Raw genomic sequence first — 81,020 nt, forward strand, 5'->3', positions numbered from 1 at the left:
GTGCACTGCCGTAGCCGCCGGTGTTCCATTCCTTGCAGCTCACCACGCACGCATGGCAGCCCACGCAGGTGTCGAGATCGATAACAAGTCCAAGTTTTCTGGAGCTGGAGCCTTGTGGCAGCGATGTCATCTTTTGCCACTCCACTCCTGTCCGTAGCGCAATTCGTCCGGCACCTCACCGTTCCGGTGCCACGTCGGCTCGAATTGCGGAAGACTCGCCGCGGGGGGCGGCCCCTCGGCTTTTTCGACCCGCACGCGCAGATCGAACCACGCAGCCTGCCCCGTCACCGGATCGGAGTTCGACCAGCGCATGCCGTCGCCCTTCGGAGGCAGAAGTTCATGGATCAAATGGTTGAGAAGAAAACCCTTTTTGACCTCCGGCGCGTCGCGGTCCAGAGCCCACGCGCCGCCGCGCTTGCCGATCGCGTTCCATGTCCACATCGTTTTGCCATTGACGGCATCCATCCGCTTAACCGGCACGCAGATGCGGCCATGCGGCGAGATGATCCATGCCCAGTCGCTGTCGTCCAGTCCCGCCTCGTCACATATTGGAGCGGGAAGAAACATCGGATTGGCTGTGTGGATCTGCCGAAGCCATGCGTTCATCGACCCCCAGGAATGATACATCGCCGCCGGACGCTGGGTGATCGCATGGTATGGATAGGTCTCGCTGTCGACCGCAGCCTCCTCCAGAGGCGCATACCATTCCGGCAGGGGCATGAACGCCTGAAGCACTCGCTCGCGAAACATCTCCGGCGGCTGGTTCTCACCATGGCCGAGCGCCGCCAGCCGGAACTTCTGCTGCACCTCGCAATAGAGCTGAAACGTGACCGGCGAAGGTTTGTCGAAGAAACCCATGCGGACGGCGAAATCCTGGTAGGCCGCGTTCGCGTGTTTGAAGTATTGCGCCTCCGGCGGAATGTGCGCTGAGAAGAACGCGCCGTTTTCCTTGTAGCGGTCGATCTGTTCCGGACTCGGTTCGCCCCGCCCCCTCGCCTTGCCGTCCTCACCGCGAAACCCGGCAAGCGGTCCGACGCCGGGCTTGCGCAGGTGGCGAACAATATAATCGGCATAATCCCTGTAGAGCGGTTCGCCATCCTTGCCGACGAAACCGGGCAGCTTCAGCCGCCCTCCAAGGTCAATCAGAACGGACTGGAATCCGCGAACATCGCGATCCGGTTCGACGACCGGCCAGCGGATCGCGTCGTTCACGCTGTCCGGCTCGGAAATCGGCCTGTCGAGCAGCGAGATGCAATCGTGCCGCTCGAGATAGGTCGTGTCCGGCAGGACGAGATCTGCATAGGCGACCATTTCGGAGTTGTACGCGTCGGAATAGATGATCTTCGGAATGACGTATTCGCCGGTCTTTTCGTCCTTGTCCTCCAGCATCTGGATGACCGCGCGTGTGTTCATCGACGAATTCCACGCCATGTTCGCCATGTAGAGGAACAGGACCTCGATCCCGTACGGGTCTCGGGCATGGGCGTTCGATATGACCATGTGCATCAACCCGTGCGCCGACAGCGGCGCATGCCAGGAAAACGCCTTGTCGATCCGGTTTGCCCGCCCGTCGGCGCTGATCGCGAGATCTTCGGGGCCACGCGGAAATCCCAGATGCGGACCCATCAGAGGAGTATTGGGCCGCACATTGATCAGCTTGCCGTGCGGCACCGGATGGGCGTCGACCGGTTTCGGATAAGGAGGCTTGTAGCGATAGCCTCCGGGACAATCCACCGAACCGATCAGCACCTGCAGCAGGTGTAGCGCACGGCAGGTCTGGAAGCCGTTGGAATGGGCCGATATCCCGCGCATGGCGTGAAACGAGACGGGTCGCCCGATCATCTTTTCGTGCCGCTCGCCCTTCATGTCGGTCCAGGGCTGATCGACGACGACTTCCTCCTCGAATGCGATGCGTGCGATCTCGCGGGCAAGCCCGCGTATCGTGTCGGCGCTGACGCCGGTCGCCCCTGCAGCCTTCTCGGGAGCGTATTGCTCATCGAGATATTTTTCCGCCAGCAGTTGGAACGACGGCACGGCCTTGCGCCCGTCGGGAAGCGTGAATTCGCCGGACAGCGAAACGTTCCGGCCGGCATTGCCGGCGGCTGTCACCTCGCCCGCCGCGCGGTCGTGAACCAGCGGTTCGCCATCGGCGTCTCGTGCGAAGAGACCGTCATCGGCCGCGCCCGGATCGCGGATGACCAGCCACGGCGCGTTGGTGTAGCGGATGAGATAGTCGACATCGATCCGCCTGGATTTCAGCAACTCATGGATGGTGGCGAGAATGAGCAGGCCGTCCGTTCCAGGCCGGATGCCAACCCAATTGTCGGCCACGGCTGAATAGCCGGTACGCACGGGATTGACCGAGACGAACCGGGTGCCGTTCTTCTTCAGCTTGGCGATGCCCATCTTGATCGGGTTGGAATCGTGGTCCTCTGCAACGCCGAAGAGAATGAAGAGTTTAGTTCGGTCCCAATCGGGAGAGCCGAATTCCCAAAACGCACCGCCGATCGTATAGATACCTGCCGTCGCCATGTTGACCGAGCAGAACCCGCCATGGGCAGCATAGTTGGGCGTGCCGAAATTCTGGGCAAAGAAGCTGGTCAGCGATTGCGACTGATCGCGTCCTGTGAAAAAGGCGAGCTCTTCCGGCGCGCGGCACCGGATGTCGCCGAGCCACTTCGTTGCCAGTGACAGCGCTTCCTCCCAGGAAATTTCCTTGAACTGCCCGGACCCGCGCGGCCCTGTCCTCAGCAACGGCGCCTTCAGCCGAGCCGGGGCGTAGTGCTGCATGATGCCGGCCGAGCCCTTTGCGCACAACACCCCCTTGTTCACCGGGTGATCGCGGTTGCCCTCGATGTAACGGATCTTACCGTCACGCAAATGGACGTTGATCCCACATCGGCAGGCGCACATGTAGCACGTCGTCTTGCGAACCTCGTCGCCGATCGGCTCGGACAAATTAAGCGCAGGCTCGCGCATCAAGTCCCGCTCCCTCCCCGGACTGCCAGATGGCAACGCTGGCATGACATGTATCAGGATGATCAGTTAGGTCCAAACCCGGCGAAATATATAGCCAGTATTGTCCGGAAAGACGAAGACCAGTTGGCCATTCGATCCGCGAATTGTCTCTTGCCCTCTGAAATCCGTTTGTGATCAATGAGACGATGCAAGAAAAGACATTGCAGGCGATCGCCGACAGCCGTGACGCCCTCACCGAACTGACCAGGGAACTGATCCGTTTTCCGACCGTCAATCCGCCTGGTGAGGCCTACACGCCGTGCGCAGAATTCATCGGCGAAAGGCTGAAGACATCCGGTTTCGCGATCGAATACATACGCGGAGAAGGCACGCCCGGAGACAACGACACTTTTCCGCGGACCAATGTCGTTGCCCGCCGTGAAGGCAAAAGGAACGGCCCATGCGTTCATTTCAATTCGCATATCGATGTCGTGGAAGCGGGGGACGGCTGGACAGTCGATCCGTTCGACGGGGTCGTGCGCGATGGCCGGATCTATGGCCGCGGCGCATGCGACATGAAAGGAGGGCTTGCCGCCTCCATTATCGCTGTCGAGACGTTCCTCATGCACAATTCGGACTATACGGGCGCGATCGAGATATCCGGCACTGTGGACGAGGAATCCGGCGGCTTCGGGGGCGTGGCTCATCTCGCCTCCAAGGGGTATTTCTCGAAACCCCGCGTCGACCACGTCATCATCCCCGAACCGCTCAACAAGGACCGCGTGTGTCTTGGGCATCGCGGCGTCTGGTGGGCGGAAATCGAGACCAAGGGCGAGATCGCGCATGGCTCGATGCCGTTTCTGGGCGACTGCGCGGTGCGGCACATGGGCGCTCTGCTACACGAGTTCGAACAAACGTTGTTCCCCGCGCTTGACCGCAAACAGACACGCATGCCCGTCGTTCCGGAGGGCGCGCGCCGCTCGACCATGAACATCAATTCGATCCACGGCGGCCAAACCGACGACTATACCGGCCTGCCCTCGCCTAACGTGCCCGACCGTTGCAAGCTTACTATCGACAGGCGGTTCCTACTTGAGGAAGCCATCACGGACGTTAAGGACGAGGTCATCGATATCCTGAACGGCCTTAAAGAAACCCGCCCGAACTTCGATTACGAAATCCGCGACATCATGGAGGTCATGCCGCTAATGACCGAAAAGGACACGCCGGTGGCATCGGCAGTCGCGAGCGGCATTCGCGAAATATTCGACCGCGAGCCGGATTACGTGATCTCGCCGGGAACCTATGATCAAAAACACATCGCGCGCCTCGGCCATCTTTACGACTGCGTCGCTTACGGTCCGGGAATCCTGGACCTCGCCCATCGTCCCGACGAATGGATCGGCATCGACGACATGGTCCAGTCAGCCCAGGTCATGGCGCTGGCGCTGGGACAGTTGCTTTCGGAAGGATGACGAATACACGCAAGGGGGGCATTCGGCGTTGTATGCTGACAAGGCGGCCGCTTCCTGCTTAGTATCCACCAGCGATTTTCGGGAGCCTCGTAAATGACAATGACCATCAAATCAATTCTGGCCGGCACAGCGCTTGTATTCGCGCTTTCGACGCAAGCCTTCGCTGCAAAAACCGACCTCACCCTCGGTGTGGCACTGGAACCGCCGCATCTCGACCCTACCGCCGGGGCCGCGGCGGCCATCGATGAAATTGTTTACGCCAACATCTTCGAGGGACTCACCCGCATCGGGCCGAATGGAACAGTCGAGCCTGCCTTGGCCGAAAGCTGGAGCCTATCGGACGATGAACTGGTCTATACGTTCAATCTCCACGACGGCGTGACCTTTCACGACGGCACTTCCTTGGATGCCGGCGACGTCGTCTTTTCGCTCGACCGCGCCCGCGCCGAAGATTCGACCAATGCGCAGAAAGCTCTGTTTGCCGCCATCGACACGGTCGAAGCCGTGGACGACCTGACGGTGATGGTTACGCTGAAACAGCCATCCGGTTCGTTCCTGTACAACATGGGTTGGGGCGACGCAGTTATCGTCGCGCCTGAGACGGCAGAGACCAACAAGGAAAATCCGGTCGGCACCGGTCCCTTCAGGTTCGACAGCTGGGCGAAAGGATCGTCGGTCTCCATCGTCAGGAATCCCGACTATTGGGGAGACCAAGTCGCACTTGAGAAGGCCATGTTCAGGTTCATCAGCGATCCCGCGGCCGCAACGGCCTCGCTGCTCGCGGGCGACGTCCAGGCTTTTCCGAACTTCCCAGCACCGGAAGCCGTTCCGCAATTCGAGGCCGACCCGCGCTTTGCGGTCGTGATCGGGTCCACCGAGGGCGAGACGATCCTCTCCACCAACAATGGCAAACCGCCCTTCGACAAGCTCGAAGTTCGCCAGGCCATTGCCCACGCGATTGACCGTCAGGCGATCATCGATGGCGCCATGTTCGGTCAGGGGACGCCGATCGGTTCGCATTTCGCGCCCCATCATCCCGCCTATGTCGAACTGGTCGAAACCTATCCCTACGACCCCGAACGTGCAAAGGAACTGCTTGCCGAAGCCGGATTCCCCGATGGCATCAAGGCGACAATCAAGCTTCCCCCGCCGAGCTATGCCCGGCGCGGCGGCGAGATCGTCGCGGCGCAGTTGCGCGAAGTGGGCATAGACCTCGAGATCATCCCGGTAGAGTGGGCGCAATGGCTCGATCAGGTGTTCAAGGCGAAGGACTACGATCTGACGATCGTTTCGCACACCGAGCCGAACGACATCGGGATCTACGCGCGGGACGACTACTATTTCCAGTACCGCAATCCCGAATTCAATGACGTCATGGCGAAGCTGGATGCGACTGCCGGGGAAGAGGAGCGCTACGCCTTGATGCGGCAGGCGCAGGAGATCCTCGCCAACGACGCCGTTAACGGCTTCATGTTCCAACTCGCGAAAACCGGAATCTGGGACGCCGATATCGAGGGCCTGTGGGAAAACTCGCCGGTCCAGGCCAACGACCTGACCGAGGTCCGCTGGACGAACTGAGCGCGTCGCGACACCTGAGCGGAGGCGGGCGCTGTGCCCGCCTTGATTTGTCCGGAAAGGGAAATGTACGTTTTAAAACCGGGCATCAAGCGCGATCCGGAAAGGCGCTGGGCGCTTCCCGACCGGATATTTTTCGGCCACGGTGCATGCCACATTCTTGCCGGAACTTACCTTGCCAGCCCGCCACTCCTGGCCTTTCGCGCCGAACGCATTGTTCCGGAAGATGGCCTGGCGGGCAACCACGTCTATGTTACAAACGGCGAAATCGCGTTCGACCATCGTGGCTATTCTACGCTCGAGCGCTTGCTCGAACATCATCGCAGGGGTTGGTCTCGCCGGCATCCCGAATGGGACTGCATGATCGAGACCGTGGATTTCGACCTGCTGAGCACCGGCGAATTGAACCGACGCAAGATGCTCGGTCCAGACCAATACTTGCATCACCCGGTCCCGCGTGCCCGCCGCTTCATTGCCCGGATCGACCACATTGCCGCTGCCGAAAAGGCTGCGCGCCTTCTTCGCGTGAAGCGTGCATGAAATGAACGGTCCCAAGATGGCCTTCCCGCCGGCCAAAAGGTAAACCCGATCCATGCTCTTCTACGCGCTGCGACGACTCTTCCTCGTCTCGATAACATTGCTGGTCGCCAGCATCGTCGTCTTCGCGGTGCTGGAAATCGTGCCGGGCGATCCGGCCCGGCTGATGCTCGGCATCAACGCCACCGAAGACGCCGTCGCCGCCCTTCGCCTGCAGATGGGCCTCGATAAACCGCTGGTCACCCGTTATTTTTCATGGATTGGCGGGATGTTGACCGGCGATTTCGGCCGGTCCTACACCTACTCCGTTCCGGTCATGGAACTGGTGCGTGAGCGGATGGTGGTTTCGCTCCCGCTGGCGCTGCTTGCGCTGATCCTTTCGACCACCATCGCTATCCCCGTTGGCATTTTTTCGGCCGCAAGACGCGGAACGTCGGCCGATGCCGGCGTCATGGCGGCAACGCAGGTGGGCATCGCTATTCCCAATTTCTGGTTCGCGCTGCTGCTCGTCTATCTCTTCGCGGTCACCTTCCGCCTCGTTCCCGCCGGCGGTTTCCCCGGCTGGGACGCCGGATTGGGCCCCGCCCTCGCCTCCCTGGTGTTGCCGGCCATTGCGCTGGCGCTTCCGCAGGCCGCGATCCTGTCGCGCGTCACCCGGTCCGCCCTGCTCGACGTGATGAGCGAAGACTACATCCGCACGGCCCGCGCCAAGGGATTGCCCGCAAACACCGTGCTCTGGCGCCACGCGCTACGCAACGCGCTGATCCCGGTCCTCACCATCCTCGGCCTGCAATTCGCATTCCTGCTCGCCGGAACCATCATCATCGAGAACGTGTTCTACCTGCCGGGTCTCGGCCGTTTGGTCTTTCAGGCGATCACCCAGCGCGATCTGATTGTGGTCGAGAGCGTGGTGGTTCTGCTTGTCGCCACCGTCATCGTGGTGAACTTCCTGGTCGATCTCGCCTATGGTTGGGCGGATCCGCGACTGAGAACCCGATAAGATGACAACCGGACTCGTCGCCCCCGAGCATGAGGATTGGCGCCATTTCGCGCGCAAAGCGCTCGCCAACCGGTCCTTCCTCACTGGCGCCGTCATCACCGCCTTCGTGGTAGCCGTGGCGTTGGTCTCGTTTGTCTGGACCCCCTATGATGTGACGAAGCTGGTAATCGCCGACCGGCTGCAGGCGCCAACCGCAAGCCACTGGTTCGGTACAGATCATTTTGGCCGCGACATACTCTCGATGGTTATGGTCGGCAGCCGCAATTCGATCGCCGTCGCGCTGATCGCCGTCGGCATCGGCATGGCCGCCGGCGTACCGCTAGGCTGCTGGGCCGCGGCCAAGCGCGGCGTCGCCGACGAAATACTGATGCGCACCTCCGACATCATCTTCGCCTTTCCCGCGCTGCTCTCGGCGGTGATGATTACCGCGATCTTCGGCCCCGGCGCGGTCAACGCGATCATCGCCATCGGCATCTTCAATATCCCGGTATTTGCCCGCGTCGCACGCGGTGGCGCGCTCGCACTCTGGCCGCGTGAGTTCATCCTCGCGGCCCGCGCCGCCGGTAAGGGCGCGGGTCTGATCACGGTGCAGCACATCCTGCCCAACATCGCCAATTTGCTGCTCGTTCAGGGCACGATCCAGTTCTCGCTCGGCATCCTCGCCGAAGCCGGTCTCTCCTATGTCGGCCTTGGAACGCAGCCGCCGGCGCCGAGCTGGGGGCGGATGCTGTTCGAGGCGCAGACGATGATGTCGATCGCGCCCCATATGGCGATCGTTCCGGGCATGGCGATCATCATTACCGTGCTCGGCCTCAATCTGCTCGGCGACGGACTGCGAGATGTGCTGGATCCGAAGCTCCGGAGGGAGCATTGATCGTGCCATCGCCTGTTCTCGATATTCGCGGCTTGTCCGTTTCGATTGGCACCAAGCCGATCCTGAAGGACGTGAACCTGACGATAGCCAACGGCGAGACCGTGGGGCTTGTCGGCGAATCTGGTTCCGGCAAGTCGATGACCGCACTCACCGTCATGCGCCTTCTGCCACACGCCGCCGGAACTTCGGGCCGTCTCTTTTTTCGCGGCGAGGACCTTCTCGGCACAAGCGAGGAGCGGATGTGCCAATTGAGGGGCGACGAGATCGGCATGGTGTTCCAGGAACCGATGACCGCCCTCAACCCCGTCAAAATGATCGGAGAGCAGGTCGCCGAAGGCATCCGCTGGCATCGCGGGGCCTCCAGGGCCGAGGCGGAAGACAGGGCCCGGCGCATTCTCGAGCGTGTCGGTCTTCCGGAAAGCCGCTTTCCCCTGACACGTTACCCGCACGAACTCTCCGGCGGCCAGCGCCAGCGCGTCGTCATCGCCATGGCCTGTGCCCTGGATCCCAAGCTTCTGATAGCCGACGAGCCGACGACCGCGCTCGATGTGGTGTTACAGGCGCAGATCCTCGAACTGCTCCGCGAACTCGTCGCCGAGAACGACATGGGGCTGTTGCTGATCAGCCATGATCTGGGCGTCGTTGCCGACATGGCAGACCGCATTACCATCCTGCGCCATGGCGAGGTTCAGGATGAAGGCGAAACGACGCGCATACTGCGCGAGCAGAAACATCCCTACACCCGCAAATTGGCCGAAGCGTCGACCCATGTTCCGGTGTGGGAAAACGCCGCAGTACCAAATGACGGCAAGCAAGAATTACTGAAGCTCACCGAGGTCTCCCGCCATTTCCCCGGCTCTCGCAGAGGACTGTTCGCGCGCGGCGAGCCGGTTCGCGCGGTCGACGGGGTCTCATTTGAGGTAAAGGCCGGCCACTCGGTGGCGCTTGTCGGTCAGTCAGGCTGCGGAAAATCGACCCTCGCGCGTATGATCCTCGCCCTCGACCGTCCGACGGCAGGCGCCATCACCTTCAGGGGCATGGAAACGTCATCTCTCGGCGAGCACGAGCTGCGCGCCGCACGCTGCGAGATGCAGGTCGTCTTTCAGGACCCTTACGGCTCCTTTGATCCGCGGCAGACGATTGAAGGGTCCGTAACGGAACCGCTGCATCTGGTGGACAAACGCATCAGCCGCAGGGAACGCCGCGAACGTGCCACCGAGGCACTGGTGGAGGTCGGTATGCAGCCAGCCGACATGCACAAATATCCCCACGAGTTTTCCGGCGGACAGCGCCAGCGTCTCGCCATTGCCCGCGCCATCATCACACGGCCCAAACTGGTAGTTTGCGACGAGCCGGTGTCAGCGCTCGATGTTTCGATCCGCGCGCAGATCCTCGATCTCTTTGCCAAGCTGAACGACGATCTGGGCGTCGCCTACCTGTTCATCACGCACGACCTGACGGTCGCCCGCGCCATCACCCACGATGTACTTGTGATGGACCATGGCCGAATCGTCGAAACGGGCCGCACGGCGGACGTGCTGGATGCGCCGAAAACCGACACCACGCGCCGCCTGCTCGCCGCCGCGCCGGACCTTCAGCGGGCGATCGAACGGCGGTCCACGGCGCTAGGCGGCTAGCAAGGCCAAACCGGCCACCACGCCCGCAAATACAGTCATAGCTCGCCAGTATATGCGAAGCGCCATGTCGAGTTCGGCCTGGCCCACGTCGCGCCGCCCGGCGGCATTGAGGAAAGGCTCGTCGGCGATATCGTCTGCATAGACGCGCGGCCCGCCAAGCGAAATACCGAGCGCACCGGCCATGGCGCTCTCCGGCCAGCCGGCGTTGGGCGACCGGTGCAGGTTTGCATCTTGCCGCATCACCTCATACGTCTTCTTTGCATTTTCGGTGCCGCGCAGCATCGCATCCGCCGTGACGATCAACATTCCGCTCAGCCGCGCCGGAACCCAGTTGGCAAGATCATCGAGCTTGGCCGATGCCTTCCCGAAAGCGCGGTACTTTTCGCTCTTGTGACCGATCATCGAGTCGGCCGTGTTCAGCATCTTGTAGGCAAACAATCCGGGCAGGCCGAACACCCCATACCAGAATGCCGGAGCGACCACGCCGTCGGACGCATTCTCCGCAAGGCTTTCGATCGCCGCGCGCGAAATTCCCGCTTCGTCCAGCGTGGCCGGATCGCGCCCGACGATCATCGAGACAGCCTTGCGGCCTCCCTCAAGCCCGCCATCGCGAAGACCGGCGGCGACCGCGCCAACGTGATCTGCAAGAGACTTCTGCGCAAGGAAAACGGCGACCACCGCCACCTCGGCAATCATGCCGACAATGCCCAGAAAATCGAAGATGTCGGCAAGCCACGCGCCAACGATCGATGCCACGACCAGAAGGCCGGCAATCGACAGGAACCCGGATTTCTCGCGCCAGTCGTCTGAACGATCCGGTCTGTTGAACCTCTCGTCGCAAAAGCCGATCAGCCTTCCGAAGACGACCACCGGATGCGGAATCCTGTCCCAAACGCCCTCGGGGTCGCCGGCGATACGGTCGGCAATCAGCGCGGCGAGCAGAATGACGAGATTGGTCGAGAGGGTCATGGCGCGCGTTCACTGCGTGCGTAAGGCAAGTTCTGCAAGTGCCGATTCCAATCGCACGAAACCGTCCTCGGACCCCGGCAAGCCGAACCGCAACCATGTCGCATTATATTCGAAGCTTCGAACGAGAATATGCTTTTCGGCAAGCCACCCAGCGATGCTGCTGGCCTTGTCGTGATTGGCCAGAACAAACAGATCGGTACCGCCGACAACCGCCATACCGGATTTTTGCACGATGGTTGCGAGGCGCTCACGGTCGGCACCAAGGCGCGCGCGTGTATTGTCAATCCATTGGCCGTCCCGAAAAGCCATGGTTGCCAGATGCAATGCCGGGCCGGGCGCTGCCCACGGCCCGAGCATGAGGCCGAGACTTTCGATCACGTCCGGATCGCCGATGGCAAATCCGAGGCGCATTCCGGCCAGCCCGAAAAATTTGCCGAATGAGCGCAACACCAGAAGCCCCGGCTTCCCCGAATACGGCACGAGCGAGTGCGCAGGGGTTATGTCGCAAAACGCCTCGTCAGCGACCACCATCCGAAATCCGTTGCGGGAAAGCGCGGAGGCTTGCTCTGCCGGCCATTGACGTCCATCGGGATTGTTGGGCTGTCCGAAGATCAGGAGACCGCCGGTGTGCTCCGGTCCCGGCATTTCCCCAAGTGCCGTCACATGCGCGCCGGCGTTTCGAAAGACCCGCGCATATTCGCCATAGGCAGGCGAAACAACACAGACATCGTCGAGATAATTGAATAGCAGAGGGAGCCACTGGATAATCGCCTGCGTGCCCGGCGCGGCGAGGATCCCGGCATTCTTCGGCACTCGGTAAAAGTCGCGGGCAGCCGCAAGGCACTCGCTCACAAGGCCTTCGTCGGGGAGGCGGTGCCAGACATCCGTGGGGATATCGGGAACCGGATAGGGAACGGGATTGATGCCGGTCGACAGATCGAGCCAATCCGCGCGACAGCCCCCGTGTTGCGCAATTGCCCGGTCGAGCGCGCCGCCATGGGAAAGACCTTCCATCAATCCGCCCTGTCGATGACGTGCATATAAGAGCCTGATACCGACCCGCGCCGCAGTCCTGCATCGTCGTGCCTTTTGCCGAGGGCATCGGTCACGCGAAACAGCTTCTCACCCTCACCCTCAACCACATGGGTGGAGTAGTGAAACTCGTGCGCCGTCAACGGCATGGTCCAGGGCGATCCGGCAAGCGCCGTCAGCCTGCGATAGCCGAGATGGCGCTTCCGTTTGGCATAGCTGGTGACGACCGGCAGCAGTCCCGCCATCTCGTGGCGCTTTCCTTCCTCGTCCACTAGCCCCTCGCCGAGCACCATGTAGCCGCCGCATTCGCCATAGACAGGCACGCCGTTCTTCGCTTTGCCGCGAACGGCTTCGAGGAAGGCCGAAGCGGCGGCGATCCTTCCTGCATGAAGTTCGGGATACCCGCCCGGCAAATAGACCGCATCGGCATCTTTGCCGGGCGTTTCATCGGCAAGCGGCGAAAAGAAGGATATCTCCGCGCCGCGCCTCCGCCATCCGTCGAGAACATGGTGATAACTGAAGGCGAACGCCGCATCGTGCGCAACGGCAATCCGTTGGCCGAGCGGCGGCACCCGGCTGACCGCGGCCATTACATCACCGCCCTCCCTGAAGGTGCTCAACGACGCTATCGCATCGAGGTCGAGGCCACTTGCCACCGCAAAGGCGGCGTCTGTCACGAAGCGTTCGAGATCGGAATGTTCTTCGGCTTGAACCAGTCCGAGATGACGGGATCGCAGTTCAAGAGCCGGATCGGTGCGGATGGCGCCGAGGACATCGACACCTGCCGGTTCCAGCGCATTGCGCAACATCGCCTCGTGGCGGGCGCTTCCAACCCGGTTCAGGACGAGCCCCGCGAGGATCACGTCGCGGCGATAGTCGTTGAAGCCCTTGGCCAGAGCGGCGATCGATTGCGACATACGCGCACAGTCAACGACGAGGAGGACCGGCAATCCGAGCATTGCCGCCAAATCTGCAGCGGAACCCTTTCCGTCGGCCGCGCCGTCGAAGAGCCCCATCATTCCCTCGACAGCGAGAAGCTTCCCGCCCGCGCTATGGCGTTCCGCCAGAATACGGACGAGTTCCGGCCGCATGGCCCATGGATCCAGATTGACACAAGTCTTGCCGCTGGCAACTGTATGGAACGCCGGATCGATATAGTCAGGGCCGGCCTTGGCGGGAGCCAGCGCGGCGCCCCGGTCGCGCAATGCGCGAAGCAACCCGAGAGTGACGGTCGTCTTGCCCGAGCCGGATTGCGGCGCGGCGACGAGAAATCCTTTCATGCAGACCGGTCCCGCGCGCGTTTTTTGAGCGGATCGACCGTAAGCGTCCGGCCGTCCTGAAGCGCTCCGCGCCAATCGAGTGCGGCGCGAAGACGCACGACCTCGCCGACAACGACGATCGCCGGGGGCGAAAGCCCGGCGGCGGCAACATCCGTTTCGGCCCGTGCAAGCGTTGTCTCGAGTACCTGTTGCTGAGCCGTGGTGGCATTACACACGAACGCCACCGGTTCGTCCGGTGACCGCCCCTCGGCGACAAGCCGCGCTGCAATGGTCCCGATATGCTTCATCGCCATGTACATCACGATCACCGGCGACCCGCACGCAACGCCCGCCCAGTCGATGGCGTCCGGCATGACGCCCGTGGCATCGTGCCCGGTGAGAAAAGTAACGTTGTGGTTGGTGTCGCGGTGAGTTACCGGAATACCGGCGTAGGAAAGTCCGCCGATTCCTGCCGTCACGCCCGGCACGATCCGAAACGGAATGCCATGCTCGACCAGCGACAATGCTTCTTCACCTCCGCGCCCGAAGACGAACGGATCGCCGCCTTTCAGTCGCAAGACCCGCTTTCCGGCGCGCGCCAATTCCACCAGCCGGAGCGAGATGTCCCGCTGCTTCGGAGACGGCTTGCCGCCGCGCTTGCCAGCATATTCCAGGGCTGCGTCATCGGCTGCAAGCGCCAGACAGTCGGCGTTCACCAGGGCATCGTGCACGATTACGTCCGCTGTTCTCAGCGCGTTGATCGCATGCAGTGTCAGCAGGCCGGGATCGCCTGGTCCGGCGCCAACGAGCCAGACATGCCCCGGCTCGAACCGCGGCAATGCATCGGTGATGGCGGCCAGATCCATACCGTCTGTTCTTCCCGCTTCCGCGTTACTCATGCCTCACCTATAAGACGCTCATGGTCACGGGCAAAGCGGAAATGGGAAGCGCCAAGCGGAAGCCGGACGGTCAGCTGAGGCGGGGCTGGACGACCGGCGCGTGCGCCACGGCGGCGACGAAGGCCGCCCTTTCCGCCCTGCTCTTGGGGCGCTTTCCCGATCCCGTGACGATCACGCTTCCGAAGGGCGAAACGCCTTCTTTCCCGCTCGCGCACCGACACCTCGCCGAGGCGTACGCGGAAGCGGCCGTCGTCAAGGACGCCGGCGATGATCCGGATGTGACTCATGGCGCGACCATAGAGGTGAGGGTGAGCTTCGCACCACCTGGAACCGGCATAGTTTTTCGTTCCGGCGACGGAGTCGGCACGGTGACGAGGGCAGGCCTTCCCGTGCCGGTTGGCGAACCGGCGATCAACCCGGCGCCGCGCGCGATGATGATCGCGGAGGTGGAGGTCCTCTGTGCGGCGCACCGCGTCGCTGCTGATTTGGAAATCACTGTCTCGGTTCCCGGCGGTGAGGCGCTCGCCAAGCAGACCTGGAACCCCCGGCTGGGGATCGTAGGCGGCCTCTCGATCCTGGGCACGACCGGCATCGTCCATCCATTCTCATGCTCGGCGTGGATCCATTCGATCCATCGCGGCATCGATGTCGCCCGGGCGGCAAGCCTATCCCACGTGCTGGCCGCGACTGGTTCAACCTCCGAGAATGCCGCTCAGGCGATTTACGGACTTCCGGAGATAGCCCTCCTCGATATGGGAGATTTTGCCGGCGGCGTTCTAAAATATCTGAGAGCGCATCCGGTCCCCCGGCTGACCATCGCCGGCGGTTTCGCCAAGATCACGAAGCTGGCGCAAGGCTCCCTTGACCTGCACTCCGGCCGAAGCCAAGTCGACATGCAGTTCCTGCTGGATCACGCCCTGGAGGCTGGCCTCCATCAATCTCTGAGCGACCGGATTCTCTCCGCCAACACCGCGCTCGAAGCACTTGAATTGACTCGCCAAAACGGACTCACTCTCGCGCCGCTGATCGCGTTGAAGGCGCGCGAAGTCGCACACATGGCGCTTCAGCAGGCGCCGGTGGCGGTCGAAGTGATCATAGTCGATCGCAAGGGCGAAATACTTGCGCGGACCGGCTTCGAATGAAGGAAATCATACTCATTCTCGGCGGCACGCGGGAAGCCTCGGAACTGGCGGACCGCCTCGTCCGCGATCACCCCGACGCGCGCGTCATCACGTCGCTCGCCGGCCGCACCCGCGAACCCGATCCGGTCGCCGGAGAGGTTCGGATCGGCGGCTTCGGCGGCGTCGTCGGCCTTGCCGCCTACATTCGCGCCGAAGGCGTGACGCGACTCATCGATGCCACCCACCCCTTTGCGAGACAAATCTCCGCCAACGCGAATGCGGCGTCCCGCCTGACCGGCGCGCCTCTCGAATCCCTTACGCGACCGCCCTGGAAAAGACAGCCGGGCGACGAATGGATCGAGGTCGCGACGCTCGAGGAAGCGTGCGACGCGATCCCCGCTGGCGCGCGTGTCCTGCTGGCGCTTGGCAGCCAGCACATCGCTCCTTTCGGTTCGCGTACCGATGTGCATTTCACCGTTCGCATGGTGGATCCGCCGAATGCTCCGTTGCCGCTGCCTGATCATGATCTGCTCATCGGCAAGCCTGGCGCCGCGTCCTCGGAAGAAGCCGCGATGCTGGAACGCCACGCGATCACGCATATCGTCTGCCGAAACTCCGGCGGCCCGGGAGCCTACGCGAAGATCGAGGCCGCCCGCGCGCTCGGCCTCCCGGTTATCGTGATCGGACGCTGACTCCGTACGAGGCGACTTTCAGAAGCCTCACGCCAATTCGGCCTTCAACCAGTCCCGAAACGCCATTGCGTGCCGGCTCGGTTTGTGGCGCTTCGCCGTGATGAACCAGTAGGCGAGACCGGTGGAGCGCCTGTCGTCAAAAGGCGCGACCAGTCTGCCTGCGTCCAGCGCGTCGCTGGCCAGCGTTTCCCACGCAAGGAAAACGCCCTGCCCGGCGATTGCCGCATCGAGACACAAAGCCCCGTCGGAGTAGACGGGACCGTCGCAGAGCGACGCTTCGTCGACGCCGTTCGGTTCGAGCCAGACTCGCCAGTCGAACAGCGACTTTGTCTCGCGGATGACTGGTACGTTGACCAAATCCGCTGGTGCCTTCAAGCGTTGGCCGATTTCCGGACTGCAAACGGGGAACACCCGGTGATCGAGCAGATGCTCGACATTTACGCCCGGATAGTCGCCGTTGCCGACCCGGATGCAAACATCAACATCCGAAGTGTTTGGATCGACCAGCGCAACATCCGCATCCACGCGAATGCGCACAGAGGGGTAGGCCTCGTGAAAGTGGTTCAGGCGCCATACGAGCCATCTGCCGGCAAATAGCGGCGCAACGGATACGGTCAGAACATCCTGTGTTTCGTTTCTCACCAAGCGCACTGCGGATGCGAGTTCCGTCATCCCGGCTGTTAGATGAGAGCACGCCGCCTCGCCGACCGCATTGAGTCGCAGCCGCTTGCCCTGCCTGACGAACAGCGTCTTGCCAAGGCTCGCCTCCGTGCGCTGAACTTGCTGGCTGACGGCGCCCACGGTCACGCCGAGTTCATCGGCGGCCGCCGCGAGACTGCCCAGCCTCCCCACCGCTTCGACAGCGCGAAGTCCCGATAGATGAACCCTGTTCAGGATTTTCATTCAGATATTCTAAATTGAAAATTATAGAAAGTCGATTTCGCGCGCTCAAATTAGGGCGCATCTTTACCGAATGATACAGTTTATCTACATATTCATTCGAAGCCTCGGCACGGATCCGAGTCAGGGCAACCGCCAGCAAAACGATCCGTGGCGCCGCGATCCGCTATCGCACCCTGATCTCGAACGGATGAGCTTGGACCAACTTGCCGATCTGCCGATGAATCCTCGGAGCTTCTGCGGCGACTAAGTCCAATCGCGGGGCCGTGGCGCCAGCGATGAAGTCGCCGCTAGCCGGTCTTTTTCTTCCCGCGGTTTCTGAGCACGTGGGAATAGCCGGCATTGTAGAGATCGCTGTCGCGGAACTCGACATCGCCGAACACTTTGCCGACCATCACCAGCGCGGTGCGCGTGATCTTAGCCTCGCGCACTCTCTCCCTCATCTCCGAAAGCGTCGTGCGGATGTAAAGTTCGTCCGGCCATGTGGCCCGATAGGCGATCACCACCGGGCAATCGGCCCCGTAGTAGGGTTCGAGCGAACGGCGGATATAGTCGAGATTGCGGATCGACAGGTGGATCGCAAGCGTCGCTCCGGACTTGCCGAGCACTTCCAGTTGCTCGCCTTCGGGCATTGCGGACGCCTTCATGCCTGTCCGGGTCACGATGACCGTCTGCGCGATCTCCGGCAGAGTCAGTTCAGCGTTGAGCCGCGCCGCCGCCGCTGCGAACGCCGGCACGCCCGGTACCACCTCGTAGCCGATCCCGAGCACATCCAGACGCCGCATCTGCTCCGCCGTCGCGCCGTAGATCGACGGATCGCCGGAATGCACCCGCGCTACATCGTGGCCCGCCGCATGCGCCTTCTCGATCTCGGCGATGATCTGGTCGAGATGCATCGGCGCGGTGTCCATCACGACCGCATCCGCCGGAGCGGCCTCGACGATCTCCTCCGGCACCAGCGATCCGGCATAAAGGCAAACCGGACAGCGCTCGATCAGGCGAAGCCCGCGCACGGTGATGAGATCGGGCGCGCCGGGCCCCGCGCCGATGAAATACACGGTCATTGGGCGTTTCCCATCCTCGATCCAGCTTTCCCGGAATAGCCGCGCGGCGTGTAGACCCAGGCCCTGCCGTCACCGGTTCTCACCGTTCTGCTGTCAGACGAGCCAACGACAACCACCGTCAGCATGTCCACGTCGTCCACGTCGAGTTCGCCAAGCGGAACCACCCGCACGGTCTCGCCCTCGCGCCCGAGATTCGTCGCCAGGATCACCGGAGCGTCCGCCGGCCTGTGCTTCAGCAACTCGTCACGCGCCCAGGCAAGCTGGGTGCGGCGTTTTTTGGAGACGGGGTTGTAGAAGGCGATGACGAAGTCCCCCTCGCCTGCCGCGCGCACCCGGCGCTGAATGTCCTCCCAGGGCGTGAGAAGATCCGACAAAGAGATGGTGCAGAAGTCGTGCCCCAAAGGCGCACCGGCCCGCGCGGCGGCTGCCTGCAGCGCCGAGATGCCGGGAGAGACCTGCACGTCGATCCGGCTGGCTCCCTCGCTCACGCCGCCCCTGTCGAGCAATTCGAACACCAGCGTCGCCATGGCGTAGATTCCCGCATCGCCGGAACAGACAAGCGCCACCTTGCGCCCCTTTCCCGCCAGTTCCATGGCATGGCGCACCCGGTCCTCTTCCTTGCCGAGGTCGAAATCGTGGCGCCTTTTATCGTTCACGAGCGGTCCCAGAAGATCGAGATAGAGCGAATAACCGACTAGATCGCTCGCCGCCGTCACCATCCGGCTCACCTCCGGCGAGCGCCAGGCTTCCACTCCGGGGCCTATACCGACGACGAACAGTCGTCCTCGTGCCCGTCCCGGCATTGTATCGGCCTTGAATGGCTCCGGCGCACCAGCGACCGCGCAAGTCGCTCGCGCGCTCTTTTGCTTCTCGACCAGCAGTTCCCCGTCGGCGCCGACAGCCGCAAGCGCTGCGCCCTCGGAAACGCCGTGGCAGCCGACCTCGGAGAACACCACGTCCGATGGATTGGCCAATCGCGGGGTTTGAGCCTCAAGCGCATCGGCATCGAAGAACCGCGCCGGAACACCGAGTTGCGCGGCGACGTGATGCACTGCCGCCTCGTCGGCCTTCACGTCGAGCGACACGACGACGCCAACGGCACCTTCCGCTAGCCCCGTGTCCGCAAGCGTCTGGCGCACCAGTTGGAGAGCTTCATCCGCATCGCATCCGCGCTCGCAACCGACCCCCACTGCAAGTCTCCTGGCGTGAAACAGAAGCTCGTCCGCACCCGGTTCGCAGCGCTTCTCGGTTACGGTGATTGTCACGCCGCCGGTCTTCGAAATCGGCAGTCCGCTATCGCTGAGCCAAGCCGCATCTCCATTCAGCCGCACGGACTCACCTGCCAGAAGCGCCGCCATCACGGATTTGGCGTTCTCCGGGTTCGCCAGCACATAGCCCTCCGGGGGCGCATCCAGCGCCACCCCGAAACGCACATCCCCTGCCGTCGTCACCGCCGCGACGCCGCCGAGCGTGAACGCGATGTCCGCAGCAAGAGCGTTTGCCCCCCGATGTCCGCCCAGAAGCGGCACGGCCACTACGCCGTCATCGGAGACAACGATAACCGGCGGCTCGTCATGCTTGTCGCTCAACACCGGCGCAAGAATGCGAATTGCGGCCCCGGACGCCATCACCGCGACGATCGGGACCCTATCCAAAAAGAGCGATTGCATATGCGCCTTGACGTCATCGAACAACACCACGCCCTCGCGCTGCGCAACGCGTCTGCGCGCGCCGTGGATCATGCCTCCCGTGGCGTCACGCACCGCTTCGGCAACGGGCAGCGATGCGTCGCTCAGGATCACGATCGCGGGCGGCAGAACATCATTCGGCATCGGTCGGCCTTCCGGCAGGCAGCGCGCGGATCCAGTCCTCCGCGCCCTTGTAGATCAGGATCATCGAAAAATAGGGAGCGGTCTCATCCGATACTTCGGAAAGCGGCATGATCCGCTCCTCGCCCAGGGTGACGCGTTCGCAATAACCCGCGCACGCAGCCAGACCGAGCCGCTCCAGCAGCACCCGTATGCGGTTGAAATGCCGGCCGATCTTCATGATCGCCAGTGCATCCGCGGTTTTGAGGCGCGCTTCCAACTCTTCATTGCTCAGCGGTCCGGGAAGAACTGCCAGCACGTCGTTGCGCGCCGCCAGCGGCCGCTTCAGCGCCGCCGCCGACGCCATGATCGACGAGACACCGGGAATGATCTCGCAGGGATAGGACTGGCTCAGCCGCTCGAACAAATACATAAACGAGCCGTAGAAGAAGGGGTCACCTTCGCAGAGCACCGCCACGTCGCGGTTTGCGTCCAAATGACCGGCTATGGTGCTTGCCGCCTGATCGTACACTTCGGCCGCCGGAAAGCGTTGCACCCGCATCGGCACCACGATCGGAACCTCGATCTGCTCCGGGGCAAGAAAACCCGAGACGATCGCCCGCGCGAAGCTCTGGCCGGTGTCGGGCGCCGGGTAGGCGACGACGGGCGACGCGGTAAGGATGCGATGCGCCTTCAAGGTCAGCAGTTCGGGATCGCCCGGTCCGACGCCCAGCCCGTATAATGTTGCAGTCATGAGCTTTTGGTCCACGCCCACTGCGTGACAGGCATGGAAGGACGCCAGCCATGAAACGGCCCGACCGGTTCGGCCGTCTCCACGGAGATGCGCTGCAACTCGCCGCCATGCTCCTTGAAGGCCTGCAGAAGAACGGTTTCACTTTCGAGCGTCACGGCATGCGCGACCAGCCTGCCATGCGGCTTCATGGCCTTCATGCAAGCCCCTATGGTGACTTGCGAAACTCCACCGCCGATGAACACCGCGTCGGGCGTCGGCAGGCAATCCAGCGCCTCTGGCGCAGTTCCGTCGACCAGTTGCAGTTTCGGGGCACCGAGCTTTCTCGCATTTTCCTCCGCCATCGCGCGACGTTTCGCCTGCGGCTCGATCCCGATAGCAAGCGTTTCCGGAGCTGCCCGCATCCACTCGATGGCGATCGAGCCGCAGCCGCACCCTAGATCCCACAGCACCGCGTCGCGCAGCGGCACCAGCTTTGCGAGCGCCAGCGCTCGCGCGGCGCGCTTGGTCATCTTGCCGTCATGGGTGAAGGCGCCGTCTGGCAATCCGGTGCGCGGCAAAATCTCGGCATCCGGTCCGGCAACGCACTCCACTGCAAGCAGATGAAAATCCGGTACATCAAGGCTCCAGCCCTCCGCGATACCCTCGAACCGGGCCTCGTCCTTACCACCCATCGCGGCCAGCACCGTCATTCGCGATGCGCCGTAGCCCCGCTCGCGCAGCAATCCGGCGATTGTACCCGGCGATGTTCCGTCCTTCGTCAGGACCAGCAGCCGCGCGCCCGGCGCGATCCACGGTACGATCTGTTCGGCGGCGCGCCCGTGAACGGTCAGCGTTTCGACGTCCGGCAGCGACCAGCCGAGCCGGCATGCCGCCAACTGAAAAGCGGAAACCTGCGGATGGAAAACGATTTCTTTGGCCGGAATCGCCTTGAGGATGCGCGCGCCGACCGAGTACCAGAGCGGGTCGCCCGTCACCAGCACGACGATCCGACGCCCCTTTTGCGCCTTGATCGTTTCAATCATCGCATCGAACGGCGACGGCCACGCAATTCGCTCTGCGGTAACGTTTCCCGACAATTCGTGGTGTCGGCTGCCTCCGACGATCACTTCGGCGTCCTCAACAAGTCTGCGCGCTTCAGCCGTCAGGCCGTCCATACCGTCCTCGCCGATCCCGACGATGTGCAACCATGGCGTCGTCATGTGGAAAGTCCTCCGGCGAGCGCGTTGACGGCGGCCTGCGCCATTGCCGTTCCGCCCTTGCGCCCGAGCAGCGTGATGAAGGGGATCCCGCGCGGATTGTCCGCGAGTTCCGTCTTGGATTCCGCCGCACCCACGAAGCCGACCGGAAAAGCGATGATCGCCGCAGGCTTCGCCCCGCCCCCATCGATCCATTCGAGTAGACGGAATAGCGTCGTCGGCGCGTTGCCGATCGCGACGATCTGTCCGTCCAGCCTTTCCCCCCACAGATCGATCTGCGCGGCCGCCCGGGTCATGTTGTACTGCTTGGCAAAGGCCGCGACGTCCGGTTCCGATATCCCGCAGTGGAGTTCGCAGCCCTTCGGAAGAAGGTGCGCCATCACGCCATGGCGGAGCGTCTCGACGTCGCAGCAGATATCCGCGCCGTTCGCCAGCGCTCCCGCCACCGCCTCCACGATATCTGCACTGTAGCGCAGATCACCTAGGATCTCCGGCATTCCGCAAGCATGCACGATCCGCGTTGCAACCGGGCGGATTGCCTCGGGCAATGCCTGCAAGTCCTGAATCTGCGAGATCATCTCGAACGACTTCTCGTAGATCGCATGCGGTTCTCGGATATAGTCCATCAACTTCTGCTTAGGCCTTGCTCTTTTCCATGCTCTTGGGCCCGAGCGGATGACTGGCGTGTGGATACGGGTGATGGTGGTGGTGTTGGTGATGGCCGCCATCATCGCCATGGTCATGATCGTGGGTATGTACCGGCGTCCATTCGAGGCCGTGCTCCTTGCAGAACGCCGCGTCGCGGCAGCGCCCGTCGCAATCGCCATTGCATGGACAGTTCGCCGGCGCACCACCGACACCCTCGACATGATGGTGGTGGCTTTCCTGCGCCTGCCCGACCTCCGCCTCGAAGCCGAGAACCTGCTCGCGATATTTGCACATCTGGCAGTTCATATTGTTGGCGCCGTCGAGAATTTCGCGCACCCGGTCGACGAAAGACTCGATCACCAGATCATGGTCGTTGAGATACGGGGCTTTGATAAACTCGATCTCCGGATGCGCCGCCGCCACCTCGTCGGTCTGCGAATAGATCCGCTTCACCAGCACGCCGGTGAAAAGGAAATAGGGAAACACCACGATGCGGCGGTAGCCGAGCTTCGCTGCGTGCTCAAGGGCCGGTTTGACCAAGGGAAACGTGACACCGGAATAGGCGGTCTCGCCCCAGCCGAAACCGATGCCCTCCCACAGCATGCGCATCACCTTGGCGACATTGGAATTGGCGTCCGGATCGGATGCGCCGCGTCCGACCACGACCAGCATCGTTTCTTCCGGCGCGACATCGGATGGCGCGGCCGCAAGCGCCTCGCGAATGCGCTCGCCCGCGGCACGGATCATCTTCAGGTCAATCCCGAGCTCGCGCCCGTAATCGATTCTTACATCCGGATTTTTTGCCTGGTAGCTGTTGAGGACGGAAGGCAGGTCGTTCTTGGCGTGCCCGGCGGCAAACAGCATGCCGGGCACCGCCAGAATGTCGGTGACGCCCCTCTCCTTCAGCGCGTCCAGGCCCTTGTGCAGCACCGGATTGGCGAACTCGAGATAACCGTATTCGACCGGCCATTGCGGAAACCGCTCCCGCAGCCGTTGAGCCAGCTTGGAGAATTCCGTGACTGCGTTCTGGTTACGGCTGCCATGGCCGCACACCATGATGCCGTAGCGTTTGCCGCCATCCGGTCCTTTGAGCATGACTCAGGCCTTGGCCTGGGTGTCGCTGTCAACTGCGTCTGCCTCCGCGGCCTCGCCGTCTTCGGCTTCCTTTGCGGCGCTGCGCTTCTTGCCAAACACGAAAACACCGATGGCGGCAGCGGCACTCGCGGCGGCCAGAGCGATCCAGTGACTGTGTCCTGCAATGTCGGCGACATGGCCGGGGTCGGCATGCGCTGGCGCGGCAGCGCCAAGGATGGCCGCGGCGGCGGCAAGCTTCGAAATTTTCATGATCTGCTTCCTCAAGATCCGTGTCAGCGTTATCAACACGTGCGCCGGTTGTGACGGGGCACCCGCACAGACCCGGACCTTGCGACAGTTCCGCTGCACTGCCCCCTGGATGGGTCGGCCGCAACGGACATCTTTTCGGCCCCGGGACGTGTCTGGGGCACTGCCGATAACGGCGCCAAACTAGGGATTCTGGTCCACCCGGTCAATCGTGCGTGCGACATCGGCGCGCTGAATTTCGACTGGCGGTTACCCTGCTTCGTTTGACTTGATCTCGAAATCGAGCATGTCGGCCACCCGTTTGACGAATTTCTCCTCACGAGGGTCGATATCCCGGTCGGCGCCAGCAATTTCAATCATATGGTCGAGGAGCGTCTGCCGCCGTTCGATCGGCAGGTCAGCGAATACCGAGGTTGCTTGACTTGCAGATGTTTCGTAAGCGAAGTCTTGCAGATAGCGATAAACGCCGTCCATGGCATCCGGTTCGATGCCGAAACTTTCCCGGCAAACCCGCCTGAAGGCTTCCAGTTCGCGCTCCTCGACTTCCCCGTCCGCGAGGATCACGCGAAACAACAATAGCAATTCCGCCGTCAGCGCGGCGTCGTTGGCAACGAGCCGGACTACCCGTTCCTGCTCCAACCGGTTCTTCAACGCTTCCAGCCAGCCAATCACGCGTCTCTCCCCTGCCTGGCTGGACACTAGCGCAACTCATCACTTGCGGAAATCGAAGATGCGTGAGGTGACGCAAATCACTCCACATCTCGTCCAATCGCTCACGTGCAGGCTAGAAAACGCGGAGCGACGATTTGAAAAAAGGGGCATTCCGATTGGGGAGATCAGCTCGCCACGCTCTTCCAGGGCCGGCACATACATCATGCCTGTCCCGACCGGCGCAGATCAAAAATGTTATAGACGCTCGATAGTGAAGAGGACGGGACGCTCCTCGGCGAGTCCGGTTCAGGTCAACCGGCGGCGTCCAAATGGTTTCGCCGTCCGGGGCCGGCTTCGCCGTTCTCCGCCGTCCCATGTAGCCTGAGTCCGCGGTGTCGCGATGTCTTCGACGTTCGGATCGGATGAGTCGTAACCGGCTTCCGCGGATTGCCTGATTTCCAGCGAAACGTGCGCCTCCGCGATCTCCGGCGTCGACTCCAGGTGCCGGACAAGCACGATCTCGCCATCCTGGGGGGAATAGGTCGAAAGGTGCGGGAGATAGGCCCCACGTCCGTGGCAGTGGGAAACAAAACTCTGCAGGAGGTCCATTGCAGGGAACACCGGGATCGGCGCTTCTTCCAGGACCGCCTCCATGCCGAGAATGTCCGCCGCGCCTCGCGTGGAGGCGCCGATAAGCCGGACGCCAGCGACTTCCTTGTTGCTGGAAAATGGCGTGACTCGCACGAAGATGGCCACCGGATTGGTCTCCAGTTCGCGCAGAAATGGCGCCGGTCGGTACAGCATCTCGCATGGTTTCCAGTGGACAGCGGTAGGCATATCAAGTCTGCACAGCGCAGCGGCGACGTTGGCCGCAAGCTTGTTGCGGGTAAGGCTGGTGTCCATCGCCCGCACGCCGAGCGCATTAGCCACCGCGTCGAACTCGGTCTCCACCGTTATGTGGATATGGGCCTGATGTGCGCGGACGACCTCCTCCGCGTCTTCGAATGAGCGGTGAAGCATGGGCCAGTCGAGCGCCTCGAAATAGGCGGCCCGTTGCCGGACGTCGTTGCCCGCCTCGATCGCGATCGAGCAGCCGCCGGTGCTCAGACGCAGATAGCGGTTTGGTCCCGCCGTCCCGTCGCTGTCCAGAGAGACGACATCGCCGTTCGAGAGGGCTTGCAGGCCGGAGATTAGCGCTTGAGCGTCAAAAGAAGGCTCGGAATCATACATCAACGTACATTCCGTGGGTACTTCAAACCCGGCCTTCCTCATCTGCGAGACAAAGTTCATGTCAGCTCCGGCAAACGCAAATATTTCGTGCTGGGTCATCCTTATAGTGGCGCAGGGTAACCCACTTGTTAACGATCACGCCGCATTTGAGGCGACGCGCCTGCCCGCAGACGCACTTGGCGCGGTTATACATCACCCTACATGGCATCCGGTCGACCCGATCGGAAATCGATATGAGCTACGTTTCCGCGCTTCTGACGCTTCTCTGCTGCGTGGCGGTCGCGGCCATCGTCGCTTGGTCGGAAAGGCACCCCGATCGCGCGATCTGGCCCCCACGTCGCTTTGGCTGGGGTGCGCGGATGGTCACTTGGAGCGTGACGATCATCGCGATCGGCGGAGCCTACATGGCCGGACGGCTGAACTGGAACGCTTGGCACTGGCCGGACTGGATCCGTTGGTATATCGGCTTTTCACTCGTCTTCGTTTCCAGTTCCGTATCGTCCTGGGCGATCATCCAACTCGGCCTCGACCAGTCCATGGGTGCCGACGGAAACCTCGTCACGACCGGCCCCTATGCCCGTTCCCGCAACCCAACCTACATAGCCAATCTGGCGTTGTGTGGCGGCTGGATCCTGCTGGCCGCATCATGGCCGGCGGCGATTGCCGCCGGATCGCTTGCGGCACTTTACATCTTTGCGGTTCCTTATGAGGAAAGGTGGCTCGCCCGTAAATACGGCGCGGCCTATTCCGAATACCGTGAGCGTGTTCCCCGCTGGCTCTAGCCGAAACGCTCGGCGCGATACGGCGCCGGATCGCAGAACGGCGCTTCACCGGTCATCATCTGCGCCAGCAATTCGCCAGTCGCCGGGCCGAGCGTAAACCCGTGATGTCCGTGGCCGAAATTGAGCCAAAGGCCGGGGCACCCCGGCGCCGGCCCGACGACCGGCAGCATGTCCGGAAAGACAGGTCGCGCGCCCATCCACGGCTCGTCCTCCACGCTATCGCCGATCGGCAGGAGATCCCGTGCGAGCGGCAACGCTCTCTCAAGCTGGATCGGTGTTTTCGGTGCGCCGTGGCGTGCGAACTCGGCGCCTGACGTGAGCCTTATCCCCTTCGCCATTGGAGCTAGTACGAAGCCGTTCTCGTCGTCGACCAGCGGTCGCGAAAGATACGCATTGCCCGTCGGCCGGTAGTGGCGGTGATAGCCGCGCTTGATGCCCATCGGCAGCCGAATGCCGACAGTGTCCAGCAGAGACTTGGACCACGGTCCGAGCGTTACCGCCATTTGGTCGGCCTGAAACTCCCCGGCCTCGCCGGTCACCGCCCAACCGCTGTCCCGTCGCGACATGCCGGACACGTCCGCCTTGATCGTTTCGCCCCCAAACGAGGTGAACAATTCCGCGTAGGATTTTACCAGGGCGCCCGGGTCGCTGCTTGTCCACGGATCCCGGTAGTGGATGCCGCCAGCCAGCCGGCCCGTCTCGATATGCGGCTCGAGTGCCCCCAGTTCCTTGAGGTCGACATATCCTGCATCCAGCCCGAGTTCCGCTAGATCGTCGAGTTGCGATTGCGCGGCCGCCATCGCGCCATCGTCGCGAAAAATTCGTATCCAGCCGCGCTTCGCCACCAGATCGGCCGATCCGGCTTCCTCCATCAGCGTTTCATGGGCGGAAAGACAGCGGGCAAACAGCTGAATATTCGCCTCGAAGGTCCGCCTCCCGCCTATCGATGTCGACGCGCGAAAATATCGCCAAAGAAAGGGGGCGGTCGACGTCAGCGAAGACCAGTGAAAATTGGCTTCCGTCCGCCGCCGGAGCGCGACCTCCACGATCGTGCGCAGATCGCGCGGGAACAGATAGGGATGAACCCCTTCGCGCTGGATGATTCCGGCGTTGCCGAAACTCGTTTCCTCGCCCGGTTCGCGCCGATCGATCAGCGCCACGGACAGGCCACGCTTTCTCAGATTGATCGCGGTCGAGATGCCGACGATTCCTGCACCGAGCACGATCGCATCATGGCGCGATGTCATCCGGGAGGCTGCCTCTAATATTCGATCCCGATCTGCGCTTTCACGCCGGACCGGAACGGGTGCTTTATCAGTTCCATTTCGGTAACCAGATCGGCGATCTCGATCAGCTCGTCCTTGGCGTTGCGGCCCGTCAGCACGACATGTGTCATGTGGGGTTTCTCGGTCGCCAGAAACTCGACTACCTCTGTGATGTCGATGTAGTCGTAACGCAGCGCTATGTTGATCTCGTCGAGCAGAACCATCGTGTTGCTCTCGTCGCGGATCAGTTCCTTCGCCCTTTCCCATGCCGCCTTTGCCATTGCGATGTCACGCGCCTTGTCCTGGGTCTCCCAAGTGAAGCCCTCGCCCATGGTGTAAAATTCGCAAAGATCGGAGAAACGCTCCTTAATGAGGTTTCGCTCGCCGGTGTCCATGCCGCCCTTGATGAACTGCACGACCGCACATTTCCGGCCGTGTGCGATATGCCGGAAGATCATTCCGAACGCCGCGGTCGACTTGCCCTTGCCCTTCCCGGTATGGACGATGATCAGGCCCTTTTCGTCCGTCTTGGTCGCCATGATCTTGTCGCGCGCGGCCTTTTTCTTGGCCATCTTCGAGGCATGGCGTTCGAGATCGGCATCTTTATCGGTTTCCTCGGTCATAGCAGCTCTTCCGTTCTTCGTGTTTCGGCATGGCGTCGACAGCAGTCACTCTGTAGACAGGCTCCTTCCGGCAATCGTGCCGTCCTGCGCCTCAGCCAAAATACACGCCAGCGTCATTTTTCGCGTCCCGCTCCCGCCATTTCGCTCAGCGCGAACATCGCCGAATTGCTCTTCGGCGTCCACAGACCGCGCTCGACCGCCTCCCGCAGCCGGTCCGCGATGTCGGCAAGCGCGTCGGGGTTCTTCTGGGCGATGAAACCGCGCACTGTCTCGTCCATCAGGTAGGCCTGGTAGACCGCCTCGAAGTGATGATCCCGCACCGCGCCGGTCGTTGCCGCGAATGCGAACATGTAGTCGACCGTTGCGGCCATCTCGAAGGCGCCCTTGTAGCCGTGCCGCATCACCCCTGCGATCCATTTCGGATTGACGACGCGCGCGCGCACCACCCGGCCGATCTCTTCCTCAAGCGTTCTGATGACTGGTCTTTCGGGCTGGGAATGGTCGTTGTGGTAGATCGCCGGCCTTTCGTCCTTCAAGGTCTCGACCGCCGCCGTCATGCCGCCCTCGAATTGGTAGTAGTCGTCGGAATCGAGCAGATCGTGCTCCCGATTGTCCTGGTTCTGAACGACGGCCTGAATCCCGCGCAGCCGCTCCTCGAACAGCCCACGCTCGGCGCTTCCCTCGGTTTGCGCGCCATATGCGTAGCCGCCCCAGACAAGATAGGCTTCGGCGAGGTCGGACTTGTCGGCCCAGCCCTTTTCGTCGATCAGCGCCTGCAGTCCCGCGCCGTAGGAGCCGGGCTTCGACCCGAACGCGCGATAGCCCGCCCGCCGGGCGGCGGTCTCGGCATTCTCTCCCGCATTCGTCAGACGCTCCGCCTCCGCGCGCATCCGCGCGGCGATCGGATTGTCGCCCGGGTCCTCCTCCAGCGCGCCGATCGCCCTCACCGCCTTGTCGAACAGCGCGATCTGATCGGGAAAGGCGTCGCGGAAGAAGCCGGATATGCGCAGCGTGACATCGACGCGCGGCCGACCGAGCTTGGCGACCGGAATGATCTGGTAACCCGTCACCCGGCGCGAAATTCCGTCCCAGACCGGTTTCGCGCCGATCAGCGCCATCGCCTGCGCGATGTCGTCGCCGCCGGTTCGCATGTTCGATGTGCCCCATGCCGTCAGCCCGAAACTGACCGGCCATTTACCATGGTCCTGCGTGTAACGCATCACCAGCAGTTCCGCGGATTTGCGGCCGAGTTCCCATGCGGTCTCGGTCGGCACGGCGCGGCTGTCGACGGAATAGAAATTGCGTCCCGTCGGCAGCACGTCGGGCCGGCCGCGCGTCGGCGCGCCGGATGGGCCGGGCGCGACGAACGTTCCCCCCAGCGCGGCGAGAATGCCGTCTATCTCGGCACTGCCGCAGGCTTCCACAGACGGCCGTATCGTTGTCTCGACTCCGCTCAGGACCACCCGCGTCCGCTTCCAGGCAGCAGGAGCCTGCGTCTCGCCCCCGACCAGACCGCTGGCCAGCAGCTCGATCCGCTCGACCGTGTCGCCCGCCGTCCGCCACGGGTCTTCCGACACCGTCTGCAACATGTTCGGGCGCGGTCCGGTCCATTTCGCTGCCATATCGCAATCGAGCGGGTCGAAACCGAGTTCCATATCCGCGGCGATTGCCCGCTGTAGGCTGGCGTCCGCGCCTTCGCCGACGCCGCGCGGCACCCGGGCGAGCGCGGTAACGAGATCGGTCAGCAGCCGCCCCTCCGGCGCCTTGCCGAAGACGTGCAGCCCGTCGCGGATTTGCATCTCCTTGAGATCGCAGAGATACGCGTCAAGTTTCTCAAGTGCTGCGTCGCTCGCATCGTCCGCACCAATCCCCGCATCGTGATCGAGACCAATGTCACGCACCAGGTCGAGAATGCGGACTTTCAGCACCTTGAGCCTGCGCGGATCGCTGCCGGCGGCGTCGTAATACTCGTCCACCAGGACTTCGAGATCCTTGAGCGGGCCGTAATTCTCGGCGCGCGTCAGCGGGGGGGTCAGATGATCGATGATGACGGCGGAAGTCCTGCGCTTGGCCTGGGTGCCCTCGCCCGGATCGTTGACGATGAACGGATAGACATGCGGCAGAGGTCCCATGACCGCCTCCGGCCAACAGGTTTCCGACATCGCCAGCGCCTTGCCCGGTAGCCATTCGAGATTGCCGTGCTTGCCCATGTGGACCACCGCATCGACATCGACGACGGATCGCAAAAACGCGTAGAAGGCGATGTAGCCATGTGGAGGAACGAGGTCCGGAGAATGGTAGCTTTCCTTCGGATCGATGTTGTATCCGCGCGCCGGCTGGATACCGACAAGCGTATCGCCGAAGCGCGTGAGAGGCAGCGCAAAGACACCATCGCAAAAGAACGGGTCGCGCTCGGGCTCGCCCCATTTCTCAACGACCTGATCTTGAATCGAAAGCGGAAGCTTACTGAAGAAGTCCTTGTATTGTCTCAGCGAAAGCACTTCCCGGATTTCCCGTCCGTCGCGCGCGGTATTGGTCGGACCGGCCTTGAGATGGTCAATCAGCGCATCGCCGTCAGCCGGAAGTCCGCGCGCCGGAAAACCGGCTTCGCGCATCGCCCGAAGCACTTCGAGCGTACCGGCGGGCGTGTCGAGACCGACGCCGTTTGCAAGTCGCCCGTCGCGGTTCGGATAGTTGGCAAGGACAATCGCGACGCATTTTTCCCCGGCAGGCTTGCGCCGCAGCCGCACCCAACGCGCGGTGAGAGCCGCGACGTACTCCAGCCGGTCAGCAACCGGCTGATGCGTGACGATATTGCACTCGGTCGCTTCGTCGAAGACATCCGCCGACTTGAACGAAACGGCGCGCGACAGGACCCGTCCGTCGACCTCCGGCAGGGCCACGTTCATCGCCAGATCGCGCGCGTTAAGCCCTTGGGGCGATGCCTCCCAGACTTCCTTGGACGAGCTCGAAAGCACGGCCTGGATGACAGGAGCGCCGTCCCGTTCGAGTACTGTGGACACGCGCTCTGCACCCGGTGCCGATACCGCAAAACCGGTCAGATTCAACACCACGTCGGGCTTGGGTTCGTCGAATAAGGCCTCCACGGTCGCTGCCGAAACAGGGTCCTTCAGGCTGGACACATAAACCGGAAGCACGTTCAGGCGGCGTTCGCGCAGCGCTCGCGCCAGTGCCACGACCGGTGCGGTCTGACCTGACTGTACCAGCGCGCGGTAGAAAACGATGGCGACCGTCCCGGCATGCCGCGCCTCCGCGAGGTCATTGCCGATATCGAGCATTCCAGCCTTAAGCAGAGGCGCCGCCTCACCCTCGATCTCCCTGCCCGCAAGCACGTCGGCGCAAGCATCGAGAAAACCGCGGGCATTCTCCGCCCCGCCCTCGACCAAAAAGCGCCAGAGCCGGTCGCACGAACCGGCATCGAGCGTACAGAACTGCGCAAGTCCCGGATCGGGCTTGTCGTCGCCCGGCACCACGGCGAGCTTGATGCCCCGCGCGATGGCGGAAGCGTGGATCGCTTCCAGTCCGTATGGCCAGTAGCCTGCGCCGCCAAGAATCCGGATGACGATCAGTTTGGCGTGCTGTCCCGTTCGCTCGATCCATCTGTCAACCGACATCGGGTGTTTGAGCTGCAGCAGATTGACCAGCCGCAGCAAACAGTCTCCGGATCCGGACCGCCGCGCGCCGGCAAGACTCGCCAATTCGGTGTCCGCCGCCGACAGCACGCAAATATCGCCCGGCGTCTGGCCGAGATCGATCGCCTCGTCGTCCCCGTCGGATATCTCTCCCTTTTGGGCAAGAAGCAGATGCATCAGGGTTCGGCGGACGCGGCCGCCCTGCCGATCGCCTCCTCGATGGCGGCCTGATCGATGTCATGCAGACCGATCACGACCAACCGCGTCGCACGCTGTTCGCCGTTCGCCCAAGGGCGATCGAAATAGGTTTCGATACGCTGCCCCACGGCCTGCACGACGAGGCGCATCGGTTTGCCGGGAACATCGCAGAAGCCTTTCAACCGCAGCACGTCATGCGTCGCGATGATCTGCTTCAACTCTTCAGTGAACCGCTTCGGATCCCCGACCGCCCCCGCCGACGCGACGAAACTCTCGAATTCGTCGTGGTCGTGATGGTGATCCTCGCCGTTCTCGTGCTCCATTTCGTGATGCGACTTGCGCAACGCGATCTGGCCTTCGGTCGCCGAGTTCAGGCCAAGCAGCACCTCGGCTGGAAGTCGTCCGTGGGTCGCATGGATGATCTTCAGCGGCCGGTCGGTCTGCCCGGCCACGTCTCCGCGCACCGAGTCCAGACGCGCCGCGTCGATCAGGTCCGCCTTGTTCAGCACCACCATGTCGGCGGCACGGATCTGATCCTCGAACAGTTCCTCCAGCGGACTCTCGTGGTCGAGCGCGCCATCTGCCCTGCGCTGGGCATCGAGCTTGGCGTGATCGTCGGCGAACCGCCCCTCCGCGACCGCCGCTGCATCGACCACGGTGACGACACCATCGACCGTGACATGCGTCTTGATACCAGGCCAGTTGAACGCTGCGACAAGCGGTTGAGGCAAGGCAAGACCCGACGTTTCGATGACGATGTGGTCGGGACGGCTTTCCCGTTCGAGCAGCTTCGTCATCGTCGGTATGAAGTCGTCGGCAACGGTGCAGCAGATGCAGCCGTTATTCAGTTCGACGATGTCTTCTTCCGCGCAGGTTTCTATTCCGCAACCTTTGAGCACCTCGCCATCGACCCCCAGATCGCCGAATTCATTGATGATGAGCGCGATTTTCCGGCCGTCGGCGTTCTGTAGCAGGTTGCGGATCATCGTTGTTTTGCCGGCGCCGAGAAATCCGGTGATCACTGTGGCGGGAATCTTCCCCTGCATTGGCCTAGCCCTTCATCTTGAGCGGCAGTCCCGCCGCCACGAAAAATACTTCATCCGCGAGCGCTGCTATATCCTGATGCAGGCGCCCCGCATGATCGCGAAATTCGCGCGCCATCGCATTGTCGGGCACGATTCCCAGTCCGACCTCGTTCGATACCAGAACCACATGCCCCTTGGCCTCGCTCAGCACCTGGCAGAGCGCACTGGCGCGCACATTGATATCGGCTTGCGAGAGCATCAGATTGGTGATCCAGAGCGTCAGACAATCGACCAGAACCGCATTTCCCGGCCGCGCCTCGCGCGTCAGCGCCCGTTCAAGATTCTCCGGCTCCTCGACCGTCCGCCATTCGGCGCCGCGCCGGTCCCGGTGATGCTCGATACGCAACCGCATCTCGTCGTCCCGGACACGTCCCGTGGCGATATAGACGGGCGTCCCATCAAGATCGGCTACCAGCCTTTCGGCGAAGGCCGACTTGCCCGACCGCGCGCCGCCGAGCACCAGCGTGATGCCCGGCGGCGACCCATGAGCCTCACGCATGGTTTCCGGCGAAGTCCTCCTGCTTCACGGCCCGCGCCAGGAACGCGCCCAGCAACCCGCCAAGCACCAGCCAGAACAACGCCGATGTGACCACGGATGCGGTCGCGAACTGTGCTGCCAGATTGGCAGGCACATCGGAGTCATGTGACACCGCCTGCGGTGCGCCGTAGATATGCGGCAGAACGATCAGGGCGACGCCTGCCAGCATCCACGGCAGCCGCCGCTTCAAGGCAAGCATCAGCAGCCCTCCGGCGGTCATCGCCACCGTCGCGGTCCACCAGATCTGGCGCTCCAGGAGGTCGCCGGCGGGCATGCCGGGCAGTTCCGGGGGAAGGCCGAAATTTGGCGCCAGAACAAAGGCGCCGAACCCGCCTGCGCCCCACAGCAGTCCCGAACGCATCGAAATCGGCTGGTTTAGGAGCATGATCGCTGCGGTCAACAGGAGCGCGAATGATGCCCCGACGACAAGGTTTGAAAGCAGCGTAAAGAACGTCCTCTGCAGGCCGTCTTCCGGGGCCCAGGCTTCATCTTCGTGGTCATGCGCGACCGTCGCCGGCTCATGCCCATGGTCCGGGACGCCCGCATTTTCATATGTTTCGGCTTCCAGGATAAGCGGGATCACACGCGCCGACTGTGCGACAGTTGCAAACGCGCCAGCGAGCAGGCCCGCGAGGATCGCGGCCAGTAAAACTCTGATCATCATGACATGAGCCCTAGTGGCAGGGAGCGACGATGGCGTGGCGCGTATCGTGGGTGCCGTTATGCAGCAGATCCGATTGCGCGAAAGCGGCAAAATAGAACAGGAAAACGCCGAGAGAACCTGCAAACATAGCGGTGTATAGACGCGCCGTCGCCGAAATCGGCCATGAAACGGACTGGGTATTCGTTGCGAGCATGACAACCTCCGTGTTGCTCAAGGTTTGATACGGGGCAAGACGCCCCACTTTTGCATGGCAGGTCTCCTGGCTCATGGCGTTCATGCCGGTATGCCTACCTTCCCGGATTGCTCCAGTGGCGCCCCGGCGAACCGGAGCAATGCATACCGCGCCATTCTACAGTCGCGGGGTCGGCCGTGATATGGATGCCCGGCGTGGGTCCACCCGTCACGTTCCCTTTTCATCCCGCCCCACTGATGCGCGGGGCAAGAACCATGGTGTATCGTGATAGGCTTCATTGAGCCGGCGTGTCAATTGCGATTGCGACGCAGCAGGTCGCGCCGCAATGGCACAGCTAAGTGTTGCGCAAATAACCGGTTAACCAAACGCCGCATGATTTACACCGATAAGCTTCGGCGTGATGAACATTGAAGGTGTTTACGGGTTACAGGGAGGTCCTGTCGCTCCAGAACCCGAAACACCGATGCTCGATCAACTCTTCATCGCCCAAAATTGGCATGCCGCCATACGCAAGTCTGCGATGTGGACGCTTGCGATCGGCGCGATGGCGCTCGCCTCAGCCGAGCTTTCGTTCGGCTACTTCTTTCCGGATGTGTGGAACAACCATTCCGCAGGCCTGCGCCTCTATTCCTTCCTGACTGCGACCGTTATAGGCCTTCCGGCCTTCTCTCTCTTCTTTCGCATGTCGCTGCGCCTGAACCAGGTGAACTTGCAGCTTCAGGAGATCGCCCGCCGCGATGTCCTAACCGGATTGCTGAATCGCAAGGCGCTCACCGACCAGATCCGGCAGCGTCAGAATGCAACAGTTTCCCCGCGAGCGCAGGAGGACGCATTGATCCTCATCGACATCGATCATTTCAAGGATGTCAATGATGGATTCGGCCACGCTGCGGGCGATCATGTCCTTCGCATGGTCAGCGTCTGCATCGGCGGCAATGTCTTTGAACGAGACTATGTGGCACGCATTGGTGGTGAAGAGTTTGCGGTCTACCTGCTCGATTCGGGAGCTTCAGGTGCAGTGCGCGCCGCTGAGCGGATCCGCGCTGCGATCGAGGAAAACAAGGCGCATTTCGAGGGTGAGAACATTCGCATCACTGCAAGCGTCGGCGGCGCCCTCTACCCGCCCGGTTCGAGCTACCAAACCATTTATCGCCGCGCCGATTCTGCGCTCTACCGGGCCAAGAAATCCGGTCGCAACCGGTGCGAATTCAACGGCCTGCCGAAACCGGGTGCGGACCCTCAGCAGGAGTTTGACATCGGCGATTTGTCTTGCGACGAAACCGAAGACTGGCCGGAAATACGCAGGAGCCCGTCAACGTCGAGATGATGTTCCATGTGGGTGGCGATGGCATCAAGTGCCGCGTCGACGGCGTTCCGGTGATCCTTGCCGTGCGAGACGGCGCCCAGGCTTGCCAGAAGGGCTGACCGAAACGCGCCATTGTCGAATATCCCGTGCAGGTAGGTTCCCCACACACAGCCATTCTGTGACACCGCTCCATCGGGAGCGCCGGCGATCAATGTCGCCGGTCGGGCGCAGTCGGGTCCGGTGGTCACGCCCAGATGTATCTCATAGCCGCGCACTTCCGCATCGTAAATCGCCGAACTGCCGATGACATTCTCTGTCCGTTTCTCGGCGGCCATTTGCGTTTCGACATCCAGCAGCCCGAGACCTTGCGCGCACGGCGTGTCGCCTTCGATCCCCATCGGGTCGCGAACGCTGCGGCCGAGCATTTGGAAACCGCCGCAAATGCCGATGACCATCCCGCCGCGACCGACATGCGCGTGAAGATCCTCCGACCAGCCGTTTTCCTCGAAGCGGGCGAGATCCGCAATCGTCGACTTGGACCCGGGCAGCACAACCAGCGCCGCTTCCGCCGGGATGCGGTCGCCCGGGCGCACCATTACCAGATCCACGGTCTCCTCCGATGACAGCGGATCGAGGTCATCGAAATTGGCGATCCGATCCAGCACCGGAACCGCAACGACGATTCCCTTGCCGCGAGGCGCGACGAGACGCTGCAGCGTCACCGAATCTTCGGCGGGCAGGCGGGCGACCTCTTCGAGCCAGGGCAGAACCCCGGCGCATGGCCAGCTTGTGAAGCCGGTAATCGCTGTCAGGCCGTCCTTGAACAACTCCGCATCGCCGCGAAATTTGTTGATGATATAGCCCTTGATCATTTCTCGGTCGCGGGCAGGAAGAATTGCGTGTGTCCCGGCGAGTGACGCGATCACGCCGCCCCTGTCGATATCGCCGACCATTACGACGGGGACGTTAGCGGCCGTGGCAAAACCCATATTGGCAATGTCGCCAGCGCGCAGATTGATCTCCGCCGGCGACCCGGCGCCTTCTACCAGCACAATATCAGCCTCCTGCGACAATGCCTCAAAGCTTTCCATGACCGCCGGCAGAAACTCTCCCTTCAGCCGCTGATAGTCGCGGCCCTTTGCCAGCCCGTACATCTTGCCGCGCAGCACGACCTGGCTGCCGGTCTGGGTTTGCGGCTTCAGCAGGACTGGATTCATATGCACGGACGGAGCCGTTCGGCAGGCGAATGCCTGCAGCCACTGCGCGCGGCCGATTTCGCCTCCGTCCTCTGCAACAGCGGCATTGTTCGACATGTTTTGCGGCTTGAACGGCCGCACCGACAGCCCGCGATTCGTCAGCGCCCGGCATAGGCCTGCAACCAGAACGGTCTTGCCTACGTCAGAGCCCGTTCCCTGGAACATGATCGCGCGCGTCATGCAATCTGCGCTAGCCGAAAGCGCGCGAACTGGGAAGCTGTTTATGTTTGGGGGCGGTCGGTAAGTGGAAACACCAAAACCGCAAGGCGACACGCGGGTCGCTTGCGGCGGCCGGCGAGCCGGCAACTGGAGTCCGCGAAAACGCTGCGGAAAAACAAAGAGCTCCGGTACGCAGTACCTTCTCCGGAGGGCGAGGTCCGCAGCTGCTCGCCTCGTCACGGACCTTAGGACTGACAACGTTACCACGAGGTTATTGAGGACTTAAGCAAATCTAAATTTGCGACTTTTTTTCATTAAAATCGAAAAAACTTGGATGCCGCGAATGAACTTCCCCAGACCCGCCAGCCGCGCGTTTCATGGCATGCCCAGCTTCACGCGCAATCAGCAATCGATGCCGATTTTGGATGGTCAAAACGATGACATGGTTTATCACTTGGCGCATGAAGCGCACCACACCCGGAATTCGGGCATCCGCGGCAAGCCGTGTTTCGGCGCCGGTCGTCCTCACGGTCCTTCTCGTTACGGCGGGATGCACGTCGACTGCATCCCGCGTCACGACGACCTACTACAATATTTCCGGAATGTCGGGCGCGGAGCTCGACAAGGAGATCGCCGCAAAAGGTCCCATGAAGGGCCATGCGCTAGCCTCCGCGGAAATTCGTTTGGTCCCCGTGAGCGTAGAGTACGAGAAGGGAGAGCGGAGCTGCCGTTTCCATCGCGCCAGATTCCGGGTCGACGCGAACGTGACACTGCCCCGTTGGCGCCAGCAAATCGCCTCACGCGACCGGGAACTGCGCAGCGCCTGGAACTTCATCTCCACTTACGCCCGCAAGCATGAGCAGGAACATATCAGGATTGCCGAAAAATATGCGCGCAAGGCTGAAGAGGACCTAATGGCAATCCCGCCCAAACCCGATTGCGACCGCCTGGAGGCCGCCGCGGAACGGACCTTGAAGCGCAATCGCACAGCCCATGACCGCGAGCAGAACGCGTTCGACGCAAGGGAACAGAAACGCTTGGCGAAGCTGTTCGAATAATGGAGCCCGCCCCTAGGAGCGCCGGCGTCTCTCCAACCGCTTGATGTTTCCGGAGACACGGCGCGAATAAGGCTCAAGGCCGGATTGCACGATCGCCTCCATTGCGGGAATGAATGACGCCGCTGGCATCAGCGATCCCGATATGGCCTGCAGCCCCAGCCTGCTCCACAGGCCGAACCATTCCGCCTGCAGTTTGCCTGCGGTCTCCACGGCAGCCGACATCTTCTCCGAAACCGCACGCTCGCTTTCACGGCTACGTGCACCCGGTTTCCAACGCCACATCTCCGAATAGAGTATCGGCATGCGCATCCAGATGACGAACGACGTGTTCATCGCGAGAGATCCGAGATCCGTACTGCGGGAGACGGTTCGACGTTTTGCTGCCATGGGAGCGCTCCTTGGGGCTGCGCACCGGAAATGACTGCGCACCGCATAAACGTGCGGTGCGCAGTTTGGTTCACGTCGTCGCCAGATCGGCCTGCGCCAGATCGAGCGCCTTCCCGATACGCTCTACCGCCATGTCGACGGTCTCACGCGTCCAGATCAGAGGCGGCGACATTATCATTGTGTCCATCACCGCCCGCATCATGATGCCGCTGGCGATCGCATGATCGCGGATCACCACTGGTGCGCTTCCAGCCGGCTGAAACCGTTCGCGCGTTGACTTGTCCCGAACGATCTCGACAGCGGCAAGCAGGCCGCACGTCCGGATTTCACCAACCAGCGGATGATCGCCGAGCCCGGCCTTCAACGCGTCCCCAAGATAAGGCCCCGTGTCCTCGCGCACGCGGTCAATCAGGCCTTCGCGTTCGATGATCTCGATATTCTTCAGCGCTACCGCGCAGGCGACCGGATGTCCGGAATATGTGTAGCCGTGATAGAACTCGCCGCCTTTTTCCACCAGCGTATTGGCAATCCGGTCGCCGACCAGCAGCGCCGACAGCGGCTGGTATCCCGACGTCAGTCCCTTTGCCGTCGTGATCGTGTCCGGTTTGATGTTCATGGATTGCGCCGCGAACCATTCGCCGGTCCGGCCGTAACCGGTGATCACTTCGTCCAGCATCAGAAGCACGTCGTACTTTTCGCAGATCCGCTGAATTTCGGGCCAGTAACTCGCTGGCGGGATTTTCACGCCCCCGGCACCCTGGATCGGCTCGCCGATGAAAGCAGCGACGTTCTCCGCCCCAGCCTCCAGGATCGCATCCTCGACTGCCTTCGCGGCACGCAGTCCGAAATCGTGGTCGCTTTCGCCGGGTTCTGCATTCTCGTAGGCATACGGGCACATGACATGGCGGATGTTCGGCACGGCGCCGTAAAGCTGCGCGTGCATTGCCTCCATGCCTCCCAGGGAGGTGCCGGCAATCGTCGAACCGTGATAGGCCCAATTCCGCGAGATGACGATGTTCTTTTCCGGTCTTCCCTCGAGCGCCCAGTAGTGGCGAACGAGGCGCAATGCCGTGTCGTTCGATTCCGATCCCGACGATCCGTAAAACACCTGGTTGATGTTACCGGGCGAAATCTCGGCCAGTTTTTGCGAGAGCAGCGTCGGCGTCGGCGTCGTGCACCTGAAGAACGAATTGTAATATGGCAGCTCGCGCATCTGCGCGGTCGCCGCCTCCACCAGTTCCTCGCGGCCATAGCCCGCATTGACGCACCAAAGGCCTGCCATTGCATCGAGAATTTCATTCCCTTCCGTGTCGTAAACGAACGGCCCCTCGGCGCTTACAACCACGCGGGTTCCGGCCGCGCGCAGATCCTTGTGATCGGTAAAGGGGTGAAGGTGATGCGCGTTGTCGATGGCGCGCAACTGGTCGAGCGAATAGTTCTGGTAAGTCATCGAAATCTCCTGAAAGCTGAATTGTGCGCCTGCGGGCGCGGCGCGTTCAGGAATCGCGCGGCGGTGAGTAACCGATGCGCGCGCACAACAGCAGCAGTTCGCTGTGCCGGGTCCGTGTCGTCGGAGTCGGTGTCATGGCGCGAACCTAGACGGACTATGTGCTGGGAGCAATCCCGGTGAATGGGCCATCAGGGCGTCGCGGATGGCGGGCTATGCCGCGGCCGCGCTCACGACCTTTCGAGGTGCTCCAGTTATGCGAAAATGAAACTCGCCCGCTCACCGGCAAAGAACACCCCCCCCCTCAACTTCCGGTACGTAACTTTAATTCGAATTTCTTCCGGAAGAGTGATAGGATGTGCGCGGCGGATGGGCCGAACCAAGGGGGCCTACAACACCGTCCCAACTGGTAGCGTTGCCGGCTATCGTCAGACAACTGGCATTTGACCATGCTCATGGTCGCCTTCGGAATTTTCGGCTTGTGACAAATATCTGTTTCGTCGCGGCCTGAGCCCGATCATCGAGTCAGGGTCGCGAATAAGCCTAGATAGGGGGCCAGCCCGTCCGGCGAAAAGCTGCACATCCCGGTCCGATTGAGCGATGCTGATCCTCCCCTTCGCATTCTTCGGCGCAACGCTTAGCCGAACCCATCCCGGTCAGCGGCGCAAACCGAAAGGAAACGATCATGGTCTCACCAAAAATGCTGCTTCCCGTCCCCGCAACGCTGCTCGCGCTGGCAACCGCTTTCGTTAGTGCCTTGCCGGCCGCGGCGCACGACACGTCCAAATCGGAAGAGGACCTCATCGACCGTCGATCGACCGGTTCCATAGCGACAACGGATCCAGATATCTGCAATCGGGCAACTGCCCGCTTGGGAACCCTCTGCGATTTTGGTGACGGCGAACCGGCCCAGCGATTTCCGTCAGTGCCGATAAACCCATCCTTCGGCATCTGAAAATGAGAGAGCCCGGAAACCCGCCGCCATGCATCGGCGGGTTTCCGGCGCGGCTCGACCAAGCAGAGGCAATTTTGAACGTGGAGTCGTTTCAGGCTTCTTACGGTGACGAATGAAATCAGCTCTCGGTTGCACCATGCCTGATCTTCGCCGCGCGCGAACAATTGAAACATTGCTGTCCGCGAACTGAGATACGGCTGAAATCGACCGTAGGCCGACTGGGAAATGTCAGACCCGAGCGCTGCTCGCGGAAGCCTGCACGAAGATGACGGAGCTCGCACCGGTCAGGTTGCCTCAACCAGTCCTGAGAGGATCAAGGGAACGATTTCGAAAATCGCTGATCGATTCTGAAAAGCTGGCTGCGTTTCCGAAATCGGAGCGGCAATTCCGGCCCCGGCCGCACAACTAGGGAGAGGGCGCGCGGCGGCAATGAGCACCCCGGCCCAAAGCGTTTACACGCACTATCGCCCCATGGGGGCGTACACGAAAGGAATTCGAGATGAACACGCTTCACGTCTTGGCACGCACCACATCGACCGCCCTTCTCGCAATCGCACTTGCGACCGGAAGCGCCGGGACTGCACTCGCTCACCAGCCAGGCGAGAATCAGGAAACGCTCATCGACCGCACCGCCACCGGTTCCATTGCGACCCGGCCGCGCCCCGATTGCTCGCCGGCCGATCCGCGCAGAGAGCTTTCCTGCCAGCCCTCGGACGAACAGCCACCCGTCGGTTACCCGAGCGCGCCGGTCAATCCGGCCTTCGGCCTCTGACCCGATATCGGCGGCCGGCTTCTTTCCCGGAGCCGGCCGCTTCGGTATAATACGGCCATGGAAAACCCGGGTTTTACAGTCAGCTTGATGATCGAGGTCGGCCTTCGCGGGGGCGCTGCTGCGGTGAGCGTGTTGGTCGCCGTCCTGCTTTTATCAATACGCCCGCTGCGCTTTGTGACGATCTTCGGCGCCCTGTTCCTGCTCGGCGCGGCCGTCTATTCTGTCGTGGCCTTCGATCCGGTCCACCAGATGCTCGGCGTTTGGCACATTCCATTGAAGTTGGTGGCCATTCTCTCGCCCGGCTTCTTCTGGCTCTTCATCATGGCGTTGTTCGACGACGCCTTCCGCTTCCGCGCCTGGATGGCCGCGCCGCTGGTCGCCATGAGCGGTCTCTATCTCGCCTGCATCCCCTACCCGCCTGCGCAGGAGTTCAGCAAGGTTACCCAATTTATCATTGCCCTGTCCCTGATGGGGCATGTGATCATGCTCACGCGGCGCAGCCTGAAAGACGATCTGGTCGCAAGCCGCAGGCAGTTTACCGGAATCGTCGCGATCCTCGTTCCATTCGTCTGCCTCGCGATCGGCATCATCGAGGTATACGAACTGCTGGAACTGCGCGACCGCATTGGCACCCATGCGATCTCAGCCCTCATGTTTGTCGTGACGATGGGCTTTGCCCTTGGCGTCGCGGGCATCCGAAAAACTCTTCTGCCCGAGGCGTCCCGCCCTGCGCGGACGGCCGTTTCTGGCCATTCCGCCGCTGATCGTTTTGACCTCGCCCGGTTGGAAGAATTGATGAACGACGGCGCATACCTCCATCCTGGGCTTACCATTGGCGAACTCGCCAAAAGAATGAACATGCCGGAGCACCGGCTGCGCCGGTTGATCAACCAGGGGCTTGGTTATCGAAACTTCGCCGCCTTCATCAACGACCACCGCATCGAAGAAGCGAAGCGGCGGTTGTCTGAGCCGGAAACGGCCCGCGAACAGATTACCAGCATCGCGTTTGATCTCGGCTATTCCTCGCTCGCACCGTTCAACCGGGCCTTCCGCCAACGGAACGGTATGAGCCCGTCGCAATTTCGCGAGAAGGCGCTCGCCGGCGTCTGACTCAGGCGCGACGGCGGCTACGCCGCTCGCGCCGCGGGGCTTCATCGGAATTGGCGGCGGCCTTGTTGCGCAGCGGGCCCACCGTCGAGACGATGTCTTCGATTGTCGGCCGTTTACCACGGGTATGCGTGTCCATGGCGGTGCGCATCGCGCGCAAATGATCGCATGACGTGCCGCAGCATCCCCCGATGATTGTCGCGCCCGCGTCAATCGCCAGCCGCACGTAATCGGCCATCAGGTCCGGCGTCCCGGAATAAACGATATTTTCGCCGCGGAATTCCGGAATACCGCAATTGCCCTTCACGATAATGGTGGCGCCGGGTTCGGCCTCGGTCATGTCGAGAAGCGAAGACAGAATATCCGGTGCGCCGACGCCGCAATTGGCCCCGAGCGCTATCGGCTTTTCGCCACTTTCGACGACGCCATGAATGTCCTTGGGGTGCAGCCCCATCATCGTCTTACCAGCCGTGTCGAACGAACCGGTAAACGTGTAGGGCAGCCCGGCCTCTAGCGCCCCTTGCGCGGCGGCGCGAATCTCTTCGGGGGAGGACATGGTCTCGATCCACGCCAGGTCAGCGCCGCCGGCCTTCAGCCCCTCGATCTGTTCGCGGAATGCTTCCACCGTCTGTTCGAAGGTCAACTCGCCAAGTGGCGCGAGCAACTCGCCGGTCGGACCGACCGAGCCTGCCACGATGATCTTGCGGTCGGCCTTGTCAGCGACAGCCCGCGCGATCTCGGCAGCGCGCTTGTTCAGTTCGAACACCTTGTCCTGGGCGTTGTGAAGTTTCAGGCGATGGCGGGTACCACCAAAGGAATTGGTGAGAATGATGTCCGAGCCTGCATCGACGAAATCCTGATGCAGCTTGGTGATCTTCTCCGGTGCTTCCTTGTTCCACAACTCGGGCGCATCGCCCGACATCAGGCCCATCGCAAACAAATTTGTACCGGTGGCACCGTCAGCAAGAAGCACGCCTTTTTCGGCGATAAGATCGGAAAGCGGATTGGACATGATACGGACCCGTTGAACCTTGGATATAACGATATAAAGAAATGGTTATATCAATGCAACGGCGATTAATCTCACTCGACAGCACAAAGCTCTCGGGGAGGGACAGGTGTCGAAGCGAATGCAATTCGGTCGCTCAATGGCAGCTTTCCGAAATGCCGCGCCGCATCGGAACTAGAACGCTCTCGATAGGGGCATCAAATCGCAGGCTTCGCCCTAACCATACGCTACGATTTTCTTCAAATTAAAGCTTTCTGATTAACCGAAATTCGAGTTTCGCTTATCATTTGCCTTAACGGATTGCTAACCTCGGCCGGACCCGATGATGGAGTTGTTCATGGGACCGTTCCCGATCATGAAAGCCAGTGCAATCTTCTCGGCACCCCCCGCAGACCCCTATACCGATACGAACAGCATCGAGTTCACCTTCCGCGCTCGGCGTTTTGCCCATGTGCGAAAGCTGCTCGAGGCAATTATCGCGGAAAGAGGTCAGGCCGAGGTCCTGGACCTTGGCGGCACCGAAACCTATTGGCTGACCGGTTCGGAGTTCCTTGATACAAATCGCGATAGGCTTCGAATTACGCTTCTGAATCCGGAAGCACAGTCGGTGCGTGATACCGGCTTATTTGAGGCGGTTGAGGGTAGCGCAGCAGACCCGGGGCTTTATCCAAACCGCAAGTTCGACCTGGTTCATTCGAACTCGGTGATCGAGCATGTGGGCTCATGGGACAACATGAAGGCTTTCGCCGCAAATACCCGCCGCTTGGCACACCGGTATTATGTACAGACGCCCAATTACTGGTTTCCCTATGAACCGCATTTTCGAACGCCGGGCTTCCAATATCTGCCAGAGCGGGTTCGGGCGGCGTTGATCCAGCGTTACCGGTTGGGTTTTTTCGAGCGCATTGAGACACCGCAGGAAGCGCTGGAAATCATCCGCCATCATCGGCTCCTGTCGACGTTGAAAATGCGACGGCTGTTTCCGGACGCATCTGTCACGCACGAGAAATTCGCCGGTCTGGGAAAATCGATTATCGCGATCCGCGACTCCGTCCATTAACCCCGCATCCGGTCGCCCGCCGGATCGAAGGGCGGTTCGACGGCGATCTTCGCTGGCCGGCGCACGCCGAGGATCTCGATCTCGAACATGCCCTCCCCTTCATGCTCGGATAGGTCGGTGGGCACATAGCCCTGTGCCATCGACAGCCCGACTCCGTGCGCGTAACCCCCTGACGTAACCCAGCCGACGACCTGCCAGTCGCCGTCTATAATGGTCGCCATCCCCGGCGGATCAAGATATTCGCCCGAGCCATTGAAGCGCTTCGGTCCAGCTTCATGCGGCTTTTCGATCATACCGTAGTCGATGTCGCCGACCTTGGCCCACACCGGTTCGTCGCGCATCACGTCGGCGTTGTCCGCGTCGATGACGAAGGAAACGCGGCGCCGCTTCGGCCCGTCTTCCTTTTCTTTCGCCGCCTGCTCGCGACCGATGAAGTCGTTCTTCGTCAGCTTCACGAACCGTTCCATCGCCCCCTCGAACGGCCCGTAGATTGGCCTGAGTTCGTGGCCCCATGTCGGGAAGTTCTTTTCCAGTCGCATCGACAACAGCGCCCGCATGCCGAAGTCACGAATGCCGAACTCGGCGCCCTCATCCTTGATCGCGGCGTAGACGAGGCGCTCATAGGCCGGTGGCATCCAGATCTCGTAACCGAGGTCGCCCGTGTAGGAGAGCCGGTTGACCATGCAGGGTGCACCGCCGACCGCCATCTCGCGGTAATCCATGAACCGGAACGCCTCGTTCGACACGTCCACGTCGACGAGTTTCTCGAGCAGCTTGCGGCTGTTCGGCCCGGCGATCGTCAGTCCGACCAGCGTCTGGTCGAAGCGATGGATACGCACCGAACCGTCGTTCGGCAGGTGCCGTTCGAACCAGCGCATGTGATAGATCTGCGCCGCCGAGGAGCCCCAGATCATAAAGCGATCCTCGCCCGCTTTGGCGATCGTGAAGTCGCCGATCAGCTTGCCGAATTCGTTGAGCATCGGCGACAGCACGATGCGTCCGGTTTTCGGCATGGTGTTTGTCATCAGCCTGGAGAGAAACGCCTCCGCCCCCGGGCCCGTCACCTGATATTTCGCGAAATTGGCGATCTCCGAGACCCCCACACCCTCGCGTACCGCCTTAACTTCATCGCCTATATGCTTGAAATCGTTGGACCGATGGAAAGAAACCACATCGTGCGCCTCCTCCTTCGCTGGCGCGAACCACATCGGCGTTTCCAGCCCCCAGCTGTCGCCCATCACAGCGTTGTTGGCGACCATCGTGTCGTACAGCGGCGTCGTCTGCTGCGGTCTGGCGGCAGGCAGCTCTTCGTTTGGAAACCGTATGCGGAACCGCCGGGAATAGTTCTCGCGCACCTTGGCATTGGTGTAGCGCAACGTCGCCCACTCCCCGTAGCGCGCCACATCCATGCCCCACACATCCGCGCCCGGATCGCCCGTCGTCATCCAGTTGGCGAGCGTCAGGCCGACGCCGCCGCCCTGCGAAAAGCCGGCCATCACGGCGCAGGCCGACCAGAAATTGGTCAGCCCCTGCACTGGGCCGACCAGCGGATTGCCGTCCGGCGCGAAGGTGAACGGTCCGTTGATGATCTGCTTGATTCCGGCTTTCTCGAAGGGCGGAAAATGCTTGAAGCCGATCTCCAGCGACGGGGCCAGCCGGTCGATGTCCGGCTGCAACAGCTCGTGGCCGAAGCTCCATGGCGTCTCAACCGGGGACCATGGCTTGCAGGCCTGCTCATAGGTGCCGAGCAGCATCCCCTTGCGCTCCTGACGGGTATAGATTTCGCCGCGGAAATCCACGGCGTGGATCACCTCGCGCCTGAACTCCTCGTTGAACGCGATCACCTCGGGCATGTCTTCCGTAAGAAGATACATGTGCTCCATGGCGAGCAGCGGCAGTTCGAGCCCGACCATCCGGCCCACTTCGCGCGCCCAGAGCCCGCCCGCATTGACGACATGTTCCGCCTTCACCGTTCCCTGCTCTGTGACGACGTTCCACGTGCCGTCCGGCTCCTGGGTCATTTCCTTGACCGGATTGCGCAGCACGATCTCCGCGCCGAGCGCCCGCGCCGCCTTGGCGTAGGCGTGGGTCGTGCCGGACGGATCGAGATGGCCCTCCACCGGGTCCCAAAGCGCGCCGACGAAGTTCGTTTCGTCCATCAGCGGGAACATGGCCTTCGCTTCCGAAGGCGTGATCAGTTCGGTCTGCATGCCGAGATGGCGTCCCTTGGCGTGCAGCGTGCGCAGGAAATCCATGCGCTCGGGGCTTTCCGCCAGCATCACGCCGCCGGTCAGATGCAGCCCGCAGGACTGCCCGGAAATCTTCTCCAGTTCCTCGTAGAGCCCGACCGTATAGGCCTGCAACTTGGCGACGTTCGGATCGCCGTTCAGCGTGTGAAAGCCGCCCGCCGCATGCCAGGACGAGCCCGACGTCAGTTCCGAGCGCTCGATCAGCATGATGTCGGTCCAGCCCGCCTTGGCCAGGTGATACAGCACCGAGCAGCCAACAACCCCGCCCCCGATGACGACGACCCGCGTATTCGTTTTCATGTTCTCCCCCACTCGGAGTCTTCCTGCTTGAACAATCGATCCGGCACCAGCACCAGCTTGCCCGGATAGCGTTTGGCGATGAAGTCGGTCTGCGCCTCGGCGATTTGCGAAAATGGGTAGACCTTCGACACTACCGGCCTGATTTCCTTGCGCTCGATATAGCCGACGAGATGCTCGAAAACCTCCATCGGCTGATAAGTGCTACCAGCCAGCGTCAGGTCGTGCAGATAAAGCGTCCTGATATCGATCTCTGTGATCGGTCCGCCGATCGCGCCGGCCGTGATGTATCGTCCGCCGCGCTTGATGCAGCGGATGAGCGCGGGCCACCTTTCCCCGGCGACGAGATCGACGACGACGTCCACTGCCATCTCGCCCGGCGTTTCGCCATAATCGGCATCGCGGTCCAGCATCGCGTCCGCGCCCAGCGAGGCGACGAAGTCATGCTTGGACGGTGAGGCAACAGCGATCACATGCGCTCCGCGCCGTTTCGCAAGCTGCACCGCAGCCGAACCGACGCCGCCCGACGCGCCGGTGACCAGCACGGTCTCGCCGCTGTTGAGCCCGATCCGGTGCAGCATGTTTTCGGCGGTCGAATAGGCGCAGGGAAACGACGCCAGTTCGACGTCGCTCAGATCGCTGTCCACCCGCACGGTCATGTCCGATTTCGCGACCGCATATTCCGCAAACCCGCCGTCGACTTCCGAACCGAATGTGATGCAGCTGACGCCCCTTTCGTCCAGCGGTTGCGGTTGCAGCGCCCGCACGAGAACCCGCTCGCCGATCCGGCCTTCCGGCACCCCCGCGCCAATGGCGACGATTACACCGCAGGCATCCGCACCCTGAATGCGCGGGAAGGAAAGCGCTGCTCCCGACCAGCTCGCATCGTCTTCGTCGATCTGTTCGATCCCCGCCGTCGCCCCGTCGGCGGTCCCCGAAGTCACTGACTTGGAGTACCAACCGATGCGCGTGTTGATATCGGTGTTGTTGATCCCGGCGGCGCTGACCTTGATCAGCACTTCGCCGTCGCCGGGGACGGGGACCGGGCGATCGTTCACGACCTTTAGCTTTTCGAGACCGCCGTGCCCGGTCAGAAGCACGCACTGCATTGTTTTTGGTATCGTCATCAGAAATCCGTCGGCGCTCCGCCCTCCTGTTTGCGCCGCGCGACGAAATCGGAAAGCTCCTCGCGGATCGCGTCCTCCATTGGCGGCGCCTCATATTCCGCCAGGATCTGCTTCCAGACCTTGTTCGCGCGTTCCACCGTCTGCACGGAGCCGCGGTCCTGCCAGTTCTCGAAATTCGACCAGTCGGACAGGAACGGCGAATAGAAGGCGGTCTCGTATCGGTCCTGCGTGTGCTGCACGCCGAAGAAATGCCCGCCCGGCCCGACCTCCCTGATCGCGTCGAGGGCGATGTCCTCGTCATTGGTGGTGTAGGGCTGCATGTAGGCGATGAACTGCTGCAGCACCTCGCAGTCCATCACGAATTTTTCGTAGGATGCGCAAAGCCCCCCCTCCAGCCATCCTGCGGCGTGGTAGACCATGTTGGTGCCCGAGGTAATCGCCGCCCACATCGACATCATCGATTCCCATGTCGCCTGGTTGTCGGGCGCGTTCGCCGCGCAGGTGTTGGACGAGCGAAGCGGCAGGCCGTAATAGCGCGCCATCTGTCCGGTAATCTGCGTTGCGCGCACATAGTCCGGGGTTCCGAAGGCGGGTGCGCCGGTTTTCATGTCGACATTCGAGGTGAAAGTGCCGATGCCGCAGGCGACGCCCGGCCTTATGCACTGCAGCAGCACGATGCAGGCGAGCGCCTCGGCAATCGATTGCGTCACCGCGCCGACCATCGTCACCGGCGCCATCGCGCCCGCCAGCGTGAACGGCGTCACGATCGTCGGCTGGCCGCGTTTGGCGAGCCGCATCGCCCCGTCCAGCATCGGCCAGTCGTGTTTCAGCGGCGAGGTCGAGTTGATGTTGGTGTACATGCGCGGCGTCGCGTCGAATTCCTCATGGCTCAGGCCGCCCGCGATGCGCACCATCTCCATCACGTCCTCCACCCGCTCGGTTCCGAGCGAATAGGCATGCGCCGCCTTGTCGGTTAGCGTCAGCTTGTCGTAGAGGCAGTCGAGATGGCGGACCGACGGATGGATGTCGATCGGCTCGACCGGATAGCCGCCGGCGAAATGGATGCAGTTGAAATACTGCGTCAGCTTGATGAGGTTGCGGTAATCCTCATGGGTGCCACTGCGCCGACCGCGGTCGATATCCGAGCAGTTCGGCGGCGAGGAAATATTGCCGAACACGATGTGCCTGCCGCCGATGGTGATCGTCCGGTCAGGATTGCGCGGCGTCAGGGTGAATTGGGAGGGCGCCTTGCGCACCATCTCCATCACGAAATCACGGCCCATGCGCACATTCTCGCCGTCGACCGTGCAACCCTTCTCCCGCAGCACCTCCACCGCTTCCGCATTCAGGAACTCGATGCCGATCTCCTCCAGAATCCGCATCGCGCCGTCGTGGATCGCCTCGACGCCTTCGGGCGGGATGGGCTCGGTCGGCCGGTCGACATTGATCACGTCCGTCCACGGCGTCTGCTTGATCGCGGCGCCACCGCGCCGCGCATTGCCGGACCGGCCGCCGCCGCGCCTGTGACGCACGGGAACCGCCTCCGCGACCAGCGGATCGGTCGGTTCGGTAGGGTCGGTCGTGTCCATGCTGTGCCTCCCGCGAGATCAGGAGACTATCACACCAGATTTTGCCGCCCCTTCCGCGAGTTTGGCGACGGCAAGCGCGGCGATTGCGACATGCCTGCCTCTCGCCTTGGAACCACCGCCCCCTTCCCGCGTTGTCTCGCCGATGGCAGCGGGCTGGACCCGCGCCACGAGATGAAGGAACCCGCCATGCGTGCGATCGGACTTTGGCTTCTCGGCGTACCGCTCTGGCTGGTTATCATGCTCGCTTTCTTTACCGACTGGGTCTGACCTCCAAAAAAACGACCTCTTTTCGGCAGGCCGGCCCCTCGGGGCCGGCCTTTTCCGTTCTATGGGATGCTTAGGCTCGCGCGGACACTGGAACCGAATGCGGCCACACTACCAGATGCGGCTCGCCGTCTGGAGCCCAAAGCAACCAAATTGGCGGACCGCGGAACGGGCGGTTCATTGCGGTATCAGCCACGCGCCGTTAGATCTTGGGCCAACATCAACGCGTTGCCGTCCGGATCATAGAATGTCGCCGTGCTGACCATACCCTCGATGGTCTCGGTTTCGCCGTCAAACCGAACCCCCGCCGCTTCCAAAGACCCCCGCGCCGTCTCGATATCGGCTACGCCGAAAACCGGAACGGTATTCCCCGGCGAGGGCTCTGACTGCTCTCCCAGTCCCAGCGTCACGCCTTCCGTTTTGGTCAGCATCTCGCTCCAGCCTGCTTCATCTATGTGATGGAGAAGCTCGAACCCGAGCTTGGAACTGTACCATTCTGCACTGGAATGACGGTCACGAACGGACATCGCGAGCGTGATGGTGTTGTTCAAAGAGACAAGCTGCATGAAACTTCCCTTCGATCCAAAAAAGCAGTAACTATACTTTATGGACATAACGATCCTTGTCAAGCTCACTTCCCGCGCGTGGAGCTTGAACATCTTGGCCCTGTTGCATTCCGGTGTTCCAGGTCGGCAGGCCCCTCTGATGGCGGCAACGAGCGCAAGCAGAACGTCATTCGCGTCAAGTCTCGGACACCTCGTACAACTCAGGCTCTTGGAGAGGAATCCGGGTCATGGCCATCCGCTGCGTCCGGAATTCCGATTAACTCGAGAGGGTGTCAAAATCGCCGAAACCGCCAGCAGGATCGTAAGGGCTGTCCCTGATGATACGGAGTTTGCCTTGCTTCGACGAAGTTGGACGGTTCCGATTCTGGCGCTGACGGACACGCCTCGGCGCTTTTCAGTCATCAAATCACATTTGGCCACGATAACGGATCGGGCCCTGTCCACATCGTTGCATCAATTGGAAGCGCGAGATTGGCTTCAGCGTGAAATCGACACGTCAAAACGAGTGCCGTACCCGACCTATCTCGCAGTGAATAAGGGCATTCAAATCAATCGGGCGATTAATCAAACCTCATAGATAAATACGTCAGCCTTGTCCGCCAAGCGAGCAATGACGCTGAGCGCCTGAATTCTCACCCGCCGGCTATGTCAAACCATCCGGGCCACGATCATCGCGGCGCGGATGGTCACCGTCACGCCCCCACATCAAGCGGCACCGCATGCGGCCACACCACCAGATGCGGCTCGCCGTCGCTCGTCCGGCTGGGCGAGACACCGCGGTTGTCGACCGTAGCGGTTACCCGGTGGCGAAACGCGGAAAAGCTGTCGAACGTCACCACGTCCACGGCTTCGTCCAGTTGCAGCGTGACATGCGAATATCCGCCACCGCTCACTTCGCGAACGGCGAGTACGCGCGCGGTAAACGGCTGCTTCAGATAATTGCCCGAGACGGCGTCGCCAACCTGGATCGTGAACGGCGGTTCGTTGGAAAGCCGGGCAACGGCTGTGTTCCAGTCGCGATATCCGAGTTCGGCCGCCACGCGCTCCAGCGCCTGTCCGTGGTTGATATTGACGCCGTTCGCCGCGAGATCGCGGCGCAAGGCGCGGGCGCGTTCCTTTGCCTGGTCGCGCGTGACCGGCAAGCCGTTGTCGGATAAATGTTCGGGCATGATGCAGTCTCTCCGTCGAATGCGCGGCTGCTGCTACGGGTGCTCACCTTGCCGCATCGCCGCGAATAAACGGTTCTGCACAAGAAACGGACGCTGCCGTGAGGACTTCACCGTCGGGAAATTCCGGTGAGCGGCGGGCGCCTCATGCCTGTTGCGCCTAGTACTGCAAGTATGCCGTCCCGGTCAACGCGGTTTGGTTTTGCATTGATCGACCGCAATGATCACGACCTCTCCTTGGCGCAAAAGGGAAAGTGGCGCACTTCGTGGGTCGCTACCTTGGCCTGCAGACGCTAAGACGAACCGGACCGGTATCGACGCATGAACGAGATGACGCCAGTGATCGCGGAAAAACGACGCAAATCCAGCCACCCCAAGGGCCGTCAGCTCGACGAGGCCGCGCTTCTCGACGTGCAGAACGCGCTTGGCGACGCGCCGCGCACGCGCGACCTGCTGATCGAGCATCTTCACCGCATACAGGACCGCAATGGCTGCCTGCCGGTCGCGCATCTGCGGGCTCTCGCCGAGGAAATGCGGATGAGCCAGGCGGAAATCTACGAGGTCGCCTCGTTCTACGACCATTTCGACGTGGTGAAGGAAGGCGAAAAACACCCTGCCCCGCTGACCATCCGGGTCTGCGATTCCATCTCCTGCATGATGGCCGGCGCGGAGGCGCTGATCGCGCGGCTCGAGGAAGACGCCAATCCGGATCACATCCGGGTCGTCCGCGGACCCTGCATGGGCCGCTGCGCCACGGCGCCCGCCGCCCGCGTCGGCGACCGCGAGGTCGACCATGCGCGTTGCGACCGCCTGTTGGAAATGGCTGATGACGGGGAGTTCGACGTCGCCGTGCCCGACTACATTCCCCTGCACGCCTATCAGGAATATGGCGGCTATCAGGTCTGGGACCGGGTGCGCGGCGGCGATCTCGACGCCGACACGCTGATCCGCACACTTTCGGACGCCGGCCTGAAGGGCCTCGGCGGCGCGGGCTTTCCGGCCGGCAGGAAGTGGGGCTTCGTCCGCTCCTATCCCGGCCCGCGCCTGATGACGGTCAATGGCGACGAGGGCGAGCCCGGCACCTTCAAGGACCGCCACTATCTGGAGACCGACCCGCACCGGATGCTGGAGGGGACGATCATTGCCGCCCATGCGGTCGAGGCGGAACGCGTCTATCTCTACATGCGCGACGAATACCCCGCCGTGCTGGAGATCCTGCGTACCGAGATCGCCGCGCTCGAGGAGGCGGGAATCGTCGAGCCGGGCTTCATCGAACTCAGGCGCGGCGCCGGCGCCTACATCTGCGGCGAGGAATCGGCAATGATCGAGTCGATCGAGGGCAAGCGCGGCCTCCCCCGCCACCGCCCGCCCTACATCGCCGAAGTCGGCCTGTTCGGCCGTCCGACGCTCAACCACAATGTCGAGACGCTGTGGTGGATTCGCGACATCGTCGAGAACGGGCCGGAATGGTTCGCCGGCCAGGGCAAGCCCGGCCATCCGGGCCTGCGCTCATGGTCGGTGTCAGGGCGCGTCAAGGACCCCGGCGTCAAGCTTGCGCCCGCCGGTGTCACCGTCCGCGAACTGATCGAAGATTATTGCGGCGGCATGAAGGACGGACACGTCTTTAAGGCCTACCTGCCGGGCGGGGCGTCCGGCGGCATCCTGCCGGCGTCGATGGACGACATCCCGCTCGATTTCGGCGACGATTTGTTCCGCCACGGGGCCTTTGTCGGCTCGCACGCCGTCATTATCCTCTCCGAAAAGGACAATACCCGCGACGCGACGCTCAACCTGATGAAGTTCTTCGCCCACGAAAGCTGCGGTCAGTGCACCCCTTGCCGCTCGGGCACGGAAAAGATGGTCAGGCTTCTGTCTCGATCCGGCCCCCTGGACGAGGAAGCGATCCGCGATCTTGAACAGGTCATGCGCGACGCCTCGATCTGCGGCCTCGGCCAGGCCGCGCCCAACCCGGTCAACCACCTGCTGACGCATTTCCGGGAGGATCTCTGATGTTCGAGGCCTATTTTCTCACTCTGCTGGGCGTGCTCGCCGCTCAGGCGTCTCCCGGCCCGAACCTGATTGCCGTTGCTTCGGTGTCCCTCGCGCAGGGCCGCAGAAGCGGGCTGTTTGTCGTCGGCGGCGTGTCCTCGGGCATGCTCGTCTGGTCACTTGCGACGGCCTATGGCCTCGCAACCGTGCTTGAATTGTTCCCGTATTCGTTGACCGCCATGCGCATCGTCGGCGGAAGCTATCTCCTGTGGCTCGCCTTCAAGGGCATCCGTGCCGCTTTGCGCAATGAACCTGGCTCGATAAGAGCCGCGCGAGAACCGCTCACCGACCGACAAGCATTCCATCGGGGATTTCTCGTGTTGCTCACCAACCCCAAAGCCGTGATGATGTGGGCGGCCGTCGCCACTTTCCTGTTCGGCGCTGGTCTGGAACCCGGGCAGGTTTTCTTATTTGGTCCGGTCGGCGCTGTTTCTGGACTGGCGGTCTATGGAACCTACGCCGTCCTGTTTTCGACCGGCCTTGCGACACGCACCTATGGCCGCTTCGCACGCTGGATCGAACTCGCATTCGGCGCGGCCTTCGGTGCGCTCGGCGGCAAATTGCTTTATGACGGCGTGAGGGAGTTGCGCCCGTGAACGACAAGATCAAGGGAAACGCGCCAAGCCCGGCGCCAGCCGGTGGACCGGTGGCGGATAAACACGAGCAGGCTGCCGTGCCCGGGCCGATCGAATTCACTCTCGACGGCAAATCCGTCACCGCCGGACCGGACGAATCGATCTGGCAGGTGGCCAAGCGCCAGGGCACGCGCATTCCCCATCTTTGCCATCTCGACCAGCCCGGCTACAGACCCGACGGCAATTGCCGCGCCTGCATGGTCGAGATCGACGGCGAGAAGAACCTTGCCGCCTCCTGCATCCGCATGCCAACGGAAGGCATGAAGGTCTCGACGCAGACTGAACGCGCCGACAAGGCGCGCCGCATGGTCTTCGAACTCCTCGCCTCCGACATGCCGGCCCGCGACGCCTCGCCGGACTACAAGTCGTCCTTCTGGACCTGGGCGTCCAGCATGGGGATCGGCGGCGCACAGCGCTTCCCATCCAAATTCGACGGCGGCCAGCAAGCCGAGAACGATCTCACCAACCCCGCCATCGCCGTCAATCTCGACGCCTGCATCGCCTGCGGCCTGTGCGTTCGCGCCTGCCGCGAGGTGCAGGTCAACGACGTCATCGGCATGGCCGCGCGGGCTTCCGGCACCGTCCCGGTCTTCGACATTCACGATCCTATGGGCCTGTCGACCTGCGTCACTTGTGGCGAATGCGTGCAGGCCTGCCCCACCGGCGCGCTCTACGAGAAGACGCTAATGGATGAAGCCGGGAGGACGAGGGCGGTCAAGGACTTTGACTGCGAGGTCGCCTCCGTCTGCCCGTTCTGCGGCGTCGGCTGCCAGATCACCGTGCGCGTCAAGGACGACCGGATCGTCCAAGTCGACGGCCGCAACGGCCCGGCCAACGAGAACCGCCTCTGCGTCAAGGGACGGTTCGGATTCGATTACGCAATGAGTAAGGAACGCCTTACCAAACCCCTGATCCGCCGCGACGACGCACCGAAGGCCGCCGACATCGACATGCGCTTCATGGAGGTCTCCGACGTCTTCCGCGAGGCAAGCTGGGAGGAAGCCCTCGACAGGGCCGCCTCCGGCCTCGCATCCATCCGCGACGAACATGGCGGCGGCGCGCTCGCCGGCTTCGGCTCGGCAAAGGGGTCCAACGAGGAAGCCTATTTGTTCCAGAAGCTGGTGCGCCAGGGCTTCGGCACCAACAATGTCGACCACTGCACGCGTCTTTGTCATGCATCCAGCGTTGCGGCGCTTCTGGAAGGCGTCGGTTCCGGTGCGGTTTCCGCACCCTTCACCGACGCGATGAAATCCGACTGTATTCTTGTCATCGGCGCTCGCCCCGGCCAGAACCACCCGGTCGCCGCGACCTATTTCAAGCAGGCTGCCAAGCAGGGCAAGAAGCTGATCGTCATCGATCCGCGCCGCCAGGAGCTGATGCGCCACGCCTCCCACCCGGTTCAGTTCACGCCGGGCTCCGACGTCGCGCTGCTCAACGCCCTGCTGCACGTCATCGTCGAGGAAAAGCTTTATGACGAGCAGTATATCCAGGCCAACGTCTCCGGCTTCGAGGCGCTGCGCGAGAAGGTGAAGGACTTCTCGCCCGAGGCGATGAGCGAGGTCTGCGGCGTGCCCGCCGAGACGCTCCGCGATGTCGCCCGCACCTACGCCACCGCCGAGCGCTCGATCATATTCTGGGGCATGGGCATCTCGCAGCATACCCACGGCACCGACAATTCGCGCTGCCTGATCGCGCTGGCGCTGACCACCGGCCATGTCGGCCGCCCCGGCACCGGCCTGCACCCCCTGCGCGGCCAGAACAACGTGCAGGGCGCGTCCGACGCCGGGCTGATCCCGATGTTCTTCCCCGATTACCGCTCGGTCGAGGCCGCCGACATCCGCGCCGAGATGCAGGATGTCTGGGGCCGCACGCTCGATCCGAAACGCGGCCTCACCGTGGTCGAGATCGTCGACGCCATCCATGAGGGCGCGATCCGAGGCATGTACATCATGGGCGAGAACCCGGCCATGTCCGACCCGGACCAGCTCCACGCCCGCGCCGCGCTGGCGAAGCTCGATCATCTCGTCGTCCAAGACATCTTCCTCACCGAGACCTGCTGGCACGCGGACGTGATCTTCCCCGCTTCCGCCCACGCCGAGAAGCTCGGCACCTACACCAACACCAACCGCCAGGTTCAGATCGGCCGTCCCGCCCTGCCCCTTCCAGGCGACGCACGGCAGGACTGGGAACTGATCGTCGAACTCGCAAACCGCATCGGCTGCGGCTGGTCCTATCGCGGCGTCGGCGACATCTATGCCGAGATGGCCTCGGTCATGCGTTCGCTCGACCACCTCACCTGGGAGCGCCTCAACGAGGAGGATTGCATCACCTATCCGGTGTCGGAGCCCGGCGGCTTCGGCAACGAGGTGATCTTCACCGAGGGCTTCCCGACCAAGGACAAGCGCGGTCATCTCGTGCCCGCCGATCTGCTGCCCCCAGATGAGGTTCCCGACGAGGAGTTCCCGCTGGTGCTGACCACCGGCCGCCTGCTCGAGCACTGGCACACCGGCGCGATGACGCGCCGCTCGGACGTGCTCAACGCCATCGAGCCGGAAGGCATCGCCGCGATGAACCCGGCCGAGATCGCCCGCCGGCGCCTGACGGTCGGCGACATGATCGAGGTCGGAACCCGGCGCGGGACGATCACGGCGCTGCTGCGCGCCGACCGCGACGTCGCCGACGGCATGGTCTTCATCCCGTTCTGCTTCAACGAGGCCCCGGCCAACGTGCTGACCAACCCGCAGCTCGACCCGTTCGGCAAGATCCCGGAGTTCAAGTACTGCGCCGCGCGCGTGGCGAAATTGGAGAGGCGGGAAGCGGCGGAATAGCAGCAGGGTTTCCCTTCTGATTAGCCCGAAGGGATTAGGTTTTCAGACCGATCGCCGGGGCGTCCCGCTGTTATTCGAACACTCATCCGTCGTTCCCGAAAATTTCGGCGGCCGAAGCTGCTGGACGCTGTCGGCGCGCTGCTGATATTTTGCGATTTCGACGACGCTGCGTCTTTTCTGCAGCATGACTTGGATGAGAAATAGCCCGATTGGGTCAATTGAAGCTGCCGTCCCCCGGGTGTCAATTTGTAGCCGACGCTTGCCCCGGCAAGCGCCCCATATTTCTTTTGATGCGAGCAATCCGGAATCCGGTCCACGCCAATTTTGAAAGGCCGCTCATCCGGTCGATGGCGTCACCCGGCAAACAGGAGGAGGCCGTCCGATGCTCCAGAAAAGCCAGGCAGGTGCGCAGGCAGGTGCGGCGGATCGTGCCGACCATGCGCAGGCCACTTCCCACGTCCTCCGCGTCGAGGGCCTCGGCAAGGTCTTTGACGGCAGGTCCGCGGTGAAGGATCTCTCCTTTTCCCTTCAGGCGGGCCGGATTCTAGGCCTCCTCGGCCCGAACGGCGCCGGCAAGACCACGACGATCCGCATGCTGACGACAGTGTTGGAACCCACATCCGGTGCATTCTGGATCGACGGACTGGCGTCAAGCCGGCCCGATGCGATCCGTCGGCGGATGGGCGTGCTGCCCGAATCGCTCGGATTTCCGAAGAAGATCACCGGGCTGGAACTGATGGTTTATTACGGCCAGCTATATGGCTTCGACCAGCGGAAGGCTCGCCAGAACGGTCTGGCGCTTCTCGAGGCGGTGAAGCTCCGTCCCCGCGCCCATTCGCTCATCGGCAGCTACAGCCGCGGCATGCGCCAGCGGCTGGGGATCGCCCGGGCTCTCATTCACGATCCGGTCGTCATTTTTCTCGATGAACCGACGCTTGGCCTCGATCCGCGCGGCCAGAAGGAACTGCTCGCGCTGATCCGGTCGATCGCGCGCGAGCGGATGATCGGCGTCGTCTTCTGCAGCCACGATCTTCCGGAGGTCTCGACCCTCTGCGACGACGTTGTGATCCTGCGTGAGGGCACGGTCGTTGCGGCGGGTACGGTAGGCGAGATCGTCCGGAAGTCGCGCGGGAACGTCGTGCGAATCAGGGTTCCGGCCCAGGCGGCGCAAGAGGCCGCGCAGCTGTTCCACGGCATTTCCGGTGTGATGTTGGTTTCGCCCGCGGAGGAGTCCGGCTGGATCGAGGCCCGTCCTGCCGATGCGCCGGGCGACGGTGAGCAGGATCGGCTTCTCGGTAACCGGATGCTCGACGTCCTCATACGGGCGCAAATTCCCGTCCTCGGTCTCCAGGCCGAAGGTGGCAGCCTCCAGGACGTCTTCTTCGAACTCACTGACGAGGAGCACGCCGATGGCTACGCTTCAGTCTCCGTCCACTGACCCCCCCGGGCGCCCCCGCCCCGCCTGGCGGCTGGTCTGCCAGCGCGAACTGACCGATCTTTGGCTCGGCGGCCGCGCCATCGTCCTGGTCATTCTTTTCAGCCTGCTTTTGGCAGTGATGGCCTTTCTGCTGGCCACCAACCAGGAAATGAGCCTGATGCCGCCGCGCGAAATGCTCTTCCTCACCATGCAGACGACCATCGGCATTGGTCTGTTCATCGGTCTGCTCATCGGTGCCGATAGCATCAGCGGCGAGCGCGAACGCGCCAGTCTGGAAGCTCTGCTGCTGGCCCCGGTCAGCCGCCGGCAAATCGTTGCAGGCAAGTTTCTCGCCGCGATATCTCCGTGGCCAGCGGCGCTGGCTGTCTCCGCCATTTTCCTGGCGGTTCTGTCGCCGTCGAGCGAACTCTTTCTCCAGGTTCTGCTGCTGGGCGGGGTGCTGGGTACTCTCCTGGTGGTCGGCTACACCGCTTTCGCAATGGTCGTCAGCCTGTGGAGCTCGTCCAACCGGACGAGCCTTTTCGTAAGCCTCGTCGTCTACCTCCTCTTCGTCATTCCGACGCAGTTTCCCGGAACGGCGCAGACCGGCTTCATGGGGCGGCTCGTTAAGCGCATCAATCCGATCGAATCGGTAAACCAGTTCCTCGAAAAGGTTATCGTCAACAACCGCACGTTCGAGGAAATGTGGGACTGGCTCGCCGCGCCCGTCATTTTGCCCCTCCTGACCTGTGCGCTGCTGTTCGGCTTCGCCCGGAGCGGCCTGACGCTGGAGGGCCACCCGCCGAAATTCCTGCGGTTCCGCTGGGCGCAGCCTGCGGCCGCGATGCTGTTCTGCGCGGCCCTCGCGCAGCCCGTGCCGCCCGCTCTGGCAGCCGGGGAAGCGGATGGGCAATCTGGCTTGAGCATCTCGGTCGGCACCGAGTATCTCGAGGTCAAGACCGGCGAGGAGTTCGATTTCACCACGACCTTGCGCTTCGACGGCGAGGACGAGCTGCCGGTGATCATCCTGTCAATGAACATCGTCAACCTCGAGGCCGATGGCGATCCCGTTGACCCGGAGGACTGGTCGCCGGAACGCTCGATGGTGGTGGAGGCGCCTGCGCGCGGCGAGACGTCGCAGCAGGAATGGACGATCCATCCAATCTTTGAGGGCGATTACCTGATCTACATCGTCGCGATTCCGGAAGTGGCGGACGAGGAGTCGACTAGCAGGCCGATCGTCACGCAGGGCCTGCATTTGAGCGTGGTCCACGAACCGCATCTCAATCCAGGCGGCGTACTTCCGGCATCCCTGGGCGTACCCGGGGGACTCATCCTGGCCCTCTTCGCGGTTTTGTGGCTGCGTCGCCGTAGCCTGCGAACCCAGGGCACCTGAGCGCCGGTTCCGTCGGCCGACTTCAGCCGTTCCGCCCCGCCTTGGGCCGCGGAATTAGTCTTCAGTTCCGTATGCTCGGCCTTGAGCCGGGCCAGAGCCGAAGAACGTGGATAACTTTTTTACCGCTTTTCGCTCAACCCTTTGAAACGGCGCGATTTTCACATTTTCCCGCAAAAAACTTATCCACACTTCTGGCCCCTGCCTTATCCTTGGTGCTGTCTCTCGCAGGAAGCCTGGGTGCACACCGGCACAAAGGGAGAGGCCGGCGCCTGACGGGGCGGGGAGAGGTCCCTGCCTGGGTGATGAGCCCCCACGTCGGGCCGGAAGAAGGTTTGCGGTGTTGGAGCGACCCCGCCCGGATAGCGGCTTGCCGCTTGAAGGGTGTGTCGGAAAGCGGCTTGCCGCCGACGGCAGTGACGCCGGCGTAGCGCCGGTGGAACGGCTAGCTCCTCAATCCCCGCCCGGCCAAGAGGTTCCGTCGCTTGCGGACCGAAGGTTTAACCGCCGGGGCAGTCGGGACGAGCGATCTCCCAGCGCCAATGCAGGCCCGAACCGGAAGAACGCCGAAGGGGCGGTCGGAAGATCGCACTACTACAATAGACGAAGCGATCCCCCGACCGCCCGTCTTCCTGATCTTTGGAATAGCCAGACCGGAAACGGGGCGTGGCAACCAAGAGGCGCGCCAGCAAGGGGCCCGCCAGCGACGAATGAAATGAGGAGCTTAAGGGCGGGACAAACGACTCCGCGTGGCGATGATGGAGATTGTCTCGATGCTGGTGATTGCGTTGAAGTCCAATCACGGATCGTCATCCTCGGGCTTGACCCGAGGATCCATGGACCAAAGGCGCCGTGTAGCCGTGGATCCTCGGTCATTCTCGGGTTCAACCCGCAGACCAAGGATGACGAGGGGAATACAGGGCACAGCGCCCTCCCTCGCCCCACAGCGTGGGGAGAGTTATCCCCCTCGGGTCTTGCCTTCGCCAAGCCGAAGCACAGGCTGTGGGACGGAGAGGGGGGCAAAGGCGCAGGTCGGGCCGGGCTGCTCGGGCGCCCACCCTCCCTTCCCCTTGCCTCCGGCAGGGATCGGCAGTAACCGGAACCTCATGACAAAGAACCCGACATACACGGTCGCCGCGCTCTACCATTTCGCGGATTTCCCCCGCTACGCAGGCTTCAAAGCGCCGCTCGAAGCCATTTGCGAAGAGGCGGGCCTGAAAGGCACGCTGCTTCTCGCCAGCGAGGGCATCAACGGAACCGTTGCCGGACCCCGCCACGGCATCGACCGCCTCATCACCTTCCTCCGCGAGCAGCCGGAATTCGCCGCCTTGGAATACAAGCTCAGCTATGCCGATGACGAACCTTTCCTCCGCATGAAGGTGCGCTTGAAGAAGGAGATCGTCACCATGGGCGTGCCCGGAACCGATCCGAGAAAGATCGTCGGCACCTATGTCGAGCCGGAAGGCTGGAACGATCTGATCGCCGATCCCGACACGGTGGTGATCGATACCCGCAACGACTACGAGGTGGCGATCGGCACCTTCGAACGCGCGGTCAATCCGGATACGGCGAGTTTCCGGGAATTTCCCGGCTGGGCCCGCGCGCACCGGGACGAGCTGCAGGGCCGCAAGGTCGCCATGTTCTGTACCGGCGGGATCCGCTGCGAAAAGGCGACCGCCTTCGTCAGGGATTTGGGCATCGAGGAGGTCTACCATCTCAAGGGCGGCATTCTGAAATATCTGGAGGAAGTGCCGGCCGACGAAAGCCTGTGGCAGGGCGACTGTTTCGTCTTCGACGAGCGCGTTGCCGTCGGCCAGGGTCTTGAGCCGGGCGACTACACGCTGTGCCGCGCCTGCCGCCATCCGCTGACGCCCGACGAGACCCGCTCCGACGCCTACGTTGAAGGGGTCTCCTGTCCTCATTGCATCGGCCGCCTCACGGACGACGACCGCGCGCGCTTCGCCGAACGCCAGCGCCAGATCGAACTCGCCAAGAAGCGCGGTCAGCGCCATCTCGGCGGATGACGATCGCAGCGCCGCCGCCCGCGGTCATGCAGCGATCCCACGGCGCCGGCCTCATCGCCGTCAAGTCGGTCACAAACCGGACCCGTCTCGACCGTTTGCACCAGTCAGGCAATGCGAAAATCCGAATTCCCGAAACCCGGACCGAATGCCTCGAGGCCGTGTTGATCAACACCGCCGGCGGCATCACCGGCGGCGACACGCTGAACTGGACCGTCGAATGCGGTATGAACACCGCCACCGTCGTCACCACCCAGGCCTGCGAGCGCATTTACAAAAGCCTCGGGGAGAACGGGCGTCAGACAACCGCGATCACGGTTGATGAAGGGGCATCCCTCTTCTGGCTGCCGCAGGAAACAATCCTGTTTCAGGGCGGCCGCCTTCAGCGCACACTCGAAGTCTCACTGGCCGATGATGCCCGCTTTTTGGGTTTGGAAGCGGTGTTGCTCGGCCGCGAAGCGATGGGCGAGACGCTCGACGACGCCTTTCTGCATGATCGCTGGCGGATCCGCCGTGCAGGCAACCTGCTTCATGCCGATGACCTCCGCCTCGACCTCAGGTCGAACAACACGCTGCATGATCCGTCGATCCTCGCCGCGAACCGCGCCTTCGCGACGCTGGTATGGGTCGGACCGGAGGAAGATGGAGAGGTCCGCGCGCTTCGGTTGGGCCGTGTTCGCGCGCTGCTCGCCGGCTCCGCCGGCGCAAGCGCGGTCGGACCGAAGCTCCTCATACGCATGGCCGCCCCCTCCGGTTACGCGCTACGCCGGCAGCTTATGCCGGTTCTCGAACATCTGCTCGACGGGCGCGGCTTGCCGAAGGTCTGGCGGACTTGAATCCGCTCAGCGTCGCGCGAGCCGCAGCAAGACCGCGGTGAATTCTTCTCCGGCCGTCTCCAGCGCTCCGCTATTGTCGATCTCGATCGCATCGCCGCGACCGGGGAAATCGTCGATCCGCCGATCGACCCGCCGGGCGGTCGCGGCGGCATCCTCGCGTCCGCGGCTGGCAATTCGTGCGGCGATGATCTGCGGACGCGCGGTGACAGTGATGATTTCCAAGACCCGGAAACGGTCGCGGACCCGTCCTAGCGCCGCGCGCGAACAGTTGGCGACCGCGATCCCGCCGGCCTCGACATATTCGAGCACTTCCGATGACAGCGCATATGAATGTCCGTGCGCCCTCCAGGCCACCGCGAACCGTCCCTCGGTTTCGGCCTCGACGAAAGCCTCCTCGGAAACCGACACGTGATCTTCGCTGGCGGGATCGGCGGGCCGGGTGACGATGCGTCTGACGAAAAGGAAGCGGTCATCGCCCTCCAGCCGCTCGCTGGCGTATCGGAGCAGGCTGTCCTTTCCGGCGCCGCTCGGCCCGACCACCGCGACAAGGACGCCCGGTTGTTCCGCCTCCCCCTCAGGAGACACGCTGGCCCTCCCGCCACACCGAGCGGACCACCGGAACGCCCTCTTCATGGTGCACCCGCACGAGATCCGCGCGCCGGCCCGGAGCAATTGCGCCGCGATCCTCAAAGCCCACCGTTTTCGCCGGCGTGGACGTCACCAGGCATATCGCCTCGGGAAGCGGCATCACGCCTGCGTCGGCAAAGACGAAAGGTGCATGAACCAGACTGAAGGGCACATAGTCCGAAGACAGCACGTCGAGAACGCCCATCTCCGCAAGGGTCCGCGCGGCGACGTTGCCGGAATGCGACTTGCCCCGCACAACATTGGGCGCGCCCATCAGCACCGAAATGCCGCTTTCGTGCGAGGCCTTGGCCGCTGCTTCGCTCGTCGGGAATTCCGCGAGTCGGACGCCGAATGCCTTTGCCTCGTCGACATGGGCAAGCGTCGCATCGTCGTGGCTGGCGATCGTGATGCCGCGCTCCCTGCAGTGCTCGGCAATCGCGCGCCGGTGAGGGTCGGAATATTGTGCCGAGGCGGCCTGCCGCTTTTCCACGAATGCGCGGAACGCCGCATCGCTCAGTCCGCGCTTGGTCTTGTAGTAGAGCTCGTACTGATCGAGCGTCTGGAACTGGCGCTGGCCCGGCGCGTGATCCATCAGCGAAACCAGGCGAACCTGGCCGTCCGTCTCAAAGTCCTCAAAATGCTCGAGCACATCATGCGACGACACTTCGCAGCGCAGATGAACGAAATGCTCGGCGCGCAAGCGGTTTTCGATTCCCGCCCGGACCAGCGCGTGGACAATGGCGCGCATCTCGCCTCGTTCGAAACCGCCATCCTCATCCGATCCGAGGCGCACGCAGTCGAACACCGTCGTGATACCCGACGAAACGATCTGGGCATCGTGGGCCTGAAGCGCCGCGATGGAATCCCAGCGAACGCCAGGACGCGGCGAATAGTGGGTCTCAAGATGATCGGTATGCAACTCCACCAGACCCGGAATCAGATAATCCCCATTCAAATCCGTGGATGCCGACGCCGTGCCTCCCGCCGAAATATCGGCGATCACGCCGTCGCGTATGACAACCGTGCCGCCAACGACCTCATCTCCAAGCACGACCCGTGCATTGGAGAGGATGACATCGGGCAGCACATCCGTTGCGCCCGATCGGAGACGCATGTCATTCATGGAAAACCTTTTCTTTCTTCCCGTGCCGTTGGCTCGCCGACATGCTGCATGGCGTCAGCGGTTACTCACCTGAGCAGGATTTTGCAAACTTGCGATGCGATAGCGCAAACTTAAGGCCCGATCGGGGCGACGACGAGGGCAAACCGGACCAAAACTTCTCTAGGTGCGAAGGACCCTGTAGACCGCTGGAATCACAAGCACGGTTAACAAGGTTGACGAGGCAAGACCGAAAAGAAGCGAAATTGCCAACCCCTGAAAGATCGGATCAGTCAGTATGACGGCGGCCCCGATCATGGCGGCGAGCGCCGTCAGCAATATTGGCTTGAAACGTATCGAGCCCGCTTCGATGAGCACGTCGGTGAGCGGCCTGTCCCGCGCAGCGGCGTGACGAATGAAGTCTACCAGGAGGATGGAATTCCGTACGATGATGCCTGCCAGCGCGATGAAACCGATCATAGAAGTGGCCGAAAATGGTGCATCGAACAGCCAGTGCCCACCGATGATCCCGATGAAGGTCAGGGGAACCGGTGTCAGAATGACCAATGGCAGCTTGAACGAGCCGAACTGGCCGACCACCAGAATGTAAATGCCCAACAGTGCGACGCCGAATGCCACCCCCATGTCGCGGAAGGTAATCCAGGTTACCTCCCATTCCCCGTCCCACAGAAGCGTCGGGCGGCTTTCATCCTCGGGCTGGCCGTGCAGTGAGATTTCAGGTCTATGAATTTTGCTCCAATCCTGCGCCTCTATCGCGTCTTGAACGGCAAGCATTCCGTAGAGTGGCGCCTCGAAACTGCCGGCCAGTTCTGCGGTGACGAGCTCGGCCGCACGTCCGTTGTGGCGAAAGATTGGAAACGAGGAGCGTTCCGCTGAAACGCGCACAACGTCGCCCAGCTCGACCACACCGCGATCCCCTGGCAGGACATTCGCTGGAATCGGGGTGGACAGGAAATCTTCGTCAATTGTCCGGTCGCCTCGCGGTCTTTCGATCCTAATCGGGATAGGAGCTCGGCCTTGTCCCCGGTGCGAGTATCCGACAGTCTTTCCGCCATTCAGAATCGCGATCGTGTCGAAGACATCCGATTCCTGAACCGCGAAAAATTCAGCATCATCGGTCGAAATGGTAGCGCGCAGCTTGCGGGCAGGCTGGCCGTATGAATTATCGATATCCACTACAAAGGGCACCGATCGGAACGCCTCTTCGACCTTCGCCGCGACCTGCCTTCGCGTCTGTGCATCGGGGCCGTAGATCTCGGCCAACAACGTTGCAAGGACCGGCGGACCGGGAGGCGGTTCAACCACCTTGAGGCTCGTTCCGTCAACCACCGGGATTTCGGCGATACGCTCGCGGATATCAAGCGCGATCTCGTGGCTGGACCGGTCTCGCGCCTCCTTTGGAAGGAGGTTCAGCGCGACGTCGCCCTGTTCGGGCCTGACGCGCAAATAGGAGTGGCGCACCAAGCCGTTGAAGTTGAACGGGGCGGCGGTGCCCGCATGCGTCTGGACCGAGCGGACCTCCGGCAACGCAAGCACGACCTCCGCAACCGCTTGGGCGACGGCGTCCGTCGCCTCAACCGACTCACCCTCGGGCAAATCGATCACGACCAACAATTCCGACTTGTTGTCGAACGGCAGCAGTTTGACTGTGACGTGCTGGGTATAGAACAGCGATAGCGATCCAAGCGTGAGAACCAGCACGACAATTAAAAAGCTCCAGCTGGCCGCTTTTGTCGCAAGTATCGGCCGCGCCACTGCCGCAAAGGTCCGGCCCAACAATCCACCGTGGCTCTCATGATTGTGCGCCGCTGGTGCCTTAGCTGAAAAGCGCAGCATCAGCCATGGAGTTACCGTCACCGCGACGAAAAAGGAAAAGATCATCGCCGCCGACGCATTGGCCGGGATCGGGCTCATATAGGGGCCCATCATACCTGAAACGAACAGCATGGGCAGCAATGCGGCCACCACGGTCAGGGTTGCGACGATGGTTGGGTTGCCGACCTCGGCGACAGCATCGACAGCGGCCTTCCTCTGGGTACGGTCATCACCCATGCCCCAGTGTCGAGAGATGTTCTCAATGACGACAATCGCATCGTCCACCAGGATACCGATGGAAAAAATCAGGGCGAACAGGGAGACCCGGTTTAGCGTGTAGCCCATCAAGTTCGACGCAAAGAGCGTCAAGAGGATTGTCACCGGAATCACGATCGCGACGACCAAGGCTTCGCGAAATCCAATCGCTAGCCAGACAAGCGCTATGATCGAGACGGTCGCCAACGCAAGATGGAAGAGCAACTCGTTTGCTTTCTCGTTTGCGCTTTCACCGTAGTCGCGTGTCACTTCGACGGAAAGACCGTCCGGGATGAGCAAGCCTTCAAGTGTTTCGACCCGGTGTAAGACCGCTTCGGCTACGACGACCGCGTTTGATCCTGCCCGTTTGGCCACCGCCAGCGTGACTGACGGGACGCGTCGCACACCCGTTTCGGTCTTCGAGACGGTTGCCACCAGCACATCGGCCGCATCGCCAGAGAATGCGACTTCGGCCACGTCACGCACGTAGACTGGGCGGTTGTCGCGGGTCGTCAACAGCAGGTTGCCGATTTCTTCCGAGGTCCGCAGGGTTTCGCCTGCGACAAATTCGATTTGCTCGCCTGCGTCCCGCACCGTCCCCGTCGGAAAAGCACGGTTTGCGCCTGTTACCTTGCCGGCAAGCTGCTGCAGCGTGACACCGTGGAGCGCCAGCCTCTCCGGATCAGGCGCGATGCGGATGACTTCCGCGGTTTCACCCACCAGATAGGTCAGACCAACATCGGGGATCTTTGAAACCTCGGTCTGCAATTCGCGAGCGATCCGCGTCAGGTCGTTGGGCGTGATATCGGCCACTTCGGTGTTGGGCGAGAGCGTCAATGACAGGATGGCAACATCGTCAATTCCGCGCCCTACGATCAGCGGCTCGGGCACACCGACGGGGACCCTGTCGAGATTGGCCTGCACCTTGTCATGCACCCGCAGGATGGCCGTATCGGAGGATGTGCCCACGACGAAACGCGCCGTGACCAGGACGCGGTTGTCCGATGTCTGAGAATAAACATGCTCTACGTCGTTGATGCCTTTGACGATCGTCTCTAGGGGCTCGGTGATCAGTTTCACCGCGTCCTCCGCCTTCAATCCGTCGGCCCGCACGTGAAGGTCGACCATCGGAACCGAAATCTGCGGTTCTTCCTCGCGTGGCAGATTGGCGAGAGCCACGAGACCGAAGACGATGGCGGCCAGCAAGAACAACGGCGTCAACGGCGAGGTGATGAAGGCATGCGTCAGACCGCCAGCAATTCCAAGTGGGGAATTTTGCTTCATTACGGGACCAATACGGTTTCGCCTGACCGGAGGCCTGTCAGAACCTCTATGAAATCGGCTTCATCCAGTGTGACGGCATCCCCAAGAACCACCGCGCGGTCTTTGGTCTCCCCACCAGCCAAAACCGTCACGAAGTCAATTCCGGAGCGCGTGACCACCGCATTCTGCGGAACCAGAAGCGCCATGCGCTCGCCGACCGGCAATTCGACCAGCACCCGGGCATTCACGAATTCAGTGTCGAGGCCTTCCACCTCAACATCCGCCACAACCCGGCCGTTCTCGATCGTCGGGTAGAGCTTTGCAATCTCTCCGGCTGTCTCCGACCCGCTCGCGGCGATCCTGATGTCCGCCCCTTCACGCAGTGACGACGCATGACGTTCGGGTATGGCGAGGCGAAGGAAAAAACCACCGCCGCCTATCGACGCGACCGACTCCCCTGCGAGAACGACAGCACCGCGCGTCACCGGTACATCGAGAACGCGACCGTCTCCTGGGGCCAGCACATCGCCCTCCGCGCCTTGTTGAATGATCACATCGCGCGCCGCCTCCGTTGAAGCGATCTGCCCCCTGAGTTGGTCGACTGAGGTACGCAGCTGATCTACGCGCTGGACCGTAGCCACACCACGCTCCACCAATGCCTGCCCCCGACTGAGTTCTGTCTCCGCAGTTGATAACTGAGCGCGGAGCGCGTCGAGTTGCGCGTCAAATGCGGCGATCTGAAATGCCAGCTTGTCGTCCTGAACGACCGCAATCCGCTGACCCGCTGTGACCAGATCACCCTCACTGACCGACAACTCAACCACGACTCCGCCGATCCGCGCTCTCGCCGGAACCGTCTCTTTCGCCTCCACACGACCATAAACCGACTTCCATTCGGTGAGCAGGCGCGGCTCCAGCGTCATCGTGTCGGTTCGTGAGGGGGCTGTGGCCAGGAGAACAAGCAGCGGAAGAAGAAGAAAACGCATAACCAATTCTCTCAGAAGGCGGGACCGGGTTTGACACCGATCTTTCTGAAGAAGGCTGCGGCAGGGCAAAACCCCGTGAACGCGGATTGCAGAAGGTTCAGGCCGATGAAGACTGTGAGCCAGTCGAAAAGCGGCGATACCCACTGTGTGAGGGCGACCGAAGTCAGAACCATGATGCCTGCAAAGGCGAGCACCGTGCGATCCAGTGACATGATGGGCTTCTCCTTGAGTTGCGGCAGTTGATATCCCTGCGGTGTGCTTTCGACACCAAACCGGGGGAGACTATCGGCGCCGCCGACATGACGAATTGATTTCCATCAACTGCGGTGACTTGACCGAGCGGGTCCGGGAAGATGCGAAAGGGATCCTCCTCTCGGGAACATCTGCCGTTTGCGTTCCGTTATCCGGGTGGTTAGTTCAGGATGCTCCTGCTTGCGTGCGCAATGCCGCCGCTCATGAAATCGTAGTCGGCGGCAATGTTTTCCCGGCTGCACAAACGCAACGACCGAGAAAGACATTGGAATATGTGCGGAATAGCCGGGGAAATCCGCTTCGATAACACTTTTGCCGATTCGGCCGCCGTGGCCCGCATGGCCGATGCGCTGGCGCCGCGCGGGCCCGACGGCAGCGGCGTCATGGCTCAGGGGCGCGTCGCCTTCGGCCACCGCCGGTTGAAGATCATCGATCTGTCGAACAAGGCCGCGCAACCGATGACCGATCCCGAACTCGGTCTGACGATCGTCTTCAACGGCTGCATCTACAACTATCTCGAGCTGCGCCGAGAACTGGGGGAAGCCGGATACCGCTTCTTTTCGCATGGCGACACCGAGGTGGTGCTGAAGGCCTATCACAAGTGGGGCGAAGCCTGCGTCGAGCGCTTTCATGGCATGTTCGCCTTCGCAATCCATGAGCGTGAAACCGGCGAGGTGATGCTCGCGCGCGACCGTTTCGGTATCAAGCCGCTCTATTATGCCGAGACGCCCGACCGCTTGCGGTTTGCGTCGCATCTGCCGGCCCTCTTGCACGCCGGTGAAGTCGACACGTCGATCGATCGGATGGCGTTACACAATTACATGACCTTCCATGCCGTCGTTCCGCCGCCGAGAACAATCCTGAACGGCGTTCGCAAGCTGCCCCCGGCGACGACCCGCCGCATCGCGGTCGATGGCGCGTCGAGGGACCGGCTCTACTGGCAGCCCCCCTATGAACGGCGGCAGCAAGACAGCGACCTGACGCGCGACGACTGGCGCGACCGCGTGCTAGAGGCGCTTCGCGTCGCGGTGCGACGGCGCATGGTCGCTGATGTGCCGGTCGGCGTGCTTCTTTCGGGAGGCGTGGATTCCAGTGTCATTGTCGGCCTGCTTGCGGAGGAGGGCCAGAAGGACCTGATGACCTTTTCGATCGGCTTCGAGGAGGCAAATGGCGAAAAAGGCGACGAATTCCAGTATTCCGACCTGATCGCCAAACGCTTCGAAACCGATCACCACAAGATCTTCGTGCCGTCCGAGGATCTGATCGGCAACCTTCCCGAAACCATCCGCGCCATGTCGGAGCCGATGGTCTCGTACGACAATATTGGCTTCTTCCTGCTCAGCCGGGAAGTTTCCAAGCATATCAAGGTCGTGCAGTCCGGCCAAGGCGCCGACGAGGTGTTCGGCGGCTATCACTGGTATCCGCCGCTGTCCAATTCCAACGACGTCGTCGCCGACTATGCGAAGGTGTTCTTCGACCGTAGCCACACGACGCTTGCCAAACAGCTCGGGGACGGCTGGATCGCAGATGGCGACGCCAGCTACTTGTTTGTCAGCGAGCATCTCAACAGCCCTGGCGCGGCGACGCCCGTCGACCGCGCATTGAGGCTAGATACGCAGGTGATGCTGGTCGACGATCCGGTCAAGCGCGTCGACAACATGACTATGGCCTGGGGACTGGAGGCGCGCGTGCCCTTCCTCGATCACGAACTGGTGGAACTGGCCGCGACGATTCCGCCGGAGTTCAAATTGCGTGATCACGGCAAGGGGGTCCTGAAAGATGCCGCGCGCCTCGTGGTTCCACACGAGGTGATTGACCGCAAGAAGGGTTATTTTCCAGTTCCGCAATTGAAATATATCGAGGGCGAGTATCTGGATCTGGTGAAGGACACACTCGGCTCGGCCCCAGCGCGCGAACGCGGACTCTTCCGCCAGGATTATCTCGACACGCTGTTCGACGATCCGGCAAGCCACATCACGCCGCTCCGCGGATCGGAACTCTGGCAGGTCGCACTGCTGGAAATGTGGCTGCAAACGCACGGCGTCTAGAGCCGATCGACAGTTAGACTTTGGAGCGTGGGATGGCCAAGGACAAGTCCACGGGCAGTGGAAAAGATGCAGCAAAGGCGGGCAGAGCCAACCGCGAGCGGCACACCAGCGACGCCTATTCGCACCGGTTGAGACGGATGCGCGATCAAGGGCTCAAGCCGCCCATTGCACAGTTCGGGCGCGAAGTGGAAATGAAGCCGGAGTTTGCCCTCGACTGCGGGTGGGGGCGCCTGGTTTTCGCGCAGACATTCGATTCGGCGACGAAGATGATCGCGGCGCTTAGCGCCGAACAGCCGGACCGTCGCGACATCGCTGTCTATGTGCGTGATCCGCACGTGCTTCTCGCCAACGCGCCGCAGGAACTTTTCCTCGATCCCTCGCATATGTTCCGGCTCGATCTTTCGCGCTACCGTCCGTCGCAAAAAACACCGAAGGGCTTTTTCATTCGGCGGCTGACCTCACAGTCGGACGCCGAGGCGATCAACCGGATCTATGCGACGCGTTCGATGGTTCCGGTTCCACCGGATTTCTTCTGGGCTACGCGGGACGCCCGCACCATTGTCTATTTCGTCGCCGAAGATGAGCAAACCGGAGAGGTGCTGGGCACTGTGACGGGCGTCGATCATGTGCGCGCCTTCGGCGATTCTGAAAGGGGATCCTCCCTGTGGTGCCTAGCGATCGATCCGGTCGCACGGCATCCCGGCATCGGCGAGGCACTGGTGCGGCGGCTGGCGGAATATTTCACAACGCGTGGCGCGGCATTTCTCGATCTCTCCGTGCTGCACGACAACAAGCAGGCGATCGCGCTTTACGAGAAGCTCGGCTTCCAGCGCGTCTCCTTTTTCAGCGTCAAGCGCAAGAACCCGATCAACGAAACACTGTTCACCGGGCCGGATACCGACGCGGCGCTCAATCCCTACGCTAAGATCATCGTCAGCGAAGCGCGCCGCCGCGGTATCCATGTCCAGATCGTCGATGCCGAGGGGGGGTTTTTCCGGCTGACCTATGGCGGCAGGTCGATTCTGTGTCGCGAGAGCCTGTCGGACCTGACGAGCGCAGTCGCAATGTCGATATGTGACGACAAGTCGGTAACCCGGCGAATCGTCAGCGCCGCCGGCGTCCGAGTTCCGGCGCAACTGGACGCCTCGGCAAGGCCCGACGAAATCGCCGAATTCGTCAAGCGCTGCGGTTCGGTCGTTGTCAAGCCGGCGCGCGGCGAGCAGGGTCGGGGGATCTCTATCGACATCCATGATCCCGAAGAGATCCGAGCCGCGATCGAGAAGGCGCGCAGCGTTTCCGATACTGTTTTGCTGGAAGAGTATGTCAAGGGCGACGATCTGCGGCTGGTCGTCATCAACTACCGTGTCGTGGCAGCCGCGATACGCCGGCCACCGGCGGTGGTCGGCAATGGCGTGGCGACGGTGCGCGAGCTCATCGCCGCGCAGAGCCGCCGGCGCTCGGCGGCGACCGGCGGCGAGGCCAAGATTCCGCTCGACGCGGAAACCGAGCGAACGGTTCGCGGCGCGGGCTACGAACTCGACGGCGTGCTGCCGGCCGAAGAGCAGATCGCGGTGCGCAAGACCGCCAACCTGCATACCGGCGGAACGATTCACGACGTCACCGACAGCGTCAACGTCACGCTGCTCGACGCCGCCGTTGCCGCCGCCCGCGCCATCGATATTCCGGTAACGGGCATCGACTTTCTGGTTCAGTCGCCCCGCCGCCCCGACTACGTTTTCATCGAGGCAAACGAGAGACCGGGCCTCGCCAACCACGAGCCGCAGCCGACGGCCGAACGGTTCGTCGACCTTCTTTTCCCGCTTTCCGTTCCGGCGTCGGTCCGGCAAAATCGGCAAAAATAGCAAAGGAAGACAGCACGTGTCACGGCTTCCCATCGATCATGAATATCTCTTGTCCATGCTGGACGAACTCCTCAAGATACCAAGTCCGACTGGCTATACCGACCCGATCGTTCGCTTCGTCACGCGGGAATTGGAACGGCTGGGCCTGGAAGTCGAATTGACGCGGCGCGGGGCGATTCGCGCAATCCGGCCGGGAGCGGAGACACGTGGCGCGCGGGCCATCGTTTCACACCTCGATACGCTGGGCGCGCAGGTCAAGCGATTGAAGGAGAACGGCCGACTGGAACTCGTGCCCATAGGTCACTGGTCTGCCCGTTTCGCGGAAGGCGCGCGCGCCGCCGTCTTCGCAGAAAAAGGCGGTTACCGCGGCACGATCCTTCCCCTTAAGGCTTCCGGGCACACCTTTAACGACGAGGTCGACACGCTTCCCGTCGGCTGGGACTACGTCGAGTTCCGCATCGATGCGATGGCGCGGACCAAGGACGACATCCAACGCCTCGGCATCGAGATCGGCGATATAGTCGCGGTCGATCCGCAGCCGGAATTTCTCGACAACGGCTTCATCGTCTCACGCCATCTCGACAACAAGGCGGGCGTCGCGGTCATGCTCGCGGCGCTGAAGGCGCTGCAAGGCGAAGAGGCGGAAACCCCGGTCGACACCCACTGGCTGTTCACGATAGCCGAGGAAGTTGGCGTTGGCGCATCGTCGGCGCTGACCCAGGACATTGCCTCAATGATCGCTGTGGACAACGGCACATCCGCGCCCGGTCAGAATTCCGAGGAGTTTGGCGTGACGATCGCCATGGCAGACCAGACCGGGCCATTCGACTATCATCTCACGAAGAAGCTGGTCGCGCTTTGCCAGGAAGACGAGATCCGCTACCAGAAAGATATTTTCCGCTATTACCGCTCGGATTCCGCCAGCGCGATCGAGGCCGGTCACGACGTTCGGACGGCGTTGATCACTTTCGGCGTTGACGCCTCCCACGGCTACGAGCGCATCCACACCCATGCACTGCGTTCGCTTGCGGAACTGGTCACCGCCTACGTGACGAGTCCGGTGATGATCAAGCGCGACTTCGAGGAGACGTCGAGCGTGACCGGCTTCACCCGCCAGCCGACCGACGAGGCCGCACAGAAGCTGACGCCGGGTATAAAGGACGAGGCGTTGAGCAAATAGGCACAACCGGTTTCACTCGCATGCAAGACGCGTCAGCGCTGCGAGCATGAGTGACGCGCCCTTCTCGATCTCGGCCCAGTCGCTCCACTCCTCCGGCGCGTGGCTGACGCCGTTGCGGCTCGGAACGAAAATCAGGCCGGACGGACAAAGCGACTGCATGGTCTGTGCATCGTGCCCGGCGCCGGACGGCATGTCGAGGCAGGCAATACCGAGTCTTTCGGCTTCGCCACGCAGCAGGGCATGAAGCCCGGAGTCTAGCCCCACCGGCGGCAGCCAGCTTTTCTCCTCGGACGAAACCGTCAGCCCGTGGGCCTTGGCCGCATCGGCGATACGCGCCTCGGCCGCCGTACGCAGCCGCCGCATGACCTCCTCCGAAGTATCGCGGACGATGATCGAGAACTCGGCCGTGCCGGGAATGGTATGCGCAAAATTCGGCTCCAAATTGAGCTTGCCGACGGTGATGCGACTCTGGTCCGTTCCGAGTTCCGCGATCAACGCCGGAATGCCGGCCGCGAATGTCACAAGACCGGCGAAAGCGTCGGCGCGCATGTCCATCGGCGTGGTGCCGGAGTGATTGGCGACGCCCTCGAAGCGGATTTGAAGATGGCAGACGCCGGAGATCCCATGAGCGACGCCAACCGGGATGCCGCTTTGCTCCAGCACCGGCCCCTGCTCGATATGCATTTCCAGGAAGGCGCGGATCGCGCCCGACCGCCACGCAGCGTCGGGCGCGGCGAAGGGATCGAGCCCCTGGGCTTGCATCGCAGCAGTGAGCGCCACGCCCTCACTGTCTGACGCCCGTGCGATCCAGTCGCGCGTCACGGCGCCGGTGATCGTCTGCGAACCGAGCATGCCGCCGAAGCGGCCCTCCTCTTCAGCTGTCGCCGTCACAACGATCGCGGTCTTGGGGGTGATGCCGGCGTCGATCATCGCGCGCACGCATTCGAACGCGGCGCACACGCCAAGCGAACCGTCGAAGGCCCCGCCTTCGGGAACGGTGTCGAGATGCGAACCGGCCATGATGCAAGGTCCGTCGGCCGGACCGAAGCGTCCAAACAGATTGTTGACGGCATCGCGAGAGACCCGGAGTCCGGCGCCCGCCATCTCGTCGGCGAACCAGGCGCGCGCGGCCATGTCGGCATCGGAGTACCCGACGCGGTTGTAACCGCCCGTGACCGCGTTGAATCCAAATGCGTTTACACCGTCGAGCGATCGACGCAGGCGGTCGATGTCGATTGCAGGCGTCGGTTGAACCATGTCGGCTATGCCGTCTCCCTGTCGCTTCGTGATGCAGTCGGCGCGAGGGTTGCACAAAAATTTATCATAATAAATGCTTGCATCACCATAAATATTACGGATTAATTGCGAGCCATTGGAAACGATGGAGATCACCATGAAGAGACTTCTGGCTGCCGCGCTTACCGTGGCATCGCTTGCGCTAGCATCGCCTTCCTTAGCGCAAACCCCGCCGAATGTGCTTGTGGTTGGCCAGATCGCCGAACCGAAGTCGCTTGATCCGCATGCGGTCACGGCGGTCAACGACTTCCGCATCCTGATGAATGTCTATGACGGCCTGGTCCGCTACAAGGACGGCACTCTGGAGGTCGAACCGGCACTGGCCGAAAGTTGGGACATCTCCGACGACGGGACGGTCTACACGTTCAAACTGCGGGAGGGTGTGACCTTCCACGACGGCTCGCCTTTCAACGCAGAGGCGGTTAGGTTCAACTTTGACCGGATGCTCGACGAGGAACATCCCTACTACGACACCGGGCCATTCCCCCTGTCCTTCTTCTTCTCGTCGATCGACACCGTCACCGCGGTCGACGATTCCATCGTCGAGTTCAAGCTGAAAGAACCATACGCGCCGTTCCTGTCCAACCTCGCCTACCCGACCGGGCTGATCGTCTCGCCCGCCGCGGTCGAGCAGCACGGCACGGAATTCGGCCGCAACCCGTCCGGCACCGGCGCCTACAAATTCGCCGAATGGGAGGCAAACGCGAAAGTGGTCGTCACCGGCAACGCGGATTACTGGGACGGCCCCCCGGCGCTCGAGGCCGTCATCTACCGCCCGATCACCGATGCCAACACCCGCATCGCCGAGATGCTGTCGGGCGGACTCGATATCATGGTCGAGGTGCCGCCGGATTCGCTCCAGCAATTCCGCACCGATGACCAATTCGTCGTCCACGAACAGGCGGGACCGCATGTCTGGTTCCTGATCCTCAACGCAAAGGAAGGGCCGTTCGCCAACAAGGCCGTTCGCCAGGCCGCCAACTATGCGGTCAACAAGTCTGCACTCGTCGAAAACATCCTGCAGGGCACGGCGGAAGTCGCCGCCGGCCCGACGCCGCCAGCCTTCGCCTGGGCCTACAATGAAGGCCTCGAGCCCTACCCTTATGATCCCGACAAAGCCAGGGAACTACTCGCCGAGGCCGGCTATGACGGCGAGGAACTGACCTTCTACGTCACCGAGGGCGGCTCCGGGATGCTCGATCCGATCGCCATGGGCACGGCCATCCAGGCCGATCTGGAAGCCGTCGGCATGGACGTCTCGATCGAGACCTATGAGTGGAACACATTCCTCGGCAAGGTGAATCCGGGCCTTGAAGGTAAGGCAGACATGGCCGAGATGGCATGGATGACCAACGATCCGGACACCCTGCCCTTCCTGGCGCTGCGCACGGAGGCGTGGCCGGACAAGGGCGGCTTCAACTCTGGTTACTATTCCAACCCGAAGGTGGACGAACTGCTGGAAGCGGCGCGCCGCTCGACCGACCAGGACGAACGCGCCCGGCTCTACCAGGAGATGCAGGAGATCGTGCAGGAAGACGCGCCCTGGGTCTTCGTCGCCAACTGGAAGCAGAATGCCGTGACCAAAGCGAGCGTGGAAAACTTCAAGCTGCAGCCGTCCTTCTTCCTGATGCTGCAGGACGTGGCGAAGCCGCAGTAACGCCACTCCTCTCGCGCCGGCGGCTTGCCCGCCGGCCCCCTCGAACCGCGGGGCAAGTCCACGGTGACAGCCTATATCGCAAAGCGCCTGTTGGCGGCGGTCCCGGTCCTGTTCGGACTGACGATCATCGTCTTCCTGATCATGGCAATGATCCCGGGCGATCCGGCGATAGCGATCCTCGGCTCCTATGCGACACCTGAAAACGTCGAGCGGCTCAACCGCCAACTCGGTTTGGACCAGCCGCTTTTCCAGCAGTACTTCATTTGGGTCGGCAACCTTCTGCAGGGTGATCTCGGCCGCTCCTATACGTTGAACCGACCGGTTCTGGATGAAGTAATGGAGCGATTTTCAGCGACTCTGATCCTTGCCGGTACGGCGCTCATCTTGTGCTCGGTCTTTGGCCTGATCGCCGGCGTCGTCTCGGCGGTGCGGCAGTTCTCCTGGGTCGACAAGGCGGTCACCTTTATCGTCCTGATCGGCATTTCTGTGCCATCCTTCTGGCTCGGCCTGCTGCTGATCCTCGTTTTCGCCGTCAATCTCCAGTGGTTTCCGGCAAGCGGCATGTTCGCGATCTATGGCGGCGGCGATCTGCCGGACCTGCTGCATCACCTGTTTCTTCCGGCGATTACGCTGGCCGTCGTCGCCACAGGCGTGATCGCGCGGCTGACGCGCACCGCCATGCTGGAGGTGCTGCGGCAGGACTACATCCGCACCGCCCGCGCCAAGGGGCTGACGGAACGCCGCGTCATCTACCGCCATGCCTTCAAGGCGGCGATGGTGACGGTGATCCCGGTCATCGGCATCCAGGCGGGCTTCGTGCTCGGCGGGGCGGTCTATATCGAGACCGTGTTCCAGTGGCCTGGCATCGGCTCGATGCTGGTCAAGGCGATCTCGACGCGTGACCTGCTGCTCGTCCAGGGCGGCGTGCTGGTCGTGGCGGCAGCCTATGTGCTTTTCAACCTGGCGGCGGATGTCGCTCAGACCGTCCTCGATCCGAGGCTGCGCTGATGTCCGAAACGACCGCAACTGCACCGGCGCGCCGGGAAAAACTGCCAAAACGCAAGCGCGGACGGCCGGACAGCATCCGCCTGCTCCTGAACAACGCGCTGGCGACCGCGGGGCTTGTCGTGTTCGTGCTGATCGTGCTCGTCGCGGTGGCCGCGCCGCTGCTACCGCTGCCCGATCCCGACGCGACGGCGCCAGCAAACCGGCTTCTGCGGCCGCTTGCCGAAGGGCACCTGCTCGGCACCGACGCGCTCGGCCGCGACATCCTCTCCCGGCTGATCTGGGGAACCCAGGTGAGCCTCGCGGTCGGCGTCTCGGCGACGCTGATCGCCGCATTTTTCGGCTCGCTGATCGGCCTCGTCGCGGGCTATGCGGGCGGACGGATCGACACGTTGCTGATGCGCGGCATCGACATGGTGATGGCGTTTCCCTACATCCTGCTGGCCCTTGCGATCGTCGCCGTGCTTGGACCGGGCCTGCTGAACGCGCTCTACGCGATCGCCGTCGTCAACATTCCATTCTTCGCCCGCAACATTCGCGGCATCGCGCTCGGGCTGTCGCGCCGGGAGTTCGTCGACGCGGCGCGCCTGTCCGGCAAGTCGAATGCACAGATCCTGTTTATCGAGGTGCTGCCGAACGTGCTGCCGGTAATCATCATCACCATGTCGACGACGATCGGCTGGATGATCCTGGAGACGGCGGGCCTCTCCTTCCTTGGGCTTGGCGCGCAGCCGCCGCAGGCCGATCTCGGGTCGATGCTTGGCGAGGGCCGCAAGATACTGTTCACCGCACCGCATGTTTCCGTTATCCCCGGCGTGATGATCTTCGCGCTGGTGATGAGCATCAATCTGCTCGGCGACGGCGTGCGCGATGTGCTCGACCCGCGCCTCAAGTCGGGCGCGCTGACCCGGCCCGTGGCGCGCACCGCCGTGATGCGCGACCAGGTTCCCGGCGGCATCGAACCCGATGCCGAGGCGGTTCTCGACGTGCGCGACCTCAAAACCGAATTCCGTTTTGGCGGCGACGTCTTCAAGGCCGTCGGCGGTGTCGACATGAAGGTCGGTCAGGGCGAATGCCTCGGAATCGTCGGCGAATCCGGCTCGGGAAAGTCGGTCTCCGCCATGTCGATCATGGGGCTCGTACCGACACCGCCCGGCCGTATAACCGGCGGCGTGGCGCTACTGGAGGGCGAGGATCTGTTCGCCGCCTCCGACGAACGCATCCGCCAGTTGCGCGGTTCGGCAGTGAGCCACGTTTTTCAGGACCCGCTGTCGACGCTGCATCCGCTTTTCACGGTCGGCGACCAGCTTGTCGAGGCGATCCAGGCGCACGCACCGCTCTCCGGAAGCGCTGCGAGGAAGAAGGCCGCCGACCTTCTGAAGACGGTGCGCATCCCCAATCCGGCGGAGCGTCTGAAGTCATACCCGCATGAATTGTCGGGCGGCATGCGCCAGCGTGTGTGTATGGCCATGGCGCTCGCCCATGACGCGCGCGTGATTATCGCCGACGAGCCGACGACCGCGCTCGATGTAACCGTGCAGGCGCAGGTGCTGTCGCTGCTCGACACGCTGCGCGAGGAGCGCAACGCAGGCATCCTGTTCATCACCCACGATTTCGGCGTCGTCTCAGCGATCTGCGACCGCGTCGCGGTGATGTATGCCGGCCAGTTCGTGGAAACCGGAACGACGGAGGAAATCCTCACATCGCCGGCGCATCCCTATACCGCCAAGCTGATCGACTGCGTGCCAGTCCTGGGCGAGCCGGAGCGCCGCCTCGATGCGATCGGCGGACGGCCCCCTGTCGTCAATGACCTGCCGGTCGGCTGCGCTTTCGCCGACCGCTGCCCGCGCGCCGGGGACGATTGCCGCGCCGCGCCGATCCCGCTCACCGAATTCGGCGAAGGGCGCACCGTGCGCTGCATCCACCCGCTGAACGCGGAGGCCGAACATGGATGACGGCGTGCTCCTTTCGATCGACGGAGCCGAGCGCGTCTTCGGCGGCGGCCGGACGATCTTCGGCGGGAAAAAACCGGCCGTCCATGCGGTGCAGGACGTCACCATCGACGTGCGCAAGGGCGAGA

General features: G+C 62.4%; 69 protein-coding genes and 1 riboswitch (2 of these 70 only partly in view). Of the genes, 31 read left to right on the top strand and 38 right to left on the bottom strand.

Features of this window, described 5'->3' with window-relative positions:
• Together LC298_RS08390 and LC298_RS08395 are read right to left on the bottom strand one after the other, a co-directional pair.
• On the bottom strand, nt 1-130 hold the beginning of the coding sequence (locus LC298_RS08390) for a 4Fe-4S dicluster domain-containing protein (RefSeq protein ID WP_131566405.1). 647 nt of this gene lie to the left of the window's left edge; only the first 130 of its 777 coding nucleotides appear in the window; the start codon lies at nt 128-130; the stop codon falls past the left edge of the window.
• On the bottom strand, nt 127-2,979 hold the full coding sequence (locus LC298_RS08395) for a molybdopterin oxidoreductase family protein (protein ID WP_131566408.1): 2,853 nt from the start codon (nt 2,977-2,979) through the stop codon (nt 127-129). Before LC298_RS08395 ends, LC298_RS08390 begins: the two co-directional genes overlap by 4 nt.
• 185 nt (nt 2,980-3,164) lie before the next feature.
• Between LC298_RS08395 and LC298_RS08400 the strand changes: the two genes are divergently transcribed.
• The 6 genes from LC298_RS08400 (at nt 3,165) to LC298_RS08425 (ending at nt 10,056) form a co-directional block, all read left to right on the top strand.
• The gene (locus LC298_RS08400) at nt 3,165-4,433 is read left to right on the top strand and encodes an acetylornithine deacetylase/succinyl-diaminopimelate desuccinylase family protein (RefSeq protein WP_131566410.1); all 1,269 of its coding nucleotides are present in this window, start codon (nt 3,165-3,167) and stop codon (nt 4,431-4,433) included.
• 93 nt (nt 4,434-4,526) lie between these two features.
• The gene (locus LC298_RS08405) at nt 4,527-6,011 is read left to right on the top strand and encodes an ABC transporter substrate-binding protein (protein WP_428977532.1); all 1,485 of its coding nucleotides are present in this window, start codon (nt 4,527-4,529) and stop codon (nt 6,009-6,011) included.
• Between the two features lie 63 nt (nt 6,012-6,074).
• Entirely contained in the window at nt 6,075-6,548 is a 474-nt protein-coding gene (locus tag LC298_RS08410) for a hypothetical protein (RefSeq protein ID WP_131566413.1), read from the top strand.
• Nucleotides 6,549-6,600: 52 nt separating this feature from the next.
• On the top strand, nt 6,601-7,545 hold the full coding sequence (locus LC298_RS08415) for an ABC transporter permease (RefSeq protein ID WP_131566416.1): 945 nt from the start codon (nt 6,601-6,603) through the stop codon (nt 7,543-7,545).
• Nucleotide 7,546: 1 nt separating this feature from the next.
• Nucleotides 7,547-8,419 (top strand): ABC transporter permease, encoded by an 873-nt coding sequence (locus LC298_RS08420; protein ID WP_131566419.1) that lies wholly within the window; start codon nt 7,547-7,549, stop codon nt 8,417-8,419.
• Nucleotides 8,420-8,421: 2 nt separating this feature from the next.
• The gene (locus LC298_RS08425; RefSeq protein ID WP_131566422.1) at nt 8,422-10,056 is read left to right on the top strand and encodes an ABC transporter ATP-binding protein; all 1,635 of its coding nucleotides are present in this window, start codon (nt 8,422-8,424) and stop codon (nt 10,054-10,056) included.
• Here LC298_RS08425 and cbiB read toward each other — a convergent pair.
• The 4 genes from cbiB to cobA are packed head-to-tail and all read right to left on the bottom strand — an operon-like array spanning nt 10,045 to nt 14,215.
• Nucleotides 10,045-11,025: an adenosylcobinamide-phosphate synthase CbiB gene (gene cbiB, locus LC298_RS08430; protein ID WP_131566425.1), complete on the bottom strand. Its 981-nt coding sequence runs from the start codon at nt 11,023-11,025 to the stop codon at nt 10,045-10,047. The genes LC298_RS08425 and cbiB overlap by 12 nt on opposite strands.
• A 9-nt stretch (nt 11,026-11,034) precedes the next feature.
• The gene (gene cobD, locus LC298_RS08435) at nt 11,035-12,039 is read right to left on the bottom strand and encodes a threonine-phosphate decarboxylase CobD (RefSeq protein WP_131566428.1); all 1,005 of its coding nucleotides are present in this window, start codon (nt 12,037-12,039) and stop codon (nt 11,035-11,037) included.
• On the bottom strand, nt 12,039-13,337 hold the full coding sequence (locus LC298_RS08440; protein WP_131566431.1) for a cobyrinic acid a,c-diamide synthase CobB: 1,299 nt from the start codon (nt 13,335-13,337) through the stop codon (nt 12,039-12,041). The genes cobD and LC298_RS08440 overlap by 1 nt, the downstream gene beginning before the upstream one ends.
• Complete coding sequence (gene cobA, locus LC298_RS08445) at nt 13,334-14,215, bottom strand: uroporphyrinogen-III C-methyltransferase (RefSeq protein ID WP_428977533.1); 882 nt, start codon at nt 14,213-14,215, stop codon at nt 13,334-13,336. The genes LC298_RS08440 and cobA overlap by 4 nt, the downstream gene beginning before the upstream one ends.
• Nucleotides 14,216-14,235: 20 nt before the next feature.
• On the opposite strand from cobA, the gene LC298_RS08450 reads away from it, so the two are divergent.
• A complete protein-coding gene (locus LC298_RS08450; protein WP_223385603.1) occupies nt 14,236-15,357 on the top strand; it encodes a cobalt-precorrin-5B (C(1))-methyltransferase in 1,122 nt (373 codons plus the stop codon).
• Nucleotides 15,354-16,028 carry a cobalt-precorrin-6A reductase gene (locus tag LC298_RS08455; RefSeq protein ID WP_131566434.1) on the top strand — a complete coding sequence of 225 codons (675 nt, stop codon included), beginning with the start codon at nt 15,354-15,356 and terminating at the stop codon, nt 16,026-16,028. Before LC298_RS08450 ends, LC298_RS08455 begins: the two co-directional genes overlap by 4 nt.
• Nucleotides 16,029-16,055: 27 nt before the next feature.
• Here the strand turns inward: LC298_RS08455 and LC298_RS08460 are convergent, their stop codons facing one another.
• From LC298_RS08460 to LC298_RS08505, 10 genes are all read right to left on the bottom strand, one after another.
• Nucleotides 16,056-16,931: a LysR substrate-binding domain-containing protein gene (locus LC298_RS08460; RefSeq protein ID WP_131566437.1), complete on the bottom strand. Its 876-nt coding sequence runs from the start codon at nt 16,929-16,931 to the stop codon at nt 16,056-16,058.
• A gap of 287 nt (nt 16,932-17,218) precedes the next feature.
• A complete protein-coding gene (gene cobM / locus LC298_RS08465; protein ID WP_131566440.1) occupies nt 17,219-17,992 on the bottom strand; it encodes a precorrin-4 C(11)-methyltransferase in 774 nt (257 codons plus the stop codon).
• Nucleotides 17,989-19,824, bottom strand: coding sequence for a precorrin-3B C(17)-methyltransferase (cobJ, locus tag LC298_RS08470; protein ID WP_131566443.1), 1,836 nt, complete (start codon nt 19,822-19,824; stop codon nt 17,989-17,991). Before cobJ ends, cobM begins: the two co-directional genes overlap by 4 nt.
• Nucleotides 19,814-20,554, bottom strand: coding sequence for a precorrin-2 C(20)-methyltransferase (cobI, locus tag LC298_RS08475; protein WP_131566446.1), 741 nt, complete (start codon nt 20,552-20,554; stop codon nt 19,814-19,816). The genes cobJ and cobI overlap by 11 nt, the downstream gene beginning before the upstream one ends.
• Entirely contained in the window at nt 20,551-21,753 is a 1,203-nt protein-coding gene (cbiE, locus tag LC298_RS08480; protein ID WP_131566450.1) for a precorrin-6y C5,15-methyltransferase (decarboxylating) subunit CbiE, read from the bottom strand. The genes cobI and cbiE overlap by 4 nt, the downstream gene beginning before the upstream one ends.
• Nucleotides 21,750-22,376: a precorrin-8X methylmutase gene (locus LC298_RS08485; protein WP_199223215.1), complete on the bottom strand. Its 627-nt coding sequence runs from the start codon at nt 22,374-22,376 to the stop codon at nt 21,750-21,752. Before LC298_RS08485 ends, cbiE begins: the two co-directional genes overlap by 4 nt.
• 10 nt (nt 22,377-22,386) lie before the next feature.
• Entirely contained in the window at nt 22,387-23,493 is a 1,107-nt protein-coding gene (locus LC298_RS08490) for a sirohydrochlorin chelatase (RefSeq protein WP_131566453.1), read from the bottom strand.
• A gap of 3 nt (nt 23,494-23,496) precedes the next feature.
• The gene (locus LC298_RS08495) at nt 23,497-23,742 is read right to left on the bottom strand and encodes a DUF6732 family protein (RefSeq protein WP_131566455.1); all 246 of its coding nucleotides are present in this window, start codon (nt 23,740-23,742) and stop codon (nt 23,497-23,499) included.
• A gap of 246 nt (nt 23,743-23,988) precedes the next feature.
• Nucleotides 23,989-24,411 carry a tellurite resistance TerB family protein gene (locus tag LC298_RS08500; RefSeq protein WP_131566458.1) on the bottom strand — a complete coding sequence of 141 codons (423 nt, stop codon included), beginning with the start codon at nt 24,409-24,411 and terminating at the stop codon, nt 23,989-23,991.
• Nucleotides 24,412-24,696: 285 nt separating this feature from the next.
• Nucleotides 24,697-25,620 (bottom strand): hypothetical protein, encoded by a 924-nt coding sequence (locus LC298_RS08505; RefSeq protein WP_131566461.1) that lies wholly within the window; start codon nt 25,618-25,620, stop codon nt 24,697-24,699.
• Between the two features lie 233 nt (nt 25,621-25,853).
• Between LC298_RS08505 and LC298_RS08510 the strand changes: the two genes are divergently transcribed.
• Entirely contained in the window at nt 25,854-26,402 is a 549-nt protein-coding gene (locus LC298_RS08510; protein WP_131566463.1) for a methyltransferase family protein, read from the top strand.
• On the opposite strand, the gene LC298_RS08515 is transcribed toward LC298_RS08510, so the two are convergent.
• The 7 genes from LC298_RS08515 to LC298_RS08545 all read right to left on the bottom strand — a co-directional run bounded on the left by LC298_RS08515 (nt 26,399) and on the right by LC298_RS08545 (nt 34,621).
• On the bottom strand, nt 26,399-27,649 hold the full coding sequence (locus LC298_RS08515) for an NAD(P)/FAD-dependent oxidoreductase (RefSeq protein WP_131566466.1): 1,251 nt from the start codon (nt 27,647-27,649) through the stop codon (nt 26,399-26,401). The two genes, LC298_RS08510 and LC298_RS08515, sit on opposite strands and share 4 nt — an antisense overlap.
• 14 nt (nt 27,650-27,663) lie before the next feature.
• Nucleotides 27,664-28,290 carry a cob(I)yrinic acid a,c-diamide adenosyltransferase gene (gene cobO, locus LC298_RS08520; RefSeq protein WP_131566469.1) on the bottom strand — a complete coding sequence of 209 codons (627 nt, stop codon included), beginning with the start codon at nt 28,288-28,290 and terminating at the stop codon, nt 27,664-27,666.
• A 113-nt stretch (nt 28,291-28,403) separates the two neighbouring features.
• Entirely contained in the window at nt 28,404-32,120 is a 3,717-nt protein-coding gene (cobN, locus tag LC298_RS08525) for a cobaltochelatase subunit CobN (RefSeq protein WP_131566472.1), read from the bottom strand.
• Entirely contained in the window at nt 32,120-33,187 is a 1,068-nt protein-coding gene (gene cobW, locus LC298_RS08530; protein WP_131566475.1) for a cobalamin biosynthesis protein CobW, read from the bottom strand. Before cobW ends, cobN begins: the two co-directional genes overlap by 1 nt.
• 4 nt (nt 33,188-33,191) lie before the next feature.
• Entirely contained in the window at nt 33,192-33,725 is a 534-nt protein-coding gene (gene cobU, locus LC298_RS08535) for a bifunctional adenosylcobinamide kinase/adenosylcobinamide-phosphate guanylyltransferase (RefSeq protein WP_131566479.1), read from the bottom strand.
• Nucleotides 33,718-34,428, bottom strand: coding sequence for a CbtA family protein (locus LC298_RS08540; protein WP_131566482.1), 711 nt, complete (start codon nt 34,426-34,428; stop codon nt 33,718-33,720). Before LC298_RS08540 ends, cobU begins: the two co-directional genes overlap by 8 nt.
• 10 nt (nt 34,429-34,438) lie before the next feature.
• Complete coding sequence (locus LC298_RS08545) at nt 34,439-34,621, bottom strand: CbtB domain-containing protein (RefSeq protein ID WP_199223216.1); 183 nt, start codon at nt 34,619-34,621, stop codon at nt 34,439-34,441.
• Nucleotides 34,622-34,660: 39 nt separating this feature from the next.
• Nucleotides 34,661-34,893, bottom strand: a riboswitch (cobalamin riboswitch).
• A gap of 191 nt (nt 34,894-35,084) precedes the next feature.
• On the opposite strand from LC298_RS08545, the gene LC298_RS08550 reads away from it, so the two are divergent.
• Nucleotides 35,085-35,948: a GGDEF domain-containing protein gene (locus tag LC298_RS08550; RefSeq protein ID WP_158284699.1), complete on the top strand. Its 864-nt coding sequence runs from the start codon at nt 35,085-35,087 to the stop codon at nt 35,946-35,948.
• On the opposite strand, the gene LC298_RS08555 is transcribed toward LC298_RS08550, so the two are convergent.
• On the bottom strand, nt 35,861-37,363 hold the full coding sequence (locus LC298_RS08555) for a cobyric acid synthase (RefSeq protein ID WP_131566491.1): 1,503 nt from the start codon (nt 37,361-37,363) through the stop codon (nt 35,861-35,863). The two genes, LC298_RS08550 and LC298_RS08555, sit on opposite strands and share 88 nt — an antisense overlap.
• Nucleotides 37,364-37,779: 416 nt before the next feature.
• Between LC298_RS08555 and LC298_RS08560 the strand changes: the two genes are divergently transcribed.
• Nucleotides 37,780-38,400, top strand: coding sequence for a DUF922 domain-containing protein (locus LC298_RS08560; protein ID WP_158284700.1), 621 nt, complete (start codon nt 37,780-37,782; stop codon nt 38,398-38,400).
• Nucleotides 38,401-38,412: 12 nt separating this feature from the next.
• Here LC298_RS08560 and LC298_RS08565 read toward each other — a convergent pair whose 3' ends face one another.
• Together LC298_RS08565 and LC298_RS08570 are read right to left on the bottom strand one after the other, a co-directional pair.
• Nucleotides 38,413-38,787, bottom strand: coding sequence for a hypothetical protein (locus tag LC298_RS08565; RefSeq protein WP_131566497.1), 375 nt, complete (start codon nt 38,785-38,787; stop codon nt 38,413-38,415).
• Between the two features lie 70 nt (nt 38,788-38,857).
• Entirely contained in the window at nt 38,858-40,237 is a 1,380-nt protein-coding gene (locus LC298_RS08570) for an aspartate aminotransferase family protein (RefSeq protein ID WP_131566500.1), read from the bottom strand.
• A 682-nt stretch (nt 40,238-40,919) separates the two neighbouring features.
• Here LC298_RS08570 and LC298_RS08575 point away from each other — a divergent pair.
• The 3 genes from LC298_RS08575 (at nt 40,920) to LC298_RS08585 (ending at nt 43,071) form a co-directional block, all read left to right on the top strand.
• Nucleotides 40,920-41,189 carry a hypothetical protein gene (locus tag LC298_RS08575; protein WP_131566503.1) on the top strand — a complete coding sequence of 90 codons (270 nt, stop codon included), beginning with the start codon at nt 40,920-40,922 and terminating at the stop codon, nt 41,187-41,189.
• A gap of 499 nt (nt 41,190-41,688) precedes the next feature.
• Nucleotides 41,689-41,961 carry a hypothetical protein gene (locus tag LC298_RS08580; RefSeq protein WP_131566506.1) on the top strand — a complete coding sequence of 91 codons (273 nt, stop codon included), beginning with the start codon at nt 41,689-41,691 and terminating at the stop codon, nt 41,959-41,961.
• Nucleotides 41,962-42,282: 321 nt separating this feature from the next.
• Nucleotides 42,283-43,071 (top strand): AraC family transcriptional regulator, encoded by a 789-nt coding sequence (locus LC298_RS08585; RefSeq protein ID WP_223385604.1) that lies wholly within the window; start codon nt 42,283-42,285, stop codon nt 43,069-43,071.
• A 1-nt stretch (nt 43,072) separates the two neighbouring features.
• Here LC298_RS08585 and bmt read toward each other — a convergent pair whose 3' ends face one another.
• The gene (bmt, locus tag LC298_RS08590) at nt 43,073-44,080 is read right to left on the bottom strand and encodes a betaine--homocysteine S-methyltransferase (protein WP_131566512.1); all 1,008 of its coding nucleotides are present in this window, start codon (nt 44,078-44,080) and stop codon (nt 43,073-43,075) included.
• A 334-nt stretch (nt 44,081-44,414) separates the two neighbouring features.
• Between bmt and LC298_RS08595 the strand changes: the two genes are divergently transcribed.
• The gene (locus tag LC298_RS08595) at nt 44,415-45,137 is read left to right on the top strand and encodes a class I SAM-dependent methyltransferase (RefSeq protein ID WP_223385605.1); all 723 of its coding nucleotides are present in this window, start codon (nt 44,415-44,417) and stop codon (nt 45,135-45,137) included.
• Here the strand turns inward: LC298_RS08595 and LC298_RS08600 are convergent.
• From LC298_RS08600 to LC298_RS08610, 3 genes are read right to left on the bottom strand one after another with little or no spacing between them, the layout of a single operon-like run.
• Nucleotides 45,134-47,686, bottom strand: coding sequence for a GcvT family protein (locus LC298_RS08600; RefSeq protein WP_131566518.1), 2,553 nt, complete (start codon nt 47,684-47,686; stop codon nt 45,134-45,136). The genes LC298_RS08595 and LC298_RS08600 overlap by 4 nt on opposite strands.
• Nucleotides 47,683-48,810, bottom strand: a complete 1,128-nt coding sequence (locus tag LC298_RS08605) for an alcohol dehydrogenase family protein (RefSeq protein ID WP_131566521.1) — start codon at nt 48,808-48,810, stop codon at nt 47,683-47,685. The genes LC298_RS08600 and LC298_RS08605 overlap by 4 nt, the downstream gene beginning before the upstream one ends.
• Complete coding sequence (locus LC298_RS08610) at nt 48,810-50,399, bottom strand: trimethylamine methyltransferase family protein (RefSeq protein ID WP_131566524.1); 1,590 nt, start codon at nt 50,397-50,399, stop codon at nt 48,810-48,812. Before LC298_RS08610 ends, LC298_RS08605 begins: the two co-directional genes overlap by 1 nt.
• A 90-nt stretch (nt 50,400-50,489) precedes the next feature.
• Between LC298_RS08610 and LC298_RS08615 the strand changes: the two genes are divergently transcribed.
• Nucleotides 50,490-50,666: a hypothetical protein gene (locus LC298_RS08615; RefSeq protein ID WP_158284701.1), complete on the top strand. Its 177-nt coding sequence runs from the start codon at nt 50,490-50,492 to the stop codon at nt 50,664-50,666.
• 185 nt (nt 50,667-50,851) lie between these two features.
• On the opposite strand, the gene LC298_RS08620 is transcribed toward LC298_RS08615, so the two are convergent.
• Entirely contained in the window at nt 50,852-51,229 is a 378-nt protein-coding gene (locus LC298_RS08620) for a VOC family protein (RefSeq protein ID WP_131566527.1), read from the bottom strand.
• Nucleotides 51,230-51,368: 139 nt separating this feature from the next.
• Between LC298_RS08620 and LC298_RS08625 the strand changes: the two genes are divergently transcribed.
• Complete coding sequence (locus LC298_RS08625) at nt 51,369-51,806, top strand: winged helix-turn-helix transcriptional regulator (protein WP_223385623.1); 438 nt, start codon at nt 51,369-51,371, stop codon at nt 51,804-51,806.
• A 115-nt stretch (nt 51,807-51,921) separates the two neighbouring features.
• Here the strand turns inward: LC298_RS08625 and LC298_RS08630 are convergent, their stop codons facing one another.
• Complete coding sequence (locus LC298_RS08630; RefSeq protein ID WP_131566534.1) at nt 51,922-52,398, bottom strand: glyoxalase superfamily protein; 477 nt, start codon at nt 52,396-52,398, stop codon at nt 51,922-51,924.
• Between the two features lie 318 nt (nt 52,399-52,716).
• On the opposite strand from LC298_RS08630, the gene LC298_RS08635 reads away from it, so the two are divergent.
• The 7 genes from LC298_RS08635 to LC298_RS08665 all read left to right on the top strand — a co-directional run bounded on the left by LC298_RS08635 (nt 52,717) and on the right by LC298_RS08665 (nt 63,574).
• Nucleotides 52,717-54,405, top strand: a complete 1,689-nt coding sequence (locus LC298_RS08635; RefSeq protein WP_131566537.1) for an NADH-ubiquinone oxidoreductase-F iron-sulfur binding region domain-containing protein — start codon at nt 52,717-52,719, stop codon at nt 54,403-54,405.
• The gene (locus LC298_RS08640; RefSeq protein ID WP_131566540.1) at nt 54,405-55,040 is read left to right on the top strand and encodes a LysE family translocator; all 636 of its coding nucleotides are present in this window, start codon (nt 54,405-54,407) and stop codon (nt 55,038-55,040) included. Before LC298_RS08635 ends, LC298_RS08640 begins: the two co-directional genes overlap by 1 nt.
• A 50-nt stretch (nt 55,041-55,090) precedes the next feature.
• On the top strand, nt 55,091-57,907 hold the full coding sequence (gene fdhF, locus LC298_RS08645) for a formate dehydrogenase subunit alpha (protein WP_428977538.1): 2,817 nt from the start codon (nt 55,091-55,093) through the stop codon (nt 57,905-57,907).
• Between the two features lie 382 nt (nt 57,908-58,289).
• Nucleotides 58,290-59,345, top strand: a complete 1,056-nt coding sequence (locus LC298_RS08650; RefSeq protein ID WP_131566543.1) for an ABC transporter ATP-binding protein — start codon at nt 58,290-58,292, stop codon at nt 59,343-59,345.
• The gene (locus LC298_RS08655) at nt 59,317-60,720 is read left to right on the top strand and encodes an ABC transporter permease (protein WP_158284702.1); all 1,404 of its coding nucleotides are present in this window, start codon (nt 59,317-59,319) and stop codon (nt 60,718-60,720) included. Before LC298_RS08650 ends, LC298_RS08655 begins: the two co-directional genes overlap by 29 nt.
• 1,103 nt (nt 60,721-61,823) lie before the next feature.
• Entirely contained in the window at nt 61,824-62,741 is a 918-nt protein-coding gene (gene trhO, locus LC298_RS08660; protein ID WP_131568872.1) for an oxygen-dependent tRNA uridine(34) hydroxylase TrhO, read from the top strand.
• Nucleotides 62,738-63,574, top strand: coding sequence for an urease accessory protein UreD (locus LC298_RS08665; protein ID WP_131568874.1), 837 nt, complete (start codon nt 62,738-62,740; stop codon nt 63,572-63,574). Before trhO ends, LC298_RS08665 begins: the two co-directional genes overlap by 4 nt.
• Nucleotides 63,575-63,580: 6 nt before the next feature.
• Here the strand turns inward: LC298_RS08665 and phnN are convergent, their stop codons facing one another.
• The 5 genes from phnN to LC298_RS08690 form a co-directional block, all read right to left on the bottom strand.
• Nucleotides 63,581-64,159 carry a phosphonate metabolism protein/1,5-bisphosphokinase (PRPP-forming) PhnN gene (phnN, locus tag LC298_RS08670; RefSeq protein WP_158284767.1) on the bottom strand — a complete coding sequence of 193 codons (579 nt, stop codon included), beginning with the start codon at nt 64,157-64,159 and terminating at the stop codon, nt 63,581-63,583.
• Nucleotides 64,149-65,315 carry an alpha-D-ribose 1-methylphosphonate 5-triphosphate diphosphatase gene (locus tag LC298_RS08675; protein ID WP_131569362.1) on the bottom strand — a complete coding sequence of 389 codons (1,167 nt, stop codon included), beginning with the start codon at nt 65,313-65,315 and terminating at the stop codon, nt 64,149-64,151. Before LC298_RS08675 ends, phnN begins: the two co-directional genes overlap by 11 nt.
• A 168-nt stretch (nt 65,316-65,483) precedes the next feature.
• Entirely contained in the window at nt 65,484-68,675 is a 3,192-nt protein-coding gene (locus tag LC298_RS08680) for an efflux RND transporter permease subunit (protein WP_131568878.1), read from the bottom strand.
• Entirely contained in the window at nt 68,675-69,640 is a 966-nt protein-coding gene (locus LC298_RS08685; RefSeq protein ID WP_131568880.1) for an efflux RND transporter periplasmic adaptor subunit, read from the bottom strand. Before LC298_RS08685 ends, LC298_RS08680 begins: the two co-directional genes overlap by 1 nt.
• Nucleotides 69,641-69,651: 11 nt before the next feature.
• The gene (locus LC298_RS08690) at nt 69,652-69,852 is read right to left on the bottom strand and encodes a YgaP family membrane protein (protein WP_131568882.1); all 201 of its coding nucleotides are present in this window, start codon (nt 69,850-69,852) and stop codon (nt 69,652-69,654) included.
• Nucleotides 69,853-70,164: 312 nt separating this feature from the next.
• Between LC298_RS08690 and LC298_RS08695 the strand changes: the two genes are divergently transcribed.
• The 3 genes from LC298_RS08695 to LC298_RS08705 are packed head-to-tail and all read left to right on the top strand — an operon-like array spanning nt 70,165 to nt 74,982.
• Nucleotides 70,165-71,940 (top strand): N-acetylglutaminylglutamine amidotransferase, encoded by a 1,776-nt coding sequence (locus tag LC298_RS08695; protein WP_131568884.1) that lies wholly within the window; start codon nt 70,165-70,167, stop codon nt 71,938-71,940.
• Nucleotides 71,941-71,972: 32 nt separating this feature from the next.
• Nucleotides 71,973-73,802, top strand: coding sequence for an N-acetylglutaminylglutamine synthetase (gene ngg, locus LC298_RS08700; protein ID WP_131568886.1), 1,830 nt, complete (start codon nt 71,973-71,975; stop codon nt 73,800-73,802).
• Between the two features lie 16 nt (nt 73,803-73,818).
• Nucleotides 73,819-74,982 carry an osmoprotectant NAGGN system M42 family peptidase gene (locus tag LC298_RS08705; protein ID WP_131568888.1) on the top strand — a complete coding sequence of 388 codons (1,164 nt, stop codon included), beginning with the start codon at nt 73,819-73,821 and terminating at the stop codon, nt 74,980-74,982.
• A 12-nt stretch (nt 74,983-74,994) separates the two neighbouring features.
• On the opposite strand, the gene LC298_RS08710 is transcribed toward LC298_RS08705, so the two are convergent.
• The gene (locus LC298_RS08710) at nt 74,995-76,239 is read right to left on the bottom strand and encodes a Zn-dependent hydrolase (RefSeq protein ID WP_131568890.1); all 1,245 of its coding nucleotides are present in this window, start codon (nt 76,237-76,239) and stop codon (nt 74,995-74,997) included.
• A gap of 136 nt (nt 76,240-76,375) precedes the next feature.
• On the opposite strand from LC298_RS08710, the gene LC298_RS08715 reads away from it, so the two are divergent.
• From LC298_RS08715 to LC298_RS08730, 4 genes are all read left to right on the top strand, one after another.
• Nucleotides 76,376-77,935, top strand: coding sequence for an ABC transporter substrate-binding protein (locus LC298_RS08715; protein WP_131568892.1), 1,560 nt, complete (start codon nt 76,376-76,378; stop codon nt 77,933-77,935).
• A gap of 63 nt (nt 77,936-77,998) precedes the next feature.
• A complete protein-coding gene (locus LC298_RS08720; protein ID WP_131568894.1) occupies nt 77,999-78,943 on the top strand; it encodes an ABC transporter permease in 945 nt (314 codons plus the stop codon).
• Nucleotides 78,943-80,895 carry a dipeptide/oligopeptide/nickel ABC transporter permease/ATP-binding protein gene (locus tag LC298_RS08725; RefSeq protein WP_131568896.1) on the top strand — a complete coding sequence of 651 codons (1,953 nt, stop codon included), beginning with the start codon at nt 78,943-78,945 and terminating at the stop codon, nt 80,893-80,895. The genes LC298_RS08720 and LC298_RS08725 overlap by 1 nt, the downstream gene beginning before the upstream one ends.
• Nucleotides 80,888-81,020, top strand: partial view of an ABC transporter ATP-binding protein gene (locus LC298_RS08730; RefSeq protein ID WP_131568898.1) — the start only. 851 nt of this gene lie beyond the right edge of the window; the window shows 133 of its 984 coding nt (coding positions 1-133); it begins with the start codon at nt 80,888-80,890; its stop codon lies off the right edge, out of view. The genes LC298_RS08725 and LC298_RS08730 overlap by 8 nt, the downstream gene beginning before the upstream one ends.

The sequence above is a fragment of the Oricola cellulosilytica genome (genome assembly GCF_019966575.1).
In the GTDB taxonomy this organism is placed as follows: Bacteria; Pseudomonadota; Alphaproteobacteria; order Rhizobiales; family Rhizobiaceae; genus Oricola; species Oricola cellulosilytica.

Coding starts and splice junctions, on each gene's coding strand:
- LC298_RS08395 (WP_131566408.1), bottom strand. CDS start 2,979: ATGCGCGAGCCTGCGCTTAATTTGTCCGAGCCGATCGGCGACGAGGTT.
- LC298_RS08400 (WP_131566410.1), top strand. CDS start 3,165: ATGCAAGAAAAGACATTGCAGGCGATCGCCGACAGCCGTGACGCCCTC.
- LC298_RS08405 (WP_428977532.1), top strand. CDS start 4,527: ATGACAATGACCATCAAATCAATTCTGGCCGGCACAGCGCTTGTATTC.
- LC298_RS08410 (WP_131566413.1), top strand. CDS start 6,075: ATGTACGTTTTAAAACCGGGCATCAAGCGCGATCCGGAAAGGCGCTGG.
- LC298_RS08415 (WP_131566416.1), top strand. CDS start 6,601: ATGCTCTTCTACGCGCTGCGACGACTCTTCCTCGTCTCGATAACATTG.
- LC298_RS08420 (WP_131566419.1), top strand. CDS start 7,547: ATGACAACCGGACTCGTCGCCCCCGAGCATGAGGATTGGCGCCATTTC.
- cbiB (WP_131566425.1), bottom strand. CDS start 11,025: ATGACCCTCTCGACCAATCTCGTCATTCTGCTCGCCGCGCTGATTGCC.
- cobD (WP_131566428.1), bottom strand. CDS start 12,039: ATGGAAGGTCTTTCCCATGGCGGCGCGCTCGACCGGGCAATTGCGCAA.
- LC298_RS08440 (WP_131566431.1), bottom strand. CDS start 13,337: ATGAAAGGATTTCTCGTCGCCGCGCCGCAATCCGGCTCGGGCAAGACG.
- cobA (WP_428977533.1), bottom strand. CDS start 14,215: ATGAGTAACGCGGAAGCGGGAAGAACAGACGGTATGGATCTGGCCGCC.
- LC298_RS08450 (WP_223385603.1), top strand. CDS start 14,236: ATGGTCACGGGCAAAGCGGAAATGGGAAGCGCCAAGCGGAAGCCGGAC.
- LC298_RS08455 (WP_131566434.1), top strand. CDS start 15,354: ATGAAGGAAATCATACTCATTCTCGGCGGCACGCGGGAAGCCTCGGAA.
- LC298_RS08460 (WP_131566437.1), bottom strand. CDS start 16,931: ATGAAAATCCTGAACAGGGTTCATCTATCGGGACTTCGCGCTGTCGAA.
- cobM (WP_131566440.1), bottom strand. CDS start 17,992: ATGACCGTGTATTTCATCGGCGCGGGGCCCGGCGCGCCCGATCTCATC.
- cobJ (WP_131566443.1), bottom strand. CDS start 19,824: ATGCCGAATGATGTTCTGCCGCCCGCGATCGTGATCCTGAGCGACGCA.
- cobI (WP_131566446.1), bottom strand. CDS start 20,554: ATGACTGCAACATTATACGGGCTGGGCGTCGGACCGGGCGATCCCGAA.
- cbiE (WP_131566450.1), bottom strand. CDS start 21,753: ATGACGACGCCATGGTTGCACATCGTCGGGATCGGCGAGGACGGTATG.
- LC298_RS08485 (WP_199223215.1), bottom strand. CDS start 22,376: ATGGACTATATCCGAGAACCGCATGCGATCTACGAGAAGTCGTTCGAG.
- LC298_RS08490 (WP_131566453.1), bottom strand. CDS start 23,493: ATGCTCAAAGGACCGGATGGCGGCAAACGCTACGGCATCATGGTGTGC.
- LC298_RS08495 (WP_131566455.1), bottom strand. CDS start 23,742: ATGAAAATTTCGAAGCTTGCCGCCGCCGCGGCCATCCTTGGCGCTGCC.
- LC298_RS08505 (WP_131566461.1), bottom strand. CDS start 25,620: ATGTATGATTCCGAGCCTTCTTTTGACGCTCAAGCGCTAATCTCCGGC.
- LC298_RS08510 (WP_131566463.1), top strand. CDS start 25,854: ATGAGCTACGTTTCCGCGCTTCTGACGCTTCTCTGCTGCGTGGCGGTC.
- LC298_RS08515 (WP_131566466.1), bottom strand. CDS start 27,649: ATGACATCGCGCCATGATGCGATCGTGCTCGGTGCAGGAATCGTCGGC.
- cobO (WP_131566469.1), bottom strand. CDS start 28,290: ATGACCGAGGAAACCGATAAAGATGCCGATCTCGAACGCCATGCCTCG.
- cobN (WP_131566472.1), bottom strand. CDS start 32,120: ATGCATCTGCTTCTTGCCCAAAAGGGAGAGATATCCGACGGGGACGAC.
- cobW (WP_131566475.1), bottom strand. CDS start 33,187: ATGCAGGGGAAGATTCCCGCCACAGTGATCACCGGATTTCTCGGCGCC.
- cobU (WP_131566479.1), bottom strand. CDS start 33,725: ATGCGTGAGGCTCATGGGTCGCCGCCGGGCATCACGCTGGTGCTCGGC.
- LC298_RS08540 (WP_131566482.1), bottom strand. CDS start 34,428: ATGATGATCAGAGTTTTACTGGCCGCGATCCTCGCGGGCCTGCTCGCT.
- LC298_RS08545 (WP_199223216.1), bottom strand. CDS start 34,621: ATGCTCGCAACGAATACCCAGTCCGTTTCATGGCCGATTTCGGCGACG.
- LC298_RS08550 (WP_158284699.1), top strand. CDS start 35,085: ATGCTCGATCAACTCTTCATCGCCCAAAATTGGCATGCCGCCATACGC.
- LC298_RS08555 (WP_131566491.1), bottom strand. CDS start 37,363: ATGACGCGCGCGATCATGTTCCAGGGAACGGGCTCTGACGTAGGCAAG.
- LC298_RS08560 (WP_158284700.1), top strand. CDS start 37,780: ATGACATGGTTTATCACTTGGCGCATGAAGCGCACCACACCCGGAATT.
- LC298_RS08565 (WP_131566497.1), bottom strand. CDS start 38,787: ATGGCAGCAAAACGTCGAACCGTCTCCCGCAGTACGGATCTCGGATCT.
- LC298_RS08570 (WP_131566500.1), bottom strand. CDS start 40,237: ATGACTTACCAGAACTATTCGCTCGACCAGTTGCGCGCCATCGACAAC.
- LC298_RS08575 (WP_131566503.1), top strand. CDS start 40,920: ATGGTCTCACCAAAAATGCTGCTTCCCGTCCCCGCAACGCTGCTCGCG.
- LC298_RS08580 (WP_131566506.1), top strand. CDS start 41,689: ATGAACACGCTTCACGTCTTGGCACGCACCACATCGACCGCCCTTCTC.
- LC298_RS08585 (WP_223385604.1), top strand. CDS start 42,283: ATGGCGTTGTTCGACGACGCCTTCCGCTTCCGCGCCTGGATGGCCGCG.
- bmt (WP_131566512.1), bottom strand. CDS start 44,080: ATGTCCAATCCGCTTTCCGATCTTATCGCCGAAAAAGGCGTGCTTCTT.
- LC298_RS08595 (WP_223385605.1), top strand. CDS start 44,415: ATGGGACCGTTCCCGATCATGAAAGCCAGTGCAATCTTCTCGGCACCC.
- LC298_RS08600 (WP_131566518.1), bottom strand. CDS start 47,686: ATGAAAACGAATACGCGGGTCGTCGTCATCGGGGGCGGGGTTGTTGGC.
- LC298_RS08605 (WP_131566521.1), bottom strand. CDS start 48,810: ATGACGATACCAAAAACAATGCAGTGCGTGCTTCTGACCGGGCACGGC.
- LC298_RS08610 (WP_131566524.1), bottom strand. CDS start 50,399: ATGGACACGACCGACCCTACCGAACCGACCGATCCGCTGGTCGCGGAG.
- LC298_RS08615 (WP_158284701.1), top strand. CDS start 50,490: ATGCCTGCCTCTCGCCTTGGAACCACCGCCCCCTTCCCGCGTTGTCTC.
- LC298_RS08620 (WP_131566527.1), bottom strand. CDS start 51,229: ATGCAGCTTGTCTCTTTGAACAACACCATCACGCTCGCGATGTCCGTT.
- LC298_RS08625 (WP_223385623.1), top strand. CDS start 51,369: ATGGCGGCAACGAGCGCAAGCAGAACGTCATTCGCGTCAAGTCTCGGA.
- LC298_RS08630 (WP_131566534.1), bottom strand. CDS start 52,398: ATGCCCGAACATTTATCCGACAACGGCTTGCCGGTCACGCGCGACCAG.
- LC298_RS08635 (WP_131566537.1), top strand. CDS start 52,717: ATGAACGAGATGACGCCAGTGATCGCGGAAAAACGACGCAAATCCAGC.
- LC298_RS08640 (WP_131566540.1), top strand. CDS start 54,405: ATGTTCGAGGCCTATTTTCTCACTCTGCTGGGCGTGCTCGCCGCTCAG.
- LC298_RS08650 (WP_131566543.1), top strand. CDS start 58,290: ATGCTCCAGAAAAGCCAGGCAGGTGCGCAGGCAGGTGCGGCGGATCGT.
- LC298_RS08655 (WP_158284702.1), top strand. CDS start 59,317: ATGGCTACGCTTCAGTCTCCGTCCACTGACCCCCCCGGGCGCCCCCGC.
- trhO (WP_131568872.1), top strand. CDS start 61,824: ATGACAAAGAACCCGACATACACGGTCGCCGCGCTCTACCATTTCGCG.
- LC298_RS08665 (WP_131568874.1), top strand. CDS start 62,738: ATGACGATCGCAGCGCCGCCGCCCGCGGTCATGCAGCGATCCCACGGC.
- LC298_RS08675 (WP_131569362.1), bottom strand. CDS start 65,315: ATGCGTCTCCGATCGGGCGCAACGGATGTGCTGCCCGATGTCATCCTC.
- LC298_RS08680 (WP_131568878.1), bottom strand. CDS start 68,675: ATGAAGCAAAATTCCCCACTTGGAATTGCTGGCGGTCTGACGCATGCC.
- LC298_RS08685 (WP_131568880.1), bottom strand. CDS start 69,640: ATGCGTTTTCTTCTTCTTCCGCTGCTTGTTCTCCTGGCCACAGCCCCC.
- LC298_RS08690 (WP_131568882.1), bottom strand. CDS start 69,852: ATGTCACTGGATCGCACGGTGCTCGCCTTTGCAGGCATCATGGTTCTG.
- LC298_RS08695 (WP_131568884.1), top strand. CDS start 70,165: ATGTGCGGAATAGCCGGGGAAATCCGCTTCGATAACACTTTTGCCGAT.
- ngg (WP_131568886.1), top strand. CDS start 71,973: ATGGCCAAGGACAAGTCCACGGGCAGTGGAAAAGATGCAGCAAAGGCG.
- LC298_RS08710 (WP_131568890.1), bottom strand. CDS start 76,239: ATGGTTCAACCGACGCCTGCAATCGACATCGACCGCCTGCGTCGATCG.
- LC298_RS08715 (WP_131568892.1), top strand. CDS start 76,376: ATGAAGAGACTTCTGGCTGCCGCGCTTACCGTGGCATCGCTTGCGCTA.
- LC298_RS08725 (WP_131568896.1), top strand. CDS start 78,943: ATGTCCGAAACGACCGCAACTGCACCGGCGCGCCGGGAAAAACTGCCA.